Source organism: Burkholderia sp. BCC1977, assembly GCF_905339595.1.
Taxonomy (GTDB): Bacteria; Pseudomonadota; Gammaproteobacteria; order Burkholderiales; family Burkholderiaceae; genus Burkholderia.
In genome coordinates, this window is record NZ_CAJPGQ010000018.1 from 1 (window position 1) to 115343 (window position 115343).

Here is a 115343-nt window from a genome sequence, read left to right on the forward strand (position 1 = left end):
GACCTGCCGAAAGACGCCGCCTCGCGCGGCGTTTTTTTCGCCGGTTCCGCATTCGACACCGCCCCGCCCTCCATCGGGCGCGCGATTCATGCACCGCGCCCCGCATCGGCTGCACTAGCGCGCCGCGATCCGCCGACGGAAATGCTCGGTACCGGACACGATCTTGTCGAGCACCGCGTCGAGCGCCCAGAACCGTTCGCGCACGTCGTAGTCGATCGCACGGCAACGAATCGATCCGAACGTGCCGATCCGTTGATGATAGAGCTTCGCGAGCGCCGGGTAGCCCAGCGCTTCCGACACCGCCGACAGCACCAGGAACGTCGACAACTCGTCGGCAAGCGCCGGATCCGAGTCGCCCTGCGTGCGCAACCATCGATACAGGTCGGGATGGAAGTTGGTGAACACGCCGTTGAAGCCGGCGGAGCCCGCCTTCATCGCATCCCATGCGATCGCGGCATTCGCATTCAGGATCTTCAGCGGCGACCCCGCGGCGAGTGCGACGCGTCGCTTCACCGTCTCCAGGTCGCAGCTCACGTCCTTCAACATCACGAAGCGGCCCGTGTCGATGCACGCACGCAGTTCATCATCGGACAGCAGTCGCCGATAAGGCGCCGGACATTCGTACAAACCGAGCGGCAGATCCGACGGCAACCGGGCGAGCAGCTTGTGAAGATGGTCGAGCAGCGCGGCGCTGCCCTTGCGCTGCGGATCGAGGCGGTTGGTCACGAGCACGACGCCTTGCGCACCCGATTCCGCCGCGGCACGCAGCTCGGCGGCCTGCGCATCCAGATCGTCGCTGATATGGCCGGACGCGACGACGGGCACGCGCCCGGCCACCCGCTCGACCACGAAACGCGCGAGTTGCGCACGTTCGGCAAGGCTCAGGAATTGCATCTCGCTCGATTGCGCGACCGCGAACAGCGCATCCGAGCCGTGCGCCAGATACCATTCGATGAGTCGCTCGAGGCCCGCGTAGTCGATCTCGCCCGCGTCGTCGAACGGCGTCAGCATCACCGGTACGATCCCCTCGATGGTCGCGGTCGATTGCTGATGTGGTTGCATCTGTTTCTCCTTCCTTCAGTGAATACAGGGGTGTAGCCGACGGACTCAGGCCGGCAGCGGCCCGGGCGCGGCGCTTGCGGACTGCTCGGGAATCGGTTTGCGCACCAGCAGCAGGTAAGCCATCGCGCCGGCGAATGCGATTGCCGCGGCCGTCAGCAGCGCCGGCACGAACGACCACTTCTGCGCGATGACACCCGTCACGATCGGCGCAAGCGCACCGCCGATGAAACCGCCGAAATTCTGGATCGCGCCGAGCGATGCGACGCGGCTCGGCGGGGCGGCCGCCGTCGCGAGCGCCCACGAGCACGCCGATGCCGCATTGGCGAGAAAGATCACGACCGAAATGCAGGCGAGCGCGACCGTGTTGCTCTGCACGAGTGCGGCCGGAATCGTGAACGCGACCATCCCGAGCATCGCGACGACCACCGCATTGCGCCGGCTCACGACCGGCGAGCGGCTGCGGCGCGTCACCAGATCCGACAGCCAGCCGGCAACGAGCGAACCGACGAATCCGCACAGGAACGGCACGGACGCCGCAAACCCGGTGCGAATGAGGCTCATGTGACGCTCCATCGTCAGGTACCCCGGCAGCCAGGTCAGGTAGACCCAGTTCAGATACACGGAACCGAAGAAGCCGATCAGCATGCCCCAGGTCGTGCCGTGCGAGAACAGGCTGCGCCAGTCGGCGAAGGTCAGTTTCGGCATCGCGACGGATGTTTGCGCATCGGCATCGAGATACCCGCGTTCCGCCGCCGTCAATTGCGCGCGCGCCGGATCGCGGTACAGCGCAAACCAGACGACGGCGACGACGAGGCCGAGCGCCCCCGTCACGACGAATGCCCAGCGCCAGTTGAACGATGCGACGAGCACCGCCAGCAGCAATGGCGCGAGCGCGGTGCCGAGCGGCGACGCCGCGTTGAAGATCCCGGTCGGCGTACCGCGTGCACGCAACGGAAACCAGTTGCTCACCACCCGCGCCGCCGACGGGAACTGCGGCGCCTCACCGATGCCGAGCACGATGCGCGCGACGATGAACCAGCCGAAGGTGGACACGATGCCGCCCGCTGCCTGCGCGAACGACCAGACGATCAGCCCGATGCCGAGCAGCCGGCGCGGTCCGATGCGATCGACGAGTCCGCCGACCGGGAACTGGCACAGCGCATAGCTCCACGAGAATGCCGACAGCAGCAACCCCATCTGCGAAAGCGACAGCCCGAGATCGCCCCGGATTGCCGAGCTCGCGACGGCCAGCGTGCCGCGGTCGAGATAATTGACGATCCCGCTCGCCATCAGCAGCGCGAGCGCGATACGTTGTCCGCGCCGGATACGTGGCGGCGCAGGCGGAACAGCGTGGTCTTCGTACATTGCGTTTGTCTCCATGTCTTGGTTGAGTGCCGGCCTGGCCTTTCCGTCGTCGCGGAATCTAGACGGCCATGCGTTCCACTTCTTCGCGTGTCGGAATCGACGTCTGTGCGCCGTAGCGCGTGACGCTGATCGCGGCCGCACGCTGGCCGAACGCGATCGCGTCGTCCATCGACGCACCGCTCGCCCGGGCGGCCGCGAAGCCGCCGACGAAGGTGTCGCCGGCCGCCGTCGTATCGACGGCGACCACCGCCATTGCCCGATGGCGGCCGTTCCCTGCGCTGCCGCGCCAGCAGACGCCGCGCGCGCCCAGCGTGACCAGCACGTTGCCGACACCCTTCGCGCACAGCGCATCGGCGGCCCGCACCGCTGCGGCATCGTCGCCGACGGCGATGCCGGTCAGCGACTCCGCTTCCGTTTCGTTGACGACGAGGTAGTCGATCCGGGCCAGCAAGGCGTCGAACAGCGGCCGTGCGGGCGCCGGATTGAGCAGCACCGGCGTCCGCTGTGCGATCGCACTGCCGATGGCGCGTGCAACGGTCTCGATCGGCACCTCGAGCTGGCACACCATCAGCGCCGCCCCGGCGATCGCGTCGCGCGCCCGATCGATCAATTCGGCATCGAGACGCGCGTTTGCACCGGGCACGACAACGATGCTGTTCGCCCCGTGCGCATCGACCGTGATCGTCGCGACCCCGGTTGCCTCGCCGTCGATCCGGTGCAGGTGCGTCACGTCGATGCGTTCCGCCGCCAGTGCATCGTGCAGACGTGCGCCGAATGCGTCGTTGCCGACGCAGCCGATCATCGCGACCGATGCACCGAGACGGGCCGCCGCCACCGCCTGGTTCGCGCCCTTGCCGCCGTGAACGGTCTGGAACGTGGTGCCGAGCAGCGTTTCGCCCGGCACGGGCAGCCGCGGCGCATGCGTGACGAGGTCGACGTTGATGCTGCCGACGACCGCGATTCGAGGTGGTTTTGCGTGGGTCATCATCAAATGTAATCGCTTACATTTTCGACGGACAAAATGGCCCGAAAGGCCGTCGTCGACGAAAACTTCACAACACGGTAGAAACTTGTGTCTGACATAATACGGAGTAGCATCAAGATAGCGCTTACATTCGCACAGGCGAGACCGGGAATGCAAGCGGGACCACGACGAATCGAGGGTAAACGATGGCGTTTTTGACTACGCGCGAAGCCTGCGGGACAGCCGCGCCCGGAGATGATCGATGAACACGCCTCCATCCGGCGGCGGCGCGGCTCGCGCACGCCGCGGCAGCGGCCGGTCGGTGCTCGGGGACGTCGCGAAACTCGCCGGCGTGTCGACCGCGACCGTTTCGCGCGTCTACAACGATCCCGGCAAGGTCTCGGCCGACGTCCAGCAACGCGTGCGCGACGCGGCACGCGCACTGAACTGGATTCCCAACGCAGCCGGCCGCGCACTCGCCTCCACGCGCACCCACATCACGGGGGCGATCATCCCGACGCTCGACGACCAGGTGTTCGCGTCGCAGGTAGCGGGCATGCAGGCGGTCATGGCCGAGCACGGCATCACCCTGTTCCTGGGCTGCTCGAATTACGATCCGGCGCAGGCGCTCGCGCAGGTGCGCGCGATGCTGTCGCGCGGCGTCGAAGCCGTGTCGCTGGTCGGTGAAGCCTATCCGCCGGAAGTATTCGAACTGCTCGACCTGCATCGGGTGCCGTATGTCGTCACCTACGCTTACCGCGACGACAGCCCGCACTGCTGCATCGGCTTCGACAACCGCGCGGCATTCGCGCGGCTGACCACGCACCTGCTCGACCTCGGGCATCGCGATTTCGCGATCATCATGCAGCCTTCGGCGGACAACGACCGTGTGCAGGCCCGCCTGCGCGGCATTCACGACACGCTCGCCGCGCGCGGGCTCGCGGTCCGGCCGGTCCACCAGCATGAGGGCACTGCCACGATCGCGTTCGGGCGGGCTAGCCTGCGCGCGATCGCCGACAGCGGGGCGACGCGCCCGACGGCCGTGATCTGCGGCAACGACGCGCTCGCGCTCGGCGCCCTGCTCGAGGCGCAGACACTGGGCATCGATGTGCCTTCGCAGCTGTCGATCACCGGCTTCGACGATGTCGCGCTGGCGCGCGAAATCCGGCCGGCGCTGACGACGATGTGGGTCGACACCGATGCGATCGGCCGCAAGGCCGCCCGCGCGTTGCTCGACGCACTCGAGAACGGCGCAGCCGGGCCCGGTTGGGCGGTATTGCCGGAGTTGCGGGTGCGCGAATCGGCCGCGCCGCCGGATTCCGCGGCCCAATGAAAACGGGGCGCCCCAGGCGCCCCGTTTCGCATCGAACCGGCGCATGCCGGCCCCATTGCTTCAGGTCGCGCTGCCCGCGATCTTCGGCGTCGGCGTCTCGACGTCGCCGCACTGCGCGCGATGGCGCAGCGCGTGGTCGATCAGCACCAGCGCGAGCATCGACTCGGCGATCGGCGTCGCGCGAATGCCGACGCACGGGTCGTGGCGGCCGAAGGTTTCGACCGTCGCTTCTTCGCCAGCCTTCGTGATCGATCGGCGCGGCGTGCGGATGCTCGACGTCGGCTTGATCGCGATCGACACGGTGAGGTCCTGCCCGGTCGAAATCCCGCCAAGCACCCCGCCCGCATGGTTGCCGACGAAGCCCGCCGGCGTCAGTTCGTCGCCGTGCACCGAGCCGCGCTGCGCGACGCTGTCGAAGCCCGCGCCGATCTCGACACCCTTCACCGCGTTGATGCTCATCATCGCCTTCGCGATGTCCGCATCGAGACGGTCGAATACCGGCTCGCCCCAGCCGACCGGCACGCCCGACGCGACGACGTCGATGCGCGCGCCGATCGAATCGCCGTCCTTGCGCAGCGCGTCCATGTAGGCTTCCAGCTCCGGAACGATCGTCGCGTTCGGCGAGAAGAACGGGTTCTCGCGGACGTGCGACCAGTCGACGAACGGCACGTCGATCTCGCCGAGACCGCTCATGTAGCCGCGCACCTCGACGCCGAAGCGCTCGCGCAGCCACTTCTTCGCGACCGCGCCCGCGCCGACGATCGGCGCGGTCAGGCGCGCGGACGAGCGGCCGCCGCCGCGGTAGTCGCGGATGCCGTACTTCTGCCAGTAGGTGTAGTCGGCATGGCCGGGACGGAACGTCTCGACGATGTTGCCGTAGTCCTTGCTGCGCTGGTCGGTGTTGCGGATCAGCAGCGCGATCGGCGTGCCGGTCGTCACGCCTTCGAACACGCCGGACAGGATCTCGACCTCGTCGGCCTCCTGGCGCTGCGTCACGTGCCGCGACGTACCGGGCTTGCGGCGATCGAGCTCGACCTGGATGTCCGCTTCGGTCAGCCCCATTCCCGGCGGGCAGCCGTCGATCACGCAGCCGATCGCGGGACCGTGCGATTCGCCGAAGGTCGTGACAGTGAAAAGTGTGCCGAGGGTATTGCCGGACATGATGGAACCGCCCAAAGAGAAATGGACACGCAAACACAAGCCTGCCGGAATATAGACAGGTCCATAACTTGCGGGTCGTGGAATATAGACAAGCCTATATTATGCCAGCCGTCCCGCCGACGCGGGACCTGTGCGGCACGGCACGCGCAGCGCACCGTGGAGCGGGCAAGCCGGCGCCGTCATGCCGATGAAGCCGGCTCACCCGATCGCACCGAGCCGCCGGCGGAGCCGGACATCGCAGCACGGCGCAGCCTGCCGTCGGCCGACCCTGCTCTATTTGCGCGCGCCGCGCAACTCGGTCACCGCGGCCTGCAGTGCCTCGGGCGTCGCGACCGAGGCCGGGATCGGCTCGCCGACCGCGAGCGTCAGCCGGCTCATCACGCCGCGCTTGATGGGCCGCGGCATGCGCGCATCGGCATGACGGGAGAAATAGCTGCCCCACAGCCCGCGCAGCGCCATCGGAATCACGGGCGCCGGCGTACGGCCCAGGATCTCGGTGATGCCGTGGTGGAACGTGTTGATGTCGCCCGTCTTGGTCAGCTTGCCCTCGGGGAAGATGCACACGAGTTCGCCTTCCTTCAGCGCGGCCTCGCATGCGTCGTACGCACGCGCAAGCATGTCGGGATCCTCGTGGCGCGGCGCGATCGGAATCGCCTTCGCATGCCGGAACACCCAGCTCGCGAAGCGCGTCCTGAAGATCCGGTGATCCATCACGAACCGGATCGGCCGCGGGCTCGCGGCGGCCAGCACCAGCGCATCGACGTAGCTCACGTGGTTGCACACAAGCACGGCCGCGCCCTCTTCCGGGATCCGCTCCGCATGCACGAGGCGAATCCGGTAGAACGTGTGCACCAGCACCCACGCGACGAAGCGCAGCAGGAACTCGGGGACGAGCAGGTAGATATACGTCGCGACCACGACGTTCAGCAGCGCGGTGACGAGGAACAGGCCCGGGATGTCGACGCCGGCCTTGGTCAGCCCCATCGCCAACAGCGCCGACAGGATCATGAACAGCGCGTTCAGGATGTTGTTCGCGGCGATGATCCGCGCACGGTGGGTCGGCGCGCTGCGGCTCTGGATCAGCGCATACAGCGGCACGCTGTAGAAGCCGCCGAACATCGCGAGCAGGAACAGGTCGGCCAGGATGCGCCAGTGGCGCGCACCGGCCAGGAATTCCCCGACCGACAGCAGATGGCCGGGCGACGGCAGCGAGCGGCTCGCGAAGTACAGCTCGATCGCGAACACGCTGATGCCGATCGAGCCGAGCGGCACGAGGCCGATCTCGACGCGCCGCTGCGACAGCCGCTCGCACAGCAGCGAGCCGAGGCCGATTCCGACCGAGAACGTCGCGAGCAGGATCGTGACGACGTCGGGGCTCGCGGACAGCACGTCCTTCGCGAAATTGAAGAACGACGTGAGGAACGTCGCGCCGACGAACCACAGCCACGAGATGCCGAGCAGGCTCAGGAACACGGTGCGGTTCTGCCGCGCGAGCCCGAGGTTGCGCCACGTTTCGCTGAACGGGTTCCAGTTGATCACGAGATCCGGCTGCGGCGCGGGCGTCGGCGGCACGCGCTGCGCGACGAGCCGCCCCGCGAACGCGATGACGACGACGCTGACGGCCAGCACGCGCTCGCCGCTGCCTTCGATGCCCGCGGCCGCGCCGCCGATGATCGTCCCGATCAGGATCGCGATGAACGTGCCCATCTCGACGAGGCCGTTGCCGCCGACCAGCTCATGGTCGCCGAGATGCTGCGGCAGGTACGAATACTTGACGGGGCCGAACAGCGTCGAGTGCATCCCCATCATGAACGTGCACAGATACAGCAGCGTCGCGCTGTGCGTGACGAAGCCGGCCGCGCCGACCAGCATCAGCACGATCTCGAAGGTCTTCACGAAGCGCGTGAGCGTCGCCTTGTCGTATTTGTCGGCGATCTGGCCGGAGGTGGCCGAGAACAGCACGAACGGCAAGATGAAGATCGCGGAAATCAGGAACGCGGCCGTCTTGGCGTCGACGCCGGAGAAACGCGCGGTGTGATAGGTGACGAGCGACGTGAACCCGATCTTGAACACGTTGTCGTTCAGCGCGCCCAGGAACTGGGTCGTGAAGAACGGCGCGAAACGACGCTGGCGCAACAGGTCGAACTGCGACGCGTGGGCGCGCCGTTCGCCGCGCGACGCGGAAGAGACTTGCGTGTGATCGCTCATGCGGAATACGCGCGCATCGTCTGGGCGAAGCTGCGCGGGCCTTGTGTTGTTGTCGAAAAAACGGCGGCGCAGGCTGAACCTGCGCCGCCGTGCGCCGAATGGCAGCGCCCGCGCGTCATGGCACCGGGCGCGACGAGTTTCACGGCTTCTGTGCTTCGGCTTCCGATTCCGGCCAGTCGCGGATGTACGCCTTCAGCATCCGGTTCTCGAAGCTTTGCGCCTCGACGACCGTCTTCGCGACGTCGTAGAACGAGATGACGCCCATCAGCACCTTCTTGTCGAGCACCGGCATGTAGCGCGCATGGCGCTCGAGCATCATCCGGCGCACTTCGTTGACGTCGGTTTCCGGCGTGCACGTGAGCGGCTCGTCCATCACCTTGCGCACCTGCACGTCGCCGATCGCGCCGCCGTTCACGTGCAGGCGCAGGATGATTTCGCGGAACGTCAGCATCCCGACGAGATCGCCGTACTCCATCACGACGAGCGAACCGATATCGTGTTCGGCCATCGTATCGACCGCTTCGCGCAGCGGCTTATCGGGCGTCACCGTAAACAACGTGTTGCCCTTCACTTTCAGAATATCGCTGACGCGCATCGTAGTCCCCTCATGCTTGAATGCAAAACCGCTTTCGATGCTATCGGAAAGCCTGTCAAAAGGAAAGCGCAAGCCCGCGCGGCGCGGCCGCCCCCCGCTTGCGGACACGGGCCGCCGGCCGCACAATGACCGCATGGACGGCGGCCCGAGGAGACGGCCATGGCGCATACGCATACGGAGCAATTCGCCAGCTTCGCTGATTTCTACCCGTACTACCTGAACGAACACCAGAACCTGACGTCGCGGCGGCTGCACTTCATCGGCTCGCTCGGCGTGATCGGCTGCGTCGCGATGGCGATCGCGACGGGCCACTGGCCGTGGCTGCCGGCAGCCGTCGTGTGCGGCTACGGATTCGCGTGGGTCGGACACTTCTTCTTCGAGAAGAATCGCCCCGCCACGTTCCGGCACCCGATCTACAGCCTGATGGGCGACTGGGTGATGTTCAAGGACATCTGCACCGGCAAGATTCCGCTGTAACGCCCGCCCGGCACCGCGTCACGCCGTTTTCGGCGGCCGCGCGTGCGGGTCGGGCGCCTCGCCGGGCACCGGCCCCGGCACGGTCGTCGCCGGCTGCACGCCCGTCAGCCGGTGCGCGGCGATCAGCGACGCGAGCGATACGTCGAACCGGTCGTTCGACAGCACCTCGAGCAGTGCCGCGCCTTCGACGTGGCTGCGACGCCGCTGCAGCTGGTAGGTCAGCTCGGTGCGGTCGATCACCAGCACGTCGAACAGCTGCGCCAGCGTCAGCTGCTCCGGGTTCGCCAGCAGGATGTAGCGCGGCGCCAGTTCGCCGCTGTCCAGCCGCGCGATCCATTCCCGCTCCTCCATCGTCAGCAGCAGCCGCTGCGCGGTTTCCATGTCGCAGCGCAACATGGTCGCGAGCCGCATCGCCGTATAGCCCGCCTTGCCGACCGCGCGCGCCTCGGCCAGCCGCGCGAGCAATTCGAGCGCGTCGAGCAGGTCGCTGCCCGGATAGTGGATGCGATGGAACTGGCCGACGCGGATCGCCGGCAGCGCGGACGCCACCATCGCGCCGAGCAGCGCGATGAACCAGCTCAGGTACACCCACAACAGGAACACCGGCAGCGCCGCGAACGCGCCGTATACGGCCGTATAGGTCGGAATGCGCCGGACGTAATAGCCGAAGCCACGCTTCGCGAGCTCGAACGCGATGGCGGCGAACAGCCCGCCGATCACCGCGTCGCGCCACGCGACCGTGCAGTTCGGCAGATACACGTACAGCAGCGTGAACGCGAGCACGGTCAGCGGCAGCGACACGAGCGCGAGCAGCCATTCGACGATCGACGTCGACGGCGCGGCGCCGGTGAACGCCAGCGACTGCGTGAACAGGTACGACGAGATCGACAGGCTCACGCCGAACAGCAAGGGCCCAAGCGTGATCAGCGCCCAGTACGCGAGCACGCGCTGCGCGAACGGCCGCGGCTTGCGCACCCGCCAGATCAGGTTGAACGCGGATTCGATCGTCATCATCGTCATCACCGACGTGACGACGAGCACGATCAGGCCGGCCGTCGTCAGCCCCTTGGCCTTCGACGCGAACTGGTTCAGGTACTTGAAGATCTGGACGTTGAACTGCGCGGGCATCAGGTGATCCGCGAGGAACCCCTGCAGCGAGATCTGGAACGATGCGAACATCGGGAACGCGGTGAACAGCGCGAACGCGACCGTCACGAGCGGCACGAGTGCCAGCATCGTCGTGAACGTGAGGCTGCCCGCCACTTGCGGGATGCGATCCTCGGCGCTGCGCCGGGCCGCGAACTGCGCGAGGCGCTTGAGGGTGTCGAGATCGACGCTCAACTTCGGCAAACGGTTTCTCCTTCTTGATGCCGCGCGCCCGACGGCGCGCCGCCGCCGCGCTGCGCGACGACTTCAGCCCCTATAATAGCCGCTCGATCCAGCAGGGGCCGACTGCACCGGGCATGCGCGCGGCCGCACGCGGCTCCGTCGCCCATGAAAGACATCCTCGTCCTCTATTACAGCCGTCACGGCGCCACGCGCGATCTCGCGCTCGCGATTGCAAACGGCATCGACAGCGTGCCCGGCATGCAGGCCCGCATCCGCACCGTGCCGTCCGTCTCGACGGTCTGCGAAGCCACCGCCCCCGACATCCCCGCCGACGGCCCGCCCTACGCGGAACTGCGCGATCTCGAGGAATGCGCGGGCCTCGCGCTCGGCTCGCCGACCCGCTTCGGCAACATGGCCGCCTCGCTCAAGTATTTCCTCGACGGCACGACGCCGCAATGGCTGTCGGGCGCGCTGACCGGCAAGCCGGCCTGCGTGTTCACGTCGACCGGCAGCCTGCACGGCGGCCAGGAATCGACGCTGCTGTCGATGATGCTGCCGCTGCTGCATCACGGGATGATGATCGTCGGAATCCCGTACACGGAATCCGCGCTCAGCACGACGCGCACCGGCGGCACGCCTTACGGCGCCTCGCATGTGTCGCAGCACGATCGCAGCGCGCCCGAAGGGCTGTCGGCCGACGAAAAGGCACTCGCGGCCGCGCTCGGCGTGCGGCTCGCCCGCGCGGCGGCGGCCCTCGCCGACGCCCAGGCCGCCGAGGCTGCATGAACGCGCCCGCCCGCCCCGCCGTCGGCACCGTTGCCCCCCGGCCGCACTACGCGCTGGCCGCGGCCGCGTGCCTCGTCGCGCTGATCGCGCTGTCGCTCGCGTGGGAACTGTGGCTCGCGCCGCTGCGCCCGGGCGGCTCGGCGCTGATGCTCAAGGCCGTGCCGCTCGCGCTCGCGCTACCCGGCGTCTGGCGGCGTAACATCTATACGATGCAGTGGGCGAGCATGCTGATCCTCGTCTATTTCGCCGAAGGCATCGTGCGCGGCATGTCCGACCGCGGATTGTCCGCGACGCTCGGCTGGTGCGAGACCGCGCTCGCCGTCGGCTTCTTCGTGGCCGCGCTGGCCTACGTCGCGCCGTTCAAGCGCGCGGCGAAGCGGCAGCGCGCCGCGTCCTGACCCTTACGCGACCGAACGTGATGATTTCTTCCGAAGCCTTCGTATCCGCCTGCCGCGACGCGATCGGCGCCGCACACGTGCTGACCGATCCCCACGACACCGAACCGTTCCTGACCGACTGGCGCCGCCGTTACAAGGGCAGCGCGTGCGCGGTGCTGAAGCCGGCCGATACGGCCGAAGTCGCCGCGCTCGTGCGGCTCGCGAACACGCACGGCGTCGCGCTCGTGCCGCAGGGCGGCAACACGGGCCTCGCCGGCGGCGCGACGCCCGACGCGAGTGGCGGCCAGGCAGTGCTGAGCCTCGCGCGCCTGAACCGCGTGCGGGCCCTCGATCCGCACAACAACACGATCACGGTCGACGCCGGCGTGATCCTCGCCGACGTGCAGGCGCGTGCCCGCGAAGGCGGCCGGCTGTTCGCGCTGAGCCTCGCCGCCGAAGGCAGCTGCACGATCGGCGGCAACCTGTCGACCAACGCGGGCGGCACCGCGGTGCTGCGCTACGGCAACGCACGCGAGCTGTGCCTCGGGCTCGAGGTCGTGACGCCACAGGGCGAAATCTGGGACGGGCTGCGCGGGCTGCGCAAGGACAACACCGGCTACGACCTGCGCGACCTGTTCATCGGTGCGGAAGGCACGCTCGGGATCATCACGGCGGCCGTGATGAAGCTGCATCCGCTGCCGGCCGCGCAGGTCACGGCGCTGGCCGCGCTCGAGTCGCCGCACGCGGCGCTCGACTTCCTCGCGCTCGCGCAGCGTGCGGCCGGCCCGCTGCTGACCGGCTTCGAGCTGATGTCGGACTTCTGCATGCAACTCGTCGGCAAGCACTATCCGCAACTGCGCTACCCGTTCGACCGTACGCATGCGCAGACGGTGCTGCTCGAACTGTCGGACAACGAGAGCGAAACGCATGCGCGCGCGCTGTTCGAGACACTGATGGAAAAAGCGTTCGAGGCCGGGCTCGTGGTCGACGCGGTGGTCGCGGAAAATCTCGCGCAGTCGCGCGCGTTCTGGGACCTGCGCGAACACATCCCGCTCGCGCAGGCCGACGAAGGCCTCAACATCAAGCACGACATCGCGGTGCCGATCTCGTCGGTCGCGCGCTTCATCGACGAAACCGACGCGGCGATCCAGCAGGCCGCGCCGGGTGCGCGGATGGTCACGTTCGGCCACCTCGGCGACGGCAACCTGCACTACAACGTGCAGACGCCCGAAGGCGGCGACCCGAAGGCGTTCCTCGCGGAATTCCAGAAGCCGATCAACCGCATCGTCTACGACAACGTGCACCGTCACCACGGCACGATCAGCGCGGAACACGGAATCGGCCAGTTGAAGATCGACGACGCGCAGCGCTACAAGTCGCCGGTCGAAACGGCGCTGATGCGCACGCTGAAGACCGCGCTCGATCCGCGCGGACTGATGAATCCCGGCAAGGTCCTGCGCTGAAGCCCCCCAACCCCGGAGCGATGTCCATGAGAGTCCGCGTCCTGTCCGACCTGCATCTCGAAAGCAACCAGCCCGACACGATCGCGCATGCCGACGCGGATCTCGTCGTGCTGGCCGGCGACATCCACAATCACGCGGAAGGCCTGCGCTGGGCCGCCGAGACGTTCGCCCCCGACGTGCCGGTGGTCTACGTGCCGGGCAACCACGAGTACTACGACGGCGAATTCGGCGCGCTCGAAACCGCGATGCGCGACGCCGCGCAGGCGCTCGACCACGTGCATTACCTGAACAACGGCGTGTACGTCGATCCGGCGCAGCGCTTTCGCGTGCTGGGTACGACGCTGTGGACCGATTTCTCGCTGTTCGGCGCCGACGAAGCGACCATCGCACGCTCGATCGAGGCCGGCGTGCGCGTGATGCTCGATTTCAAGGGATTGATCCAGGTGACGTGGCCGCACGACGCGGCACTGCATGCGGCGGAAGCGCCGGAGCGGGATTTCACGCCGGCCGACGCGATCGCGCTGCACCGGCAAGGCCGCGCGTGGCTGGAAGCACGGCTCGCAACGCCGTTCGAGGGCCGCACGATCGTCGTCACCCATCATGCGCCGCACCTGCGCTCGCTGGCGGAGCGTTATGCGGAAGACCTGGCGTCGGCGGGATTCGTGACGGACATGGCGGAACTCGTGCGGCCGCCCGTGGACCTGTGGATCCACGGCCACACGCATACTTCATTCGATTACGTGACCGACAGCGGCACGCACGTGGTGTGCAACCCGCGCGGCTATATCCACCGGCGCACCGGTGAGCTGGAAAATCCCGCGTTTGCGTGGGACAAAGTGGTCGAACTCGGCTGAGCGCCGGGCCATCGGGCCGCGCGATGCGGCCCTCCCCGATCTGACAGGCCGCCCGATCAGCGATCGGCGCGGCGCGATCCGTTCGACGACGGGCGCACCCGCACCGGCACGGGCACCGGCTTCATCCGTGCCTTCATCCCGCGCAGCAGATCGCGCGTCGCCGCGGCGGCAGCAGCCGCACCAAGCAGAACTCCAAGGCCGATCATCAGTTGCGTATCCATTGCGACTCCGGGTGTGGGCAGATCCAAATCTCCATGATTGAAACAGTATCAAACTGTCCGCTGTCCGTTGGTAAAAAAATGTTGCGTGAAGGACAAATCTCGTCAGATTGCGCTCGACTGCGCCGTCATGTCGCAGCCGTGAACTTCGCGAGCGCGGCTTCGTCGGCGTCCAGCGTGGCCGGCAGCTCGTCGCGCAGGAAATCGACCCAGGTGCGGATTTTCGCATCGAGGTACTGGCGCGACGGATACAAGGCGTAGATGTTCATCACGTGCGACCGGTATTCGGGCATCACGCGCACGATGTGCCCGCTGCGCAGCCCGCCGATCGCCGAATAGAGCGGCAACCCGCCGATCCCCATCCCTTCCCGCACGGCCACCGCGAGCGCCTCGGCGACGTTCACGCGAAACGGCGGCGCCGTGATCGGGATCACCTCGTCGCCGCGCGGCCCCGACAGCGACCACTCGTCGAAGTGAAAGCCGGGCGCGACCATCCCGAGACAGACGTGCTGCTCGAGATCGGCCGGCGTCTGCGGCACGCCGTGCTGCTCGACATAGCCCGGCGACGCGCACACGACGCTGTAGCTCTCGCCGAGCCGCTGCGACACGAGCCCCGAATCCGGCAGGTCGCGGCCGACGACGATCGCGACGTCGTACCCCTCGTCGAGCAGGTCGGGCATCCGCTGCGCAAGCGTCAGCTCGACGTGCACGTCCGGATAGCGCTGCCGATAGCGCGCGATGGCCGGCACCAGGTAGTGCTGCCCGAGGCTCGTGAAGCAATGCACCTTCAGCTTGCCCGACGGGCGCGCGTGCGCATCGCCCGCTTCGGCTTCGGCCTGGTCGACGTACGCGAGGATCTGCTCGCAGCGCTGCAGGTAGCGCTCGCCCGCTTCGGTCAGCGCGATCCGGCGTGTCGTCCGGTTCAGAAGGCGCGTGCGCAGGTGCGCCTCGAGATCCGACACGGCGCGCGACGCATAGGCGGTAGTCGAATTCATCTGCTGGGCGGCCGCGGTAAAGCTCCCCGCGTCGACCACGCGGACGAATACCCGCATGTTTTGTAACGTATCCATCCCATTACCCGTTTGAATCCGGGTGGATTGTTGCACAGGGGCCAACAAATATTATCTCAGGATTCGTAAAAATGACTTGCACCGTTGTCCATTTATTCAGGAATCACTGAAAAATATAATCGCATCCGAATCATCTATATCCGAAAGGGAGAAAATCGTGCGGTCTCCGGCAACAAAAGGGACGCTGGCACTGGCGGTTCTTGCAGTCTCATTAATAATGGCCGGATGCGCGAGCATGGGCGACAACAAGCCGCAGTCCGCCCGCATCGAAGCGAACGCGCTCGATGCCGGTGCCGCGATCCGCGCGGCAGACCGCGATGCGGGCTGGCCCGCGGCCGACTGGTGGCGCGCGTACCACGATCCGCAGCTCGACGCGTGGATCGCCGCCGCGCAAGCCGGCAACCCGACCCTCGCGGCCGCCGAGGCCCGCGTGCGCGAAGCGCAGGCGATGGCGCGCGTGGCCCGTTCGGCGGAGCTGCCGCAGATCAACGGCAATCTGTCGCTGATGCGCCAGCACTGGCCCGACAACGTGTACTACGGCCCGGGGCCGCTCGCCGACACCGACACGTGGAACAACACCGGCACGCTCGGCCTGTCGTACCACCTCGACCTGTGGGGCAAGGACAAGAACGCGACCGAGCGCGCGCTCGATACCGCGCATGCGACCGCGGCCGACGCACGGGCGGCGAAGCTCGAGCTCGAGGTCAACGTCGTGCGCGCGTATGTCGGCATGTCGATGAACTACGCGCTGCTCGACCTCGCGCACGAAACCTTCGAACGCCAGCGCTCGCTGGCCGATCTCGCGCGCAAGCGCCTCCAGGCCGGCCTCGGCACGCAGCTCGAAGTCAGCCAGGCCGAATCGACGCTGCCCGACTACGAGCGCCAGATCGACAGCTATGAAGAAGCGATCCAGCTCGCGCACCACCAGCTCGCCGCGCTGGCGGGCAAGGGCCCGGGCGCCGGCGACGCGATCAAGCGGCCGAGCCTGTCGCTCGACGCGCCGGCCGGCCTGCCGTCCGCGATGCCGGCCGACCTGCTCGGCCGCCGCCCGGACGTCGTCGCGGCCCGCTGGACGGTCGATGCGCAAGCCCGCGGCATCGATGTCGCGAAAGCCGCGTTCTACCCGAACATCGACCTGCTCGCGACGGTCGGCGGCTTCGGCGTGACCGCGCCGTTCACCGACTTCCTGCGGGCGATGAACGGCGGCTGGACGGCCGGCCCCGCGCTGTCGCTGCCGATCTTCGAAGGCGGCCGCCTGCGTGCGCAACTCGGAGCGGCCGACGCCGGCTACGACCAGGCGGTCGAGCGCTACAACCAGACGGTCGTCGGCGCGCTCAAGGACATCGCGGACCAGGTCGTGCGGATCCGCTCGCTCGATACGCAGAAGAAGGACGCCGCGCGTTCGGTGGCCGCCAACGACCGCAGCTACCAGCTGTCGCGCGAAGGCTTCCGCCGCGGGCTGACCGATTACGTGAACGTGCTGATCGCGCAACAGCAGTTGCTGCGCGCACAGGAGACGGCCGCCCGCATCGACGCGGAACGCCTCGCCGCGCACGCTCAGCTGATGGCCGCGCTCGGCGGCGGCGTCGAGACGGGGACGGACGTTCCCCACGACGAATCCGCCGCGGGTGCCGCCGCGCCGGCCACCGCCGCGGGTGCGAAGCCCGTCGCGGCCGTCGCCCGGCCCGCACAGGTCGCGACGGCCGGTTCAGCTGGTTCAGCCGGTTCAGCCGCCACGCCGGCCGCACGGTAACGCGGAGCGACCGTCATGTCAGCCTCCTCCCCCGCTTCCACGCACGCCGCCGGACCGCTCGCGGCCTGGTACGCCGCCTTCGGCGACTGGGCCCGCAGCGACGGCGCCGCGTGGCTCTACCTGTTCAAGGCCTTGCTCGCCGCGTTCATCGCGACCGGCGTGTCGATGCGGCTCGACCTGCCGGCGCCGAAGACGGCGATGACCACGGTGTTCATCGTGATGCAGCCGCAAAGCGGCGCGGTGCTCGCGAAGAGCTTCTACCGGGTCGCCGGCACGATCTTCGGGCTGATCGCGACGCTCACCTTCGTCGGGCTGTTCCCGCAGCAGCCGCAGCTGTTCCTGCTGGCCGTCGCGCTGTGGGTCGCGCTGTGCACGGCCGGCGCCGCGCGCAACCGCAATTTCCGCAGCTACGGCTTCCTGCTCGCCGGTTACACGACCGCGCTGATCGGTCTGCCGGCGTCGCAACACCCGGACGGCGCGTTCATGAGCGCAATGACGCGGGTCGCCGAGATCATGGTCGGGATCGTGTCGGCAGGCGTCGTCAGCGCGCTGGTGTTTCCGCAGTACACCGGCGAGCAGATGCGCACGACGGTGCGCAAGCGCTTCAGCACCTTCGTCGACTACGTCGCGGCGGCACTGTCGGGCCAGCTCGACCGCGCGCACATCGAAACCATCCATACGCGCTTCGTCGCGGACGTGGTCGGCTTCGAGGCGGCGCGCAGCATGGCCGTGTTCGAGGATCCGGACACGCGGATGCGCAGCGGCCGTCTCGCGCGCCTGAACAGCGAGTTCATGAGCGTATCGAGCCGCTTCCACGCGCTGCACCAGCTGATGAACCGGCTGCGCGCGGCCGGCGCGCAGGCCGCGATCGACGCGATCGAACCGTACTTCCGCGAGATCGCGCCGCTTCTCACGCGCAACGGCGAGCCGGTGCGCTCGTCGGTCGATGCCACGCTCGCGGCCGAACAGCTGCTCGCGTGGCGCGACGCGCTGCCGCGCCGCATCCGCGCAACGCGCGCCGCGCTCGAAACGCAGCCGGGGTTTCCGTTGCTCGACTTCGATACGGCCACCGAACTGCTGTACCGCTTCATCACGGACCTGCAGGAATACGCGGCGACCTACGCGTCGCTGTCGACCGCGACGCACGAGCGCGAACGCTGGATCGAGCGCTACGAGCCGCGCACCAACGCGACGGCGATGGTGATCGCCGCGATTCGCACCGCGACCGTGATCCTCGTGCTCGGCTGGTTCTGGATCGAGACCGCGTGGCCGAGCGGCGTGACGCTGACGCTGACGGCGGCGGCCACCTGCGCGCTCGCGTCGTCGACGCCGCGCCCGACCGCGATGTCCGCGCAGATGGGCATGGGTACCGCGCTGGCCGTCTGCACCGGCTTCCTGCTGACGTTCGGCATCTACCCGCACATCGACGGCTTCCCGCTGCTGTGCGTGGCCCTCGCGCCGCTGCTCGCGATCGGCATCTTCATGACGCTGAAGCCGAAGCTCGCCGGCTACGGAATGGGCTACCTGATCTTCTTCAGCTTTCTCGCCGGCCCGGACAACATCACGCACTACGACCCGACGAGCTTCATGAACGATGCGCTCGCGCTGGTGCTGTCGATGCTGGTCTCGGCGATCGCGTTCGCGGTGCTGTTCCCGCCGACCGCGCCGTGGCTCAAGAAGCGGCTGTTCGCCGACCTGCGCCATCAGGTGGTCGCGGCGTGCCACGCACGACTGGCCGGACTGCGCACGCGCTTCGAGAGCGGCGCGCGCGACCTGATGTACCAGGCGCACACGCTGTCGGCCGACCAGCCCGACGTGCAGCGCGACGCGCTGCGCTGGATGTTCGCGGTGCTGGAGACGGGCAACGCGGCGCTCGACCTGCGCGCCGAGCTGGCGACGCTGCCGTCGGACCCGCGCTATGCGCCGACGACCCCGTGGCGACGCGCGATCGAGACGATGCGCACCGCGCTGTCCGCACTGTTCGCCAAGCCGGACGCGGCGCGCTTCGACGCAACGCTCGCCGCGGTCAACGCCGCGATCGACGCGACCCGGCACACGCTCGATGCGTTCACGCCGTCGCGCGAGGAGCGCCACCGGCTGCAGCGCATCCTGAGTCATCTGCATTTCGTACGCACGGCGCTGCTCGATCCGGAATCGCCGCTCGAGCCGCTCAACCGCAATCGCCCCGTGCGTCCCCAACAAGGAGCCTCGTCATGATGCCGCGTGAAATCGCCATTCTCGATGCCTACATGCCCACGGTGGTCCTGATGTTCGTCCTGGGCGCGCTGGCGACCTGGGCCGTCGACCGCCTGCTCGCCTACACGGGCCTCTACCGTCTCGTCTGGCACCCGTCGCTGTTCCGCGCGTGCCTTCTCGTCTGCATTTGTGGCGGACTGAGTCTTGCCGTTTACCGTTGATTCCGAACCATCATGATTCTCAGAAAACTCTTCGGCTTCGTCGCGACCGCCGTCATCCTTCTCGTCGCGATCCTGATCGGGCGCTCGCTGTGGGTGCACTACATGGACGATCCGTGGACGCGCGACGGGCGCGTCCGTGCCGAGATCGTCAACGTCGCGCCGGACGTGTCGGGCGCGATCGTCGAGCTGCCCGTGCATGACAACCAGCTCGTGAAAAAAGGCGACCTGATCATGCAGATCGACCCGTCGCACTACCAGATCGCCGTCGAGCAGGCGCAGGCGGCCGTCGCCGCCCGCCGCGCGGAACTGCAGATGCGCCGCGACGACGCGGCCCGTCGTGCCGACCTCGACGCGCTCGTCGTGTCGAAGGAAAACCGCGAGAACGCGGCGCACAGCGCGTCGAGCGCCGATGCGCAGTACCAGCAGGCGATCGCCGCGCTCGACGCCGCGAAGCTCAATCTCGAACGCACGCGCGTGGTCGCACCGGTCGACGGCTACATCACGAACCTGCAGACGTTCAAGGGCAACTACGCGGTGGCCGGCCAGGCGAAGCTCGCGATCGTCGACAGCCACTCGTTCTGGGTCTACGGCTACTTCGAGGAAACCAAGCTGCCGCGCGTGAAGGTCGGCGCGCCGGCCGAGATGCGGCTGATGAGCGGCGGCGTGATGAAGGGCCATGTCGAGAGCATCTCGCGCGGCATCTACGATCGCGACAACCCGCAAAGCCGCGACCTCGTCGCGGATGTGAACCCGACCTTCAACTGGGTGCGCCTCGCGCAGCGCGTGCCGGTGCGCATCCGTATCGACGAAGTGCCGGCCGACGTGGTGCTGTCGGCAGGCACGACCTGCACGGTCATCATCGATCCGGACAAGCAGAAGAAGTCGTGAAGAGGCTCCGGCCCGGCGGCGCCCCGCCCGGCCGCGTCATTCCCAGAAGAACCGGTAAGGCAGGAACGGCGACGGGCCGAGCCCGTATTCGCCGAGCATGTTGCGCAGTCGCATCGCAAAACCGACGGCGCCGATCACGACCAGTGCGACGATCACATGCCGGCGCCGGATGCCCGGCACGTGTTGCAGCGGCACGAACTGGCAGCCCATCGCAAACAGCACGAGCCACTGGAAACGCAGCCCGGCGTAGCTGACCCGCGCGAGCGCGAAGCTCGCGATCTCGCAGACGAACAGGAACACGAGCGTGCGCGGCATGCGCGCCAGCAGTACCCACCCGGCGGCGAGCGTCAGCAACGCAAGCACGAGCGGCGCGCTGCCCGACATCTGCGCGGGCGGCGTGAACGCCGCGTAGAGGCCGACCTTCGCGAGCAGCGCGTCGTGATGCATCGCGAACAGCACGCCGCCGATCGCGACCGCCAGCCCCGCATAACGCAGCAGGCGCAACCGTCGGACCTGCAGCAGCACGACGAGCAGCACCGCCGACGCATGCATGCCGGTCGCCGCGGCCGCGAATGCGATCGACGCGACGCGCCGCCTGCGCGCCCATTCATCCGACGCGAGCTTCGCGACGCAGAACGCGACACCGTAGCGCAAGCCGCTCATCGCCATGTCGTAGAAGAACAGCGGAAAGATCAGCGTGGCGAACACGCACGCGTCCTCGGCGCTCCGGCCGAACGCGGCGACGCACGCGACGACGACCAGCAGCGACAGGATCGCCGTCGCGACACGCGGATCGTGTCCGAGCCAGTCGAGCGCGCGCACGAGCCAGACGAAGCCCGGTTCGAGCGTGCGCGGCACGACCTTCAGGTTGCCGCTCCAGATGCCGGCGATGATGTCGTGGTAGATCGCCGTGTCGGTGCCCGTCCGGCCCCGCAGCACGGCGAACGAGGCGGCCGGCGCGATCCCCGCCGCGAGCCATCGCCACGCGGCCGCGCGCGTACGCAGCCCGATCGCGGCGGACGCGAGCATGCACAGGTACCCCGTCAGGTAAATCGTCATTGTCATTGTTATGACCCGCTCGGCGTGCGGTCGCACCGCGGTCGGCGTGCACGCGCCGCGGGTTCTGGCCCCCAGCTGTTTGGAAGCGCATTGTAAGGGATTGCGCACGGGCCGGCTGCCGGGTTCGTCACCGATCGACAGCAGCGCGCCGGCCTGCGCGGGTCGCGGACGGCCAGCCCGCGACGGGGTGGGAGGCAGCGAAACTCAGGCCGCGATGTGAAAGCGTCCGACCAGCGACTTGAGCGCCTGCGCCTGCTCGTCGAGCGCGTTCGCCGCGGCGGCCGCCTGTTCGACGAGCGCGGCGTTCTGCTGCGTGCCGGCATCCATCTGCGTGACCGCGCGGCCGATCTCGTCGATCCCCGCACTCTGCTCGTCCGACGCCGCCGAGATCTCGCCGATGATGTCGGTCACGCGCTTGACCGCCCGCACCACGTCGTCCATCGTGCGGCCCGCATCGTGCGCGAGCGCCGCGCCGTTCGCGACGCGCTCGACCGACGCGCCGATCAGCGCGCGAATCTCCTTCGCCGCGGTCGCCGCGCGCTGCGCGAGCAGCCGCACCTCGCCCGCGACCACCGAAAAACCGCGCCCCTGCTCACCCGCGCGCGCCGCCTCGACCGCGGCATTCAACGCGAGAATGTTGGTCTGGAACGCGATCCCCTCGATCGTGCCGATGATGTCGCGAATGTTCTTCGCGCTGTCGTCGATCTCGCTCATCGTCGCGACCACGCGCCCGACGACTTCGCCGCCCGCCTCCGCGACGGCCGACGCATTGGCCGCAAGCGCGCTCGCCTGCCGCGCGTTTTCGGCGTTCTGCCGCACGGTCGACGTGAGCTCCTCCATGCTGGCCGCGGTCCGCTCGAGCGCGACGGCCTGCTGCTCGGTGCGCCGCGACAGGTCGAGGTTGCCGGTCGAGATTTCGCCGGACGCAGCCGCGATCGCCTCGGCACTGACGGCGATCTCGCCGACGGTCGCCGCGAGCCCGGTCTGCATGTCGGACAGCGCGCGCACCATGCTGTCGCGGTCGTGCCGGCCGAGCGGAATCGGCCGCGTCAGGTCGCCGCGCGCGATGTCGGCCGCGATCGCCTTCGCGTCCGCGGGCTCGCCGCCGAGCTGCGACGCGAGGCGGCGCACGACCCGTTCGGCGATCGCGATCGCCAGCACGATCAGCGCGGCCGTCATCGCCGCGATCATCGCGAACGACGACGAGAAGATCGTTGCGGACGCATCGAGCGTCGCCTTCGACTTCGCGCCGCGCGTCTTCACGAGCATCGCGACGAGCTTCTCGAGCTTGCCGGTCTCGACCAGCAGCGACACGTCCTGCGTGCCGACCTGCCAGTTCATCTGCGACAGGTCGAGCGGCTGCGCCTGCACCAGCGCGACGAAATCGCGCAGATGGCCGCTCCACGTGCCGACCGCCATCGAGAACGCGCGCAGTCGCCCGGAATCGTCCGCATCGGCCGGATCCGCATAACGCTGCAGCGTCGCGAGCGCCTGGCCGATCGACGCGAGCCCCGCGCTGACCTCGGCGCCCAGATCGTCGCGCTCCTTCGCGGTCGTCGCGGTCAGCAGCATCTTCTGCGCGCGGCTCGCGCGCAGCACTTCGGCGCGCACTTCCTCCGCCGCCCGGCTCGCGACGTGCCCCTGCTCGTAGACCGACGCGATCGACGCGTTCAACCGGCTGATCTGCCACAGCGAAAACACGCCGATCGCGAGCGTGCCGGCCAGCAGGATCGCGAACGCCGCGCGCAACGTCGCCTTGACGGTCCACGACCGGCGTTCGGGCCGGGCGGTGCGCGCGCGCCGTGCGGTGGGCCTGGCGGCTGCGCCGGATGCGGCGGCGGCCGCATCCGGCCGCGGATGCAATGATGCTGCTGCTTTCATCGATATATCCCCGTATTGATCACGCCGCCGGAAAGGTCGGTTCCGGCGGCCGGCATTCCCGCGACGGCTGGCCCATGCCGCGCGTCCGGTGCCCGCCCGGCTCTCGTGGCCGGTTCCGGGCGCGGCGCACCTGCAGGCACGCCTGTGTTGTCGTTGCGTCGTTCTACGGCCGCCATCGGCGCACCTTGAGTCCGGACAAACACCGATCCGGCCCGCGCGGCCCCGTCGGCAGGCGGACGCGCCGCAGCGTTATACCCGGCCAAAAAAGGAGGGATGGCCGAATCGTCACACCGATGTCCGAATCGCGATAAAACTTGGCCGGACATTCTCGATACGCCACATTACACTTCTTTGACGCAACAACGATTCGAACGCGCCGATCCCCATCAGAGCGCGTCCCGCCACCTCAACTCGCTCACCTCACATGGAAACCAGCCTCGATACGGGCGCCGGCACCGCCGCCGCCCAGCCGTCTGCCCCACCCGCTGCGCGCACCGTCTACCCGGTGCTCGGCGCGATCAGCTTCTCGCACATGCTCAACGACATGATCCAGTCGTTGATCCTTGCGATCTATCCGATGCTCAAGAGCCAGTTCGCGCTGTCGTTCGCGCAGATCGGCCTGATCACGCTGACCTACCAGATCACCGCGTCGCTGCTGCAGCCGCTCGTCGGCCTGTACACCGACAAGCGGCCGAAGCCGTATTCGCTGCCGGTCGGGATGGGCTTCACGCTGGCGGGGCTGCTGCTGATGTCGGCCGCGCAGAACTTCCCGACGCTGCTGGCGGCGGCGGCGCTGGTCGGCTGCGGCTCGTCGGTGTTCCATCCGGAGTCGTCACGCGTCGCGCGGATGGCGTCGGGCGGCCGGCACGGGCTCGCGCAGTCGCTGTTCCAGGTCGGCGGTAACGCCGGTTCGGCACTCGGGCCGCTGCTCGCCGCGCTGGTGATCATCCCGCACGGCCAGCACAGCATCGCGTGGTTCTCGGCGGCCGCGCTCGTCGCGATGGTCGTGCTCACGCAGATCGGCCACTGGTACAAGCAGCATCCGTCGATGAAGAAGAAGGCGGCGTCGGCCGGCCATCCGACGCTGTCGCAGGGGCGCGTGCTCGCGGCAATCGGCGTGCTGGTGCTGCTGGTGTTCTCGAAATACTTCTATCTCGCGAGCATCAACAGCTATTTCACGTTCTACCTGATCGACAAGTTCCACCTGTCGGTGCAGGCCGCGCAGATCCACCTGTTCGTGTTCCTCGCGGCGGTCGCGGCCGGCACGCTGATCGGCGGGCCGGTCGGCGACCGGATCGGCCGCAAGTACGTGATCTGGGTGTCGATCCTCGGCGTCGCGCCGTTCACGCTGCTGCTGCCCTACGCGAACCTGTTCTGGACGAGCGTGCTGAGCGTGATCATCGGCGTCGTGCTGGCGTCGGCGTTCGCCGCGATCCTCGTCTATGCGACGGAGCTGATGCCCGGCAAGGTCGGGATGGTCGCCGGCCTGTTCTTCGGCTTCGCGTTCGGCCTGGGCGGCGTGGGCGCCGCCGTGCTCGGCCAGCTCGCGGACGCGACGAGCATCCCGTTCGTCTACAAGGTGTGCTCGTTCCTGCCGCTGATCGGCGTGCTGACGGTGTTCCTGCCGAATCTCGAGAGCAGCCGGCGCAAGCAGGCGTGACGAACCGGCCGCGGCCTGCGTGCCGCGGCCGGTCGACCGGCTCGGAGGGAGCGTACGACGGCGGCTTCAGGCCGCCGTCGTCGCATGCAGCGTCAGGAAACGCTTGAGGATCCCGGACGAATAGCTGCTCGCGATCGCCGACAGGAAGTGCGAGAACGACTGCGTCGCGTGGTCGTCGGCCGTATCGGAAATGGTGCGCACGATGGCGAACGGCACCTCGTGTTCGGCACACACCTGCGCGATCGCCGCGCCTTCCATCTCGACCGCGAGCGCGTCCGGCAGCGCGTCGCGCAGCGCGACGACTTCCCGCTCGCTCGACACGAAGCGGTCGCCGCTGATGATCAGCCCGCCGTGCAGCGTCGCGCCCGCCAGCCCGAAGCGCGCGGCGAACTGCGCGCCCTCCTCGGCGACGAACAGCGTGCACGCGGCCTTCAGGCGGGCCGTCAGCGCCGCGTCGGTCGCGAACCGCGTGATGCCGAGCAGCGGCACCTCGTAGCGCGGAAACAGCGGCGACGCATCGAGATCGTGCTGCAACAGCGTATCGGCGACGACGACGTCGCCGATACGCACCGTGCGCGACACGCCGCCGGCGACGCCGGTGAACACGACGCCGGACACGCCGAACACATGGATCAGCGCGCTGACGGTGGCGGAGGCCGCGACCTTGCCGACCCGCGCGAGCGTGACGACGCAGGCCGCGCCGTGCACGGTGCCGACGTGGTAATCGCGGCGGCCGAGCGTGATCGTCTTCATCACGCCGTCGGCGCGCATCGCGGCGATCAGGTCGCCGAGTTCCTCGGGCAGCGCGGCCAGAATGCCGAGCGGACGCGTCGATACCGTTTCAACCATGTCGATGCTCATCATTCCACCGCCTGCAGTTTCGCGACCGCCAGCGCGAGCCACTTCTCGCCGTGCCGCTTGAACTTCACCTGCGCCTTCGCATCGGCGCCATTGCCTTCGAGCGCGGTGACCGTGCCCTCGCCGAACTTGGTGTGGAACACCTGCTGGCCGACACGGAAACCGGTGTCGGCTGCGCGCTGCTTGTTCGCGAACGCCGGCAGCGGCGCGGATACCGCCGCGTCCACCACCTGCTCGCGACTGCCGCCGCCCGGCCGCGCGAACCAGTCGCGCCCCCAGCCGGCATTGTCCGAGCGGCCGCCCCAGCGCGAGCCCGCCTCGACCTTCGGCGTGAGCCACTTCAGCACGTGCTCCGGCAATTCGTCGAAGAAGCGCGAACGCACGTTGTAGCGCGTCTGGCCGTGCAGCATCCGGCTCTGCGCGAACGACAGGTAGAGCCGCTCCTTCGCGCGCGTGATCGCGACGTACATCAACCGGCGCTCTTCCTCGAGGCCGTCCGATTCGAGCACGCTGTTCTCGTGCGGGAACAGCCCTTCCTCGAGGCCGGTGATGAACACGGCCGAGAATTCGAGGCCCTTCGCCGCGTGCACCGTCATCAGCTGCACCGCGTCCTGGCCGGCCTGCGCCTGGTTGTCGCCGGCTTCCAGCGACGCGTGCGACAGGAAGCCCGCGAGCGGCGTCATCGTGTCGGGGTTCTGTGCGGGGTCGCCGAGCGGTGCCGGATCGAGCACGTCGACCGTCGGATCGTCCGCGTCCGCGCCGAGCTCCGGTGCCGCGATCGCGCCCGCGCGCAGCGGAATCGAGCGGGCCGGCGCATCGAGCCCGTAGCCTTCCTCGCTGACGAACGCGGTGGCCGCGTTCACGAGTTCCTGCAAGTTCTCGAGGCGGTCCTGACCTTCGCGCTCGCCCTGGTAGAAATCGGCAAGGCCGCTTGCGCGCACGACGTACTCGACCGTCTCCGGCAGGCTCATCTGCTGCGTCTCGGCACGCATCTTCGCGATCAGCGTCGCGAACGCGCCGAGGCTCGAGCCGGCCTTGCCGGTCACGTACGGGATCGCGGCGGCCATCGAGCAGTCGTACAGGCGCGCGGCGTCCGCGAGCTGCTCGATCGAACGCGCGCCGATCCCGCGCGTCGGGAAGTTCACGACGCGCGCAAACGCGGTGTCGTCGTTCGGGTTGTCGATCAGGCGCAGGTACGCGAGCGCGTGCTTCACTTCCTGGCGTTCGAAGAAGCGCAGGCCGCCGTACACGCGATACGGGATGCCCGACGTCATCAGCGTGTGCTCGATCGCGCGCGACTGCGCGTTGCTGCGGTACAGGACCGCGACCTCGCTGCGCGACATCCCGGTGTTGATCAGCGAGCGGATCTCCTCGACGATCCAGCCGGCTTCCTGCGCATCGGTGCTCGCCTCGTACACGCGCACGGGCTCGCCGTGGCCGGCGTCGGTGCGCAGGTTCTTGCCGAGGCGGTGCGCGTTGTTCGAGATCAGCTGGTTCGCCGCGTCGAGGATGTTGCCGTGCGACCGGTAGTTCTGTTCGAGCTTGATCAGGTTGCGCACGCGGAATTCGTCTTCGAAGTCGCGCATGTTGCCGACGTTCGCGCCGCGGAACGCGTAGATCGACTGGTCGTCGTCGCCGACCGCGAAGATCGCGTTCTGGCCGCCCGCGAGCATCTTGAGCCACGCGTACTGCAGCTTGTTGGTGTCCTGGAACTCGTCGACGAGGATGTGCCTGAAGCGCGCCTGGTAGTGCGCGCGCAGCGGCGCGTTGTACGCGAGCAGTTCGTAGCAGCGCAGCAGCAGCTCGGGGAAGTCGACGACGCCCTCGCGCTGGCACTGCTGGTCGTACGCCTGGTACAGCTCGACGAACTTGCGGTTGAAGTTGTCGGACGCGTCGACCTTGTCGGGGCGCAGCCCCTGCTCCTTCGCGTTGTTGATGAAGTACTGGACGTTCTTCGGCGGGTATTTCTCGTCGTCGACGTTCGCCGCCTTCATCAGCCGCTTGATCGCCGACAGCTGGTCGGCCGTGTCGAGGATCTGGAAGGTTTGCGGCAGGCCGGCGTCGCGCCAGTGTGCGCGCAGCATCCGGTTGCACAGCCCGTGGAACGTGCCGATCCACATCCCGCGCGTGTCGATCGGCATCATCGCCGACAGCCGCGCCATCATCTCGCGCGCGGCCTTGTTCGTGAAGGTGACGGCGAGCACGGTGGGCGGCGACGCGTAGCCCTGCTGGATCAGCCACGCGATGCGCGTGATCAGTACGCGGGTCTTGCCGCTGCCCGCCCCCGCGAGGATCAGCGCCGGTTCGTTCGGCAACGTGACGGCGGCGTATTGTTCAGGGTTCAGATTGGCGAGCAGATCGGGCATGGAGCGGCAGCGGACGGGCGAGAAAAATGCGGACCCGCCATTATAAGTCGGCCGCGCGATGCCGTTTCCGATCCGTTCGGCCGCATGCTGCCACGGCGCGGCGCGCACCTCCCGACGGGCCCGCGTGGGCAAGGCGATGGCTGGCCGATGTGCATCCATTTATAATTGTCAGATTCGGCATCCAATTCACGCATTTTTCGGCAGATTTCCAACCATGAGCGACAGCACGCTTGCGAAGAGTTTCGAGCCCCACACCATCGAGTCCCAATGGGGGCCGGAGTGGGAAAAACGCGGCTATGCCGCCCCGGCATTCGACCCGGCACGCCCCGATTTCGCGATCCAGCTGCCGCCGCCGAACGTCACCGGCACGCTGCACATGGGCCACGCGTTCAACCAGACGATCATGGACGGCCTCGCCCGCTACCACCGGATGCTCGGCGAGAACACGCTGTGGGTGCCCGGCACCGACCACGCGGGGATCGCGACCCAGATCGTCGTCGAGCGCCAGCTCGATACGCAGGGCGTGTCGCGCCATGACCTCGGCCGCGAGAAGTTCGTCGAGCGCGTGTGGGAGTGGAAGCAGCAGTCCGGCTCGACGATCACGGGCCAGGTGCGCCGCCTCGGCGCGTCGACCGACTGGTCGCGCGAATATTTCACGATGGACGACAAGATGTCGGCCGCCGTGCGCGACGTGTTCGTCACGCTCTACGAACAGGGCCTGATCTACCGCGGCAAGCGCCTCGTCAACTGGGATCCGGTGCTGCTCACCGCGGTGTCGGATCTCGAGGTCGCGAGCGAAGAGGAAAACGGCCACCTGTGGCACATCCGCTACCCGCTCGTCGACGGTTCGGGCTCGCTGACCGTCGCGACGACGCGTCCCGAGACGATGCTCGGCGACGTCGCGCTGATGGTCCACCCGGAAGACGAGCGCTACGCGCACCTGATCGGCAAGCTCGTCACGCTGCCGCTGACGGGCCGCGAGATCCCGGTGATCGCCGACGACTACGTCGACCGCGAGTTCGGCACGGGCGTCGTGAAGGTCACGCCCGCGCACGACTTCAACGACTATCAGGTCGGCCTGCGCCACAACCTCGCGCCGATCGAGATCCTGACGCTCGACGCGAAGATCAACGACAACGGCCCGGAGCAGTATCGCGGCCTCGACCGCTTCGACGCGCGCAAGGCGATCGTCGCCGACCTCGACGCGGAAGGCTTCCTCGACTCCGTGAAGCCGCACAAGCTGATGGTGCCGCGCGGCGACCGCACCGGCGTCGTGATCGAGCCGATGCTGACCGACCAGTGGTTCGTCGCGATGACGAAGCCGGCGCCGGAAGGCACGTTCAACCCGGGCAAGTCGATCACCGAAACCTCGCTCGACGTCGTGCGCAACGGCCAGATCAAGTTCGTGCCGGAAAACTGGACGACCACCTACTACCAGTGGCTCGAGAACATCCAGGACTGGTGCATCTCGCGCCAGCTGTGGTGGGGTCACCAGATTCCCGCGTGGTACGGCGAGAACGGCGAGGTGTTCGTCGCGCGCAACGAGGAAGAGGCGCGCGCGCAGGCCGCCGCCAAGGGCTACGCCGGCGCGCTGAAGCGTGACGAGGACGTGCTCGACACGTGGTTCTCGTCGGCGCTCGTGCCGTTCTCGTCGCTCGGCTGGCCGAACGAAACGCCTGAACTGCAGCATTTCCTGCCGTCGTCGGTGCTCGTCACCGGCTTCGACATCATCTTCTTCTGGGTCGCCCGGATGGTGATGATGACGACGCACTTCACCGGCAAGGTGCCGTTCCACACCGTGTACGTGCACGGCCTCGTGCGCGATGCGGAAGGCCAGAAGATGTCGAAGAGCAAGGGCAACACGCTCGACCCGATCGACATCGTCGACGGCATCGACCTCGAAACGCTGGTCGCGAAACGCACGACGGGCCTGATGAATCCGAAGCAGGCCGCCACCATCGAGAAGAAGACGCGCAAGGAATTCCCGGACGGCATCGCCGCGTTCGGCACCGACGCGCTGCGCTTCACGATGGCGTCGATGGCGACGCTCGGCCGCAACGTGAACTTCGACCTCGCGCGCTGCGAAGGCTATCGCAACTTCTGCAACAAGCTGTGGAACGCCACGCGATTCGTGCTGATGAACTGCGAAGGCCACGACTGCGGCGCCGACAAGCCGGAAGTGTGCGGCGCGGGCGACTGCGGCCCCGGCGGCTACCTCGACTTCTCGGCGGCCGACCGCTGGATCGTGTCGCTCCTGCAGCGCACCGAGGCCGACATCGCGAAGGGTTTCGCCGATTACCGCTTCGACAACATCGCGACGAGCATCTACAAGTTCGTGTGGGACGAGTACTGCGACTGGTACCTCGAACTCGCGAAGGTGCAGATCCAGACCGGCACGCCGGAACAGCAGCGCGCCACGCGCCGCACGCTGCTGCGCGTGCTGGAAACGGTGCTGCGCCTCGCGCACCCGATCATCCCGTTCATCACCGAAGCGCTCTGGCAGAAGGTCGCGCCGCTCGCCGGCCGTTATCCGCAAGGCAAGGCCGAGGGCGAAGCGTCGCTGATGACGCAGGCGTATCCGGTCGCGAACCTGCAGAAGATCGACGAGGCATCGGAGCAATGGGCGGCCGACCTGAAGGCGATCGTCGACGCCTGCCGCAACCTGCGCGGCGAGATGAACCTGTCGCCGGCGACCAAGGTGCCGCTGCTCGCCGCCGGCGACGCCGAGCGCCTGCGCTCGTTCGCGCCGTACGTCCAGGCCCTCGCCCGCCTGTCGGACGTGCAGATCCTGGCCGACGAAGCGACACTCGACAAGGAAGCGCATGGCGCGCCGATCGCGATCGTGGGCCCGAACAAGCTGGTGCTGAAGGTGGAAATCGACGTCGCGGCCGAACGCGAGCGGCTGTCGAAGGAAATCGCGCGCCTGACGGGCGAGATCACGAAGTGCAACGCGAAGCTCGGCAACGAGGCGTTCGTCGCGAAAGCCCCGCCGGCCGTGGTCGAGCAGGAGCAGAAGCGCGTCGCCGAATTCCAGAGCACGCTGGAAAAACTGCGCGCCCAGCTCGATCGGTTGCCTGCGTAACAAACGGTAAGGTCGTTTGCGTTCACTATAATCAGAACGTGAACATAGACTGTCTGACAAGTCGATTACAGGAATAAAGGTTCGATCATGTTGAAAGTCACCAAGGCGGTATTCCCCGTTGCCGGTCTCGGCACGCGGTTCCTCCCGGCAACGAAGGCGAGCCCGAAGGAAATGCTGCCCGTCGTCGACAAGCCGCTGATCCAGTACGCAGTCGAGGAAGCGATCGCCGCGGGCATCACCGAGATGATCTTCGTGACCGGGCGCAGCAAGCGCGCGATCGAGGATCACTTCGACAAGTCGTACGAGGTCGAGGCCGAACTCGAGGCACGCGGCAAGGAGAAGCTGCTCGAGCTCGTGCGCAGCATCAAGCCGAGCCATGTCGACTGCTTCTACGTGCGCCAGCCGGAAGCGCTCGGCCTCGGCCATGCGGTGCTGTGCGCGGAGAAGCTCGTCGCCGACAACCCGTTCGCGGTGATCCTCGCCGACGACCTGCTCGACGGCAACCCGCCGGTGATGAAGCAGATGGTCGACGTGTTCGACCACTATCACAGCTCGGTGATCGGCGTGGAAGAGATCCCGCCGTCGGACACGAAGTCGTACGGCATCGTCGACGGCAAGGAGTGGGAAGAGTCGATCGTCAAGATGTCGGCGATCGTCGAGAAGCCTGCGCCGGAAGTCGCACCGTCGAACCTCGGCGTGGTCGGTCGCTACATCCTGAAGCCGCGGATCTTCGAACACCTGCGCGCGCTGAAGCCGGGCGCGGGCGGTGAACTGCAGCTCACCGACGCGATCCAGGCGCTGCTCGCCGACGAACAGGTGCTGGCCTACAAGTACCAGGGCACGCGCTACGATTGCGGCAGCAAGCTCGGCTACCTGAAGGCGACGGTCGAGTTCGCGCTGCGCCACCCGGAAGTCGGCGCCGAGTTCGACGCGTACCTGCGCGCGCGCGGCAACGGGCAACCGGCCGCCTGAACGCGGCGCGGGCCGGCCTCGCCGCCTCGGCGGGCCCGCCCTCACCTCACGGCCGGCGCGTCAGCGCGTGACGGCCGGCTTCACCGAGACGACGCCCGGCATTGCGCCCGCGTCGTCTTTTTTTGTCTTCACGAGCCAGCCGTCGCCCGGTTCGAACGGCAGCTTCGCGAGCGCGCTCTTCACGAGCGTCGGCGCGGCCAGCTGCGTGCCCGCATCGCGATCGCGCAGCGACGCCGACACGCGATAGACGTCGGCGCCCGACTTCGCATCGACGAAACGCAGCGTCAGCACGTGGCGGTACACCTTGCCCGCGAACGGCAGCGCGAACGGCGCCGGGCCGTCGACGGTCACGCACGCGCTGCTTGCCGCGCCGCACTGGTCGGCCGTCGCCGCGACCGGCGCCGGCTGCGTCGCATACGCGATCGACAGCCGGTAGCCCGCGGCCTGGCCGGGCTGCGCGTCGAAGCCGCGATGCGCGAGCTCGTCGCGCACGAGCGTCTCGATCTGCCGGTATTCGGCATCGTCGGCCTGAGCGGCCGTGCGAACGAAATCGTAGCCGTGCGCACCGGATGCGAACGCATTCGGCTGCCCGAGCGCGCTCACGCCGGTCGTGACGCCGGCGCACCCCGTCAACAGCGACACCGCCAACGCGGTCGCTGCCCATTCCTTTCTCATGACTTCCCCCAAATGCCTGCCGTCGTGCCCGGCCCTGTCAGGCGGACGGCTCGTCGATCGCGGGCAGCGACACCGTCACCGCGGTGCCGACACCCACTTCGCTGTCGACCGTCACGCTGCCGCCGTGGCGCGTGACGACCGTCTTCACGAATGCCATGCCGAGCCCGGAGCCCGAGATTTCGGGCCGCTCGCCGGCATGGAACCGCTTGAAACGCTCGAACAGATGCCGCTGATCTTCCGGCGCGATGCCGTACCCCTGATCGCGAATCGTACAGAACATCCGCCTCGATGCGTGCTCGACCGTCAGCGTACACGCGATCACCGTGTCGGACGGACTGTATTTGACCGCGTTGTTCAGCAGGTTGACGAATGCGCGCGTGATCAGCGAGCGGTCAGCGCGCGTCCAGCACATGTCGGTGCCGACGTCGGTCGCGATGCGGATACGCTTCGCCTGCGCCTGCGGCCAGACTTCGTCGCTCGCGTCGATCAGCACGTCGACCAGGCTCGTCGGCTCGAGCTGGTACGCCTGCGACTCCGCGCGCGCCAGCTGCACGAACTCGTCGGCGAGCGACAGCGCACGGTGTGCATAGCGCTCGATCCGCGCGAGCAGCCCGCGCATCGCGTCGGTTTCGACCCGATCGCGCTCGATCTCGACGAGCGCGAGGATCGACGACTGCGGCGAGCGCATGTCGTGCGACAGCAGGTGCAGCGCCTCCTCGCGCTGCCGCTCGGCCGCGTGCAGCTCGGTCACGTCGACGAGACCGGCGATCCAGCCCGTCACGTGGCCCTGCGCGTTCGTACACGGGGCATAGCGTAACAGATGGTCAAGCCCGTCGCGATCGCGCACCTCGATGCCGCGCGCCATCGCGTCGTCCTCGGCCCCGAGCGTCGGGTCGAGCGCGGCCGGCCAGTGTTCGCGGATCGTGACGTCGTGTTCGGCGTTGCCGTCGACGGTCTTCATGAAGGTCAGCTCGCCGAGCGCGGCGCGCAGCGGCCGCCCTTCCGGCAGCGGCAGCGCGAGCCGCGACCCGTAGTGCTTCGCCGCGTGGTTCGCGATCAGCACGGTCCCGGCCAGGTCGGTGACGAAGATCGGCTCCGGCATGCTGTCGAGGCTGTCCCACACGAAGCGCTTCATGTCCTGCACGCGCTGCGCCGCCTGCGCCATCAGCGCCATCTGCCGTTCGAGCACGTCGCCGCCGACGCTGCGCGTGCGCGGCGCCTCGGGCAGCAGGTGCGGCTCGTCGGCCAGCCGCTGCAGCTCGCGGCGCAGGTACGACATCGTCATTTCCAGGCGCCGCCAGTTCCAGATCGGGTACACGGCGACCAGCCCGAAGATCGCCGGCGCGGGCGACAGCCACACGCGCGCCTCGAACAGCAGCGCCAGGCTCGCGACGACGGCCAGCGCGGCCAGGCTCAGCGTCAGCAGCAGCGCGCGCCACGGCGACAGCATCAGGAAACCGCCCAGCAGCACCGTGAGCGGCAGCAGCGACGCGACGAACAGCCCGGCGCGCGACACAGGCAGGATCGCGCTGCCGGTCGTCAGCATGTCGAGCACGTTCGCATGGATGTACACGCCGGCAAGCGGGCCGAAGTCGCCCGACACCGGCGTCGCGAAGCGGTCATAGAGGCCCGATGCGGTCACGCCGACCACGACGATCTTGCCGCGCAGCGCGTCGGGTTTCACGCGCCCTTCGAGCACGTCGTCGAACGACAGCGTCGGATACGCGGGCGTGCTGCGGCTGAACGGGATCAGGTAGCGGCCGTCGCCGGTCGCGTCGCGCGACAGGTCGTGCGCATGTGCGCCGGGCGCACCGCCGACCGGATGCAGCCGGCCGGCCTGGATCGCGCGGTAGACGGGCACCATCAGCTGCGGCCAGCGCACGCGTCCGTCGCTTTCGAACAGCGCGACGCTGCGCACGATGCCGTCGGGATCGACTTCGAGATTGATGTGGCCGAGCCCCATCGCGCGGGCCGACAGCTCGGCCACCGGCGGATCGACGGTGCGCGTGCCGTCCGCCTGCTCGGGGCTCAGCAAGGCGGGCAGGAAGGTCGGCACGCGGGCCATCGCGTCCGCGAACGCGCGATCCTCGGGCGACTGCTCGGTAAACAGCACGTCGTAGACGACCGCGGCCGGCTGCGCCCGCGCCAGCGTGTCGAGCAGCCGCGCGTGCACGCTGCGCGGCCACGGCCAGCGGCCGAGTGCGGACACGCTCTGGTTGTCGATGTCGACGACGACGACGTCGGGCGACAGCGGCAGGCTGCGCAGCATCAGCAGCCGGTCGTAGATCAGCCCGTCGACGCTCGACGACAACCGGCCGAGCGCGCACGCGAGAATCACCGCGATCCCGAGGCAGCCGATCGCGATCCACTCGATCAGGAAGCGGCGGCCGAGGCGCCGCCGCGGGGAAACGGAGTCGGATTTCATGCGTCGCGGGTCAGCGCGACAACGTGAACGCGCTGACCGGACTCGTCTTCTGATAGAACTTGCCGCCCTCGAACTCCTCGACCGTCACCGCCCAGTAGTAGTCGCCGGGCGGCAGGTGGGCGACCGTGATCCTGTGCGCCTGCAGGCCCATCTGGTCGACGACCGGCGCGCTCAGGTCCTTCGAGCGCGACAGCACGAACCGATAATGCGCGTCCTTGGCCGCGCCGTTCGGCGACCAGCGGAACTCATAGCCGTTCGGGCCGGCCGACGCGGTCGCATCGATCCCCATCAGGCGCCGCTCGAACGCGTAAATGTGCGGCATGCCTTCGAGGCCGTTGTCGTCGATCGCGGCAATCCGGACGAAGTACGTGCCGTTCGGCACCTCGCGGAACACCGCGCGCGACGAGACCGTGCGCGCTTCGCTGAACAGTTCGAGCATGCCCGCGTCGCGCGCGAGTTGCAGGTGATAGGCGTGCGCATGCTCGAGCGGCGCGATGTCGAACGTGAGATCGGGCTCGTCCTGCACCTTGTCGGGATGCGTGAGCGCGGGCGCCGGCAGCAGTTGCACGGGCGCGCCGACCGCGCCGGACGACGTCGCGACGCTGCCGTAGTTCGCATGCACGAGCGTCGGGTCGGCCGGCTGCTGCTTGCCCGCGACGCCGACGGTGCCGTCGAGCACTTCGACGCGCGTCGCGGCGTTGCCGGCGGCGTCGTAATTCACGCGGAACCGCGTGCCGCGCACGCCGGCCACGACCGACGGCGAGCGGATCTGGAAGCGGTCGTCGCGTTTCTTCAGATGTGTGACTTCGCTGTCGACCGAGCCGCGCGTGAGCTCGAACTCGCGGTCGAGCGTGCCGGTCAGCACGGTGCGGCGCAAAGTCTTCAGGTCGAGCTGGCTGTCGGGCGGCAGGCTCATGTGCGTGCCGTCGGCCAGTTCGAGCGTCAAGAAGCCGTTCGCGCCGGTGCGCACGCGGTCGCCCTCGGTGAGCGTCGCATCGTTCACGAGCGGTGCGTAGGCATCGCCGGACGCGCGCTCGGCCGTGCCCTGCACCGCGACGACGCGCGCGGTCAGCTTTTCCTTGCGCAACCGCGCGACCGGCAGCTTCAGCGCGACGCCGGGCTGCAGGTGCTTCGGCGCGGGCACGCCGTTGATCTGTTGCAGCAGCTGCCAGTCGTCCGGACCTTGCAGGTAGCGCGCGGCGACGTCGTACAGCGTGTCGCCGGCATGCGTGCGGTAGACGACCGTCTTGCCCACGGCAGCGGGCGGCTGCGCGCCGGCCTGCTGCGCCGCGAACGCAAACGCGACCGCGCACGCCGCGTGCAATGCCGCCGTGCGCAAGCTCGCCGTTCGCTGCGTGATTCGCTGGGTCACTCCGGTTCTCCCTGGCCGACCCGCTCGAGCCGATAGCCGTAGCCGTAGATCGGTGCGAGGCGATAGCCGTTTTCCGGCCGCAGGCCGAGCTTCGTGCGCAGCATCGAGATGTGCGTGTCCATCGTGCGCGACGGAATGTCGGTCGCCTGCTTCCACACGAGATCGAGAATGTGCGCGCGCGACAGCGGCCGGTCGAGATGCTGGAACAGCAGCAGCGCGAGCTCGAATTCCTTCTGCGTGAGACTCACGGCCTTGTCGCCGACGTACGCCTGCTTCAGGTTCACGTCGAAGCGGAACTGGTCGAACTCGCGAACGGTCGCCTCCGCGTTGACCGGGTACGCACGGCGCAGCAGCGAGCCGATGCGCGCGCGCAGGATCGGGCCCGACACGGGCTTGACCACGTAGTCGTCGGCGCCGGCGTTGAGAATCTGCGTGATCCCCGCCTCGTCGTCGCGGCTCGTCATGAAGATGATCGGCAGGCTGTGCTCGGTCTGGTTCGCACGCACCCACTTGAGCACTTCCTCGCCGGACATGTCAGGCACGTTCCAGTCGAGCACGAGCAGATCGAACGTCTCGCGCTGCAGACGCTTCTTCAGGGCCTTGCCTTCCTTGAACGCATAGCACGTGTGGCCGGCGGCCGTCAGCGTTTGACTGACGAAATCCGTCTGGGCCGGATCGTCATCCAGTACAGCAATTCTCATAGCACCCCGCAAATCGAAATCGATTCGTCCAGTTCAGCTCCCCGCGCTCACCCCGCAGCGCAACGCACGCTGCGCCCGACACCGGCCGGCGAGCCGTCGTTTGCCGCGTGCGCAACCTGCGCGACACGGCACCCCGGCAAAATATCTCAAAAACGGGGCACGGACGAACCGGCGATTTCATCATAGTAGTATGAAATTCGCCAAGAAATTGCGAAGACTACGGTCCTTTATTCGAATAATCCTTCCCGTCGCAGGATCTCGCGCCTAGCCGGCACTCGCCATGCCGGCCACCGGCTCGGCCAGCTCGTCGGTCGGCACGTGGCGCAGCATGGGCTGCCCCGGCATCGGCTGCTGCAGCATGCGCTCCAGCTGGCCGCGCACACGCTCCCACGCCGGCGCCGCGTAGTCGGGTTGGTTCGCCGCCCACGCATGGGCGAGATCGAACACGCGCTCGATCGTCGCACCGCAATACGTGAAGCCCGCGCCGTCGTCCTGCGCGGCGCCGCGCAGCCGTTCGTCGAGCGATTCGGCCAGCCACGGCATCTCGGCCGCCGCCGAATCGGCATACGCCTCCAGTGCGGCACGCGCGTGGCGATCCTGTTGCGGGTCGAGCTCGATCCGGCTCAACCCCGCCGCGCGTGCGGGCGCAATGCATTCCGCTGCGGACGGACTTCGAATGGTCCCTGGTCTGAAGGACATGTCCTCTCCCCGTTTGTACGACGGTAGCGTCAGGCATGGCCCCCGTGCCCGCCTCGTATGACGTACCGTGGCCGGTGCATCCATCCGAGACGGACGACCGGCCGGGTCAGTATACGCAGCCGGCCGTGCGACGAGGTTTAAGAATTGTCAGGAACGCCAGAGGCGCTCGGGGCCGCAAGCGGCGCGCGATGCGGGCCGTCAGCGGCGGCGCATCAGGAACACGAAGGTCTTGTCCTGGGTCGTCACTTCGACGATCTCGTTGCCCGTCTGCTTCGCGAACGCGGCGAAATCGCGCTGCGAACCCGGATCGGTCGCGAGCACCTTGAGGATCTGCCCGCTCTCCATATCGGCGAGCGCTTTCTTGGCGCGCAGGATCGGCAACGGGCAATTGAGCCCGCGCGCGTCCACTTCCTTGTGAATCTGCATCGGCTGTCGACCTTCGAATGACGCGCCACACGGGCGCGGGAGGAAGCGGCGATTTTACCGCAGCGCGGCCACCCCTGCCCGCGCGGCCAGGACCCGGCCGTGCGGCGCGGCGCACCCGCGCTCGCCCGTCAGGCGCCCGAGAAACCGCCCGCCAGCCGCTCGCGCAGGTGCCGCACGAGCGCGCGCACCGCGCTCGGCACGACCGGGCTGTACGGCCGGATCGCGAAGATGTGGTCGCCGAACGCGCCCGACGGCCGCCAGCCGTCGAGCAGCGCGACGAGCCGGCCGGCGTCGAGATCGCGCTGCGCGCTGAAATCCGGCAGCAGCGCGATGCCGAGCCCGCCGAGCGCGGCCTCGCGCATCGCCTCGCTGTTGTTGGCCGCGAAGCTGCCGCGCACCGGCACGCTGACACGCTGGCGCCGCCGGCCGTCCGGCTCGAAACTCCAGGCGGCCGGTTCGTTGTCGCGCAGGTAGCACAGGCAGCTGTGGTCGACGAGTTCGCTCGGGTGGCGCGGCGCGCCGCGCGCGTCGAGGTAGTCGCGGCTCGCGACCAGCAGCGAGCGCGTGTCGCACAGCTTCCACGCGACGTGGGTTTGCGGCGCGGTCGTCGTATGGCGAATCGCGAGGTCGAAGCCCTCCTGCGTCAGCGAATGCAGCCGGTCGGACAGGTCGAGTTCGATATGCACGCCCGGATGCTGCCGCAGGAAATCGGGCAGGTGCGGCACGACCTGCTGGCGCCCGAGCGCGACGGGCACCGTCACGCGCAGCAGCCCGCGCGGCTCGCCGGCCAGGTCCTTCACGCGCGCGAAGTGCTGGCCGATCGACTCGAACGCGTCGCGCGTGCTGTCGACCAGCGTCTGCCCCGCGTCCGTGAGCCGCACGCTGCGCGTCGTGCGCCGCACGAGCGGCACGCCGGCCGCCTTCTCGAGATCGGCGATGCGCTGGCTCATCGCGGCCTTGCTGATGCCGAGCCGCTGCGCGGCGGCCGTGAAACTGCCTGCCGCGGCCAGTACCGTCAGCGAGTGGATATGCGGCCAAAGCGCCTGGACATTTTGCTGATTCATCCACTGATTATTCAGAATTCTGAACAGTGAATCAAGCTGCGCGGCCTTCTCCCGCCCCGCCGCTTTGCCTAGACTAGGTTCCGTCCACCCACCGATCCTCAGGAGACACGATGAACCCGGTTCCCGCCTACGCGTCCGATGCCGACGTCGGCCACTATGTCGACGGCGCGCCCGTCGCCGGCCGCAGCGGCCGCTTCCAGGACGTCCTCAACCCGGCGCTCGGCCGCGCGGTGCGCCGCGTCGCGCTCGCCGGCGACGACGAAGTGCAGCAGGCCGTCGCATCCGCCCACGCCGCCTTCCCGGCCTGGGCCGCGACGCCGCCGATCCGCCGCGCACGCGTGCTGCACCGCTTCCTGCAGCTGATGAACGAGCACCGCGACACGCTCGCGGCGATCATCACGGCCGAGCACGGCAAGGTGTTCTCCGACGCGCAGGGCGAAGTCGCACGCGGCATCGACATCGTCGAATTCGCATGCGGCGTGCCGCAACTGCTGAAGGGCGACTTCACCGACCAGGTCAGCACCGGCATCGACAACTGGACGATGCGCCAGCCGCTCGGCGTCGTCGCCGGGATCACGCCGTTCAACTTCCCGTGCATGGTGCCGTGCTGGATGTTCCCGGTCGCGCTCGCGACGGGCAACACGTTCGTGCTGAAGCCGAGCGAACGCGACCCGTCGGCGGCGCTGTTCATGGCCGACCTGCTCACGCAGGCCGGCCTGCCCGCCGGCGTGTTCAACGTCGTGCAGGGCGACAAGGGTGCGGTCGACGCGCTGCTCGACCATCCGGACGTGCAGGCCGTCAGCTTCGTCGGCTCGACGCCGATCGCGGCCTACGTGCAGCAGCGCGCGGTGCAGTCGGGCAAGCGCGTGCAGGCGCTCGGCGGCGCGAAGAACCACCTCGTCGTGATGCCCGACGCGAACATCGAGCAGGCGGTCGACGCGCTGATCGGCGCCGCGTACGGCTCGGCCGGCGAACGCTGCATGGCGATCAGCATCGCGGTGCTGGTCGGCGACGTGGCCGACCGGATCGTGCCGGCGGTCGCCGAGCGCGCGCGCAAGCTGGTGATCGGCGACGGGATGTCGCCGGAAGTGGAGATGGGTCCGATCGTCACCGGCGACGCGCTGAAGCGCATCGAAGGCTATATCGAGCAAGGCGTCGGCGAAGGCGCCCAACTGGTGGTCGACGGCCGCGGGCTGCGCGTGCCGGGCCGCGAGGAAGGCTTCTTCACCGGCGGCACGCTGTTCGATCACGTGACGCCCGACATGCGCATCTACAAGGAAGAAATCTTCGGGCCCGTGCTCGGCTGCGTGCGCGTGAAGGACTTCGGCGCAGCGGTCGACCTGATCAACGCGCACGAGTTCGGCAACGGCGTCGCGTGCTTCACGAGCGACGGCGGCATCGCGCGCGAATTCGCGCGGCGCATCCAGGTCGGCATGGTCGGCATCAACGTGCCGATCCCGGTGCCGATGGCATGGCACGGCTTCGGCGGCTGGAAGAAGAGCCTGTTCGGCGACATGCATGCGTACGGCGAGGAAGGCGTGCGCTTCTATACGCGCCAGAAGTCGGTGATGCAGCGCTGGTCGTCGAGCATCGGCAAGGGTGCCGAGTTCGCGATGCCGACCGCGAAGTAAGCGTTGCCGGTACGCCGCCCGCCGGTCGATCCCGCGGGCGGCAGGCACACGGAAGGCCGGCGTCAGCCGGCCTTCGTGTCGTGCGCGCCGTCGGCGGTCGGCAGGTACGACAGTTCGAGCCGGTAGGCGAGCGCCACGAACAGGCTCTGCGCGAGGCCCATCGTCGCGGTCAGCGCGCGGAACCCGAACGTCGCGCTGTCCTGCACCATCAGCGTCACCTCGGCCTCCCGCGCGAGCGGGCTCATCCGGCTGTCGGTGATCGCGATCAGGCGCGCGCCGCGCTGCACGGCCTGCTGCGCGACCTGCACCGTCTCTTCCGCATACGGCATGAACGAGATCACGATCATCACGTCGCCCTCGCGCACCGACCGGATCTGCCCGAGATGCATGCTGCCGAGCGCGCTGAACAGGCCGATGCGCTTGTCGGTGTGCTGCAGCGCATAGTCGAGATACACGGCGATCGGAAACGCGCGGCGCGAGCCGGCGATCCAGATCGCCTGCGTGTCGGCGAGCAGGTCGACGGCCTGCGCGAGCGCCTGCGGGTCGAGCGTCTGCCGCAGCTGCTGCATCCCGGCAATGCTGCCCTTGATGAATTCGTCGGCGATCTGTTCGGGCTGCAGGCTCGACGAGCCCGCGTCGATCACGTCGCGCAATCGCAGGTTGTACGCACGGCCCGGCGCGATCTGCTGGGCCAGGCCCTCGCGGAACAATCGCTGCATCTCGGAGAAGCCGGAAAAGCCGAAATGCTTCGCGAACCGCACGACGGCCGACGGCTGGACCCCGCACGCCTCCGCGAGCGACTGGATGCCTTCGAGGCCAAGCTGGTCCCGATGCGTTTCCACATGACGCGCAATCACCTTCAGGCGGTTGCTGAGGCCGTCGTACTCCTGCGTCAGATGCTGCAGGAACTGTTCGACGGTGGCGGGAGGATTCTCGGATGAACTCATCGGATGGCGCGAAGTTGACGGCCCCGATGCGCGCGCGGCTGACGGGCGCGGCCCGGGACTCCCCTGGATACATGCATGAAGGGCGAATTTAATCACGTTTGCGGCACGGCCCGTGCCGCACGCTCGCTCCCACGCGCTCGATCATCACCTGCACACGCTCCACGGCGATTCTGGAAACGATTTTCCATCGCTCTCGCCGTGCCGTAAAGATTAGGGTGTCTACCGACGTGAACGCCGACGCCCGAGGCCGCCGGCCGACACCGCGCATCGGCCGGCCCTGGCTCAACGATAGTCGACCCACACGCCGCCGGCATCGGCGGACCGCACGCAGTTCTCGACCCACCGCACGCCTTCGACGCCCGCGTGGACGTCCGGAAAGCGGATCTGCTGCAACGCTTGCGCGTCGCCGCGATCGGCCGCGTCCATCGCGAGCGCGAAGCGCGCATAGAGGTTCGACCACGCTTCGAACAACCCTTCCGGATGCCCGGCGCCGATGCGGTCTTCGCGCAATGCGTGCGGATGCAGATAGCCCATTCCGCGATCGAGCACCTGCGCGGGCTGCCCCTGGATCTCGTAGCGCAACTGGTTCGGATGCTCGTCCCACCATTCGACGCTCGCCTTCGAGCCGATCACGCGCACCTTCTGCCCGTGCATCGAACCCGCGTTCACCGCGCTCGACCACACGTAGCCGATCGCGCCGGTGTCGTATTCCATGATCGTGAACGCGTTGTCCTCGAGTGGCGCGCGGCTCTTCACGAAGCTTTGCCGCGAGCACATCAGCCGGCGGATCTTCAGCTCGGGCGCCATCACTTCCGAGATGTACAGCGGGTGCGTGCCGATGTCGCCGAGCACGTAGCTCGGGCCCGCGAACTTCGGGTCGACGCGCCAGCGTGCGGCCGCGCTCGCGGCCTCGACGCCCTCGCTGTGAAACCCGTGCGCGAACTGCATCTGCACGATGCGGATCTCGCCCAGATCGCCGCGCGCGATCATCTCGCGCGCCTGCTCGATCATCTGGTGACCTGAATAGCCGTACGCGACGCCGACGATGCGGTTCTTCTCGACCGACAGCCGCTGCAGCGCCTCGGCCTCCTCGGTCGTGAAGCACAGCGGCTTCTCGCAGACCACGTGCAGCCCCGCGTTCAGCGCCGCGCGGCAGATCTCGAAGTGCGTGTTGTTCGGCGTCGCGATCGACACCGCGCGAATGCCGTCGGCGCGCTTCGCCTCGGCCTCGAACATCGTCCGGTAGTCGGGATAGCAGCGCCCGGCGTCGACGCCGAGCTTCACGCCGAATTGCCGGCCGCGCTCGGCATCGATATCGAATGCGCCGGCGACCAGCTGGAAGCTGCCGTCGCGCAACGCGGCCGACCGGTGGCTGTAGCCGATCTGGCTGCCGAGCCCGCCGCCGACCATGCCCCAGGGAATCGAATGTCCTAGCAGAATCTGTCCGTCGATCATGATTGTCGTGTTCCTGTCCGTATTCAGGTTTTCATCGTGTGTTCAGAGGCGCGAGCCGTCGGTCGCTCACGCGAATCCGGCCGATGCGAGAAACGCGCGGCTCGCCGCGACGTCGCGCAGGCTCGTGCCGGCGTTGCGCGGATCGCGCTCCTGTTCGATCGTGATGGTGCCGGCATAGCCGATGTCGTCGAGCGCGCGGCGAATCGCGCGGTAGTCGAGCACGCCATTGCCGATCGGGCACATCACGCCGCGCGCGCAGGCCGCGAAGAACGCGATGTGCTCGCCCATCACCGCGTCGTACACGGCCGCGTCGATATCCTTGAAATGCACGTAGTCGAGCCGCGCCGCATGCCGGCGCAGCCACGTCTCGGGATCCATCCCCGAGTAGTACAGGTGGCCGGTGTCGAGACACAGGCCCGCCGTGTCGGCCGCGATGTCGGCGACGATCCGGTCGATCTCGTCCGCGAACTCGATGTAGCCGCCCGCATGCGGATGGATCACCGCACGCACGCCGAATTCGTCGCGCGCGACGGTCGCGACCTGGCGGATATGATCGACCATGCCCGCCCAGCGCTCGTCGGACAGCCGCGGCGCGCGATCGGCGTGGCCGGCCGCGTAGTCTCGTTCCTCGTGCCCCCAGTCCATCACGACCAGGTACGGCCCCGCGTAACGCTGGCCGTGCTGCGTCGGCAGCTTCGGCAGCCGCGTGATCAGCGCGCAGATCTCGCGCGTCTGGCGCAGCAGGTTCGGCAAGTTCTCCGGCGACACCAGGTCGTCGAAGATCGTGCCGGCGGTCATGCTCAGGCGCTGCCGCTCGAGCTCGGCGCTCACCACGTCCAGGTCGAGCGGAATATAGCCGTAGGGCCCGAGCTCGATGCCCGAGTAGCCGGCCTGCGCGGCCTCGGCGAGCACGTGCCGCCAGGGCGGCAGGTGCGGGTTGTTCACGTCGTCGACGCCCCAGCAGCAGGGCGCGCAGCCAATCTTCATGGTCATGTCGGTCAGTCCGGCAGGAAAGCGGCGCGCGGCCGCGGGTCAACCGCGATAGAACGCCGGGCGTTCGGCCATCGCGATCGGTTCGACCGCCCCGCTCTTTTGCGCGCGCACGCAGGCGTCGGCCGCGACCGCCGCCGCATAGCCGTCCCACGCGGACGGGCCGGTCAGCGCGCCCTGCCGCACGCCGTCGATGAATGCCTGCAGCTCGACGTCGTACGACGCGATGAAGCGCTCCTTCCAGTCGGTCATGATCTCGACCGACTGCCGCGCCGCGTGCTTGAGCCCGACGGCCGGCGGATCGGGCAGCTTCGCGATGCCGTTCTCGCCGACCACCTCGCACTGGATGTCGTAGCCGTACTGGCAGTTGACGAAGATCTCGACGTCGATGCGCACGCCGCTCGCGGTTTCGAGCAGCACGATCTGCGGATCGGCGAGATGCGCGCTCGCGTGGCGCGTCTTCTTCGGATAGACGACCTGCGCGCTCGCATAGTCCTCGCCGAGCAGCCAGCGCAGCACGTCGAGCTCGTGGATCAGCGTGTCGGTGATCGCCATGTCGGTCGTGTAGCGCTCGCCGACCGACTGGTTGCGGTGCGCGCAATGCAGCATCAGCGGCGCACCGATCTCGCCGCTGTCGATCACGCGCTTGAGTGCGCGATAGCCTTCGTCGTATGGCCGCATGAAGCCGACCTGCACGAGCCGGCGGCCGTGCGCGACCTCGGCCTCGACGATCCGCATGCAGCCTTCCGCCGTCACCGCGAGCGGCTTCTCGCAGAACACCGGCTTGCCGTGCGCGATCGCGTCGAGCACGAACGCTTCGTGCGTCGGCCCCCACGACGTGACGAGCACGGCCTGCACGGCGGCGGCCGCGACCACTTCGTGGCCGTCGCCGTAGATTTCCGCGTCGAGCCCGTACTTCGTCACCGCATCGCGCGCCTGCTGCGGATCGATGTCGTTGACGGCCACCACGCGCGCGCCGGACAGCGTGCGCGTGAGCCTGCGGATATGGTCCTGGCCGATCGCGCCGCAGCCGATCACGCCGATTTGCAAGGTCATCCGGATATCTCCAGTCTGTCGTTCATCAACGGCGCGGCCCGTGCCGCGCCGGTCAGTCATGAGTCAGCGCGCCGCCGCGCGCGCGAAATGGCGCTCGACGTAGCGCCGGATCGTCTCGCGCATGTAGCGCGACGACGCTTCCGCGCGGTCCTCCCACGCGAACACGCACGACGACATCACGCCGTCGAAGCCGGCCTCGCCGAGCGCGCCGAAGAACATGTCCCAGTCGATCTCGCCCTGCCCGATATCGAGATGCTGGTGCACGCGGATCTGGTTCGAGCCGGGCGGGTTCACGATGTAGCGCAGCTGGCTGCTCTTGCGGTGGTCGAAGGTGTCGGCCACCCGCACATGCGCGAGGATCGGCGCGGCCTGCGCGATCATCGCGGCCATGTCGTCGCCGTAGTAGAACGTGTGCGGCGCGATGTACGACAGCTTCAGCGACGGCGAGCCGATGTTCGTGACGATGTCGATCGCCGGCTGCAGCTGCTCGATCCAGTCCTCCGGATGCGGTTCGACCGACAGCACGATGCGTTCGCGCTCGAGGATCGGCAGCAGCGCGTCCATCGAACGGAACCATGCGGCCTCGCACAGCTCCTTCGGGTTCGCGCCCGGCCGCTCGCCGACCGAGCGCTCCGGCGACGCGCCGCGCCCGAACTCCGACACCATCAGCGTGCACTCCATCTCGAGCGCAACCTCGATCGCCTTCTTCCAGCAGCGCACCGCCCATTGCCGCTCGTCCTCGAACGGGCTGGCCCAGCGGTACATCGGCTGCAACGACGCGAGGCCCACGCCGCTCGCGCGCAGCGCCTGCCGGAACGCGGCCATGCGCTCGCGCGTCGCACGCGGCATCACCCACCAGTCGAGAAAGTCGCTGCGCGGCGACAGCTCGATCTGGTCGTAGCCGAGTTCGGCGACCGCATACGGCAGGCGGTCGAGCGGCAGGTGGCGAATCATGTAGGGATCCAGAGCGATCTTCATCTTCTTCCCGGGCGGTTTCGTGTTCGGTCGCGGCAGGTCAGCGGCGGGACTTCTTGTTGCGGTACTGGTCGGCGATCACGGCCGCGACGATGATCGCGCCCTTGACCATCTCCTGGTAGTACGCGTCGATCCGGATGAACGTGAAGCCCGACGTCATCACGCCGAGGATCAGCACGCCGATCACGGTGCCCGTCACGCGCCCGAGGCCGCCCGACAGCGACGTGCCGCCGATCACGACCGCCGCGATCGCGTCGAGCTCGTACATCACGCCCATGCCCGACTGGCCGGAGATCGCACGCGCGGCCGTCACGGTGCCGGCGATCCCGCTCAGGAGGCCCGCGATCGCATAGACGAACACCAGGTGACGCGTGACGTTGATGCCCGACACGACGGCCGCGTGGCGGTTCGCGCCGATCGCATAGGTGTACTTGCCGAAGCGCGTGTAGCGCAGCACGACGTGGAAGATCGCGGCCACCACCAGGAAGATGATCACCGGGTTCGCACCCGAGCCGATCGCCGCGAACGGGTCGGTCAGCATCGACACCGGCATCCCGTTGGTGAACCACTTCGCGAAACCGCGCGCGGCGACCATCGTGCCGAGCGTCGCGATGAACGGCGGGATCCCCGTCAGCGCGATCAGCGAGCCGTTCAGGAGGCCGACCAGCAGCCCGACGCACACGCCCGCCAGCACCGGCCAGATGACCGGCAGGTCGGTCAGGTGCGGGAACACCGCGCGCGGAAAATCGGACACCTGCGCGAGGCTGGCCGACACGACGGCCGCCGCGGCGACGACCGACCCCGACGACAGGTCGATCCCGCTGGTGATGATCACGAGGTTCACGCCGACCGCGATGATGCCGATCACGGCCATCTGCAGCACGATGATCTCGAGCCGCTCCGCGTTGAACAGGAAGCTCTGGCCGACGACGACCCAGCCGATCACCTCGAAGAACAGGCTGATGCCCACCAGCACCAGGAAGATGCTCAGTTCGGGCGGCCACTTCGCGTGCCGCGTCTTGATCGTCATGGACTGCGCGTCCGCGACCGGATTCAGGTTGCCCATTTCAGTTGTCTCCATGCTTGTTGCGGCTCAGCGCGAGGCCAGGTCCATGATGCGGACCTGGTCGGCGTCCTTGCGTTCGACGATGCCGGTCATCCGGCCTTCGTGCATCACCATCACGCGGTCGCTCATGCCGAGCACTTCCGGCATTTCCGACGAGATCATCAGCACCGCGACACCCTTGCCGGCGAGCGCGCTGACGAGCCGGTGGATCTCGGCCTTCGCGCCGACGTCGATCCCGCGCGTCGGCTCGTCGAGGATCAGGATGCGCGGCTGCGTCAGCAGCCAGCGGCCGATCAGCACCTTCTGCTGGTTGCCGCCCGACAGGTTCTGGATTTCCTCGTGCAGCCCGGGCGTCTTCACGCGCAGCATCCGGCTCATTTCCTCGCAGTCGCGTTTCAGTTGCGCCTGCCGCACGAAATTGAACTTCACGTAGCGGTTGCTGAGCACCGCCGCTTCCATGTTCGCGAGCAGGTCGAGATTCAGGAAGCAGCCGGTGTCCTTGCGGTCCTCGGTGAGGAACGCCATCCCGTGCTTCATCGCCTGCGCGGGCGTGGCGATGCGCACCGGCTTGCCGTCGATCAGGATCTCGCCCGAGGTGGCCGGCACGACGCCGAACAGCGCCTCCGCGACGTTCGAGCGCCCCGAACCGACGAGGCCCGCGACGCCGAGGATCTCGCCCGCGCGCAGCTCGAAGCTGACGTCGCGGAACACGCCGTCGACGCCGAGGTTCTTCACGGCCAGCACGACGTCGCCGATCGGCACCTCTTCCTTCGGGAACATCTGCGTGATCTCGCGGCCGACCATCATCCGGATGATGTCGTCGCGCGTGACGTCGGTCGACGCGTGCGTGCCGATGTACTTGCCGTCGCGGAACACCGAGAACTCGTCGGCGATCTCGAACAGCTCGTTCATCTTGTGCGTGATGTAGACGATGCCCTTGCCCTGCTCGCGCAGCTGGCGAATGATGCGGAACAGGTGGGTGACCTCCTTGTCGGTCAGCGCGGAGGTCGGCTCGTCCATGATCAGCACGTCGGAGTCGAACGACACGGCCTTCGCGATCTCGACCATCTGGCGGCTCGCGACCGTCAGCGTGCGCACGTCGGCTTCCGGATCGATGTCGATCGACAGCCGTTCGAACAACGCGGCGGTGCGGCGGCGCAGCTCGGCGTGATCGATCAGGCCGAAACGGTTCTTCGGTTCGCGGCGGATCCAGATGTTCTCCGCGACCGTCATGTACGGCATCAGGTTGAGTTCCTGGTGGATCATCGCGATCCCGCGATCGAGCGCGTCGAGCGGGCCGTTCAGCACGACTGGCTCGCCGTTGATCAGGATCTCGCCCTGGTCGGGCGTGTAGACGCCGGCGATGATCTTCATCAGCGTCGACTTGCCGGCGCCGTTCTCGCCCATCAGCGCATGCACGGTGCCGCGGCGCACGCGGAACTGCACGCCGTCGAGCGCGACGACGCCGGGAAACGACTTGCCGACGCCGCGCACCTCGAGCAGGCAATCGGAACCGGGCGCACCGGGCGAACCCGGTGCGGCGAACGAGGCGGCCGGCGCGCTTTCGCTGGCCATCGAGCGCGCCATCCTGGCTGTAAACATGGACGTTCCTCGAAAGTCACACGCGAACCCGGACGCGCCGGGCCCGCGCAGTTCTGCGGAAAAACCGGTCAGTGCTTCGCGTACTGGTTCATGTTCTCCGGCGTGACGAGCTCGAACGGCACGTTCACGAAGCGGTCGACGGGCTGTTTCTTCGCGAGCTTGAGCGCGGCCGCGACGGCCTGCGTGCCCTGCCCGGCCGCGTTCTGGTACACGGACACCTTCAGGTCGCCGCTCTTCATCGACGCGAGCCCGTCCGGCGTCGCGTCGATGCCCGCGACGACCGTCTTCGGCGTCCACTTGCGCGCGGCCTTCAGCGCATTGATCGCGCCGATCGCCATTTCGTCGTTGTTCGACACGATCGCGTCGAACTTCGTCCCGGAGCTCAGCCAGTTCATCGTGATGTCCTGGCCCTGCGTGCGGCTCCACTTGCCTTCGCGCTTGTCGACGATCTTCATGCCGGAACAGTCCTTGGTCGCGATCACGTCCTCGATGTCCTTGGTGCGCGCGCGGGCCGACTCGTTGGACAGCTCGCCCATCAGCACGAGGATGTCGCCCTTGCCGCCGAGCAGCTTGCACACCTGGCGCGCCTGCAGCGTGCCCGACTGTTTCTCGTCGGACGCGACCACCGCGACGCCTGTCGGCAGCTTGTCGAAATCGACCGGCTTGCGGTTCACGTAGACGAGCGGAATCTTCGCGGCGGTCGCCATCTTCGTGATCTTCGGCGTCGCGTCGGTGTCGACCGCGTTCACGATGATCGCGTCAACCTTCTGCGCGATCATGTTCTGGACCTGGCTCAACTGCTTGCCGACGTCGTTGCCGCCGTCCTCGATCTGCACGGTCGCGCCGTCCTTCTTCGCCGCATCGCTGATGCTGTTGCGCAGGATCGTCAGGAACGTGTCGTCGAACGATGCCATCGTCACGCCGATCTTCTCGGCATGCGCGACCGGCATGGCCAGGATTGCGGCGGCCGCGGCGGCCATCAGCTTGGTCTTCATGATCACTCTGTCTCCTCATCTCCGGGGGGCGGAAAGCGGCGCGTTGCGCGCCGCCGGGCCGAGTCCGATCGAATCCGATTCGGACTGAAGCATCCGGATGAAACTGTAGATCACTTCCTCGAAAATTTGGAAATTTATTTCTACGTGATTTCACCTAGGGAACTGGATTTCCAAAAAGTCTAGACTCCGTTCCGTAGCCCGATTCCTTGCGGCAGGCGCACTCGTGTCATGCCGCGCACGTGACGGACAGCCGTCGCGGGATCGGTCCCTCAATCTGCCGGCAGGGTCGAACGCCGGCCGCGAGCGTGATACGTGATATGAGCCCGTTGAACTTTCCGACTGACCGCCCCATCGATCTCGCCTGCCTCGGCCGCGTCGCCGTGGACCTTTACGCGCAACAGTACGGCAGCCGCCTCGAAGACGCGCGCAGCTTCCAGATGTACCTCGGCGGCTCGTCCGGCAACGTCGCGTTCGGCGTCGCCCGGCTCGGGCTGAAGACCGCGATGATCTCGCGCGTCGGCGACGAGCAGATGGGCCGCTTCGTGCGCGAGACGCTCGAGCGCGAAGGCTGCGACACGAGCGAGCTGCAGACCGATCCGGAACGCCTGACCGCGCTGGTGCTGCTCGGGCTGAAGGATCGCGACACGTTCCCGCTGCTGTTCGTGCGCGAGAACTGCGCGGACATGGCCGTGCGCGCCGACGAGATCCGCGAGGACTTCATCGCCGGCTGCCGCGCGCTCGCGATCACCGGCACCCATCTGTCGACGCCGGGCACCCGCGAGGCGTCGCTGACCGCGCTCGGCTACGCGCGCCGCCACGGCGTCGTGCGGATCCTCGACATCGACTACCGGCCGGTGCTGTGGGGGCTGACCGCGCGCGGCGCGGGCGAGAACCGCTACGTGCCGGACGCGCAGGTCACGCGGCAACTGCAGCAGGTGCTCGGCGAGTTCGACCTGCTGGTCGGCACCGAGGAGGAATTCCTGATCGCGGGCGGCGTGCCGCACGACCTGATCGCGTCGCTGCAGGCCGTGCGCCGCGCGAGCGGCGCGGCGCTGGTGGTCAAGCGCGGCGCGCTCGGCTGCTGCGTGATCGAGGGCGACATCCCCGCGCGCATCGAGGATGCGCCGACCTTCCACGGCGAACGCGTCGACGTACTGAACGTGCTCGGCGCGGGCGACGCGTTCCTGTCGGGCCTGCTGTCCGGGCTGCTGCGCGGGCGCGACTGGGCCGAATCGACGCGCATCGCGAATGCGTGCGGCGCGATCGTCGTGTCGCGCCACGCGTGCTCGGCCGCGATGCCGACACCGGCCGAACTCGAACACTGGTTCGGCGGCAGCCGCAATCCGCAGGTGGACGCCGATCGCACGCTCGCGCACCTGCATCGCGTGACGGTGCCGCGCCGCGCATGGGACGACCTGTGCGTGATGGCGTTCGACCATCGCAGCCAGTTCTACGAACTCGCGGTGCAGGCCGGCGCGGACGAAGCGCGGATCAAGACGCTGAAGCGCCTGCTCGTGCGCGCGGCCGAACAGGTCGAGCGCGATCGCCATATCGAAGGCCATGTCGGCGTGCTGATCGACGGCGGCGCATACGGCAGCGACGCGCTCGCGTCGGCCACCGGCCGCGGCTGGTGGGTCGGCCGCCCGGTCGAGCTGCCCGGCTCGCGGCCGCTGTGCTTCGACGACACGCGCTCGGTCGGCTCGTCGCTCACGCACTGGCCGACCGAACAGGTCGTGAAGTGCCTCGTCCACTACCACCCCGACGACGACGTCGACCTGCGCGTCGCTCAGGAGCAGCGCGTGCTGGAGCTGTGGGAAGCCACGCGTGCGAGCGGCAACGAGCTGCTGCTGGAAATCATTCCGCCGCGCGCGGTCACGCCGGCCGGCACCGAGGACGACGCGGTGCTGCGCACGGTCGCGCGCTTCTACAACCTCGGCGTGCTGCCCGAGTGGTGGAAGCTCGCGCCGATGAGCGCCGACGGCTGGGCGCGGCTCGAGACACTGGTGGCCGAGCGCGACCCGCACTGCCGTGGCGCCGTGATCCTCGGGCTGAACCAGCCGCTGCAATACCTCGTCGACAGCTTCCGCTCGGCGACCAACCCGATCGTCAAGGGCTTCATGGTCGGCCGCACGCTGTGGGCCGATGCGTCGCTGCAGTGGCTCGCCGGCCGGATCGACGACCAGGCGCTGATCGATGAAGTGGCCGGCAATTTCGCGCAGTTGGTCGACGCGTGGCTCGGCCGCCGTGCCGCCGCCGCTGCCGCGCGCGCCGCCGCCGCGGCCTGATGCCGATGCCCGTGATGACCACCCGACTCCTCTTGATCGACAGACGATGACCACCACCGTGAGACTGACCGTCAGCCAGGCGCTCGTGCGCTACCTGGCCGCCCTGCGCGCCGAAGTCGTCCAGCCGGACGGCCGCACCGAGATCCTGCCGTACTGCGGCGGCGTGTTCGCGATCTTCGGCCACGGCAACGTGGCCGGGCTCGGCGAAGCGCTGCATGCCGAGAAGGACCGGCTGCCGACGTTCCGCGCGCACAACGAGCAAGGGATGGCGAATGCGGCCGTCGCGTTCGCGAAAGCGAATTTCCGCCAGCGGATGATGGCCGCGACGTCGAGCATCGGCCCCGGCGCCACCAACATGTTGACCTCCGCCGCGCTCGCGCACGTCGGCCGGCTGCCGCTGTTGCTGCTGCCCGGCGACGTGTTCGTGTCGCGGCTGCCCGACCCGGTGCTGCAGCAAGTCGAGGATTTCGAACAGGGCGACGTCAGCGCGAACGACTGCTTCCGGCCGGTGACGCGCTACTTCGACCGGATCACGTCGCCCGAGCAACTGCTCGTCGCGCTGCCGCGCGCGATCCAGGTGATGACCGACCCGGCGCAGTGCGGGCCCGTGTGCCTCGCGCTGCCGCAGGACGTGCAGACTTTCGCGTACGACTGGCCGGAGGACTTCTTCGCGCCGCCGGTGATCCGGATGCGCCGGCCGCCGGCCGACGCGCTCGAACTCGCCGATGCGCTCGACGTGCTGAAGGCCGCGAAGAAACCGCTGATCGTCGCCGGCGGCGGCGTGCTGTACAGCCAGGCATGGGACGCGCTGCGCACGTTCGCCGACACGCACGGCGTGCCGGTCGCCGAATCGCAGGCCGGCAAGGGCAGCCTCGCGTGGGACCACCCGCTGAACCTCGGGTCGATCGGCGTGACGGGCTCGCCCGCGGCGAACCGCGCGGCCGCGCAGGCCGACGTGGTGTTCGCGGTCGGCACGCGCCTGCAGGACTTCACGACCGGCTCGCATGCGCTGTTCGGCCATGCGACGCTGCTGAGCCTGAACGTGCAACCGTTCGACGCGGGCAAGAAGCGCGGCCGTCAATTGATCGCCGATGCGCGCACGGGCCTCGGCCAGCTGTCGGCCGCGCTCGCGGGCTGGCGCGCGGAACCGGCGTGGACGGCCTCGAACCGGGATCAGGCCGCCGCGTGGAACGCGCGCGTGACCGAGCTGACCACGCGCGTGCCGAAGGACACGCTGCCGTACGACGCGGAAGTGATCGGCGCGGTGCGCGACTCCGCGGCCGACGCGGGGCGCGACAGCGCGCGCGACGATCTCGTCGTCTGCGCGGCCGGTACGCTGCCGGCCGAACTGCACAAGCTGTGGCGCAGCGGCGTGCCGGGCAACTACCACATGGACTACGCGTACTCGTGCATGGGCTACGAGATCGCGGGCGGCCTCGGCGCGAAGCTCGCGCGGCCCGAGCGCGAAGTGATCGTGATCGTCGGCGACGGCTCGTACATGATGCTCAACGCGGAACTCGCGACGTCCGTGATGCTCGGCCGCAAGCTCGTCGTCGTGATCCTCGACAACCGCGGCTACGGCTGCATCGAGCGGCTGCAGTTGAACTGCGGCGGCGCGAGCTTCAACAACATGCTCGACGACTGCGTGCCGGAAGGCGGCGAACGCTCGACGATCGACTTCGCGATGCATGCGCGCGCGATGGGCGCCGAAGCCGTGCACGTGCGCGACGTCGGCGAGCTGCGCAGCGAAATGAAGCGTGCGCGCGCGGCGAAGACGAGCCAGGTGCTCGTGATCGACACGACGCACGAGCGCACGACCGCGGACGGCGGCGCGTGGTGGGAAGTCGCGGTGCCGCAGGTGTCCGCGCGCGCCGGGGTCGAACGCGCGCACCAGACGTACCTCGACGAGAAAACCCGGCAGCGGCGCTGACCCGCTTTCCCCATCAACCTGCCGCCCCGCGACAACAACATTCGAACCAAGGAAGCAGTCATGAGCTGGAACGTTCGCATCGGTATCAATCCCCTGTCGTGGATGAACGACGACCTGCCGTCGCTCGGCGGCGAGACGCCGCTCGAGACGGCGCTCAAGGAAGGCGCCGAGATCGGCTACGCCGGCTTCGAGCTCGGCAACAAGTTCCCGAAGACGGGCCCCGAGCTGAAGGCGAAGCTCGCCGAATTCGGGCTCGTGTGCGTGTCGGGCTGGTATTCGGGCTTCCTGGCGGAAGTCGAGCCGGGCATGAGCGATGCCGATGCGGTCGCTGCCGAAATCGAGCGCTGCCGCGCGCACCTGACGAAGCTGCAGTTCAACGACGTGAAGGTCGTGGTGTACGGCGAATGCGCGGGCACGATCCAGGGCAGCATCGACACGCCGGTCGCGAAGCGGCCGCGCTTCGTCGACGATGACACCTGGCGGCGCTACGCGGCGCGCCTCGATGCGTTCGGCGCGCACCTGCTCGAGACCTACGGGATCAAGCTCGCCTACCATCATCACATGGGCGCATACGTCGAATCGCCGGACGACGTCGACCGGCTGATGGCGCTGACCGATCCCGCGAAGGTGTTCCTGCTGTTCGACACGGGCCACGCCTATTTCGGCGGCGCGGCCGATCCGGTCGCACTGCTGAAGAAGCACGTGGCGCGCGTCGTGCACGTGCACTGCAAGGACGTGCGGCCGCAGGTCGTCACGCAGGCGCGCAACGGCGGCTGGAGCTTCCTGAACGGCGTGATCAACGGCACCTTCACCGTGCCCGGCGACGGCGCGCTCGATTACGAAGCGACGCTGCGCACGCTGAAGGACGCCGGCTACGAAGGCTGGCTCGTCGTCGAGGCCGAGCAGGACCCGGCCGTCGCGCCGAGCTATCAGTATGCGAAGAAGGGCTACGAGTCGCTGCGCGCGATCGTCGACCGGTTGAGCGCGTAAGCCCTGTCACTTCATCGAGGAACCTCACGCCATGACGATTTCCCCCCTGCTGGTCAAGGCATCCGCCGACCGCGAAATCTGCAACGTGACGCCCGAGTCGGCCGGCTGGAAACACGTCGGCTTTCGCGCGCTGCGCCTGAAGGCCGGCGACACCGAAACGCTCGACACGGGCACGCGCGAACTGTGCGTCGTCGTGCTCACGGGCACGCTGCGCGCCGAAGTCGACGGCGAGACCTACGACGCACTCGGCAAGCGCGACAGCGTGTTCGAGGAAGTGTCGCCGGACGCGCTGTACGTGCCGGGCGGCAAGACCGTCACGCTGGTCGCGACGCGCGATGCGGAGGTCGCGCTGTGCACCGCGCCGTACGCGAGCGGCGACAAGCGCGTGCAGCGCCTCGACGGCGAACGGATGCGCCGCGCGGTGCGCGGGCAAGGTACCAACACGCGCTACGTGTGCGACATCCTGATGGGCGACAACCCGGCCGCGGACCGGCTGCTCGTCGTCGAAGTGATCACGCCCGCGAGCCACTCGAGCAGCTATCCGCCGCACAAGCACGATCGCGACGCGGCGCCCGACGAAACGTCGCTCGAGGAAACCTATTACCACCGGATCGATCCGCCGCAGGGCTTCGCGTTCCAGCGCGTGTACACGGACGATCGCAGCCTCGACGAAGCGTGCGCGGTCGAGAACCACGACGTGGTGATGGTGCCGCGCGGCTATCACCCGGTGGTCGCGCCGCACGGCTACAACCTGTACTACCTGAACGTGATGGCCGGACCGAGCCGCGCGTGGGCGTTCAAGAACGATCCCGCGCACGAGTGGATGCTCGACGCGGCACCCAGGCGTTAAAGCGCTGACGCGCTGAACGATCGACGGCTGGCGCGCGGCACTCGCCGAGGACGCGCGCACGAGCCGGATTTGCGACGACACGGAGCTGCCATGGCGACCCACTTCCCGCGCTTCGCACCCACGCCCTTGAGCGACACTGCGTCGGCGCCGATGCTGTCGCACTTCGATGCCGACGTCGCGCGCCGGCTCGGCGACATCGCGGTCAATCTCGCGTCGCGCCGCGGGCTGCCGATCGCGGTCGGCATCGTCGGCGAAGCCGCACCGCTGTTCTATTGCGCGCTGGACGGCAGCCGCGCGGACGACAGCGACGCGATCCGCCGCCGGCAGAACACGGTGCTTCGCTTCGGCGTCAGTTCGCTCGAGGTCGGCGCGCGCTTTCGCCGTGCCGGCTGGTCATTGCAGTCGCAGGGATTGTCGGACGCCGACTATGCGCTCGACGGCGGCGGCGTGCCGTTGCGGCTTGCCGGCGGCGGGATCGTCGGCGCGATGACGATCGCGGGGCTCGACGACGAACGCGATCACGCACTCGTCGTCGAAAGCCTGCGCTGGCATGTCGGCGCGAACGCGCTCGCGATGATCGCGTAGGAGCGCGCCGACTCGCGCGATCAGTGCAGCCCGCCGCTCGCGACGAGGCGCTCGCCGGTCAGCCAGCGGGCATCGTCCGATGCGAGGAACACGGCAACCGACGCGATGTCGTCCGGCTCGCCGAGGCGGCCGAGCGGCGTCTCGCTGCGCACCTGCTTGTCGAGATCCGAACCGATGATGCCCGCGCTGTGCGTGCCTTCGGTCACGATCATGCCCGGATTGATCGCATTCACGCGGATCTTGCGCGGCCCGAGCTCGAGCGCGAGCACGCCGGTGATCGCGTCGACGGCGCCCTTGGTGCCGCTGTACACGGCGCTCGCGGGCGGCGTGATGCTCGTCACCACCGAACTGATGTTGATGATGCTCGCGCCTTCGCCGAGATGCTTGACGGCGGCCTGCGTCGTCAGCAGCACGCCGAACACGTTCGTATCGAACTGCCGGCGGTAGTGCTCTTCGGTGATCGCCTCGATCGGCGCGAATTCGTAGACGCCTGAATTGTTGACCAGCACGTCGAGACGGCCATAGGTGTCGATCGCGGTATCGACGATGCGCTGCGCATCGGCTGCCTTCGACACGTCGCCGCCAACCGCGACCGCGCGGCCGCCCGCCTCGACGATCGCGCTCACGACCGCGTCGGCACCCGCCTTGCTGCTCGCGTAGTTGACGACGACCGACGCGCCTTCGGCGGCCAGCGCCCTGGCGATCGCGGCGCCGATTCCCTTGGAACCGCCCGTGACGATCGCGACCTTGCCTGTCAGCTTGCTCATGATTTCATTCCTCAGTCGGAAGACTTTCGATGGATGGGTGCCGGTCGCTGCTTTCGCCGCGCACCGGCCTTGCTGGCAATCTTCGCGGTTCGCGCGGCGGCGATAAAGCGGCTCGACACGAATTGACTGGCGGGGTTAGCCGAACAATCGGCGGGCGCGCGGTCAGCCGGCGCTCAGCCATGCACTGACGACGTCGCCGCCGAGCCCGTCGAGCGCGCCGTCGTAGACGATCCGCCCGCGCCCCATCACCGCGACGCGCCGCGCGAGCCGCGGCGCAAGCTGCAGCCGCTGCTCGATCAGCAGGATCGCGACGCCGTCGGCCTGCAGCGCCGCGAGGCAGGCGCCGACCTCGTCGACCGCGCGCGGCGCGAGCCCTTCGGCCGGTTCGTCGACGATCAGCACGCGCGGGCGTCCCGCGAGCGCGCGCACCAGCGCCAGCACCTGCTGTTCGCCGCCCGACAGCCGCCCCGCCTTCACGTCCGCCCGTGCCGCCAGCAGCGGAAAGCGCTCGAGCAGCCGGCCGAGCGCCGCGCGTTCGGCCGCGCCATGCGCGCCGCGCAACCCGAGCCGCAAGTTGTCGCGCACGCTCAGCAGCGGAAACACGTCGCGGCTTTCGGCGACGTAAGCCACGCCGCGCCGCGCGATCTCGAACGTGCGCGCGCCCGCGCATTCGGCGCCGGCGATGCGCACCGACCCCGCGGTGCGCACGAGCCCCATCACGGCCTTCGCGAGCGTCGAGCGGCCCGAGCCGTTGCGGCCGAGCAGCGCGAGCGTCTCGCCCGGCGCGAGCGCGAGATCGACGGCGTCGAGCACAGGCTGCATCCCGTACCACGCGCGCAGGCCGCGCATGTCGAGCAGCGCGCTCATGCGCCCTCGCCCAGATAGGCGGCACGCACGGCCGGGTCCGCGCGGATCGCGTCGGGCGCACCGGTCGCGACCACCGTGCCGCGCACGAGCACCGTGATCCGCTCGGCGAAGCCGAACACCGCATCCATGTCGTGCTCGATCATCAGCACCGTGCGGCCCTGCGTCGTCGCGCGGATCAGCGCGATCATCCGCGCCGCCTGGTCGCGGTTCATGCCGGCCGTCGGTTCGTCGAGCAACAGCGTGCGCGCGCCGCTCGCGAGCGCGATGCCGAGATCGAGCGCGCGCTGTTCCGCATAGCCGAGTTCGCCGGCCGGCGTGTCGTGCCGCGCGTCGAGGCCGATGTCGTGCAGCACGTTCGCGGCCGCGCGATCGACCGACGCCGATTCGCGCAGCCGGTTCCACCAGCGCCGCCGCTCGGCCGGCGCATGCAGCACCGCGCAGCGCAGGTTGTCGAAGACGCTCAGCCGCGCGAACGCGCTCGTCTGCTGGAAACTGCGGCCGATGCCGAGCCGGCTCGCGACCACCGGCCCGCGCCCGCGCAGCTCGACGCCGTGCAGGACGACGCGTCCGCGCGTCGGCCGCAGCGCGCCGGCAATCACGCCGAACAGCGTCGACTTGCCCGCGCCGTTCGGCCCGATCAGCGCATGACGCTCGCCGGCCGGGACGCTCAGTTCGATACCGTCGAGCACGGTCTGTGCGCCGAAACGCTGCACGATGCCGTGGAGCGCGATCGCGTCGCCGGTCATCGCCGCTCCTCCCGCTTGCCGCGCCCGTGGTTCGTCAGCCGCGCATGCCAGCCCCACAGCAGCGTGCCGATGCCGGCCGCCGAGCACGCGACCGCCCAGCCGGCCGGCGCATCCGCATCGATACCCCACGCGCCGAACGCGATGCCGGTGCCGTCGTCCTGCGCGAAACGCCACGCATAGCCGAGCTCGGCCGCGCAGACGATCGCGACACCCCAGAACACGCATGCGCCGACGCCGCACAGCACGCGCCAGCGCTCGGCGGCCGGCACGCCGCGGCGCAACGCCTGCACGAGCGTCTGCACGATCCCCGCGATCCCGCGCGGCGCGGCGACGACGACCACGACGAACAGCACGCCGAGATACAGCGCCCAGGCGCGCGACACGCTCGCGACGACGACGCTCAGCGCGGTCAGCACCACTGCGCCGGCCGCCGGTCCGAAGAACGTGCCGGTGCCGCCGATCACCGCGGCGATCAGCACGGTCGCCGAACGCGCCATCGACACGCTGTCGGGCGTCGCGATCTCGACGTCGATCAGCGTCAGCGTGCCGGCGATGCCCGCGAAGAACGACGCGCAGGTGACCATCGCGAGCCGCACGCGGCGCGGCTCGGTGCCGAGCGCCGCGACGCGCGCGGGGTTGTCGCGCACCGCGTTCGCGAGCCGCGCGAGCGGCGTGCGCGTCAGCGCGTACATCGCCAGCGCCGACACGACGCACCATGCGGCGATCACCGCGTAGGCCTGTGTTTCCGCGCCGAAATGCCAGCCGCCCCATGGCGTGCCGCTCGCACGGTCGATCGGCACGCCGCCGAGACCGCCGAACCACGCGGGCACGCTCCACGCGGCGGCCGCGACGCATTCACCGAGGCCGAGCGTGATCATCGCGAACCCGGTGCCCGCGCGGCGTGTCGCGAGCAGGCCGGCCAGGAACCCGAAACCCGCGCCGGCCACGCCGCCGACGAGCGGCAACAGCGGCAGCGGAGCGCCGACGTGATTGAACCAGTGCGCGGCGGCGAATGCGCCGAGGCCCGCGAAGGCCGCATGGCCGAACGACAGCAGCCCGGTCGCGCCGAGCTGCAGGTTGTACGACAGCGCGAGCACCACGAGCGCGGCCGTCTGCGCGAGATAGCCGAGCACCGCGCCATGCGGCCACAGCCACGCGGGCAAGGCCAGGCACGCGGCGAACAGCACCCAGCGCAGCGCGCCGGCCCGCACGCGGCTAGCCATCGACACGCTCGCCGAACAGCCCGCGCGGACGGGCGACCAGCACCGCGACGAGCAGCAGGTACGGGACCAGCGGTGCAAGCTGCGCGATCGACACGGTGGCGACGCTGTCGGGCAGCGCGACGCCCGCCGATTGCGCGAGGTCGCGCAGCGACGTGTCGCTGGATGCCGCGAAGGTCTGCGCGAATCCGACCGCGAGCGACGCGACGAACGCGCCGCTGAGCGAACCGAGCCCGCCGATCACGACGACCGCGAACACCACCGAGCCGACGGTCTCGGCCAGCGCCGGTTCGATCACCGCGAGCGGCGCGCCGATCACGCCGGCCAGCGCCGCCAGCGCGGTGCCCGCGCCGAACAACCCCGTCATCACGCGCGGCACGTCGTAGCCGAGCGCCTCGACGGCCGCGCGGTGCGTGAGCGCGGCGCGCACGACGAGCCCGATGCGCGACGCGCGCAGCAGCGCACCGAGCGCGATCAGCATCGCCGCGGACATCGCCATCATGAAGAGCCGGTAGCGCGGCAGCGCGAGGCCGAACACGGTCACGGGCGCACCGTCGAACAGCGGCGGCACCGGGGCCGGCAGCGGCGCGAGGCCCCACAGGAGTTTCGCGCCCTCGCCGATCAGGTACGCGAGGCCGAAGGTCAGCAGCAGTTCGCTCGTGTGGCCGCCGCGCGCCTGCACGCGGCGCAGCAGCCCGCGCTCGCAGCCGGCGCCGAGCAGCCCGACCGCGAGCGGCGCGAGCACGAGCGCGGGCCAGAAACCCGCGCGCGCCGCGATGCTGTAGCCCACGTACGCGCCGAACATGTAGAAGCTCGCATGCGCGAAGTTGAGCACGCCCTGCACGCTGAAGATCAGCGTGAGACCGGCCGACAGCATGAACAGCAGCAACCCGTAGCTGAGGCCGTTGAACGCCTGGAGCGCGAACGCATGCACCGCCGCGCGCCCGTCAGCCGGCGAGCGGTTCGAGCGCCGCGCGCAGCGCATCCGGCAGCGGCACCGGGCGGCGCGTGTCGCGATCGACGTACACGTGCACGAAATGCCCCTGCGCGGCCGGCGCGGATTCCCCCGCCGCGAACAGCCCGATCTCGTAGCGCACGCTCGACGTGCCGAGCTTCGCGACGCGCAGCCCCGCATCGACCGACTGCGGAAACACGAGCGGCGCGAAGTAGTTGCACTGCGTCTCGACCACGAGCCCGATCGTCTGCCCATGCTCGACGTCGAGCACGCCCGCGCGGATCAGGTATTCGTTCACGACGGTGTCGAAGTAGCTGTAGTAGACGACGTTGTTCACGTGCCCGTAGACGTCGTTGTCCATCCAGCGGGTCGTGATCGGCAGGAAGTGGCGATAGGCATCGCGCGGACGCGGCTGCGGCTTGTCGGACATGGCGGTGGCGGTCAGGACGAGGAGGACGTCGCGCGGCGGCCGTACGGGACGGCACGCGGGCGAACGGCGGGATGCCGCGTCGCGACCGTGCGCGGCGCGGCGGATGACATGCGGGGTGCAGCGCGGCCCGTCATTGCCCCGCTCGATCGACGAATTCGAAATCGAGGCCGCGCGCGCGCATCCAGTCGGCCAGCGCGTAGCCGGTGCCGGCACGCCACGGGCGCAGCAACGGCGGATCGACGAGGCGGTACTCGAGCAGTTCCGGCGACAGCGCGACGCTGCCCGACGCGCGCACGTGGTACGCGATGATCAGTTCGTTCTTGCGGATGAATTCATAGACGCCGACCAGCGTGACCTGCTCGGCCTTCAGCGCGGTTTCCTCGAACACCTCGCGCGCGATGCCGTCCTCGGGTGTCTCGCCGTTCTCGAGGAAACCGGTGATCAGCGCGAACATCCCTTCCGGCCAGGCCGCGTTGCGTGCGAGCAGGATCTTGCCGTCGAGCTCGACGATCGCGGCCACCACCGGCAGCGGGTTGTTCCAGTGCACGTAGCCGCATGCGTCGTCCGGGCAGGCCTGGCGGACGCGGCCGCCCTCGTGTTCGGGATCGGCGCGCTCGGTCAGCGGACGCGCGCAGCGCGGGCAAAAACGGTAATCGGCGGTGGTCATCGATGGGGATCTGGCGAGCGCCCAGCGGCGGCAGGCAGGCCGCCTCGCGCGCCCGCTCGGCGCGGGAAAGGCTTCATTCTAGCGAGTTTGCCCGCGCCGCAGACGATCCGGCCCCGATGCGGTCAGGGTTGCATGCGGGGTTGCGCACGCCCGCGTGCGGCGGTCGCCGCGAAGCCCGCGGCACCGACGAGCAACGCGCCCGCCGCGACCCACAGCGCCGGCGAGAACGACCCGAAGCGCGCGGTCAGCGGCGCCGCGACGAGCGGGCCGAGAATCTGCCCGACCCCGTACGACGCGGTCGCATAGCCCATCAGCCCGGCCGCACGTTCGCCGTGCAGCCGCCGCGCCTCGCGCATCGCGAACAGCGTGATCGCGGTGAACGGCAGGCCGAGCAGCGCACTGCCGACCGAGAAGCCGGCCGCGTTCGGCCACACGATGCCCGCCGCGATCCCGAGCGCCTGCGTCGCGCAGCCGGTGGCGAGCAGCAGCCGGTTGTCCCAGTGGCCGGGTAGCCGGGAAGCGGCGATCGCGCCGACGATCAGCGCCGCGCCGAACATCGGCCAGAACAGGTCCGGCCACGGCGAGCCGGCCGGCAGCGCGGCGCGCGCGATCACCGGCAGAAACGTCGCGGTGATGATGTAGCCGAAGCCCGGCAACCCGTACAGCGCGACGAGCCACGCGGCGTCGGCCCGATGGCGCCGCGCGTCGTGCGGTGCCGCGGCCGTCGCCGCAAGCCGGGCGGGCGCGGCCGGCGACCCGGCCGCCGGCGCCGGCGCGGTGCCGAACGTGCGCCAGATCGCGGCCGACAGCACCGCCGACAACGCCGCGAAGCCGAGCCAGCCTGGCGCCGCGCGATGGCCGGCCAGCGCGCTGCCGATCAGCCCCGTCAGCACGATGCCGACGCCCGGCCCCGCGTAGATCACCCCGCTCCACTCGGGCGCGTGCAGCTCGGCGAGCCGCCGCAGCCCCCATTGCGACACGAACACGAAGGTCCAGGCACTGACGACGCCCGCGACGAAGCGCACCGCGAGCCACACGGGGAGCAGATGGCCGACACCCATCGCGGCGGTCAACAGCACGGTGGCGGCCAGCCCGAAGCGCACCATCCGCGCGGGCGCGACCCGCACCGCCGCGCAGCTGACCGCGCCGACGAAATAGCCCGCGTAGTTCGCCGACGCGAGCCAGCTGCCGGCCTGCAGGCCGATCGAGCCGTCGGCGAGCATCAGCGGCAGCAGCGGCGTGAACGCGAAGCGGCCGACGCCGAGCGCGACCGCGAGCCCGATCAGGCAGGCGAGCGCGGCCGCGCGGGCGCGGCGGTCGGCATCCTCGGACGGGCGCGGGGCAGTGACGGCGGCGGCGGCGGTCGAAGCATCGGAACGGGACATGGCGGCAAGGGCCGCGCGCTGCGCGCGCCGGCCGGAACGGTAATCGGAATGCTTGTATCGTAGCTTGACCAAACGTTCTCGATAAATGAATAATCAAGAATCCACATATCTCCTGGAGAGAATCATGGATCTGGCGGCGCTGGCGATTTTCCGGGCCGTCGTGCGCGAGAACGGTGTGACGCGCGCGGCGGCGAAGCTCAATCGCGTGCAGTCGAACGTGACGACGCGCATCAAGCAGCTCGAGGAGGAACTCGGCGCGGCGCTGTTCGTGCGCGACGGCCGCCGGCTCGTGCTGACGCCGGCCGGGCACACGCTGCTGCCGTACGCGGAGCGGCTACTCGAGCTTGCCGACGAGGCGCGCGACGCGGTGCGCGAGGACACGCCGCGCGGGCGGCTGCGGCTCGGCACGATGGAAAGCACGGCCGCGAGCCGGCTGCCGACCGTGCTCGCGCGCTATCACCATGCGTGGCCCGACGTGTCGCTGGAGCTCGTGACCGGCACGACCGGCTGGCTGATCGACAAGGTGCGCGACTTCGAGATCGACGCGGCGCTGTTCGCGCGGCCGCCCGAGCCGGACACGCTGCCCGACACGTTCGAGACGGTGCCGGTCTTCCGCGAGGATCTCGTGCTGCTGACGCCGCGCGGCCATCCGCCGGTGCGCACGCCGCGCGACGTGATCCTGCCGACGCTGATCGCGTTCGAGCGCGGCTGCACGTACCGGAAATACGTCGAGCAGTGGTATGCGGCGCAAGGGATGAAACCCGCGCGCGTGCTCGAACTCGGCTCGTATCACGCGATCGTCGCGTGCGTCGCGGCCGGCGCGGGCATCGCGGTCGCGCCGCGCTCGGTGCTCGAGTTGCAGCCCGAGACCGGCAACGTCGCCGCCCACACGATCCCCGAACTCGAAGGGATCGACACGCTGCTCGCGTGGCGGCACGGTTACGCGTCGGCCGCGCTCGCCGCGCTGCGCGATGCGCTCGGTGACGCTGCGCGGCAGGCGGGGGATGCGGCCAAGGCGCCGGCGGCAACGGTACCGGCATGATTCGGCAGCGCTCGCGACCGGCACGCGTTCATCCCGCGCATAAACAAGACGACCCGACCGGCCACCGCCGATCGGGTCGTTTTTCCATGGGATGCGATGGGGTCAGCGAGACCGCATCGCCTCAGCCGTGACGATCAAAGACGCGCTTCGACCCAGCCCTTGACGCCTGCCAGCGCGCCCGGCAGGTTCGCCGGTTCCGTGCCGCCTGCCTGCGCCATGTCCGGACGGCCGCCGCCCTTGCCGCCGACCTGCTGAGCGACGAAGTTCACGAGCTCGCCGGCCTTGACCTTCTTGCTCGCATCCGGCGTGACACCCGCGATCAGGCTGACCTTGCCGCCTTCGATGGCCGCCAGCACGATCGCCGCGCTCTTCAGCTTGTCCTTCAGCTTGTCGACCGTTTCGCGCAGCGTCTTCGCGTCCGCGCCGTCGAGCGTCGCGGCCAGCACGTACACGCCGCCGATCTCGACGGCCTGCTGCGCGAGCTCGTCGCCCTGGCTCGATGCCAGCTTCGACTTCAGCGCGCCCAGCTCCTTCTCGAGCGACTTCACCTGGTCCTGCACCTGCGCGATGCGCTGCGTGAGTTCCGACGGCTGCGCCTTCAGCGCGGCCGCCGCTTCGTTCACACGGGCGTCGAGGTCCTGCACGAAACGCACCGCGTTGTCGCCGGTGATCGCCTCGACCCGACGGATGCCGGCCGCGACGCCGCCTTCGACGACGATCTTGAAGAAGCCGATGTCGCCGGTGCGGTGCACGTGCGTGCCGCCGCACAGTTCGCGCGAGAAGCCGAGGTCGAGCACGCGCACTTCGTCGCCGTACTTCTCGCCGAACAGCGCCATCGCGCCGCCCTTCACCGCTTCGTCGTACGGCATCACGCGCACGATGCCCGGCGCGTTCGCGAGGATTTCGTTGTTGACGATCTGCTCGACGCGACGGATTTCGTCGTCGGTCATCGGTGCATTGTGCGCGAAGTCGAAGCGGGTTTTCTCCGCATCGACGAGCGAACCCTTCTGCTGCACGTGCGCGCCGAGCACTTCGCGCAGCGCCTTGTGCATCAGGTGGGTGGCCGAGTGGTTGCGCTGCGTGCGCGCACGGCGGTGCGCGTCGATTTCCGCGCGCAGCACGTCGCCGATCTTCAGCGTGCCCTGATCGAGCGTGCCGTGGTGACCGATCACGTCGGCCTGCACCTTCAGCGTGTCGGCCACCGCGAAGCGCGTCGACGCATTCGCGAGCACGCCCTGGTCGCCGACCTGGCCGCCCGATTCCGCGTAGAACGGCGTGTGGTCGAGCACGACGACCGCATCCTGGCCGCTCTTCACTTCATTGACCGACGAACCGTCGACGTACAGCGCGACGACCTTCGCGTCGTCGAACGCGATTTCCTCGTAGCCGTGGAACGTGGTCTTCGCGCCCGAGTATTCGAGGCCCTGCGCGGCCTTGAACTTGCCGGCCGCGCGCGCCTGCTCGCGCTGACGCGCCATCGCGTCGTCGAACGCCGGCTCGTCGACCGTCATCCCGCGCTCGCGGCACACGTCGGCCGTGAGGTCGAGCGGGAAGCCGTAGGTGTCGTGCAGCTTGAACGCGAGTTCGCCGTCGAGCACCTTGCCGCCCTTCGCCTCGACGTCGGCCAGCGCGGCCTCAAGGATCGACATCCCGTGCTCGATCGTCTCGAAGAAGCGCTCCTCTTCCTGGCGCAGCACGTCGGTCACGCGCTGCTCGGCTTCCTTCAGCTCCGGATACGCGGCGCCCATCTCGGCGACGAGGTCGGCCACCAGCTTGTGGAAGAACGAGCCCTTGCGGCCGAGCTTGTAGCCGTGGCGGATCGCGCGGCGCACGATCCGGCGCAGCACGTAGCCGCGGCCTTCGTTGCCGGGAATCACGCCGTCGACGATCAGGAACGAGCACGCGCGGATGTGATCGGCGATCACCTTCAGCGAGTTGTTGGTGAGGTCGCTGATCTCGGTCACGCGCGCGGCGGCCTTGATCAGGTTCTGGAACAGGTCGATCTCGTAGTTGCTGTGCACGTGCTGCAACACCGCGGCGAGGCGCTCGAGGCCCATGCCGGTGTCGACCGACTGCTTCGGCAGGCGCGTCATGTTGCCCTGCGCGTCGCGGTTGAACTGCATGAACACGAGGTTCCAGATCTCGATGTAGCGGTCGCCGTCTTCTTCGGGCGACCCCGGCGGGCCGCCCCACACGTCCGGGCCGTGGTCGTAGAAGATTTCGGTACACGGGCCGCACGGGCCGGTGTCGCCCATCGTCCAGAAGTTGTCCGACGCGTAGCGCGCGCCCTTGTTGTCGCCGATGCGGATGATCCGCTCGGTCGGCACGCCGACTTCCTTCGCCCAGATGTCGTACGCTTCGTCGTCTTCCTGGTAGACGGTGACCCACAGCTTGTCCTTCGGCAACTGGTAGACCGTGGTCAGCAGCTCCCACGCGAAGCGGATCGCGTCGTGCTTGAAGTAGTCGCCGAACGAGAAGTTGCCGAGCATCTCGAAGAACGTGTGGTGGCGCGCCGTGTAGCCGACGTTCTCGAGGTCGTTGTGCTTGCCGCCCGCGCGCACGCTGCGCTGCGCCGTGGTGGCGCGCGAGTACGGACGCGGGTCCGTGCCGAGGAACACGTCCTTGAACTGGACCATGCCCGAGTTCGTGAACATCAGCGTGGGGTCGTTACCGGGCACGAGGCTCGACGAGCGGACGATCGTGTGGCCCTTCGATTCGAAGAATTTGAGGAATTTCTCGCGGATTTCGGCAGCTTTCATGGCGTGCGGGGAATGTCTGGCTAAGACGGCTTCAAACGCCGGCCGTCCTCGCGGACGCACGGCGGGCAAATATCGTAAACGCTCGATTATACGATACAGACCGGCGGCCCAGCCGGCAGCGGCCCGGCGCGCCGGACGACCGGCCTGGGCCACCCGCGCGGCCGATTCGCCTTAAGATGCTCGGCATGCCAATTCGCCCTGCCCCGGCCGGGCGAGCCATGAAAGGAGACGATTCGACGATGGGTGCCCTGAGCCATATCCGCGTGCTGGACCTCACCCGCGTGCTCGCGGGCCCGTGGTGCGCGCAGACGCTTGCCGACTTCGGTGCGGACGTGATCAAGGTCGAGCGCCCCGGCGCCGGCGACGACACGCGCCACTGGGGGCCGCCGTACCTGAAGGATGCGACCGGCGCCGATACGGCCGAGGCCGCGTACTACCTCGCGGCGAACCGCAACAAGCGCTCGGTGACGGTCGACATCGCGACGCCGGAAGGCCAGCAGATCGTGCGCGAGCTCGCCGCGCAGAGCGACGTCGTGCTCGAGAACTACAAGGTCGGGCAGCTGAAGAAATACGGGCTCGATTACGATTCGCTGCGCGCGGTGAAGCCCGATCTCGTCTATTGCTCGGTCACGGGGTTCGGCCAGACGGGCCCGTACGCGCATCGCGCGGGCTACGACTTCATCGTCCAGGGGATCGGCGGCTTCATGAGCATCACCGGCGAACGCGACAGCGAACCGGGCGGCGGCCCGCAGAAGGCCGGCGTGGCGATCGCCGATCTCGCGACCGGCCTCTATTCGACGATCGCCGTGCTCGCCGCGCTCGCGCACCGCGACCGCACGGGCGAAGGCCAGTACATCGACATGGCGCTGCTCGACGTGCAGGTCGCGCTGCTCGCGAACATGAACACCAACTTCCTCGCGAGCGGCAAGCCGCCGGTGCGCTGGGGCAACGCGCACCCGAACATCGTGCCGTACCAGACGTTCCAGACGAGCGACGGCTGGATCATCGTCGCGGTCGGCAACGACGGGCAGTTCCGCAAGTTCGTCGAGACCGGCGGCCGGCCCGAGCTGGCCGACGACGAACGGTTCGCGACCAACCCGTCGCGCGTGCGCCATCGCGACACGCTGGTGCCGATCCTCGCGGAGATGGTGAAGACGCGCGGCAAGGCCGACTGGATCGGCGTGCTGGAAGCGGCCGGCGTGCCGTGCGGGCCGATCAACGAACTCGACGAGGTGTTCGCCAACGAACAGGTGGTCGCGCGCGGGATGCAGGTGTCGCTGCCGCACCCGTGCGGCGCGGACGTGAAGCTCGTGCGCAATCCGATCCGGATGAGCGCGACGCCGCCCGAGGCGCACACCGCCCCGCCGCTGCTCGGCGCGCAGACGGAAGACGTACTGCGCGACATGCTCGGCTACGACGACGCACGCATCGCGGCGCTGAAGGCGAAGCAGGCGATCTGAGCCGGCCCGGACGAGCGCGCCCGGCAAGGCACTTTCGGGTGCGCGCGGCCGTATGCCCGGGCGCCGGCTGACCGCTGCCGGACCCATGAAACGATAGCTAGCGGCTAGCGCGCAAGCGCATCGAGCCAGCCGCGTGCGTCGGGCCAGTCGCCGAGCCCGCTGTCCGCGTTGATGTGGCCGCGCGCGCCGAGGTCATGGAAGGCGCTCCCCCACGCGTGCGCGCAGCGGCGCGCGAACGCGATCGAGCCGTACGGATCGTCGCTGCTCGCGACCACGCAGGTCGGAAACGGCAGCCGTTCGTGCGGCACCGGCGCGAAACCGTGCGCGTCGGCCGGAAACGCCGGCCCGGCCGGGTCGGGCAACGCGACGAGCAGCGCGCCGCGCACCTTCGCGAGCGCGGCCGGCCGCGCGTAGCGGGTCGCCCACCACGCGGTGGTCAGCGTGCCGAGGCTGTGCGCGGCGATCGTCACGGGGCCCGGTGCGGCTTCGACGGCACGGTCGAGCGCGAGACACCAGCCGTTGCGGAACGCACGGTCCCAGTCGGGCATCGCGATGCGCATGAAACGCGCGTCGGCGCGCTCCCAGCGGCTTTGCCAGTGGAACGGACCGGAGTTGCCGTAGCCCGGCAGCACGAAAACGGGAGAGTCGCTCATGGAAGGTTCGTCGACGCATGATGTCGTTATGTGACGTCGACGCAGTGTCGCACACCCGCTCCTCCCTGATGCTGCCTGTCGAATCGCGGAATGGATGTGCGGCGGATGGATCGGTCGCGACGCGCTGCGCACGCGATCACGACCGGCCGGCGCTCACGCGCGCCGGCGTCGATCAGCGCACGCCGGCGCCGACCAGGCCGCCTGCCGCGGCGCCGGCGACCGTGCCGACCGGGCCGCCCGTGATCAGGTAGCCGAGCGCGCCGCCCGCGGCCGCGCCGATCCCGGCGTTACGCTGCGTGTGCGTCATCGCACATGCGCCGAGTTGCGACAGGGCCGCGACGATGACTGCGGTACGAACGAGAAAAGTGGTCTTCTTCATGATGATTGTTGGTGTCCTCCCGCCAGGCAAAAAATACGAATGGCGGCATTGAATCGGTAAAGCCATCATAGGAAAACCCGAACGCGCGCGGCAATCCGATTTACGTCGTGTTACAGCCGACACATTATCGAGATATTGCGATCCGCGGCGCGAGCCGCCCGCCCGACGCCGCAACCCGCGCGGGACGGACCCCGGTCAGGTAGAATTACAGGATTAAACCGGCGCGACGCGCCGACACAACCTGACGCCAACCGCATGAGCACCGAACGTAACGACGCCCCCGCGGCTTCCAATTTCATCCGCAACATCATCGACGACGACAACCGCACCGGCAAATGGAGCGGCCGCGTCGAGACGCGCTTTCCGCCCGAGCCGAACGGCTATCTGCACATCGGCCATGCGAAGAGCATCTGCCTGAACTTCAGCGTCGCGCGCGACTACGGCGGCGTGTGCCACCTGCGCTTCGACGACACGAACCCGGAAAAGGAAAGCGTCGAATACGTCGACTCGATCGTCGACGCGGTGCGCTGGCTCGGCTTCGACTGGCGCAAGGATGCGGTCGATCACCAGTACTTCGCGAGCGACTACTACGACAAGCTGTACGAATTCGCCGAGCTGCTGATCCAGCGCGGCAAGGCGTACGTCGACAGCCAGAGCGCCGATGAAATGCGCGCGAACCGCGGCTCGCTGACCGAAGGCGGCAAGCCGTCGCCGTTCCGCGACCGTTCGCCCGAGGAAAACCTCGACCTGTTCCGCCGGATGAAGGCCGGCGAGTTCAAGGAAGGCGAGCACGTGCTGCGCGCGAAGATCGACATGGCTTCGCCGAACATGAACATGCGCGACCCGGTGATCTACCGGATCCGCTACGCGCACCACTACCGCACCGGCGACGCGTGGTGCGTGTATCCGATGTACGACTACACGCACTGCATCTCGGATGCGCTCGAAGGCATCACGCACTCGCTGTGCACGCTCGAGTTCGAGGATCATCGCCCGCTGTACGACTGGGTGCTGAACGAACTCGCGGAAGCCGGCATGTTCACGCGCCCGCTGCCGCAACAGATCGAATTCTCGCGCCTGAACCTCACGTACGCGATCACCAGCAAGCGCAAGCTGCTGCAGCTCGTCACCGAAGGTCACGTCGAAGGCTGGGACGACCCGCGCATGCCGACGATCGTCGGGATCCGCCGCCGCGGCTTCACGCCGGAGAGCATCCACCTGTTCTGCGAGCGGATCGGCGTGACGAAGGTCGATTCGTGGATCGACATGAGCGTGTTCGAAGGCGCGCTGCGCGACGATCTCGACGACAAGGCGCCGCGCTCGGTCGCCGTGCTCGATCCGCTGAAGCTCGTGATCGACAACTATCCGGAAGACCTCGAGGAAGCGTGCACGGCCCCCGTGCATCCGCATCACCCGGAGCGCGGCGTGCGCACGTTCCCGATCTCGCGCGAGCTGTGGATCGAGCGCGAGGACTTCGTCGAGAACCCGCCGAAGGGCTATTTCCGGCTGTTCCCGGGCAACAAGGTGCGCCTGCGCTACGGCTACGTGATCGAATGCACGGGCTTCGACAAGGACGCCAACGGCAACGTGACGGCCGTGCACTGCAACTACTTCCCGGACAGCAAGTCGGGCACCGAAGGCGCGAACACCTACAAGGTCAAGGGCAACATCCACTGGGTCAGCGCGAAGCATGCGCAGGCGGCCGAAGTGCGGATCTACGACCGGCTGTTCAAGGAGCCGCACCCGGACGCGGGCGGCGCGAACTTCCTCGAGGCGCTGAACCCGGACTCGAAGAAGATCACGCAGGCCTACGTCGAACCGGGCGCCGGCGACGTCGCGCCGGAAACGCGCCTCCAGTTCGAGCGTCACGGTTATTTCGTCGCCGACCGTGTCGATTCGAAGCCGGGCAAGCCGGTGTTCAACCGGATCGTCGGGCTGCGCGACAGCTGGGGCAAGCCGGCCTGACGGCCTGCTCCGCGCGCGGCGCGGCGGCCTGGCGCCGCCCGTCGCGTGATGAAAAAAAACGGCCTTCGGGCCGTTTTTTATTGCGTGCGCGGAAATACGCGGAGATCGCGCGGCCGCGCCGGCCGCCGCGCTCACGCGCCCGCCAGCCGCCGGTGCAGATCCGCGAGCGACAGCGTCGTGCGAAACAGCCGCGCGAGGCTGCGGCTCGCATACGCGTCGACGTCGCCGGGTGCGGTCCAGCGATACGCGTCCATCTCCGGAATCAGCGAGCCGTCGCGACGGCTCGGGAACAGCGACGTGCACGTGCAGTGCGCGGGATCGATCTCGTCGTCCGCGACCTGCACCGCGAACAGGTGCAGGTCCTTGTCGTGACGGTATGCGAAGCGGCCGAGATCGAGCAGCCGCGCCGGCGCGAACTCGATGCCGGTTTCCTCGCGCAGCTCCCGCAGCGCCGCGTCGGCCGGCGACTCGCCGGGCTCGCCCTGCCCCTTCGGGATGTCCCAGTGCGTGGTATCCGTCGCGTGCGCGAGGAAGACGCGTCCGGACCCGTCGAGAATCACGACGCCGCACGATACCGTGCGCGGCGCACCGCTGCGCTTCATTGCACGCGTGCTCAGCGCTTCTGCAGTTGCCACTTGCCCGCGGCGGTCTTGCAATAGACGGGCTTGAGCGTCAGCGTCTGGCCCTTCGCGGAAATGTCGGTGGCGATCTCGCGGCAGGTCTTGCCGTCGCTCTCGGACGTCGACGGCGTGAGCTTCGCATCGATCTGCGTGCCGCGGCCGCTGCTCTGCCAGGTCGTGGTCTCGCCGTCCTTGCCTTCGTCGCGCACCTGCGCCACGGCCTTGGCCAGCGACGCGCGGTCGGTCTTGCTGAAGTAGGCGAGCGGCGTGTCGTTCAGGAAGCCCAGGTTGCTCTGTGCGTGGGCGGGCAGCATCGCGGCTGCGCACGCGGCGCCGGCCAGCACGCGCGTGACGACGGAAAGGGATGCACGCATCGACATGTGTTGTTCTCCTTGGATGTTCGATCAACGGCATGGCGCGCGGCCGGCGAACCGGCGGCCGGCGATCCGGCACGCGCCACGCCCGTCAGCCCGCGAGCATAGCATGCGTGCCGCAACGCACGTCGTCTAGCGCGCCGCCGACGTGGCCGCCGGTTGATATCCGTCGGTCAGCGTGTTCAGGAACGCGATCACGTCCTTGATCTCGGCCGCGTTCAGTGCGGGCGCGTCGCCGCGCTTGCGGTCGAACGGCGGCTCGCGGTTGATGTTCGGCCAGTAGCGCTTCGGCAGGTCGTCGTAGACCTGCACCTTGCCGTGCACGACCGGATAGAACTTCTCCGGATGGATGTCGCGCTCGACGTAGAAACGCATCACGTCCTCGAGCGAGTGGTACACGCCGTTGTGGAAGAACGTCTTGCGCAGCGCGACGTTGCGCAGCGACGGCGTGCGGAACAAGCCGCAGAATTCGTCGCGGCCCTTCAGGTCGGTGCGCTCGGGGCCGCACGCGCCGAGATCGAAGAAGCGCGGATCGCGATTGACCGGCAGCGCGCGGTTGCGCGGCACCGCGATCGCGATCAGGCCGAAATCGCTGAACTGCGGCGGGCCGCCTTCGAGCGTGCGCTGGCTCACGTGACAGCTCGCGCAGTTGCCCTTCTTCTCGTCGTTGAACAGCTGCAGCCCGCGCAGCTCCGCGGGCGTGAGTTGCGCGTGTCCGGCAAGATAGGCGTCGTACTTGCTGGTGTACGGATCGAACAGCGCCGGCTGCTGCTGGAATGCGTCGAGGGCGCGCAGCACCGCACCGAACGTCGCCTGGTCGTCGCCGAGGACCCGATCGCCGAACGCCTTGCGGAACGCGTCGGCATACGGCGCGGCGCGAACCGCCTTCGCGACTCGCGCCGGCGAGCTGCTCATCTCGAATGGCGACGTGAGGGGGATGCGCGCCTGCGCATCGCGCGTGTCGACGCGACCGTCCCAGGTCAGCCCGCCGGTCGGGCCCGCGTCGATGCTTTCGTCGCCTTCGTCCGGTGAATCGTGGAAGTGCTCGCTGAACGGAGGAATGCCGCGCAGGTACTTCAGCGACGGCACCGCACGAAAGCCCGTGCTGTGCATGTCGTCGCCGCCGAGCTGTGCCGACAGCGCGTTCGGCGGCCCGAACGCATGCTCGGCGCTATGGCACGACGCGCATGCGAGCTTGCCGGACCCCGACAGCGACGGATCGAAGAACAACTGCTTGCCGAGCGCCGTCATCTGCTTCACGCCCTCGAATACCTGCGCGCGCGTCTGCGGCTGGCTGGCCGGCGCGACCGCCGGAGCGGCCGGAGCGGCCGGAGCGGCCTGTGCCGCCGGCACGACGGAGGCGGCCGATGCATCGGCACCGGGGCGCGCATCGCAACCGGCGAGCGCCGCGAGCCCGCCGACCAGCGCCAGCGTCGCCGCGGCGGGGATCAACGATCGCGCGGACGCGAAGGATTTCAGAAGGCTGTGCATCGTCGTTCTTCTTGTAGCGGTGGGCAATCGGCCGGAGCTTATGTCAGTTGCGTGACCGTTGCATGACGTTCGACCGACAGTCAATTGAAAGCGCCCCTACACCCGCCTGTCAAATCGGTTCCAGATAATTCGCGCAGCCGGTCGGTGCCCGAAGGTCCCCGCGCTGGCCCTACACCACCGCGATTCCCACACGCGACATACGACGAAAGAGAGAACATCGCATGAAGAAGCACGCCTGGATTCGTTACACGCCGATCGCCCTCGCGGCCGCGCTCAGCCTGACCGCCTGCGGCGGCGACGATGTCACGCAGCAAGGCCTGTCGGCCGTCAAGAACGTCGTCGTGATCTACGCGGAAAACCGCAGCTTCGACAACCTGTACGGCAACTTCCCGGGCGCGAACGGCTTGCAGAACGCGACGGCGGCGAACTCGGTGCAGAAGGATCGCGACGGCTCGACGATGGCGACGCTGCCGAAGATCTGGGGCGGCCTGACCGCGACCGGCATCACGCCGGCGGTGACCGAGGCGATGACGGCGAACCTGCCGAACGCGCCGTTCGCGATCGACGATCCGAACGGCTTCAACCAGTCGATGAGCATCGCGACGCGCGACATCGTGCACCGCTTCTATCAGGACCAGATGCAGATCGACGGCGGCAAGAACGACATGTATGCCGCATGGACCGATGCGGGCGGCCTGACGATGGGCCACTACACGGCGGATCCGTCGAAGCTGCCGCTGTGGAAGATCGCGCAGCAGTACGTGCTGGCGGACAACTTCTTCATGGGCGCGTTCGGCGGCTCGTTCCTGAACCACCAGTACCTGATCTGCGCGTGCGCGCCGTTCTACGCGAACGCCGACAAGAGCCCGGCGGCCGGCAAGATCGCCGTCCTGAACGCCGACGGCAAGTCGCTGAAGGTCGCCACGAACTCGCCGGCCTCCGCGCTGAGCGGCGCACCGAAGTTCGTCAACGACGGCGCGCTGACGCCTGACTTCTACGGCGTCAACACGATGCAGCCGGCATACCAGCCGAGCGGCAACAAGGCAGCCGCGGGCGGCGACCCGCTGCTGGCCGATCCGGCCAATGCGTCGACGATGCCGCCGCAGACGGCAACCAACATCGGCGACCTGTTGACCAACGCGGGCGTGTCGTGGGCATGGTACGGCGGCGCATGGGGCCAGGCGCTGCAGGCGAGCCAGAGCGGCACGTCGAACGTGATCTACGGCGCCGACCTCTCGACGCCGAACTTCCAGCCGCACCACCAGCCGTTCAACTACTTCGCGAACCAGGCACCGGGCACCGCGAGCCGCGCGCAGCACCTGCTCGACGGCGGCGCGAACGGCGCCGAGTTCATCAAGGCGATCGACGCGGGCACGCTGCCGCAGGTCGCGTTCTACAAGCCGCAGGGCAACCTGAACGAGCACCCGGGCTACACGGACGTCACCTCCGGCGACCAGCACATCGCCGACGTGATCGCGCACCTGCAGGCAAGCCCGCAGTGGAAGAACATGGTCGTGGTCGTCACGTACGACGAAAACGGCGGCTTCTGGGATCATGCCGCGCCGCCGACCGCCGATCGCTGGGGCCCGGGCACGCGCATTCCGGCGCTGATCGTGTCGCCGTACGCGAAGAAGGGCTTCGTGGATCACACGCAGTACGACACGGGTTCGATCCTGCGCCTCATCACCCGCCGCTTCTCGCTGCCGCGCCTCGCGGGCCTGCAGCAGCGCGACGACGCGCTGAAGGCGAACGGCGCGCAGCCGATGGGCGACCTGACGAACGCGCTCACGCTGTCGCCGAACCTGTAACGGCATCACCGCGAACGGGCCGGCCGCGCGGCCGGCCCGGACGAACGAACGAACGAAGGGCGGCCCCGCGGGGCCGCCCTTTTTCATGCGCGCGCATTGCCGCGCGGCCGCGTCACCAGCCGTACTTCAGCTCGACGCCGACGTAGTCCGCGTTGTGTCCGCCCGCCTGCCGGATCGCGTCGCCGACCTGGAAGTGCACGGCCTCGACCGAGCCGATCAGGTTCGCGGCCATCGTCCAGTCCGCGCGCAGCTGCACGTACATCCCCGTCCACAGGCCGCCCTTGCCGGCCGTGCCGGGCACCGGGATGTTCGGCTGCTGATAGACGGCGTCGCCGGTCGTCTCGCGCCACTGGAAACCCAGCGCGCCGAGCAGCGACAGGTTCGCCGACGGCTTCAGCGTCACGGACGGCTTCACGTGAATCAGGTTCGCATAGCTCGTGTAACCGGCCAGCGTGAAGTAATAGCCGTTCGGAAACAGCGGATTGAAGGTGCCGACGCGGCCGTCGTGCGGATGCCGGTCGCCCGACGCCGCGTCGACCTGCAACGCGACGCGCGGCGACCACGGCGCATCGAGCCGGTAGCCGGCGATCGAGCCGACGGCCCACGCACCGATCGTGTTGCCGCCGACCGTGCCGGTCTGCAACATCGTCTCGAGATCCCAGTCGAAACGGCCCTGCGTGCCCGTGTAGCGCAGGTCCCACACGTCGCGACGCTCGCGGCCGCTCGCATCGAGGAAGCGCGCGTTGCTGCGGTTGTAGCGCGACCAGTAGCCGGACAGGTCGCCCGGCCCGACCGACTGCCGCTCGAAGCGCACGCCGCTGAACGTGAGATCGCGATTGGACACGTCGTCGAAATCGGACGCGTTGCGGTTCTGCACCGGCTGCGTCGCATAGCCGATGAAGCGCCACTTCCCGTATTCGTAATCGGCCCAGACCGCATCGAACGCCTGCCGCACGTTCGGGCCGTCACGCGTGGCGATGAAGCGCTGCAGGTCGAACGCCATCTCCTGCCGGCCGACGCGGAACTTGAACGTGCCGCCGCCGAGCGCACCCGTGTAGGTCGCGAACGCCTGTTCGAGATCGAGCGGGTTCTTGTCGACCGGCGACACCGTGTTCTTGCCGAACGCACGCGCGTCCTGCAATTGCACGAAGAACTGCCAGTGCTGGCCGAGATGCGCATCGGCGTGCACTTCGACGCGCTGGATCAGGTACGTATCCGATTGCGCGGAGCCGATCCCGAACAGCGGCGCGTCGTTGGTCTCCAGCCGCTCGCGCAGATTCACGCCGAGCGATAGATAGGAGGCCGGATCGTTGCCGAGCGGAATGTATTTCAGACCGTCGAGCGGCGCGCGCGGCACGCACGGATTCGCGAGCACCGACCAGTCCTCCTGCCAGCGATTGAACAGCACCGTCGGCCGCTTGGCCGTGCAGGTCGATGCGGTCGCATCGCCGGGTGTCGATGCCGCTGCCGTTTCCGCGAACGCCGCGTCGGCGCCCGCGAACAACAGTCCCGCGACGATCGACACGCGCGCAGCCTGCTCGAAGCCGCGACTGCAGTGTCTGCCTCGTCTCCCCTGGCCCCGGTCGATCATGCGCGCTCCTGCGTGGCGGCTCCGGCCGCTTGCGCCGCACACAGTGCGAGCGTCGCGAGCGCGCCGACGGGCACGAGCAGCGCCAGGAACCCGACGTAGCGGAACCCGAGCGCACCGCACGCCGCGCCGAGCGCGAACGCGACGATCGCCGGCAGCATCTTGCCGAACCGGGCCCGCGCCGCCGCGCGTGCGGCATCTGCCGTGCCGGCCGACAGCAGGTCGACGACGTCGAGAATCGCTTGCGTCACGTTGCCCGTCATCACCGTGTTCGGCACGCCGCCGGCGCGCGGAATCACGCGCGGATGCGCGTTCTGCACGCCCATCGCGAACGTGCCGACGATGCCGGCCACCAGCGCCGGCAGGCTGTCGGGCTGCGTGACGGGCGTCGCCCACACGCCGGCCGCGCAGAAGCCGAGCAGCAGCACGGCCTGCACCGCGTGCAGCGTGCGCATGCCCTGCCAGGCGGGCCGCCCGGACATCGACCGCGCGATCAGGCTCGCCGCGATCACGCCGCACACGAACGCGGGAAACACACTGAGCTTCAGCACGACACCCTGGCCGAAGCCCGCGATGCCCGCGCCGATCAGCACGAAGTTGCCCGTCACGTGCGCGGTGAACAGCCCGAACAGCGCGACGAAGCTCAGCGTGTCGACGAAGCCGGCCACCGCGGCAAGAATCGTGTCCTCGTGCTTCATCGCGCCGCGCTCGCGTGGATCTCGGCGACGTAGCCGCCCGGGAACTGCACGAGCGCCGCGTCGCGGCCGTCCGATGCGAACGGCGGCACGAGCACGGTCACGCCCGCGGCTTCGGCGTTCTTCAGCGTCGCGGCGAGATCGGGCACGTCGTAGCCCGTCATCTCGCGCCCGAACGGGTAAGGCAGGTGGCCGTCCGTCACGAGCACGGTCATCTTGCCGAAGCCCGATTCGATGCGGATCCGGCGATACGTGTCGCTCGGCCGGCCGATCTCGACGCCCGGCGCCTTCAGGTTGTCGGACACCACCTTGCCCTTCGAGAACTTGACGAAATCGTGCACGAACTTGCGTACGCTTTGCGGCGACACGTAGACGCGATTCTCGGGGATGGTCTGCAACGCGTCGTAGTTCGGCGCCTGGGTATGCCAGTAGAGCTGCATCTTCACGCCGCCCGTCCACGCAATGATCGCATCGCGGCCGATCGGATCGGGGAACGTGTCGACGATCACGTCGGCGCCGTGCTCGCGCGCCGACTTCACCGCGACGTCCATGTCCGTGACGAGATAGCCGTTGCGCTCCGCGCAGAACGGATACGGGATCGGCGTCTTGAAGCCGAACACGGAGATCGTGCCGACCGGCGTCAGCACGAGCTGCGACATCGTCTGGCTCGGCGTCGGCGTGACCTGGAACACGCCCTGCTTCGACTTCTTGCCGCCGAACGTCGCTACGAAGCTGTCGGTGAAGCGGTCGAAGTCGTCGGGCGCGACGCACACGTGCGTGGTGTCGTACTGCGGACCGACGGCCACCGTCGGCGCGACCGCGGGCGGCACCGGCGGTTTCGCGAACGCGGCCGGCGCGGCGGCGAGACCGCCGGCAATCGCAAGCGCCAGCCACGCGGAACGAAGGGTTTTCATCACGGATATCCTTGTTGTTTCATCAAATGGTGCAGCGGCTCGGGCGATCCCGGTCACCCGCGGCCGTCGCCGGCCGGTTGCCGCGCATCGTCGAGCACGGTCGCGAGCACGAGTGCCGCGATCAGCCCAAGATGCTCGAAAAAGCTGTTGAGCGCCATGAAATGTTCGGCGCCCGAGCGGTTCCAGAAATCGTTCGCCACGACCATCGCGACGAGCGTCAGCATGCCGAGGCTGCCGGCGCCGAGCCACGTGAAGCGGCGAAACACCACGCAGAGCGAGCCGGCGATCTCGACCGCGATCGCCAGTGCCGCCCACAGCTCGGCCGGATGCAGGCCGAAATGCGCCTGCTCCGCGACCGCGCCGTCGAAGTCAAGCGCCTTCGCGACGCCGCCGAGCAAATAGGCGGACACCAGCGCGAGGCGCGCGAGCGGCAGGACCCACGGCTGCGCCAGCAGCGCGCGGATCCATGCCGGGTTGCCTTGGACGGTGCGCGCCGTCATGTCAGACCGCCCAGCACGAACAGCCGAACGCGCCCCAGAAGCCCTTCGCGTCCGACGTCGGCAACGCACGGCCCCACGCGCCCGCATGCGCATGGCCGTGCACGCCGCACGCGCTCGCGCAGCCGCACATCGCGGCGGCGGCGGCCCGTTGCAACGGCGCGCCCTCTCGCTGCGTCGCGCCCCAGCCACCGTAACCGCCGTACGCGCGCACGGGCGACCAGTCCGGCATCGCGGGCGGAATCGGCGCGTCGTGCGGCGCGAACGGCCCCGCGCCCCAGACGATCCGGCCGCCGACCACCGTCAGCAATGCAGTCGTGTCGGCGATATCGTCCTCCGCGCAGGTGAAGAAATCGCGATCGGGGACCATCAGGTCGGCGAGTTGCCCGACCGCGATGCGCCCCTTCTTGCCTTCCTCGTTCGAGAACCACGTCACGTACTCCGTCCACATCCGCAACGCCGTCTCGCGATCGAGCAGGTTGCGCTGCGGATACATGCGCATCCCGCCGACCGTCCGGCCCGTCACGAGCCACGCGAGCGACACCCACGGGTTGTACGACGCGACGCGTGTCGCATCGGTGCCGGCCGACACCTTGAGCCCCTTGCCGAGCATCTTCGCGACCGGCGGCGTCGCCTCGGCCGCCTGCGCGCCGTAGCGCTCGACGAAGTATTCGCCCTGGTACGCCATCCGATGCTGCACCGCGACACCGCCGCCGAGCGCGGCGATCCGGTCCATCGACTTTTCGGAGATCGTTTCGGCGTGGTCGAAGAACCAGTTCAGCCCTTCGAGCGGGATATCCTTGTTGACCTTCTCGAACACGTCGAGCGCGCGGCTGATAGTTTCGTCATAGGTCGCGTGCATGCGCCACGGCCAGCGGTTCTGCGCGAGCACGCGCACGACACCCTCGAGATCGTCCTCCATCTGCGCGGGCAGGTCCGGGCGCGCGACGCGGAAGTCCTCGAAATCGGCCGCCGAGAACACCAGCATCTCGCCCGCGCCGTTGTTGCGGAAATAGTCGGTGCCGTCGTGGTACTTCGTGCTCTTCGTCCAGTTCACGAAGTCTTCCTTTTCCGCATTCGGCTTCTGCGTGAACAGGTTGTATGCGATCCGGATCGTCATCTCGCCCGCGTCGTGCAGCTTGCGGATCACCTCGTAATCGTCGGGGTAATTCTGCGAGCCGCCGCCCGCGTCGATCACGCCGGTCACGCCGAGCCGGTTCAGTTCGCGCATGAAATGGCGCGTCGAGTTGTACTGGTACTCGAACGGCAGCTTCGGCCCTTTCGCGAGCGTCGCGTAGAGGATCGTCGCATTCGGGTTCGCGAGCAGCAGGCCGGTCGGATTGCCGGCCGCATCGCGCAGAATCGTGCCGCCCGGCGGCTCGGGCGTGTCCTTCGTGTAGCCGACCACGCGCAGCGCGGCCGCGTTCAGCAACGCGCGGTCGTACAGGTGCAGGATGAACACGGGCGTATCGGGTGCGGCCGCGTTGAGCTCGTCGATCGTCGGCAGCCGCTTCTCCACGAACTGGTGTTCGGTGAAGCCGCCGACCACGCGCACCCACTGCGGCGCGGGCGTAATCGCGACCTGCTGCCTGAGCATCTCCATCGCGACGGCGAGCGAGCGCACGCCGTCCCAGCGCAGCTCCATGTTGTAGTTCAGGCCGCCGCGAATCACGTGCGTGTGGTTGTCGGTCAGGCCCGGCAGCACCGTGCGGCCGTCGAGGTCGACCACCTTCGTCGCGCGGCCCGCGAGCGGCATGACGTCCGCGTTGCTGCCGACCGCGACGAAGCGGCCGTCCTTGATCGCCACCGCGGTGGCGACGGGGTTCGCACGATCGAGCGTCGTGACGCGCCCGTTGTGCAAAATCAGATCCGGTTGAGTATCGGTTGCGCTCATTGACATTTCCTCGATGCAGTCAGAAGCCGAGCCAGTGACGCACGGGCCCGATGGCCTGCGCGCCGATCAGCATGCCGGCGAGGCCGATCAGCGCGATCAGCGGCGGCGCCGGCGAGCGCACCTTGATCACGCTGTACACGACGCCGATCAGCACGCCGGCCGCCAACGACAATAGATAAGATTCCATAACGATTTTTCTCCCGGCCGGATTAGAATGGCCCGCATCGCGTCGGCCGCCTGTTGCGCCGCCTTCGCGTCCACTTCGCTTTCCTGCCACCCTGTCCCGACCATGCAACATCTTCCTGATCTCGAAGCCTGGGCCATCTTTGCGCGCGTCGCGGAGACCGGTTCGTTCGCGAAAGCCGCGGACCTGCTCGGCGTCTCGCAACCGACCGTGTCGAAGGCCATCGCGCGCCTCGAAAAGCGCCTCGGCACGATGCTGCTGTACCGCACGTCGCGCAAGCTGTCGCTCACGCCGACCGGCGAACTGCTGCGCGATCGCGCGATCCGCCTGCTCGCCGATGCGGAGCTGATCGAGAACGAGGCCACCGCGCAAGCGCTCGAACCGCACGGCCTCGTGCGCGTGAACGCACCGATGTCGTTCGGGCTGCGCCATCTGTCGCCGCTGCTGCCCGCGTTTCTCGAACGCTATCCGCATGTCGACATCGACCTCGTGCTGACCGATCACATCGTCGACATCGTGTCCGGCGGTTTCGACGTCGCGATCCGCATCGCCGAGCTCAGCGATTCGTCGCTGCGCTCGCGCCGCCTGTGCGCGGTGCGTCGTCCGCTCGTCGCATCGCCCGCGTATCTCGACCGGCATGGCCGGCCCGCGCATCCGCGCGACATCGAACAGCACGTGTGCCTCACCTACACGAACCTGCCGACTCCCGAGTACTGGCGCTTTCGACAACCGGCATCGGGCGAGGATTTCGGCGTCAACGTGCACGGACGCATCCGCACCAACAATGCCGACGTCATCGTCCCCGCGCTCGTCGCCGGACACGGCCTCGCACTACAACCCGAGTTCCTGGTATGGGACGAGCTGCAGCGCGGCGAGCTCGAGGAAGTGATGCACGACTGGAAGATCGCCGACATCAACGTCAACCTCGTCACGCCGCCCGGCATGCTGCGCGCCGCGCGCGTGACGGTGCTGCTCGAATTCCTCGCCGAGCATTTCTCGCACGCGCCATGGGCGCTGCCCGAGGCCTGAAGGCACGGCGGCCGGCACACGGATGCCGCACGCCGGCCGCGATGCCCGCGGCCGGCGGCCCGTTGGTCCGTGGGCCCGTTGGTCCGTTGATCCGTTACTTCGCCGGGACGGCCGCGATCGACTCGTGCGGCGTGGCGGTACGCTGCGCCGCCTTGTGGACCATCGTGTACGCGTAGTCGACGCCCATCCCGTACGCGCCCGAGTGCTCCTTCGCGATCGCCATCACGGCGTCGTACGTCTCGCGGTGCGCCCAGTCACGCTGCCATTCGAGCAGCACCTGCTGCCACGTGACCGGCACCACGCCGGCCTGCACCATCCGCTGCATCGCGAAATCGTGCGCGGCCTGCGACGTGCCGCCCGATGCGTCGGCGACCATGTAGATCTCGTAGTCGCCTTCGAGCATTGCGCAGAGCGCGAACGTCGTGTTGCACACTTCGGTCCACAGGCCCGACACGACCACCTTCTTGCGGCCGTTCGCGGCGAGCGCGTCGCGCACCTTCTGGTCGTCCCACGAGTTCATCGACGTACGTTCGAGCGTCTTCTGGTTCGGGAACACGTCGAGCAGTTCGGGATAGGTGTGCCCGGAAAAACTCTCGCTTTCGACGGTGGTGATCGTGGTCGGGATGTTGAACACCTTCGCCGCCTTCGCGAGCCCGACGACGTTGTTCTTCAGCGTCTGGCGATCGATCGACTGCACGCCGAACGCCATCTGCGGCTGCTGGTCGATGAAGATCAGCTGGCTGTTGTGCGGAGTGAGTACTTCAAGCTTCGGGTTGCTCATGGCGTGAATCATCCTGTGTACGGAAAAAGGAGCCCTGCCTCGCCGCGGATCGCGGGAGGGTTCGAGCGGACGGCACGCCGGATCCGTGTCGTCCGGCCCGGATTATTTAAACCGCAATCCTTCAGTACGAACACCCAAGAAACGGAATCACTCGGATTCCAGAATAGGAGGCAAAACAAGGGCAATCCGCCCTTTTTTTCCTCACGTAAACCCGATACGCTTCCAGGACCTCGACGATGCACTCGTCGCGACCCGCCGTTCGATCACGAGACGCCCATCATGAAATCCTATGTCCTGTCGCTGCTCGCCGGCATCCTCGCCGGCGTCATCTACGGCGCGCTCGGCGTGAACTCGCCCGCGCCGCCGATCATCGCACTCGTCGGCCTGCTCGGCATGCTGGCCGGCGAACAGATCCTGCCCGTCGCGCGGCGCATGCTCGCGGGCCACCGGCTGAACGCCGCATGGCGCGACGCGAAGTGCAGCCAGCACATGTTCGGCGCGCTGCCGGGCGGCAGCACGAACGAACGCAAGCCGTCGTGACGCGTACGCGCCGCAACAGCCGCACGCGTCGCGCATGAGCAACGTCGAGCTGTTCCATTACCTGCTGCTGTTGATCTGCGGCGCGGGCGCGCTCACCTGGCTCGCGGAGCGGATCTCGATTCCGCCGGCCGTCGTGCTGCTGCTCGGCGGCTGCGTGGTGGCCGTCGCGGGCAAGCGCACGCCCGACATGGACCCGGCGCTGCTGCTCGCGGCCGTGCTGCCGCCGCTGCTGATGTCGAGCGGCTTCTATACGGCGTGGAAGGAGTTCCGGCACGAGCTCGCGTCGATCGCGTCGCTCGCGCTCGGCGCGGTGGTGTTCACGACGGTGGCGGTCGCGCTCGCCGTGCATGCGATGAACCCGGCGCTGCCGTGGGCCGCGTGCTTCACGCTCGGCGCGATCGTGTCGCCGCCCGACGCGGTCGCCGCGAAGGCGATCCTGCAGCGCCATCCGCTGCCCGCGCGGCTCGTCGCGGTGCTCGAGGGCGAAAGCCTCGTCAACGACGCATCCGGTCTGCTGCTGTATCAGATGGCCGTCTCGGCCGCGCTGGCCGTGACGATCACGACCGCGAGCGCCACCGGCCTGTTCTTCTCGCTCACGCTGATCGGCATCGCGGTCGGCCTCGCGTGCGGCCATGCGATGTGCTGGGTGCTGCAGCGCCTGCGCGAGCCGATGCTCGGCATCGTCGTGACCTTCGCGATGGCGTGGGGCAGCTACGGGATCGCGGAAGCCGTCCACGGCTCGGGCGTGCTGTCGGTCGTGACCTGCGGCCTCGTGCTCGGCGTGCGCCAGCATCACGTGTTCGGCGCGGACATGCGGATCAAGGCGAAGGCGACCTGGGAAGCGATCGTGTTCGTGCTCGACGCGCTCGTGTTCATCCTGATCGGCCTCGCGCTGCACGCGATCCTCGCCGGCGTGAACCACGAAGGCGCAGTGCTGATGGCCGGCCTGCGCGTCGCGCTGCCGGCGACGGCCGCCGCGATCGCCGCGCGCGTCGTCTGGGTGTTCGTCGCGATGTGGCTGCCCGGCCGCCTGCGCGCGCCGCGCGCGGGCCATGCGCCGTGGTCGTGGCGCGAGGCCGTCGTGCTCGGCTGGTCCGGCATGCGCGGCGTCGTGAGCCTCGCCGCCGCGATCGCGTTGCCGGCCAATTTCCCGGGGCGCGACCTGATCCTGTTCAGCACGTTCCTGCTCATCATCGCGACCCTGGTCGTGCAGGGCGGCACGCTCGCGCCGCTGATCCGCGTGCTGAAGCTGCGTCCGGCCGCACGGCACACGATGGCCGAGCACGCGGTGCGCGCATACACGTTCGGCGCGGCGCTCGCCGAGCTCGATGCGCGCGAGCAGCGCGGCACCGGCCTCGAACGCGCATCGCTCGACCGGCTGCTGACCGAATACCGGAGCCGCGTCGCGTTCAACGAACACGCGCACCGCGACGGCGCCGAACCCGCGGACATCCGCGCGCGGATGCTGCGCGTCGAGCTCGAGCTGGTCGGCGTGTCGCGCGACGCGCTGCTCGGCCTGCATCGCGACGGCCGGGTCGACGACGCGGTGCTGCACCGCATAGAATCCGAGCTGGATTTCGAGGAACTGCGGCTGCAGCGTCTGCTCGAACCGTGACGCCCGGCCGGCGGCCGGCCCGTCTCCCCTTTCTCCACCTGGAATTGCAATGAGCGAACTGTCCGTCGAAGCGAGCATCGGCTCGGTCGATTACCTGGTCCATTTCACCGACGGCGTCCATCAGTGGCGCGCCGACGAACCCGCGTCGCTCGGCGGCGGCGATTCCGCACCGACGCCCGTCGCGCTGCTGCTGTCGAGCCTCGGCGCCTGCACCGCGATCACGCTGAAGATGTACGCGCAACGCAAGGGCTGGCCGCTCGCCGAAGTGCATGTGAAGCTCGCGCACGAATCGGGCAGCGCGGGCAGCACGATCATGCGGCGCATCACGCTCGACGGCGACCTGTCGGACGAGCAGCGCGAGCGCCTGCTGCAGATTGCGAACGCGTGCCCGGTGCACAGGATCCTCACGCACCCGATCACGATCGACACGGCCGTCGCCTGACGCATCGCCCACCGAATACGAGAGTCTCACCATGTCCGCATCGATCAAGACCCTGCTCACGCCGCGCGAGAGCGACATCGGCAACCTCGTCGTGCGCCGCGTGCTGCCCGCGCGCGCCGCGCGCCTCGTCGGCCCGTTCATCTTCTTCGACGAGATGGGGCCGGCCGTGCTGCCGGCCGGCAGCGGCATCGACGTGCTGCCGCATCCGCACATCGGCCTCGCGACCGTCACCTACCTGTTCGACGGCACGCTGATGCATCACGACAGCCTCGGCTTCCGGCAGAAGATCGTGCCCGGCGACGTGAACTGGATGACGGCCGGGCGCGGCATCGTCCACTCGGAGCGTTCGCCCGACGAGGACCGCCCGCGTGAACAACCGGTGCACGGGATCCAGACCTGGGTCGCGCTGCCGGTCGAGCACGAGGACACCGCGCCCGCGTTCGTGCATCACGCCGCCGACACGCTGCCGTCGTTCACGCGCGACGGCGCGAGCGTGCGCGTGATCGCGGGCACCGCGTTCGGGCTCACGTCGCCGGTCGCCGTATTCTCGCCGACGCTCTATGCGTATGCAGAATTCGCGGCGGGCGGGCAACTCGCGCTCGATGCGGAACACGACGAGCGCGGCGTGTATCTCGTCGACGGCGACCTCTCGATCGACGGCACGCCGCTCGCGCCCGCGACGATGGCCGTGCTCGAACCCGGCGCGAACGTCGCGCTCGCCAGCGCGAACGGCGCACGCGTGATGCTGCTCGGCGGCGCGCACCTGCCGGGCGAACGGTTCATCGAGTGGAATTTCGTGTCGAGCGCGCGCGCGAAGATCGAGGCGGCCCGCGACGCGTGGGCCGCGCAGACCTTCGGCAAGGTGCCGGGCGAAGAAAGCGAGTGGACGCGCCAGCCGGCGCGCAAGGCGCAGTAAGCCCCGACAGCAGTCGGTTCATCGATGCACGACGGCCGGCATTCATGCCGGCCGTCGTGCGTTTACCGCTTCAGTCCCATCAGCTTCGCGAGCACCGGCCAGCGCTCGAGCGATTCGACGAACGTGCGCCGCGCCTGCTCGTCGACGTAGCGGGCCGGGTCCAGCGCGGGCAGATGCCGCGCGAGGCCGAGCACGTCGTTCGGTTGCGACAGGCGATCGTCGTCGCCCTCGCCGATGTTTATTGTTCGTCGATCCATACGCCATCCGGGGTCTTGACCGCATAGCCGGCGCTCGTCTGCATCGTCACCGTGCCTTCATTCTCGCCGACCATCCGCGTGCGCGGCAGATCGGCTGCATATTGTCCAAGCGTCACGCCCGGCTTGAACGGGCTGTTCGACACGAGGTTCGACAGCAGCTGCGCGAGCGCGAGGAAGCTCGTCGGCTGCTCGATCACGGTCGTCGTGCCGTGATCGCCGGTGAAGCCGACGAGCCGCACGCCGACCGGCCCGTGGACGACGCGCGGCGTCGGAATCTCGCGCAGGCCCGCGATCTGGTTCTTGTCGCCGCGCAACGCGGCGCCGTGCTCGGGCACGAACACGATCACCGCGCGCCGGCCCGACTGCGCGATCAGGTCGGCGAGCCGGTCGAAATCGTTCATCAGTTTGGTCGTGCGCTGCGGATACGAATCGATGCTGGTCAGCGAACTGCCCACCACGCGGTTGCCGTCGTGCAGGCTGATCGTGTTGTAGTACAGCGCGACCGGGCCCGGCACCGACGCGCGCTGCGCGTACCAGTTCGCGAGCGTGCCGTAGTCGTCCTTGATCGCCGAGCCGTCGAACGCATGCATCGCGACCGGTGCGGCCGCGTTCGAGATCATCGGTGCGTCGGGCACGCCGATGTTGTCGTGAATGACCTGCAGGAAGTTGTCGAAGTGGCCGTCGTGGTTCAGCAGCGACTGCACCGTGTAGCCGGCGGACGCGAGCTGCGAGAACAGATGGCACTGCTGCGGCGCGGGCTTGTACAGGTCCGCGTGCGCTTCCTGCCCGCAGCTCGCGCGCAGCACGCGGATCGCGGCCGGGCCGCTGTAGCTCGCCGCCGTGCTGAAGTTGTTGAACAGGTAGTCGAAGTGGCTCAGCATCGGGTGGTTGCGCACCTTCGCGGCATCGAGATCGTCCCACGACAGCGAGCAGACGTGCAGCACGATCACGTCGAACTGCGCGGCCGGATCGTTGCCGAGATGGCCGAACGCGACCTGGCGCTGCGACTCCTGCGCGCGGAACGTCGCGAGCGCGGCGTTGTGGTCCTCGGGCTGGCCGGCGCGCCCGCCCGTCGCGTCGGCCGGTTGCGGGAGCGGCGCGACGACGCGCGCCATCAGCCCGTTGCCGGCCTGCCACAGCGGCATCACGATCAGCGCGGCGAGCACGAAGGTCGCGACGCGCACCCAGCGGTTGACGATGAAATAGGCGATCAGCACGCCCGCCACCGTCAGCACCAGCACCGGCGGCAACAGGCGCGGCAGCAGCTCCATCCAGTAGTCGAGGCGGAACGTGCCGACTTCGCGCGCGGCTTCGGCGAGGCGCGCGAGCGGCGGCGCGTGCAGTTCGTGCGCCAGCAGCGGCACGGCGATCGCGATCGCGACGAGCTGCCGCACGATGCGCCACACGCGCCGCCGGATCGGCGCGCTCGCCGCGAGCGCCAGCGCGAACGCGAGGTTCGCGAGCCACAGCGGCTGCAGATGGCCGGTCGCGAACAGCGCGAACTTCAGGATGAAATACAGATTCCAGAACGTCATCTAAACCACTCCGTGATGGGCGCCGCGTCAGTCGCGCGCCCGATCGAGCTTCGGCGCCAGCATCGACTGCACGCCGCGCGCCGCACCCTTCCACATCCGTACGTAACCGTCCAGGCCCACGCGCAGCACTTCCTTCAGCCCGCGCAGCGGCGTGTCCGCCCGCGCGCTCGCGTGCCAGTCGAGCCACGCGTCCGCGCGGCCGAACGTGCACTGCACGAGCTGGCGCTCCTGCTCGAGCGTCAGCGTCTCGAAGCTCACGCCGACGTGGGTCGGCGTCACGCGGCTCACGCGCACCGGGAACGGGAACGGCCGGTCGCCGCGCGTCACGCACACCGTCAGCGTGTCGCCGACCGCGAGCGGCAGCCCCGGCACCGCTTCGAGGCCGAGACCGCCGATCGAGTAGTCGCTCGTGAAGCACGCGGCCGTCGAGCCGTCGGCGAGCAGCAGCGTCGCCGGCACGCGCATCGCGATCCGGTGCGTGACGCGCACCTGCTTGGTCTCGCGCGCGACGGCCAGCGCCGCGCCGAGCATCGCGAGGTTGTAGACGGTCCAGCCGAGCGTGATCAGGATCGTCGACGCCTCGTCGCCCTGGTCGGCCACGAGCCGCCACAGTCCGGCCGCGATCGCGAGCACGTTCAGCGCGAACAGCACGAGGTACGGCTTCGACGTCGACCAGTCGACGTAGCCTTCGTCGATCTTGCCGCCCTTGTCGGTCACGTTGAACTTGCCGTGCTTCGGGCTGAAGAACGCGACGGTGGTCGGCAGCGCGATGTACCACGCGAGCACCGATTCGTAGACCTCGGCCCAGAACGAATGGCGATAGCGCCCCTGCATCCGCGAGTTCGCGACGTTCGCGAGCACCAGGTACGGGATCACGTAGCTCGCGAGCGCGATCGACGCCGCATTGATGAAGTACAGGTGGAAGAACAGGTACGCGAGCGGAATCGTCAGGAACACGAGCCGCGGGATACCGTAGAAGAAATGCAGCATCGCGTTGCCGTAGCAGATCCGCTGGATGAAGCCGAGCCCGCGCCCGAGGAACGGATTGTCGATGCGGAAGATCTGCGCCATCCCGCGCGCCCAGCGCGTGCGCTGCTTCACGTGGCCCGCGAGGCTTTCGGTCGCGAGACCGGCCGCCTGCACGGTCGGCAGGTAGGCCGACGTGTAGCCGCGCCGATGCAGCTTGAGCGCGGTGTGCGCGTCCTCGGTCACGGTCTCGACCGCGACGCCGCCCACCTCCTCCAGCGCGGTGCGCTTGAGCACCGCGCACGACCCGCAGAAGAACGTGGCGTTCCACAGGTCGTTGCCCGACTGCACGAGCCCGTAGAACAGGTTGCCCTCGTTCGGGATCTCGCGGAACGTGCCGAGGTTGCGCTCGAACGGGTCGGGCGAGAAGAAATGGTGCGGCGTCTGCACCAGCGCGCATTTCGGGTCGCGCAGGAACACGCCCATCGTGGTCTGCAGGAACGAGCGCGTCGGCACGTGATCGCAGTCGAAGATCGCGATGTATTCGCCGTGCGTCTTCGGCAGCGCGCGGTTGATGTTGCCGGCCTTCGCATGGCGGTTGTCGTCGCGCGTCAGGTAGCCGATGCCCGCTTCCCGCGCGAACGCCTCGAACTCGGGGCGCCGGCCGTCGTCGAGCAGGTACACGCACAGTTTTTCGGTCGGCCAGTCGATGCTCTGCGCGGCGAACACGGTCGGCTTCACGACCGACAGCGGTTCGTTGTAGGTCGGAATGTAGACGTCGACGCTCGGCCAGCTGTCGGGATCGTCGGGCAGCGGCACGATCGGCCGGTCGAGCGGCCACGCGGTCTGGATGAAGCCGAGCAGCAGGATCATCCACGTATAGGCTTCGGCACCGTACAGCAGGTAGCCGGCGACCGCCTCGACGGGGCTGCGGAAGTCGAGCGTCTGGGTCGTGCGCCACCACACGTAGCGGACAGTGGCGAGCAGCGCGAGCGACGCGAGCGCGAGGGTCGGCAGATGGCCCGGCAGGCGGCGCAGCGCGAGCGCCAGCACCGCGACGATCGCGAAGAACGCGAACTGCGCGCCGGGCATCAGCGGCGACATCCCGGCCGCGGCCCACAGCAGCGCGCCGGCGACCAGCAGCAGCGGCGCGAGCCAGCGGTGCCGGCCGACGCCGTGCGCGCGCGCGTCGAGCCAGCCGCCCCAGCGCGCCCACGGCAGACGCTCGAGCAGCGCGTCGATGCGCGCGCCAAGCGCACGCGCCGCGACGTAGACCGGCACGACGAACGCGTCGAACCACGCGAGCGGATCGCGCGCGGGCTGCTGCTCGGCCGCGCGCGGCGCGCGCACGATCGCGCGCCACAGCCATTCGCGCGGGCTCAGCGGCTGCAGCACGCCCCACTCTTGCGCGAGCCACAGGAAGGCGACGCGCGCCCGGCGGCGCACGGGATCGGGCCGGCCGGGCGGCGGCGCATGGAAGAACAGCCGCACGAGCCAGTCGAGCAGCGTGCGCTGGGCCGGCAGCCCGATCCCGCGCGCGCACCAGTCGGTCGCCCGACGGGCCGCGGCGCGCCAGCGCGACGCGAACGCGGCCTTCATCGCCGCGCTCCCGTGCGGCCGGCCGCGGCTGCCGCGAGCCACGTATCGACCCAGTTCGCGACGCCGTTCAGATCGTGCGACGCCTGCGAATATGGCGCGTCGTCGAAGATCCAGCTGCCGCGCGCGAGCGTTTCGGGCACGGCCGCATCGACGTGAATCCGCTGCTCGAGCATCGACGCCGGCCCCGCGACGGCGCGCAGCATCGCGAGCGCATCGCGCTGCATGTCGCGCGCCGGGTTCAGCCGGTTCACGACGATCTGCAGGTCGCCGCCGCCGGCCCGCAACGCGTCGAGGCGTGCGGCAACGGTCGCGCACGCGGCCGGTTCCGGCGGCACGACGACGAGCGTCAGGTCGGCGCGGCGAATCGCCTGCTCGGCCTGCGGCGACGGGTAGCGCGCGGTGTCGACCAGCACGACGCCGTCGGCCGGCAGCGCGATTTCATCGAGCGCGCGCGACAGCCACGCGGGATCGGCCGCGAGCCGCGCATCGCAGGCGGCGGCGCCGGCCGCGTCGACCTGCCCGTACGGCACGAACAGCACGCCGTCGGCATTGCGCCACGTATGCGCGTGCCACGGCGCGGCGCGACCAGGGTCACCGAGCAGGCTGTGCGCGAGCCCGTGCTCGGCCAGCGTGTCGAGACCGAGCGTCGCGCCCATCAGGTTCTGCGCGTCGAACTCGACCGCGACGACCGGCCGGCCGCGGCGCGCGAGCAGCACCGCGAGCGCGCCGGCGAGCGTGGTGCGGCCCGCGCCGCCGGTCGTCGACGTGACGGCGATCGTCTTCATGACGCGGCCCTGTCGGCGCGGTCGGCATCGGGCAGCAGGCGCCCGCGCAGCGCGACCGGCACGAGTTCGCACGGCACCGCGTCGCGCCGGTGCAGCCCGCGCGGCGCATGAAAGCCGCGGCCGATGCCCAGGTGCTGCGCGACGATCCACACCGGCACCGCGATCGCGATGCCGACGATGAGTCCGATGACGAGTTCGGCGATCATGCGCCCTCCGGCTTGCGCAGCGGCATCGCGCTGCGGATGGCGCCGCGCGTGCGCGCGGCGGGAAATTCGGCGGACGGTGTCGGCGCATCGGCGGCCGGCACGGTGTCCTGGCCGCGCACGGGGCGCGGCGACAGGTCGACGTGCGGACCGGCCTCGCCGCCCGCTTCGGGACTCGCCGCGCGTTCGGCCGGCCCGCGCGGCGCGCCGGATTGCTGCGCCGTCGCGAACAGGTCGCTGTAGTCGGCGATCGGCGCGCGCCGGTTCTCGGTCTTCAGCGCATCGAGCTCGGTGTCGATGCTGCCCTCGCCGAGACATACGACGCGATCGGACAGCGTATCGACCGGCACGTCGAAGATCCGCGCGAGCGCGTCCCCGGCATCGGCCGGCTCGCACGCGAACAGGAACACGTACAGGTGTCCGGCATCGGCCGTCACGACGTCGCCCGCGCGGCGCGGCCGGCAGTGCCGCAGCGCATCGACGTGCGATACGCCCGGCAGCAGCGCGATCTTCGCGAGCGTGTGCGGCAGCGCGAGCACCGCACCACGATCGAGCACCGCGCGAATCCGCAGGCAGAACGCGCCGACCGGCAGGTAGCCAAGCACCGAATCGCCGAGCGCGGCCGCGAGCGCCGCGCGATAGTCGGGCGCGACGGGTCGCGCATAGAGCTGCCCGCGCAGCGCGTTCACGGCGGCGTGCATCCGCGACACCGGCAGGTCGCGCGCGACGACGCGGTTCGCGCCGACGCTCAGCACCAGCATCTCGAACTGCTGGCGCAGCACCTCGCCGCGCTCGACGACAGCGATCTTCAAGGCGCCGCCGCATTGCCGGCGCAGCGCGTGAACGGCCGCGCACAGCGCCTCGAGCTGTGCATGCGAGCGAAACGCGAGCACCGCGGTCGCGGCCTGCGCGTGCGCACAGGCGGCGACGACCGCCGCGTTGTCGTCGACGATTTCCCAGCCGGCGGGTACGCGGCTGCCTTCATCGAGCACCGCGCGGCTGACGACGACGCGATCCTCGTCGGTCGCGAGCTTCATCCGGCGCGACGGCTCGGCGGCGGCGCCGTCGACGATCGCTGCGAGCCGGCCGCCCGGCGCGAAGCGCAGCGGCCGCACTTCGCCGGCCGCGAGCGTGTCGCCCGCGCGCCAGAAATCGACGACCCACAGCAGCTCGCCGTGCGTGCGCTGCAGCTGCGCGACGCCCGAGCACACGCCGTGAAAGCCGCTGCGCGGCGCGCGATTCGCGTCGCGCACGAGCGGCGGATCGTCGGTATCCGGATCGGCGCCGGTGCGCACGATCTCGGGATCGACCAGCAGCACCAGCGCGATCCGGTGCGTGCGGCACCAGTCGACGAGCGCGTGCGCTTCTTCCGCGAGTGCGGCCGGATCGTCCCAGCTGAACCAGCGTTGTGCGCCTTCGATGAAATACAGCGAGCGCGCGCGAAAGCCGTAGCGCTTCATCGCGCGCAAGCCGCCCGTGAGCCGCGCGAACGGACCGGGCGCCGCACGGCGCGGCGCACCCGGTTCGAGTGCGGCATCGCCGTCGGCCGCCGCGGGCGCGGGCGGCATCGCCAGCACGTTGAGGTTGCGCGGCCACCCGGCCGGCTGTGCGCCGCCCGCGAAACCGCGCGCCTGCAACTGCGCGGCAACGCGCGCCGCGGCGCGTGACAGCACGACCGTCACGTCGCGCGTGCGCGACTGCCGCGCGCTTTCCCACACCAGCGCGTCGCAGGCCGGCGTGCCGGCAGCGGCATAGATCGCGTACAGGCCGCCGGCTTCCAGCTGCGTCCAGGTATCGGGCAGCCCGTCGATCGCGAGCCGGCTCAGCGGACCGACGCGGCCGCCGGCCGGCCCCGCGCGCAGCAGCGCGCGCAGGCGGCCCAGCAGGCCGGCGGCGCCGAGCGCGGGACGAGTGGCATCGAGTTCCGTATTCACGCGTTCCCCTAGTAATCCGAATAAAGCCGCACCGGCGTCGGCGTGACGAGCCAGCTGCGCTCCGCGCGCGCGTCGAACGCATAGCGCAGATAGACGAGCGCCGAACTCGGCGCATAGTCGTGCGACCGGTCGACGTGCAGTTGCGCGCCGACGCTCAGGTGCGGATTCACGCGGTATTCGACGATCCCGTTCACGCCATACGAGAACGACACGCCGCGCGTCGAACTGCCCGCGTAGACGAGCCCCGCCGCCGCCTGCGCGGCGCGCTGGTCCGCGAAGGTCGGGTAGAACAGCGAATCCTTTTCGTAGCTGTTCGAAATCCCGGCCGTGACGGTCAGGTCCCACGACAGCGCGTCGCGCCGCCCCGCCCACTCGATCGGCACGCCGAGCGACAGGTAGCGTTGCGGGCTGTAGTAACCGCCCTGCCCGTACGTGTAGTAACGCAGGTTCTGCGCGTAGTGCCACGCGTTGCCGACGAGCCCCGTGCTCACTTTCATCGTCGCGCGTTCGTACACGGGCACCGTGAAGCCCGAGCGCAGCGTGACTTCCGCGTTGCGCTCGACGTTGCGGCCGGACAGCACGCCCGCGCCCAGTTCCGCGAACAGGTTCACGCGGCCGACGTCGACCGCCGCGCGCAGGTTCACGCCGTCGCGGCGCACGCCGCCCCATACCGCCCCGGTCCACGGATCGCGCATCCCCGCATACGACAGCACGCTGCTCGTCTCCGGCCGGCGCGACGCGTTCACGGTGAAGCTCGCCGGGCCCGCGTCGAAGCGGTAGCGCACGCCGCCGACCAGGTAATGCACCGGAAAGCCGAGCGGCGACGTGCCGAGATCGACGCGCCACGCATCCGTGCGATAGCCGGCACCGAGCGCGACGCCCGTCATCGGCTGGTGCAGGTCGCCCCGCGGATGCGCGATCAATGCGGCGGCCTGCTGATTCAACGGCAACTGGACCGGCGACGCGGCCAGCGCGTTGAGCGCGCCGTAGGTGCCGAAGGTCTTCAGCGAATACGCGTTCGGGTCGCTCGTATCGAGCGTGCCGGCGTCGAGATGCACGGTGTCGAGCTGCAGGAACGCATGCCCGTCGTAGCGCACCGGCACCTGCACGTAGATCGGCACCTGCTGCGCACGGTAGGCGGAAATCCCTTCGTCGCCCGACTTGTACGCGGGCAGCCAGCCGATCTCGATCTCCGGGTCGCGCCGCTGTTCGAGATCCGCGAACGCGGCCTGCGCGGGCGTGCGGCCGTCGCGGCCCGGGCTCACGCCGCTCGTGCGTTCCTGCGACAGCGACAGCCGGTACAGCGACGCGGCATCGTCGTAGCGGCCCTGCGCCTCGGCCACGCGCCCGGCGGCGACCGTCACGTCGGCGCGCGCCGGATACGCGGCCTGCAGCGGGTCGAGCACCTGCGCGGCTTCGTCCGGGCGGCGCAGCGCGTTCAGCCGGCGCACGACCGACAGCCGCGTCTCGACGTCGTCGTCCGGCGTGCGCGCGAGCACGGCCTGCACACGTGCGAGCGCGGCCGCGCGATGGCCGCCGTCCTCGTCGATGCGCGCAAGCGCAAGCTGGGTATCGGCATCGTCCGGCGTGCGCGCGAGGACCGGCGCGAGCGCGTCGCGTGCGGCGTCGTCATGCCCCTGTGCGCGTTCGAGGTCGGCCAGCTCGAGCGCGTAGCGCTTGTCCGCGCGGCCGGCCGGGCTCGCACGATCGAGCAGCGTGCGGGCGCGCGCATAGTCCTGCCGCGCGATCGCGTCGTCGGTCTGCCGCAGCACGAGCCGCAGCGACTGATCCTCGATCCGCGCGTTCTGTGCCGGCGTCAGCGCCGGTTCACGGCGCAGCGCGTCGAGCCACGCGGCGAGCGCGTCGTCGCGCCCCGCGCTGCCGAGCAGGTCGCCGTAGCGCAGCCGCACGTCGGGATCGGCCTCGCGCGGATGCGCGGCGATCCAGTCGCGCAACGGCGCGAGGCCGCGCTCGGATTCGCCCGCGTCGATCCACTGCGCGCCGACCGCGGCCAGCATGTCGGGATCGTCCGGCGCGCTTGCCTGCGCATGCGCGAGCGACGCGGCGAACGCCGCGCGATCGCCGCGGCCGAACGCGCCGCGCGCGCCGGCCAGCGCGCTTTCCGCATCGAGCTTGCGCGCGAGCGCACGCATGCCGTCCGAGCGGTGCGCGTCGTCGACGCCCGCGAGCGCGGCCTGCGCGCCGGCGATGTCGTCGAGCGAGTTGCGATACAACGCGGTCGCATAGCGCATCTCGGGCGTATCGCCTTGCGCGAGCCCGTCGTCCATCACCGTGCGGCCGAGCTGCGGCAGCCCCATGTCGCGATACAGCCGCGCCAGCGCGAAACGCGTCCACGGCGCATCGGGCGCCGCGCGCACGGCCGCTTCGTAGCGTTGCGCGGCCGGCCCGCGTTCGCCCTTGTCCGCCAGCGCGCGCGCCTCGCTCGCGAGCACGTCGGCGCGCAGCCCGTCGAGCGCGCGGCGATCGTCGCGGCCGGTCACGCGGCCCTGCAGCGCGTCGAGCAGCGGGCCGACGCGGTCCGCGCGGCCGGTGTTTTCGTACAGCGTCGCCGTGCCGCGCACCGCCGACAGGTTCGGCGAACGCGCGGCCAGCAGTTCGCGCAGCAACGGCTCCGCGCGCGCCCAGTCGCGCTGCGCGAGCAGCGCATCGGCGAGCTGCAGCTTCGCGTCCGGGCTGTCGGGCTGCAGCGCGAGCGCGGCGCGCGCCGCGCGCTCGGCATCCTGCGGCCGGCCGGCCGACGCGGCCGCGCGACCCTGCGCGAGCATCCCCCAGAATTGCGCGGTACGCGCGAGGCTCTGCCACTTGCCGCGCTGGTCGGTCGACAGCGCCGCGGCGCGCGTGAACAGCGCGCGCGCTTCGTCGTGCCGGCCTTCGCGCAGGCGCAGCAGGCCGAGCCCGCCGAGCGCATCGGCATCGCCGGCGCGCGCCTGCGCGGCGCGCGCGAGCAGCGGATCGGCGCCCGTCAGGTCACCGCGCGCGAGCGCCTGCAAGCCGCGCTGCTGCGCAAGGTAGTCGGGATCGCGTTCGAGCCGGCGCTGCGCGTCGCGCTGCCGGTCGAGTGCGGCGACGCGGTCGCGGAATTCGGTGTCGTCCGGCACGAGCGCGAGATACGCATGCAACGCGTCGAGATACGCGGGATCGGTGCCGGCGGACTGCAGCACGCGCCGCCACACGGCCATCGCTTCCGTATGGTCGGCGTCGGCCCGCTTCGCGAGCGACCACGCGATCCGGTTCGCTTCCGCGCGCGTGTTCTCGCGCTGGTTCAGGAGCCGCGCGAGCGCCAGCGCCGCGCTCGCGTCCTGCGGGTCGGCCGCGACCGCACGGCGCAGCGCGGCGATCGCCGGCTCGCGGCCGCCCGGCGCATTCGCGACGATCTGGTAGTACTCGGCGCCCAGCGCGCCGGACGGCGCGCCGTTCGGAAACAGCGCGACGATCCGCCGGGCCGCCTCGTCGGTGCGGCCGCTGCGCGCGAGCAGGCGGATCTGCGCCATCTCGCCGCGGCCGCTCGTCGCGACGCGGTATTCGTCGGCCGCGCGCCGTGTGTCGGGCGCCACGGGCGCGCGTGCCTGCAGGCGCGCCAGCGCGGCCTGCGCGCCTTGCGCGTCGCCGAGCCGCAACAGCACGCGGATCTGCTCCGCGAGCAGTTCGGGATCGTCAGGCGCGATCAGGAGCCCCTTGCGCAGCGCGTCACGCGCGAGGTCGTCACGATGCTTGGCGCCCCACATGCGGGCGGTCGCAAGCTGACGCCGCGCGTCGGACAGATCGGCCGTGGCCGGCGTCGATGCCGCCACGGCCTTCGGCGCGACGGGCTTCGGCGGCGTTGCGACGGCCACGGCTGCCGCGGCCGGCGCCACCGCGCTGACTGCCGACGCAAGCCACGCGAACCTCGCGACGCGCGGTGCGGTGCGCTTCATCGGGCCGCGCATGGACGGCCCTCCCAGCGCGCGTCGAGCGTCCCGTCCGCGCCGAACCGGTAACGGCCGTCGCGCCAGCCGAGGCCGAACAGCGTCAGCACGCTCGTGTAGTAGCCGGGCGCCGACTGGCGCGCGAGTGTATCGACGCGGGCCGCCTGCGCATCGGCGAGCGCAGCCTGGCCGCGCGCGTCGAGGAACGGCACGGCCGCCGCCGAGAAGCCGCCGTTGCCGTCGTTCGGCCCCGCGACGCCGGTCGTCGTGTCGACCTTCTCCGGCGGCGCGCCATGCGCGGCAATATGGTCGGCGAACGGCGCGAAACGCGCGAGCAGCGGCGCGGCGAGCGGATCGGCGCGATCCAGCATGCCGGCCCACAGGTACACGCGGATCGCGTTGTACGCACTTTCCGCGCGGGTCTGCGGATCGGGCCCGAAACCTGCACCGGCGCGATACAGCGCCCAGTCCGGCGAGAAACCCTTCGGCGCGGTGTCGAGCAGCACGCGGCCGGTGCTGGCCGCGAGCGCGGCCCAGCGGCGATCGTCGGGCAGGCGCGCGGCCAGCCCGCGAATCACCTGCGGCGGCGAGTAGCTCGGGTTCACGCGCCATTGACCGTCGGCCAGCTTGAACCCGGTCGGCCCGGGCAGCAGCGTGAGGCCGAGGCCCGGCACGCTGGCCGTCTCGTCGTCGAGCACGCGCTTGGCGAGCAGCGCGCCGCGCGCGGTGTAGCTGCGCTCGCGCCACAGCCGTCCGGCTTCGACGAGCGTGTACGCGATCCACAGGTCGGCATCCGACGCCGCGTTCGCGTCGAGCACGCGCCACGCGCCGTCCGGCGCACGGCCCCACAGCCACGCCGGCAGGCGGGCGCTCAGGTCGCCCTGCGCGAGGTTGTTCTCGGTCCATGCGAGGATCGTGTCGAACGTGCGCCGGTCGTTCGCGACGAGCGCGAAGAACAGTCCATACGCCTGCCCCTCCGATACCGTGCGCGAATCCGCCGAGCCGACGTCGATCACCCGGCCGTCGGCCGACACGAAATCGCGCTTGAACGCGTCCCAGCGCGGCCACGCCGCGCCGCACCGCCCGTCGGTCGCGCCGCCTTGCGCCGCCTGCGCGTGGCCGGCGGCCCCGGCCGCCGCGCACGCCGCCGCGACGGCCAGCACGAGCGTCGTGCCGACCCGTCGCGCCGGCTGCGTCGCCCGTCGCCTTGCGAATGCCCACGCCATCCGTTACATCCCCCGGCGGCGCGCGGCGATTCTCTGCAGCACGCTGAACACGCCGAGCGCGAGCAGCAGCCCCGCGACGACGCCGACCGCGCCGAGCACCACCGGGTGCCGCGCCGCGTGCGTCCAGACGCGCGCATACCACGGCACGAAGCCGACCACGTACGGGTCGCCGACGCGCAGGCTGTCGACCTGCCCCGGCCGCACCAGCGCGAGGTCGCCCTGCAGTTGCGACACGAGGCCCGGCTTCTCGAAGACGTCGAGCAGGTCGGCCAGACGCGCCTGGTCGGTCGCGGTCAGCGCCACGACGCTGCGGCCGTGGCTGCCCGGCAGCTCGAACCCGGCGAGCGCGGCGAGCGCGCCCGTCTGTTCGATATGCGCGCCGCCGTCGGCCAGGCCGACGCCGTTGCGCCAGCGCTCCTTCACCGAGAACGCGACACGCGTCGCGCCCGTGCCGGCCTGCTGGTCGATCGACAGCGGCAGCGCCGCGCGCCAGTGCGACAGCAGCGGCGATGCGGGCGAGCCGTCGATCACGAGCAGGTCCTTGCGGCCCGCCAGCGCGGCGACGTCGCCGGGCCGCGCGACCTGCACGCGCAGCGCCGGGAAGCCGGTCCACTGCCCCATGTGGCCGAGCATCGTCAGATAGGCTTCCAGCTCCTGCGGCGACGGCCGGTCCGGGATCACGACCGCCGTCTGCGACAGGTCGGCGAAGCGCGTGAACGGGAAGCCGCTGTTCGCGAAGAACGCGAGGTTCGGCAACTGTGCGTAGTGGACGAAGTGCGAGAAGTCGATCGTCGAATCGGGATCGATCGCCGCACGCTGCGGCTCGGTCGCGGTGCTCGAGCAGAGCCCCGTCTTCTGCGAATCGAGCGTGAAGCGGAACTGCAGCTGGTTGCCGCTGCCGACGCGGAACGCCGGAATGTCGACATCGCTCGTCACGCGCCCTTCCGGCACCGACAGCAGCGGCAGCTGCATGCGCCCGCGCGCGTCTTCCGCATGGGCCGGCCCGAGCCGGTACGACTTCACGAGCTGTTCGTTGATCTCGACGGCGAGCGTCGAGTTGTCCTGCACGGTCGGCGCCGTGTAGCGGTAGCGCAGCGTGATCGGCACGCCCGAGCCGTTCCACGAATGGAGATCGGCCGGCACCCGCAGGTTCAGCCGGATCGCGTCCGGCGACGTGCCGCGCACTTCGAGTTCGCGCGGATCCGACACCAGTTCGCGGAATGCGATCGGCCGGTTCACCGGCAGCCAGCGCGGGGCGTCGTACGGCTTGCGCGGCGCGCCGAGATCGACGTGCGCGACCGTCGCCGCCGGGCCCGACAACGCGGCGCGGCCGAGCACGAGCGCCGCGACCGCATCGTCGACCTCGGCCGCCGTGCGGCCCGTCACGACCAGCAGCTTGCGGCCCGGCGCGGCCGGGTTGTCGGCGACGGCGAGCAGCGGGCCGTTGACCGACGGTAGCGCGAGGCCGGCCGGCAAGGTCGCGGCCGTGCCGACCACCACCGCCTGATCGCCGGCCGGCAGCGTCGCCGCGACCGGGAAGCGCGCCTGCCGGTAGTCGGCCTGTGCGCCGAACCACGACGCGAGCACGCCGGCGCTGCGCAGCGTCGCCGAGTCGGGCGACGCCGGCAGCACGAACGGCAGCCGCAGCAGCCCGTTGTCGCGCCGGTCGAAGAACGGCGCGGGCAGCAGCGCGAGATCGTTCGGCAGGCGCACCGGCGACTCGTCGAGGATCAGTTCGCTGGTCGGGCTCACGTCGGCCCACAGCGCCGAGCTCGACGGATCCTCGCAGTGATCGAGCGAGTAGTGCGCGATCAGGCGCAGGCCGATCTGGTTGAAATCGGAGAAGTAGCGCGGATCGATCGGGATCTCCTGCGTGACCATGCGGCCCGCGCGCGTCGCGTCGAACGGGACGGTCGCGACCACCTCGTCGTTCACCGATACCTTCAGGTGCGACATCGCGAACACGAGCGACGGCGAATACGCATAGGTCAGGCGCAGCCGCGCGCCGGTGACCACGCGGTCGAGCCGCACGCCCGCATGGATCGTGCGCGCATCGTCGGCGCCGCGCAGGTGCACCGGATCGAACGCGCCGAGCGACGCGAACGGCAGGTGCACGGTCGTCGCCGGCAGGCCGGCGGACGCCGCGCTGGCGGCGCTCGGCGCAGCCGCGAGCGACGGCACGGCCGCACCGCCGGCGAGCGCCGGCGTGGCCGGACCGGCCGGACTGGCGGCGGACGCCGCGGCCGCCACCGGCGCCGCCGGCATCGGCGCGGCCGACAGCGCGGCCGCATGGAACGCGCCGAACGTGGCGAGCGACAGGACGAACAGCGACGCGGCCGGCTTCATGCGCGGCTCCGCATCGTCGTGGTCGTCCGGTGATCAAGCGCGCCGCGATCGACGCGCGCAAAGCAGCTATGCCCGTGAGTGCACATCCCCACTGCTTCCCCTCAATGTCTGGCCTGAATGCATTTATCGAAACGACGTGGCGCATTTCTGCTGCCGGTCCGTCAGACGGTGCGCGCCTGGCACTGGCGCTCGCACATTCGTCACACTATCTCAAAATCAGGACAAAACTCACCCCGATTCGTGCTGACGGAGCGAAAAACAACTCAATACAGTCGAAAATGCTGCGCGCGGCGATTGAATGGCAAGAATTACGCCGTTGCTGCCGGCCGGACCGACCGGCATACTGCCGACGCTGCCGGACCGGCGAAGCGTCGCACTGACGAACCGTCCGGATACCGGATGCGACCCCTTGCGGGCCGCCCGGAACGCGCTGCCGCGTGAGCGGCGCGTATGCTACCGCAAGCCGGCGCCGCGTGCCGGGCTTTCTTCACGGAAAACTGACTTGGATCAAATCGTCGACACCGCCACTCCGTCCCCCGCCACGCTGCTGCGCATCATCGCCGCGCAGACCGAGATCGCGAAACTCGGCCTCGACCTCGGCAGCGTGATGACTTACGTGACCGAGCAGGTGCCGCAACTCACGGGCGCGAGCGGTGCGGCGGTCGAATTCGCCGAAGGCGACGACATGGTGTACCGCGCCGCGTCGGGCTCCGCCGCCGGGATGCTCGGGCTGCGGCTGCGCCGCTCGGGCAGCCTGTCGGGCCTGTGCGTGACGCGCGGCGAATTGCTGCGCTGCATGGATTCGGAAACCGACCCGCGCGTCGATCGCGATGCCTGCCGCCGCGTCGGGCTGCGCTCGATGCTGGTGATGCCGCTCACCCACGCGGACACGACGGTCGGCGTGCTGAAGGTGATGTCGCCGGACGTCGACGGCTTCTCGGCCGCCGATGCCGGCACGCTGCGGCTCACGGCCGACCTGATCGCCGCCGCGATGTTCCACGCGGCGCGCAACGAGGCGAACGAGCTGTACCTGCGCGCGACGCACGACGCGCTCACCGGCCTGCCGAACCGCGCGCTGTTCTACGACCGCCTGCGCCAGTCGATGCACACGGCGCTGCGCGCGAACGGCCGGCTCGGCATCCTCAACATCGACATGGACGGGCTCAAGCCGATCAACGACGGCCACGGCCACCGCGCGGGCGACGCCGCGCTGCGCGAGGCCGCCACGCGGATGCTGGGCGCCGTGCGGCGCTCGGATACGGTCGCGCGGGTGGGCGGCGACGAGTTCGCGGTGATCCTGCCGAACGTCGGCAGCCGCGACGACGTCGACGCGCAACGTGCACGGCTCGCCCGGCAGGTCGGCGAACCGTTCGAGTTCGAGGGGCATCCGCTGCGGCTCGGCGTCAGTGTCGGCGTCGCGATGCTGCCCGACGACGGCACCGACATGAACGCGCTGATCGAGCATGCGGACCAGGCGATGTACGAGGTGAAGCGCGCGCGGACGCAGCGGGCCGGCCACGCGTGACGGGCGACGCCGGCCCCGTTCGGCCAGCCGGGCCGGTCACGCCCGGCTAACCGATCCGCGGCGCCGCGATCGCCACCCCGACCGCGATCCACTGCACGAGCGCGACCAGCACACCGGCACGGCACAACCCGACCGCGCCGCGCACGCGCGCGTCGAGCGCGCGGCCAGCCTTCCCTGCATCGATCCAGCCGAGCTCGGCAAGCGCGCGATCGAGCGCGGCCAGCCCGTCGTCGACCGACGCGCCGCCCGACGCCGAGTGCGCCAGCGCGGCGAACAGCCGCCGGTCGATCTCGATGCGCACCGCGTACCACAGCGCGGCAACGCCCGACCCGGTGCTGATCGCGGCCAGCAGCACGCGCGCGATCGTCGCGGGCGCCCAGCCCGCCGCGATCCACCAGCCCGCGCCTGCCGCGACCAGCGCGGCCGCGATCGCCCAGGCGCCCGCATCGAGCGCGCCGCGCGCGACGGCGATCCGGAACGGTGCGGACGCGTCGCGCATCACGCCCCGCCCGTCACGCGGCGGTGGTCGATCCAGTCCTGCAGCACGGCCACGCCGTCGTCCGTCCACACCGCGCGCGGCCGCACCGCCCGTACCGCCGCGAGCGCGTCGCGCGCGTCGCCGAGCCCCCGCCGCGCGGCGAGCCACGCGGCCGCGCACAACACGCTGCGCCCGTAGCCGAGCGCGCAGCAGACCAGCACATCGCGCCCGTCGGCATGCAGGCGTTCGAGCGCCGCGACGGCCGCCGCGAGCTGCGCGGCGGTGGGCGCGACGAGATCGAGCTGCGGCACCGCCGCATACGCGAACGACGCGTCGGCCGCGGCCCAGCGCGGCATCTCGGCCGTCAGGTCGACGAGCGCCGTGAAGCCGTGGCGCCGCACGTCGCGCGTGGTCGGCGTACGGCCGATCGACACGCGCGCGTCGATCCGCACCGGCGCCGGCTGGCGGAACGTCCACACCCTTGAATTGACGAACGCGCCGGCGATCGTCGGCGCGAGCAGCCAGCGGATGAACACCGGGAAGCGGCCCGCGTCGTCCTTCTGGAACGCGCCGGGCGCCCCGCGCCGGTAGATCCACGCGACGCATGCGAGCGCCAGCGCACCCCACCCGGCCGCCAGCGCCCAGCCCGGCGCCCGCGCCACGCAGGAAAGCGCCACGAGCGCGACCAATACCGCGCCGAGCGCATAGCGGCGCGCGAGCGCGCGGCCGGCGGCGGACGGCGAGCCGGTCGCACCCGGCCGCCGCCTCGCGGCGTCACGCAACGGAAACAGGAACAGCGCGAGACAGCCGACGGCCGCACCGGTCGGCACGTCGATCGCGTGATGCTGGTAGGTCGTCAGCACCGACACGCCGATCGCCGCGAACCACGCATGCAGCACGATGCGCGCCGCCGTGCCGCGCAGATGCCTCGCATAGACGGCCCATAGCACGACGAGCAGGCCGATGTGCAGCGACGGCGCCTGGTTGAACGGCTTGTCGAACCCCATCAGCAGCGTGAACAGCGCGCCGGCCACGCCGCCCGCATCGGGCCGCGCGAAGCCGAAGCGCAGCGGCCACGCGATGAAGCACGCGACCGACACCAATTGCACGGTCAACAGCCGCTTCACGTGATCGAGCAGATCGTCGCGGCGGATCCAGAAGAAGAACGACAGCGCGTACAGCAGGTCGATCGACCAGTACGGCACGATGGTCCACGGCACGAACGGAATCGCGTGTTCCCAGCCGAACGCGAAGGTCGGCACCGCGACGCGGCGGGCGGCGAGCCAGTTCGCGAAGCCGTAGGTGGAGAAGAACACCGCGCCCATCGCCGCGAGCCAGCCGACGCGCAACGCGAACGACGCATCGCGCGCGCCGGCCGCCGGCTCGGCCAGACTGCCGCCCGCGCCGCCGCCGAGCGCGCTCATGACGCGTCGACCCGCTGCGCGAGGCTGACCGTGAAGATGCCCATCGCGTCGATCCGCTGGTCGAGCTTGCGAAAGCCCGCGCGTGCGACGAGCTCGTCCATCTCGGCCTGCGAGCGGCGGCGCATCACCCAGGTCGCGTCGCCGCGATGATTGTTCAGCGCGCGCGCGATGAATTCGAGCTGCGGATGCCACGGCTGCCCGGTATAGACGAGATAGCCGCCGGGCGGCACCGCCTGTGCGAGCCCGCGCAGCGAGCGCTCGATCAGCGCGTTCTCGCCGAACAGCTCATACAGCCCCGACACGATCGCCAGCGTCGGGCGCGGCTCGAGCGTCGCGAGCGACGCCTCGTCGAACGCATCGCCGCGCTCGAAGCGCGCGATCGGCTCGAGGCCGCGCTGCGCGATCAGCACGCGCCCGGCCTCGACGTTCGGCGGGCTGTAATCGCGCAGCGTGATGTCGTCGGGCGCCGCGCCGTCGCGTTCGGCGGCCGTCGCGATCGCGTCGAGCACGTAGCGGCCGTGCCCGGCCGCGATGTCGACGATCCGCACCGGTTCGCCGCGGCCGCGCAGCCGGCCGATCGCCGCGCCGATCAGCTCCTGCAGATGCACCTTGCGCTGACGGATGCCGACCCAGCCCGGCGAATCGAGATAGGTCCGGTCGATCAGCGCGCCGACGCCGAGCCGGCCCTGCGCGCGGTTGCGGTACACGTAGTCGAGCGTCGAGCCCGAATCGAAGCCGAGCCGCAGCCCGAGCGCGATGCCGTCCGACAGCGCGCCGCCGGCCTTCAACCCCGCCCGCGTGACCGCCCAGTAAGCACGCGCGAACGGGTTCGCGGGCGGCCGGCCGAGCGCCGCGTATTCGTCGTGGAACGCGCCGCGCCGGTCGGCGTCGGCGAGCGACACGCGCGGGCTCGGCGTATCGAACTCGCGCAGCACGAACGTGCGCAGCGGCGCGAGCGCCTGCGCGCGGTCACGCTCGCCGAGCGTGTCGTGATAAAAGCCCGGCAGCACGATGCGTTCCTTGCGCGCGGCCCCGAGCCGCTCGAAGAAGCGGTCCTGCGGGCCGCGCTGCACGACCCAGTCGGCGCCCGAGATCAGCAACTGCGTCGGCACGGTGATCGCGGCCGCATCGGCAACGATCCGCTTCGCCGTGTCGTGCAGGTCGAGCAGCATGTTGACGGCGATCGGCCGCGTGATCAGCGGATCGGCCGCATAGCTCGCGATCCGTTCGGGATCGTGCGTGAGGAATTTCGGCTTCACGTAACTGTTCACGTAGAACAGCCCGCGCAGCGTGTGCATCAGCCGCAGCCCGGGCCGTGCGAACGGCACGTAGAGCTTGATGTGGAACGCCGGCGACGCGACCACGAGGCAGCGGATCGGCGGCGCGTAATCGTGTACCCAGGTGGCCGCGAGCACCGCGCCGACGCTCTGCCCGATCACGGCCGTCTCCTCGATCGCGATGCCGTGCGTGTCGCGGACATGCTCGACGAAGGTCTGCAGGTCGCGCACCGACGCGGCCACGCTCGGGCTGTAGCCGCGCGCGCCGGGCGAGCGGCCGTGGCCGCGCGCATCCCACGCGAAGAACGCGAAGTCCGGCAGGTCGAGCTCGTCGACGAGGTGCGCGACGCGCGCCGAATGTTCGTGGCCGCGATGCAGCAGCACGATCGCGCCGCGGCAGCGCGGGCCCGTCGCGGGCCAGTGACGATAGAACAGCGTTTCGCCGTCGTGCGTGATGAAGTCGGCCTCGCGGGCCGTGCGTGCGCTCATGCGATCTCTCTCGTTTCGTTATTCGAATCATGCGGCGCCGCCCTCCGGCGCCGGTCCTGCCACGGCCGTCAGCCGCCCGCTTCGGCGATGCCCGCCTGCACGCGCCGCACCACCGTCACGATCGACAGCACGATCAGCACGCGCCACAGCCATGCGGCGACGCTGCCGACCGGCAGGCCGAAGCCGATCCACAGCGCGAACGCGCCGAGCGCGAGCGCGCGGTCGCTCTTGCCGAACGGGCCGTCGTAGCGGCGCGTCGCGCCGGCGAGCGGGCCGATCAGCCCCGCGCATTCGACGATGACCGCCGTCAGCGCGAACAGCCAGACGTCTGCCGGCGCGAACGCGGAAATCGCGAGGAACGGCAGCACGAGCGCGACATCGGACACGATGTCGCCGAGCTCGTTCAGGTACGCGCCGAGCGTGCTCTTCTGCCCGTGTTCGCGGGCGAGCATGCCGTCGATCGCGTTGAGCGCCATCCGCACGAACAGCCAGATCGGGATCAACAGGAACAGCACGCGGGCGAACACGCCGAGCCCCGCGAGCGCGCCGACGACGATCGAGCCGCCGGCCGCGAACAGCGTGACCTGGTTGGCCGTGACGCCGCGTTCGGCAAGCGAATCCGCGAACGGACGCAGACGGTTCTGGAATTTCGGTTTGAGTGCGTAGAGGCTCATCGTCTTATGGGTTCGGCACGTTCGGACACGTTTCCAGCCGCCATGCCCCGGGCGGCGCAACCGCCGGCGGACGGCTTTCGACAGGTGGTCGTCATCGTCGCCGAGCGGCTCCGATGCGTCAAGCCGCGACGCGCGTCGGCCGCGCCGGGCAATCTGGCGTTTTTGACGGAAACTCGCGATAATCCGCTGGCCCGTGAACGCAGCAATCCATTCGAACTGTGACCGGGCGCTCGTGCAACAGCCGATTATCACGCCGTCGACCGGCGACTTCGCCGCGACGCAACCTCCGCCGGCGCGTCGTCCGATCGTCGCGGCCCTGCGACAGGCAGCCACGAATTTGAAAAAACTTGAACAATGGCCGTCCGGCGCGCATCCTGCCGCGCCGGCATTCCGGGATTCCGCCCGCCGCGCATGCGCGGCCGCGCGGGCATGCATGCAGGAGGCGCGGCGCCGATGAACATCCTGAACGTCTGGCAGCGCGATTTCCTGCTGTCGATCGTGCGGCTCGTCGCCGGCGCGTATCCGGTCTGGCATCAGGCGCCGCCGTCCCCGACGCAGAAGATCTATTTCTCGAACCATACGAGCCACATCGACACGCTCGCGATCCTCGCCGCGCTGCCGCGCGACGTGCGCGCGGTCGTGCGGCCCGTCGCCGCCCGCGACTACTGGGACAGCAGCGACCTGAAGCGCCACATCGCGCAGAAGCTGCTGAACGTCGTGCTGATCGACCGTCACCGCGAAAGCGGGGGTGACCCGCTGGACCCGGTGCGCGATGCACTGCGGCAAGGCCACTCGATCATCATCTTCCCGGAAGGCACGCGCGGCGCCGACGTGCTGCCGCAGCCGTTCAAGAGCGGGCTGTTCCACCTCGCGACCGAGTTTCCGAACGTCGCGCTCGCGCCGGTCTATCTGGAGAACCTGCAGCGCATCATGCCGAAGGGCGCGATCTGGCCCGTGCCGCTGATCTGCAAGGTGCACTTCGGCGCGAACGACGCGCTCGGCGCCGGCGAGGACAAGCCGATCTTCCTCGCCCGCATGCGCGACGCGATCGTCGCGCTCGCGCCGCCGCAGCGGCCGGCCGGCTGAACGCCGCGCCCTCCTCTCCCTTTTCCGGACCTCTTCATGCGAACTCTCTTCTGGGAACTGGTCGCGGGCGTCACCGGCGTGCTGGTGCTCGCGACCGTGATCGGCGCGATCCTCGGCGCGCGCGGCGGCGGCGCGAGCGCGACCATCGTCAACCTGAACCAGCGCATCCGTGCGTGGTGGGCGATGATCGCGATCATGGTCATCGCGATCAGCCTCGGCAACAACGTCACGTATCTGGTGTTCGCGCTGCTGTCGTACCTGACGCTGCGCGAGTTCATCACGCTCACGCCGACGACCGCGAGCGACCACACGACGCTCTTCATTGCGTTCTTCGTCGCGATTCCGGTGCAGTACCTGCTGCTCGGGATCAACTGGTACGGGATGTATTCGATCTTCGTCCCGGTGCACCTGTTCTTCGCGATGTCGCTGGTGTCGGCGCTCACGCAGGACACGCGTGAATTCCTGAGCCGCAACGCGAAGATCAACTGGGCGCTGATGGTATGCGTGTACGGGCTGAGCCATGCGCCGGCCGTGCTGATCCTCGACATTCCGCGCTACGCGGGGCAGAACGCGCTGCTGCTGTTCTTCTTCCTGTTCGTCGTGCAGATCAGCGACGTGCTGCAGTACGTGGTCGGCAAGCTGTGCGGGCGCCGCAAGATCGCGCCGCGCCTGTCGCCGTCGAAGACGGTCGAGGGCTTCGTCGGCGGCGGCCTGCTCGCGACGCTGTGCGGCGCGTCGCTGTATCGCGTGACGCCGTTCAGCTTCGGCGCGGCGTTCGGGATCTCGCTCGCGATCGTGATCGCGGGCTTCGTCGGCGGCCTCGTGCTGTCGGCCGTGAAGCGCTCGCTCGGCACCAAGGACTGGGGCTCGATGATCGCGGGCCACGGCGGGATGCTCGATCGCGTCGACTCGATCTGCTTCGCGGCGCCGGTGTTCTTCCACCTCGTGCGCTATCTGTACGTGTAAGGCGCGGGCGGCGCGGCGCCGCCCGTGCCGGTGCACCGGTTCAATACCCTTCGCGCAATGCCTTCGGCACGATGTAGCGGCCGCGCGCCGCGTCGAATTTCACCGTGTAGCGTGCGTGAATCGCGTGGTCGCCGCGCGTGCCGGTCTCGGTCACGATCAGCGGATAGACGGTGCCGGTGTCGGTCATGTCCGGCGCGATCTCGAAGCGGCGTGCCTCGCAGCGCGCGGGCGCGTTCGCGCAGTCGGTCGACGCCGCATTGTCGAGCGCCTCGTTGATGCGCGCCGCCGCCAGCACCAGCGCGTCGCCGTGCGGCAGCCAGATCGCGCGCAGGCTCTGCGCATAGCCTTGCCGTGCATCTGCTTCGCCGATCTCGAAGCCGAACAGATGCGCGCCCAGCCGCTGGATGCGCACCGTGCCCGGCTCACCGCGCTTGCCGGACGCGATGCCCGTCTTCTTCAACACCGGTTCGAGCCCGTTGCCGTCCGCCGAAGGCTTCAGCACGTACAGGTCGATCGTGCCCGGCGTCGCGTCGGAATCCATTCCCGGCATTCCGTTCTGCACGGCGTCCTCGGTCTCGCCGCACATCGCGAGCAGCGTGCGCGGGCCGTCGGGCGTCGCGACGCGCAGCGCTCCGCACGACGCGTAGATGAAATCGCCCGCGTCCGGCTGCCAGCCCTTGCGGTCGGCACGCCACGTGCCGTAGCCATCCCGGATGAACCGTTGCAGCTGACGCTCGGGATGCGCCGGCTCGGCGGCGTGGACAGGCGAGACCGCGGCAAGCGCGGTGAACACCGCGACGGCGGACAGTCCGGCAAGCGTGGCCGTGAACCGGCTGCGGCGCGCGGCCTCGCCATTCGCGCTGGCCGGCGTGACGATCTCGTTCTTCATTCCTGGATCCGGTCGATGCGCGCGGCCCCTGCCGCACGCGCGGGCCGATGCCCGCGAGCCCGTAGCGTACACGTCCGGCGCGGCATCGCAAGCGCGCCTCGCACCAGTCCGGCCCAACATGGACGCAACGTCGTGAACCGGCGCAACTTCCACGCGAAGCTCGACATCCATTCGCAGTCGGCGCTGTTCTCGCTGTTCCTGACGGCGCAGACCACCACGTGACGATCGGCGCGGCGGCCGCGACGGCCCGTCCTGTCGTTCGCGGCTGAATCGATACGCGCTATACGCCCTATCGGACGCACCGTCTCCGGCGGCCTGCGCGGAACTCAATACCCCCGACGGAGTAACGCGTCAGCAGGATGGGAAGCCGGCGCGTTCGGCGCATACTAGCGCTCATCCTCACTCTTCCGCCGCATCGCGCGACGGGACATGAACCCGCCCATGAAACTGAAGCTCGACATCGTCCAGCTCGCCGGTCGCGACGGCGACACACCGTACAACCTGCAGCGCACGCTCGACGCCATCGCGACCTGCTCGCCCGGCACCGACATCGTGATGTTTCCGGAAGCGCAGCTCACCGGTTTTCTCGATCCGTCCGATCTCGCGCGCGTGGCCGAGCCGCTCGACGGCCCGAGCGTCGGCGCGGTGATCGCGGCCGCGCGGGCGCGCAACGTCGCGGTGGTGGTCGGGCTGATCGAGAACGACGGCGGGCGCTTCTACAACACGACCGTGTTCGTCACGCCGGACGGCATCGCGCTGCGCTATCGGAAGACCCACCTGTGGGTGTCCGAGCGCGGCGTCGTGCTGCCCGGCGACCGCTACGCGACCGTCGAATGGCGCGGCGTGCGGATCGGCCTCCTGATCTGCTACGACAGCGAATTCCCGGAAAGCGGCCGCGCGCTCGCGGCGCTCGGCGCGCAACTGATCCTCGTCACCGACGGCAACATGGAGCCGTACCGTCACGTGCACCGCACGTCGGTCTCGGCCCGCGCGATGGAAAACCAGGTGTTCGCGGTCGTCGCGAACCGCGTTGGCGCCGGCACGCACGCCGTCGTGTTCGCGGGCGGCAGCCTCGCGGCCGATCCGTTCGGCAACCTGATCTTCGAAGCCGGCAACGGCGAGTCGCGCCACACGGTCGAACTCGATCTCGACCAGGTTGCCGCGTCGCGCGCGGTCTACGACTATCGGGCAGATCAGCGCCTGCACATCGCGGGCGAACGCATCGAGCACGCGGACGGACGCCGCGAACTGCTGATCCCGTGAGCGTGAACGTGACGGCGTGCGCGGCCCGCTGGCGGCGCACTCCATCACCCCGTCACGTCGTCACGCCGGGTCGGGCACGTCGATCGCCAGCAACGCCGAGCTGACCGACTTGCCGTGCGCATCGAGCGCGAGCGAACGCGTGACGCCGCCGCCGAGCGCATCGCGCAGCACGAAGATGAACGCGGCAAGCGCCGGCAGCTCGTAGCGCACGACGTCGCCGTGCACGATGCCCGCGAGCCACGCCTTCACCGCCGGTGCATCGAGATGCGCGCGCAGGTGTTCGTAGTGACGCGGATCGCGGCAGATGACCGACACGTTCAGCGTATTGCCCTTGTCGCCGGTGCGCGCATGCGCCAGTTCACGCAGTTGCATCAGGCCTCCACGAAAGAAAACGACGGCGTCACGGCCGTGCGCGGCAGCAGCACCGACTGCACGGCGATCACCTCGCGCGTCGACTTGAACGCGCCGCCGCCGCCGGCCGGTCCGTTCGTATAAAGCGTCTCGACTTCGTTGCCGATCCGCGCGGCCTCGGCGGCGCTCGCCGCACGGCCGGCCACCCGCACGCGGACTTCGGCCGGCTCGCCGCGCACGGCCGGCGTCGCGTCGCCGTACAACGCATCCACGCCGATCAGGTCGAAGCGCAATTCGGTCGCGGCCACGCCCGTCAGCGCGAGCCGCTCGCGGACGATGTCGAGCGCGAGCCGCGCGCGTTCCAGCGCGCCCGGCCCGCCGTACGAGATCTGCCCTTCGCCGATATGGCCGTCGACGTACGCGACGGACACCTTCAGCGTCCCGGTGCGCGCGGTGCCGCGCCCGCCCGTCACGCGCACGCGGTCCGGCGCCTCCTCCGCAACGGCCACCCGCGTGAAATCCGCGACGACGTCGGGCTGCAGGTAGCGCGCCGGATCGTGAATCTCGTACAGCAGCTGTTCCTTGCAGGTCGCCGCGCTCACGCGTCCGCCCGCGTGCGGCACCTTGGTGATCACGACCGAGCCGTCGGCCGCGACCTCGCCGATCGGGAATCCGAGCCGCGCGAGATTCGGCACGTCCTGGTAGCCGGGATCGGCGAAATAGCCGCCCGTCACCTGCCCCGCGCATTCGAGCAGATGGCCGACGACCGTCGCGGCCCCAAGCGTGTCCCAGTCGTCCATCCGCCAGCCGAACGCGTGGATCAGCGGCGCGGCGAACAGCGACGGATCGGCGACGCGCCCGGTCAGCACGACGTCCGCGCCGGCCGCCAGCGCGTCGACGATCGGCGCGGCGCCGAGATACGCGTTCGCGGACACGATGCGGTCGCGATACGCGGCGACTTCGTCGCCCGACTCCTCGAAGCGGAACGCGCCGCGCAGCACCACGTCGAGCACGTCGTCGCCTTCGACCGCCGCGACCTTCAGCCCCGCGAGGCCGAGCGACTGCGCGATCCGCGCGGTGCGCCGCGCGGCCGCGCGCGGGTTCGCCGCGCCCATGTTCGACACGATCCGCACGCGCTGGTGCGCCGCCACCGGCAGCACGGCGTGCATGCGCGCATCGAGCAGCGGATCGTAGCCGAGCGCCGGATCCTGGCGCCGGGCCTGCTGCGCGATCGCGATCGTGCGCTCGGCGAGGCATTCGAAGACGAGATAGTCGAGCTGCCCGTGTTCGGCCAGTTCGACCGCGGGCTCGATCCGGTCGCCCGAGTAGCCGGCGCCCGCGCCGATGCGCACGCGCCGTTCGTGTGATGGCTTTGCTGTCATGTCGGTACCGTGATCCGGCGCTCGCGCGCCGGGGAAAAAATCAAAAAACGCCCAGCGCGACGCACGCGATCGTCATCACGATCGACGCGCCGAACAGCAGCGGGAACGTGAATTTCTGGTGCTCGGCCAGCTCGATCCCGCACAGGCCGACGACGAGGAACGTCGCGGGCGTCAGCGGGCTGACCGGAAACCCGGTCGTCATCTGGCCGAGCAGCGCGGCTTGCCCCACGTGCACGGCCGGCACGCCGAGCTGCCCGGCCACTTCCGCGATCACCGGCAGCACGCCGAAGTAGAACGAATCGGGATCGAACAGCATGCTGAGCGGCATCGACGCGAAACCGAGCGCGACCGGGATGTGGCCGGCCATCGACGGCGGCACGAAGCCGACCGCCGCCTGCGCCATCGCCTTCAGCATCCCGCTGCCCTGCATGACACCGGTGAACACGCCGGCCGCGAGCAGGATGCCGGCCATCATCAACGCCGCGCGCGCATGCGCGTCGATGCGCTTGCGCTGCATGTCGACGTCCGGGTAGTTCACCATCAGCGCGATGCACAGCCCGACCATGAACATGATCGCGGGCGGGATCTTCTCGCCCATCACGACCATCGTGCCGAGCACGACGAGCGTGAGCACCAGGTTGAACCAGAACAGGTGCGGCCGGCGCAGCGCCTGCTCGTCGGGCGTCAGCTCGCGTGTCGGCAGCGGAATCGTTGCATCGTCGCGCGAGAGGCCGAGCCGCTTCTCCTCGCGCCGCCCGAGCCAGTAGGCGACGCCGAACACGAACACGAGCCCGATCGCCTGCACCGGAATCAGCGGATTGAACAGCGCCGACACCGGCAGGTGCAGCGACGCCGACGCGCGGATCATCGGCCCCGTCCACGGCAGGAAGTTGATCCCCGCGGCCATCGACACCGCGGCCGCCAGCACGCGCCGGTCCATCTTCAGCCGGTCGTACAGCGGCAGCACCGCGGGAATCGTCACGAGAAAGCACACGGCGCCCGAGCCGTCGAGGTGGATCAGCAGCGCGAGCAGCGTCGTGCCGATCACGATCCGCGTGGGCCGCGTGCCGACCGCGCGCAGGATGCGGTCGATGATCGGGTCGAGCGTGCCGGCGTCGGTGATCGTCCCGAAATAGAGGATCGCGAACACGAACATCCCGAC

General features: G+C 69.4%; 99 protein-coding genes (1 of these 99 running past the window's edge). 33 read left to right on the forward strand and 66 right to left on the reverse strand.

Annotated elements, in window-relative coordinates:
- Nucleotides 1–114: 114 nt before the first annotated feature.
- The 3 genes from U5771_RS16650 to rbsK are packed head-to-tail and all read right to left on the reverse strand — an operon-like array spanning nt 115 to nt 3415.
- Nucleotides 115–1062 carry a dihydrodipicolinate synthase family protein gene (locus U5771_RS16650; protein WP_322024983.1) on the reverse strand — a complete coding sequence of 316 codons (948 nt, stop codon included), beginning with the start codon at nt 1060–1062 and terminating at the stop codon, nt 115–117.
- Between the two features lie 45 nt (nt 1063–1107).
- On the reverse strand, nt 1108–2427 hold the full coding sequence (locus tag U5771_RS16655; protein WP_322024984.1) for an MFS transporter: 1320 nt from the start codon (nt 2425–2427) through the stop codon (nt 1108–1110).
- Nucleotides 2428–2485: 58 nt separating this feature from the next.
- A complete protein-coding gene (gene rbsK, locus U5771_RS16660; RefSeq protein WP_322024985.1) occupies nt 2486–3415 on the reverse strand; it encodes a ribokinase in 930 nt (309 codons plus the stop codon).
- A gap of 238 nt (nt 3416–3653) precedes the next feature.
- Between rbsK and U5771_RS16665 the strand changes: the two genes are divergently transcribed.
- On the forward strand, nt 3654–4724 hold the full coding sequence (locus tag U5771_RS16665) for a LacI family DNA-binding transcriptional regulator (protein ID WP_322024986.1): 1071 nt from the start codon (nt 3654–3656) through the stop codon (nt 4722–4724).
- Nucleotides 4725–4784: 60 nt separating this feature from the next.
- On the opposite strand, the gene aroC is transcribed toward U5771_RS16665, so the two are convergent.
- The 3 genes from aroC to U5771_RS16680 all read right to left on the reverse strand — a co-directional run bounded on the left by aroC (nt 4785) and on the right by U5771_RS16680 (nt 8688).
- Nucleotides 4785–5885: a chorismate synthase gene (gene aroC / locus U5771_RS16670; RefSeq protein WP_322024987.1), complete on the reverse strand. Its 1101-nt coding sequence runs from the start codon at nt 5883–5885 to the stop codon at nt 4785–4787.
- Between the two features lie 273 nt (nt 5886–6158).
- Complete coding sequence (locus tag U5771_RS16675) at nt 6159–8093, reverse strand: MFS transporter (RefSeq protein ID WP_322024988.1); 1935 nt, start codon at nt 8091–8093, stop codon at nt 6159–6161.
- A gap of 139 nt (nt 8094–8232) precedes the next feature.
- Nucleotides 8233–8688 carry a CBS domain-containing protein gene (locus U5771_RS16680; protein ID WP_044846066.1) on the reverse strand — a complete coding sequence of 152 codons (456 nt, stop codon included), beginning with the start codon at nt 8686–8688 and terminating at the stop codon, nt 8233–8235.
- Nucleotides 8689–8847: 159 nt separating this feature from the next.
- On the opposite strand from U5771_RS16680, the gene U5771_RS16685 reads away from it, so the two are divergent.
- Entirely contained in the window at nt 8848–9165 is a 318-nt protein-coding gene (locus tag U5771_RS16685; RefSeq protein WP_044846067.1) for an Mpo1-like protein, read from the forward strand.
- 18 nt (nt 9166–9183) lie between these two features.
- On the opposite strand, the gene U5771_RS16690 is transcribed toward U5771_RS16685, so the two are convergent.
- Nucleotides 9184–10515, reverse strand: a complete 1332-nt coding sequence (locus tag U5771_RS16690) for a YihY family inner membrane protein (protein WP_322024989.1) — start codon at nt 10513–10515, stop codon at nt 9184–9186.
- 144 nt (nt 10516–10659) lie between these two features.
- On the opposite strand from U5771_RS16690, the gene wrbA reads away from it, so the two are divergent.
- From wrbA to U5771_RS16710, 4 genes are read left to right on the forward strand one after another with little or no spacing between them, the layout of a single operon-like run.
- Nucleotides 10660–11280: an NAD(P)H:quinone oxidoreductase gene (gene wrbA / locus U5771_RS16695; RefSeq protein ID WP_322024990.1), complete on the forward strand. Its 621-nt coding sequence runs from the start codon at nt 10660–10662 to the stop codon at nt 11278–11280.
- Complete coding sequence (locus U5771_RS16700; RefSeq protein WP_322024991.1) at nt 11277–11678, forward strand: DUF2069 domain-containing protein; 402 nt, start codon at nt 11277–11279, stop codon at nt 11676–11678. Before wrbA ends, U5771_RS16700 begins: the two co-directional genes overlap by 4 nt.
- Nucleotides 11679–11698: 20 nt before the next feature.
- Nucleotides 11699–13120 carry an FAD-binding oxidoreductase gene (locus tag U5771_RS16705; protein ID WP_322025086.1) on the forward strand — a complete coding sequence of 474 codons (1422 nt, stop codon included), beginning with the start codon at nt 11699–11701 and terminating at the stop codon, nt 13118–13120.
- Between the two features lie 26 nt (nt 13121–13146).
- Nucleotides 13147–13974, forward strand: coding sequence for a metallophosphoesterase (locus tag U5771_RS16710; RefSeq protein ID WP_322024992.1), 828 nt, complete (start codon nt 13147–13149; stop codon nt 13972–13974).
- Between the two features lie 56 nt (nt 13975–14030).
- Here U5771_RS16710 and U5771_RS16715 read toward each other — a convergent pair whose 3' ends face one another.
- Nucleotides 14031–14195 (reverse strand): hypothetical protein, encoded by a 165-nt coding sequence (locus U5771_RS16715; protein ID WP_322024993.1) that lies wholly within the window; start codon nt 14193–14195, stop codon nt 14031–14033.
- Between the two features lie 125 nt (nt 14196–14320).
- Nucleotides 14321–15262, reverse strand: coding sequence for a LysR family transcriptional regulator (locus U5771_RS16720; protein ID WP_322024994.1), 942 nt, complete (start codon nt 15260–15262; stop codon nt 14321–14323).
- 157 nt (nt 15263–15419) lie between these two features.
- Here U5771_RS16720 and U5771_RS16725 point away from each other — a divergent pair, with 157 nt between their 5' ends.
- From U5771_RS16725 to U5771_RS16740, 4 genes are read left to right on the forward strand one after another with little or no spacing between them, the layout of a single operon-like run.
- Entirely contained in the window at nt 15420–17015 is a 1596-nt protein-coding gene (locus U5771_RS16725) for an efflux transporter outer membrane subunit (RefSeq protein ID WP_322024995.1), read from the forward strand.
- A 15-nt stretch (nt 17016–17030) separates the two neighbouring features.
- On the forward strand, nt 17031–19232 hold the full coding sequence (locus U5771_RS16730; RefSeq protein ID WP_322024996.1) for an FUSC family protein: 2202 nt from the start codon (nt 17031–17033) through the stop codon (nt 19230–19232).
- Complete coding sequence (locus U5771_RS16735; protein WP_011351756.1) at nt 19229–19432, forward strand: DUF1656 domain-containing protein; 204 nt, start codon at nt 19229–19231, stop codon at nt 19430–19432. Before U5771_RS16730 ends, U5771_RS16735 begins: the two co-directional genes overlap by 4 nt.
- Nucleotides 19433–19444: 12 nt before the next feature.
- Nucleotides 19445–20320 carry an HlyD family secretion protein gene (locus tag U5771_RS16740; protein ID WP_047900486.1) on the forward strand — a complete coding sequence of 292 codons (876 nt, stop codon included), beginning with the start codon at nt 19445–19447 and terminating at the stop codon, nt 20318–20320.
- A 36-nt stretch (nt 20321–20356) separates the two neighbouring features.
- Here the strand turns inward: U5771_RS16740 and U5771_RS16745 are convergent, their stop codons facing one another.
- A complete protein-coding gene (locus U5771_RS16745) occupies nt 20357–21385 on the reverse strand; it encodes an EpsG family protein (protein WP_322024997.1) in 1029 nt (342 codons plus the stop codon).
- A gap of 198 nt (nt 21386–21583) precedes the next feature.
- Complete coding sequence (locus U5771_RS16750) at nt 21584–23260, reverse strand: methyl-accepting chemotaxis protein (protein ID WP_322024998.1); 1677 nt, start codon at nt 23258–23260, stop codon at nt 21584–21586.
- A gap of 424 nt (nt 23261–23684) precedes the next feature.
- Between U5771_RS16750 and U5771_RS16755 the strand changes: the two genes are divergently transcribed.
- Complete coding sequence (locus U5771_RS16755; RefSeq protein ID WP_322024999.1) at nt 23685–24920, forward strand: MFS transporter; 1236 nt, start codon at nt 23685–23687, stop codon at nt 24918–24920.
- A 66-nt stretch (nt 24921–24986) separates the two neighbouring features.
- Here the strand turns inward: U5771_RS16755 and U5771_RS16760 are convergent, their stop codons facing one another.
- Nucleotides 24987–25784, reverse strand: coding sequence for a 5'-methylthioadenosine/adenosylhomocysteine nucleosidase (locus tag U5771_RS16760; protein ID WP_322025000.1), 798 nt, complete (start codon nt 25782–25784; stop codon nt 24987–24989).
- Nucleotides 25781–28144: a UvrD-helicase domain-containing protein gene (locus U5771_RS16765; protein WP_322025001.1), complete on the reverse strand. Its 2364-nt coding sequence runs from the start codon at nt 28142–28144 to the stop codon at nt 25781–25783. The genes U5771_RS16760 and U5771_RS16765 overlap by 4 nt, the downstream gene beginning before the upstream one ends.
- Nucleotides 28145–28358: 214 nt before the next feature.
- On the opposite strand from U5771_RS16765, the gene U5771_RS16770 reads away from it, so the two are divergent.
- Both U5771_RS16770 and galU read left to right on the forward strand, forming a co-directional pair.
- Nucleotides 28359–31226: a valine--tRNA ligase gene (locus U5771_RS16770; protein WP_322025002.1), complete on the forward strand. Its 2868-nt coding sequence runs from the start codon at nt 28359–28361 to the stop codon at nt 31224–31226.
- A gap of 87 nt (nt 31227–31313) precedes the next feature.
- Nucleotides 31314–32198, forward strand: coding sequence for a UTP--glucose-1-phosphate uridylyltransferase GalU (gene galU, locus U5771_RS16775; RefSeq protein WP_322025003.1), 885 nt, complete (start codon nt 31314–31316; stop codon nt 32196–32198).
- A gap of 60 nt (nt 32199–32258) precedes the next feature.
- Here galU and U5771_RS16780 read toward each other — a convergent pair whose 3' ends face one another.
- The 7 genes from U5771_RS16780 to U5771_RS16810 form a co-directional block, all read right to left on the reverse strand.
- Entirely contained in the window at nt 32259–32873 is a 615-nt protein-coding gene (locus U5771_RS16780; protein ID WP_322025004.1) for a DUF4136 domain-containing protein, read from the reverse strand.
- Nucleotides 32874–32910: 37 nt separating this feature from the next.
- Complete coding sequence (locus U5771_RS16785) at nt 32911–35298, reverse strand: CHASE2 domain-containing protein (protein WP_322025005.1); 2388 nt, start codon at nt 35296–35298, stop codon at nt 32911–32913.
- Nucleotides 35299–35308: 10 nt separating this feature from the next.
- A complete protein-coding gene (locus tag U5771_RS16790) occupies nt 35309–36670 on the reverse strand; it encodes a FecR domain-containing protein (protein ID WP_322025006.1) in 1362 nt (453 codons plus the stop codon).
- Nucleotides 36667–37371 (reverse strand): response regulator transcription factor, encoded by a 705-nt coding sequence (locus U5771_RS16795; RefSeq protein WP_006402120.1) that lies wholly within the window; start codon nt 37369–37371, stop codon nt 36667–36669. The genes U5771_RS16790 and U5771_RS16795 overlap by 4 nt, the downstream gene beginning before the upstream one ends.
- A 264-nt stretch (nt 37372–37635) precedes the next feature.
- On the reverse strand, nt 37636–38070 hold the full coding sequence (locus tag U5771_RS16800; protein ID WP_322025007.1) for a peptidase: 435 nt from the start codon (nt 38068–38070) through the stop codon (nt 37636–37638).
- A 198-nt stretch (nt 38071–38268) separates the two neighbouring features.
- On the reverse strand, nt 38269–38496 hold the full coding sequence (locus U5771_RS16805) for a sulfurtransferase TusA family protein (protein WP_006753156.1): 228 nt from the start codon (nt 38494–38496) through the stop codon (nt 38269–38271).
- Between the two features lie 128 nt (nt 38497–38624).
- Nucleotides 38625–39560 carry a LysR family transcriptional regulator gene (locus U5771_RS16810; RefSeq protein ID WP_124501038.1) on the reverse strand — a complete coding sequence of 312 codons (936 nt, stop codon included), beginning with the start codon at nt 39558–39560 and terminating at the stop codon, nt 38625–38627.
- 110 nt (nt 39561–39670) lie between these two features.
- Here U5771_RS16810 and U5771_RS16815 point away from each other — a divergent pair, with 110 nt between their 5' ends.
- Nucleotides 39671–41191, forward strand: a complete 1521-nt coding sequence (locus U5771_RS16815) for a CoA-acylating methylmalonate-semialdehyde dehydrogenase (protein ID WP_322025008.1) — start codon at nt 39671–39673, stop codon at nt 41189–41191.
- Between the two features lie 62 nt (nt 41192–41253).
- On the opposite strand, the gene U5771_RS16820 is transcribed toward U5771_RS16815, so the two are convergent.
- From U5771_RS16820 to U5771_RS16855, 8 genes are all read right to left on the reverse strand, one after another.
- A complete protein-coding gene (locus U5771_RS16820) occupies nt 41254–42138 on the reverse strand; it encodes a MurR/RpiR family transcriptional regulator (protein ID WP_322025009.1) in 885 nt (294 codons plus the stop codon).
- 282 nt (nt 42139–42420) lie between these two features.
- The gene (locus tag U5771_RS16825; protein ID WP_322025010.1) at nt 42421–43593 is read right to left on the reverse strand and encodes a Gfo/Idh/MocA family oxidoreductase; all 1173 of its coding nucleotides are present in this window, start codon (nt 43591–43593) and stop codon (nt 42421–42423) included.
- A 66-nt stretch (nt 43594–43659) separates the two neighbouring features.
- The gene (locus U5771_RS16830) at nt 43660–44586 is read right to left on the reverse strand and encodes a TIM barrel protein (RefSeq protein ID WP_322025011.1); all 927 of its coding nucleotides are present in this window, start codon (nt 44584–44586) and stop codon (nt 43660–43662) included.
- A gap of 39 nt (nt 44587–44625) precedes the next feature.
- The gene (locus U5771_RS16835) at nt 44626–45639 is read right to left on the reverse strand and encodes a Gfo/Idh/MocA family oxidoreductase (protein ID WP_322025012.1); all 1014 of its coding nucleotides are present in this window, start codon (nt 45637–45639) and stop codon (nt 44626–44628) included.
- A 63-nt stretch (nt 45640–45702) separates the two neighbouring features.
- Nucleotides 45703–46617, reverse strand: coding sequence for a sugar phosphate isomerase/epimerase (locus tag U5771_RS16840; RefSeq protein ID WP_322025013.1), 915 nt, complete (start codon nt 46615–46617; stop codon nt 45703–45705).
- A 37-nt stretch (nt 46618–46654) separates the two neighbouring features.
- Nucleotides 46655–47680 carry an ABC transporter permease gene (locus tag U5771_RS16845; RefSeq protein ID WP_322025087.1) on the reverse strand — a complete coding sequence of 342 codons (1026 nt, stop codon included), beginning with the start codon at nt 47678–47680 and terminating at the stop codon, nt 46655–46657.
- A 27-nt stretch (nt 47681–47707) separates the two neighbouring features.
- The gene (locus U5771_RS16850) at nt 47708–49282 is read right to left on the reverse strand and encodes a sugar ABC transporter ATP-binding protein (protein ID WP_322025014.1); all 1575 of its coding nucleotides are present in this window, start codon (nt 49280–49282) and stop codon (nt 47708–47710) included.
- 68 nt (nt 49283–49350) lie between these two features.
- The gene (locus U5771_RS16855) at nt 49351–50277 is read right to left on the reverse strand and encodes a sugar ABC transporter substrate-binding protein (protein ID WP_322025015.1); all 927 of its coding nucleotides are present in this window, start codon (nt 50275–50277) and stop codon (nt 49351–49353) included.
- Nucleotides 50278–50594: 317 nt separating this feature from the next.
- Between U5771_RS16855 and U5771_RS16860 the strand changes: the two genes are divergently transcribed.
- The 5 genes from U5771_RS16860 (at nt 50595) to U5771_RS16880 (ending at nt 56917) form a co-directional block, all read left to right on the forward strand.
- Nucleotides 50595–52562 (forward strand): bifunctional 5-dehydro-2-deoxygluconokinase/5-dehydro-2-deoxyphosphogluconate aldolase, encoded by a 1968-nt coding sequence (locus tag U5771_RS16860; protein ID WP_322025016.1) that lies wholly within the window; start codon nt 50595–50597, stop codon nt 52560–52562.
- A 46-nt stretch (nt 52563–52608) separates the two neighbouring features.
- On the forward strand, nt 52609–54492 hold the full coding sequence (gene iolD / locus U5771_RS16865; protein WP_322025017.1) for a 3D-(3,5/4)-trihydroxycyclohexane-1,2-dione acylhydrolase (decyclizing): 1884 nt from the start codon (nt 52609–52611) through the stop codon (nt 54490–54492).
- A 60-nt stretch (nt 54493–54552) separates the two neighbouring features.
- A complete protein-coding gene (gene iolE, locus U5771_RS16870) occupies nt 54553–55482 on the forward strand; it encodes a myo-inosose-2 dehydratase (RefSeq protein ID WP_322025018.1) in 930 nt (309 codons plus the stop codon).
- Nucleotides 55483–55513: 31 nt separating this feature from the next.
- Nucleotides 55514–56332, forward strand: a complete 819-nt coding sequence (gene iolB, locus U5771_RS16875) for a 5-deoxy-glucuronate isomerase (RefSeq protein ID WP_322025019.1) — start codon at nt 55514–55516, stop codon at nt 56330–56332.
- A 90-nt stretch (nt 56333–56422) separates the two neighbouring features.
- Nucleotides 56423–56917 carry a heme-degrading domain-containing protein gene (locus tag U5771_RS16880; protein ID WP_322025020.1) on the forward strand — a complete coding sequence of 165 codons (495 nt, stop codon included), beginning with the start codon at nt 56423–56425 and terminating at the stop codon, nt 56915–56917.
- A 20-nt stretch (nt 56918–56937) separates the two neighbouring features.
- Here U5771_RS16880 and U5771_RS16885 read toward each other — a convergent pair whose 3' ends face one another.
- The 8 genes from U5771_RS16885 to U5771_RS16920 all read right to left on the reverse strand — a co-directional run bounded on the left by U5771_RS16885 (nt 56938) and on the right by U5771_RS16920 (nt 63954).
- On the reverse strand, nt 56938–57684 hold the full coding sequence (locus U5771_RS16885) for a glucose 1-dehydrogenase (protein WP_322025021.1): 747 nt from the start codon (nt 57682–57684) through the stop codon (nt 56938–56940).
- A gap of 162 nt (nt 57685–57846) precedes the next feature.
- Nucleotides 57847–58551, reverse strand: a complete 705-nt coding sequence (locus U5771_RS16890) for an ABC transporter ATP-binding protein (protein ID WP_322025022.1) — start codon at nt 58549–58551, stop codon at nt 57847–57849.
- Nucleotides 58548–59297, reverse strand: coding sequence for an ABC transporter ATP-binding protein (locus U5771_RS16895; protein WP_322025023.1), 750 nt, complete (start codon nt 59295–59297; stop codon nt 58548–58550). The genes U5771_RS16890 and U5771_RS16895 overlap by 4 nt, the downstream gene beginning before the upstream one ends.
- Complete coding sequence (locus tag U5771_RS16900; protein WP_322025024.1) at nt 59294–60520, reverse strand: branched-chain amino acid ABC transporter permease; 1227 nt, start codon at nt 60518–60520, stop codon at nt 59294–59296. Before U5771_RS16900 ends, U5771_RS16895 begins: the two co-directional genes overlap by 4 nt.
- Complete coding sequence (locus U5771_RS16905) at nt 60513–61451, reverse strand: branched-chain amino acid ABC transporter permease (protein ID WP_322025088.1); 939 nt, start codon at nt 61449–61451, stop codon at nt 60513–60515. Before U5771_RS16905 ends, U5771_RS16900 begins: the two co-directional genes overlap by 8 nt.
- 13 nt (nt 61452–61464) lie before the next feature.
- On the reverse strand, nt 61465–61902 hold the full coding sequence (locus U5771_RS16910; protein ID WP_322025025.1) for a thioesterase family protein: 438 nt from the start codon (nt 61900–61902) through the stop codon (nt 61465–61467).
- 130 nt (nt 61903–62032) lie between these two features.
- A complete protein-coding gene (locus U5771_RS16915) occupies nt 62033–62569 on the reverse strand; it encodes an NUDIX domain-containing protein (RefSeq protein WP_322025026.1) in 537 nt (178 codons plus the stop codon).
- A gap of 122 nt (nt 62570–62691) precedes the next feature.
- Nucleotides 62692–63954 carry a YbfB/YjiJ family MFS transporter gene (locus U5771_RS16920; protein WP_322025027.1) on the reverse strand — a complete coding sequence of 421 codons (1263 nt, stop codon included), beginning with the start codon at nt 63952–63954 and terminating at the stop codon, nt 62692–62694.
- A gap of 124 nt (nt 63955–64078) precedes the next feature.
- Here U5771_RS16920 and U5771_RS16925 point away from each other — a divergent pair, with 124 nt between their 5' ends.
- The gene (locus U5771_RS16925; protein WP_322025028.1) at nt 64079–64996 is read left to right on the forward strand and encodes a LysR substrate-binding domain-containing protein; all 918 of its coding nucleotides are present in this window, start codon (nt 64079–64081) and stop codon (nt 64994–64996) included.
- Between the two features lie 134 nt (nt 64997–65130).
- Here the strand turns inward: U5771_RS16925 and alaS are convergent, their stop codons facing one another.
- The gene (alaS, locus tag U5771_RS16930) at nt 65131–67755 is read right to left on the reverse strand and encodes an alanine--tRNA ligase (RefSeq protein WP_322025029.1); all 2625 of its coding nucleotides are present in this window, start codon (nt 67753–67755) and stop codon (nt 65131–65133) included.
- Between the two features lie 239 nt (nt 67756–67994).
- Between alaS and U5771_RS16935 the strand changes: the two genes are divergently transcribed.
- A complete protein-coding gene (locus tag U5771_RS16935; protein WP_322025030.1) occupies nt 67995–69215 on the forward strand; it encodes a CaiB/BaiF CoA-transferase family protein in 1221 nt (406 codons plus the stop codon).
- A gap of 104 nt (nt 69216–69319) precedes the next feature.
- Here U5771_RS16935 and U5771_RS16940 read toward each other — a convergent pair whose 3' ends face one another.
- Nucleotides 69320–69868, reverse strand: a complete 549-nt coding sequence (locus U5771_RS16940; RefSeq protein ID WP_322025031.1) for an alpha/beta hydrolase — start codon at nt 69866–69868, stop codon at nt 69320–69322.
- Between the two features lie 172 nt (nt 69869–70040).
- The gene (locus tag U5771_RS16945) at nt 70041–70250 is read right to left on the reverse strand and encodes an ornithine acetyltransferase (RefSeq protein ID WP_006497729.1); all 210 of its coding nucleotides are present in this window, start codon (nt 70248–70250) and stop codon (nt 70041–70043) included.
- A gap of 252 nt (nt 70251–70502) precedes the next feature.
- Here U5771_RS16945 and U5771_RS16950 point away from each other — a divergent pair, with 252 nt between their 5' ends.
- A complete protein-coding gene (locus U5771_RS16950) occupies nt 70503–72212 on the forward strand; it encodes a glutamine--tRNA ligase/YqeY domain fusion protein (RefSeq protein ID WP_322025032.1) in 1710 nt (569 codons plus the stop codon).
- Nucleotides 72213–72343: 131 nt separating this feature from the next.
- On the opposite strand, the gene U5771_RS16955 is transcribed toward U5771_RS16950, so the two are convergent.
- From U5771_RS16955 to U5771_RS16965, 3 genes are all read right to left on the reverse strand, one after another.
- Nucleotides 72344–72814 (reverse strand): NUDIX hydrolase, encoded by a 471-nt coding sequence (locus tag U5771_RS16955; RefSeq protein WP_322025033.1) that lies wholly within the window; start codon nt 72812–72814, stop codon nt 72344–72346.
- Between the two features lie 11 nt (nt 72815–72825).
- A complete protein-coding gene (locus U5771_RS16960) occupies nt 72826–73212 on the reverse strand; it encodes a hypothetical protein (protein WP_322025034.1) in 387 nt (128 codons plus the stop codon).
- A gap of 126 nt (nt 73213–73338) precedes the next feature.
- Nucleotides 73339–74697, reverse strand: coding sequence for a cytochrome-c peroxidase (locus U5771_RS16965; protein WP_322025035.1), 1359 nt, complete (start codon nt 74695–74697; stop codon nt 73339–73341).
- 221 nt (nt 74698–74918) lie between these two features.
- Here U5771_RS16965 and U5771_RS16970 point away from each other — a divergent pair, with 221 nt between their 5' ends.
- A complete protein-coding gene (locus U5771_RS16970) occupies nt 74919–76505 on the forward strand; it encodes an acid phosphatase (protein ID WP_322025036.1) in 1587 nt (528 codons plus the stop codon).
- Between the two features lie 112 nt (nt 76506–76617).
- Here U5771_RS16970 and U5771_RS16975 read toward each other — a convergent pair whose 3' ends face one another.
- From U5771_RS16975 to U5771_RS17000, 6 genes are read right to left on the reverse strand one after another with little or no spacing between them, the layout of a single operon-like run.
- A complete protein-coding gene (locus tag U5771_RS16975; RefSeq protein WP_322025037.1) occupies nt 76618–78096 on the reverse strand; it encodes an alginate export family protein in 1479 nt (492 codons plus the stop codon).
- Nucleotides 78093–78791 (reverse strand): YoaK family protein, encoded by a 699-nt coding sequence (locus U5771_RS16980; protein ID WP_322025038.1) that lies wholly within the window; start codon nt 78789–78791, stop codon nt 78093–78095. The genes U5771_RS16975 and U5771_RS16980 overlap by 4 nt, the downstream gene beginning before the upstream one ends.
- Nucleotides 78788–79702, reverse strand: a complete 915-nt coding sequence (locus U5771_RS16985; protein ID WP_322025039.1) for a glyoxalase — start codon at nt 79700–79702, stop codon at nt 78788–78790. The genes U5771_RS16980 and U5771_RS16985 overlap by 4 nt, the downstream gene beginning before the upstream one ends.
- Nucleotides 79703–79755: 53 nt before the next feature.
- Entirely contained in the window at nt 79756–80202 is a 447-nt protein-coding gene (locus tag U5771_RS16990; protein WP_322025040.1) for a DoxX family protein, read from the reverse strand.
- A 1-nt stretch (nt 80203) separates the two neighbouring features.
- Nucleotides 80204–82093 (reverse strand): amidohydrolase, encoded by a 1890-nt coding sequence (locus U5771_RS16995; RefSeq protein ID WP_322025041.1) that lies wholly within the window; start codon nt 82091–82093, stop codon nt 80204–80206.
- Between the two features lie 19 nt (nt 82094–82112).
- On the reverse strand, nt 82113–82280 hold the full coding sequence (locus tag U5771_RS17000) for a DUF1427 family protein (protein WP_096506909.1): 168 nt from the start codon (nt 82278–82280) through the stop codon (nt 82113–82115).
- 102 nt (nt 82281–82382) lie between these two features.
- Between U5771_RS17000 and U5771_RS17005 the strand changes: the two genes are divergently transcribed.
- Complete coding sequence (locus tag U5771_RS17005; protein WP_322025042.1) at nt 82383–83306, forward strand: LysR family transcriptional regulator; 924 nt, start codon at nt 82383–82385, stop codon at nt 83304–83306.
- A 94-nt stretch (nt 83307–83400) separates the two neighbouring features.
- Here U5771_RS17005 and U5771_RS17010 read toward each other — a convergent pair whose 3' ends face one another.
- A complete protein-coding gene (locus U5771_RS17010) occupies nt 83401–84087 on the reverse strand; it encodes a hydrolase (RefSeq protein ID WP_322025043.1) in 687 nt (228 codons plus the stop codon).
- Between the two features lie 279 nt (nt 84088–84366).
- Between U5771_RS17010 and U5771_RS17015 the strand changes: the two genes are divergently transcribed.
- Genes U5771_RS17015 through U5771_RS17030 form a run of 4 tightly spaced genes read left to right on the forward strand, consistent with a single transcriptional unit; the run spans nt 84367 to nt 87600 of the window.
- Nucleotides 84367–84627, forward strand: coding sequence for a XapX domain-containing protein (locus U5771_RS17015; protein ID WP_322025044.1), 261 nt, complete (start codon nt 84367–84369; stop codon nt 84625–84627).
- Between the two features lie 34 nt (nt 84628–84661).
- Complete coding sequence (locus U5771_RS17020) at nt 84662–86242, forward strand: sodium:proton antiporter (protein ID WP_322025045.1); 1581 nt, start codon at nt 84662–84664, stop codon at nt 86240–86242.
- A 49-nt stretch (nt 86243–86291) separates the two neighbouring features.
- The gene (locus U5771_RS17025) at nt 86292–86684 is read left to right on the forward strand and encodes an OsmC family protein (RefSeq protein ID WP_322025046.1); all 393 of its coding nucleotides are present in this window, start codon (nt 86292–86294) and stop codon (nt 86682–86684) included.
- A 31-nt stretch (nt 86685–86715) separates the two neighbouring features.
- Nucleotides 86716–87600: a pirin family protein gene (locus U5771_RS17030; protein WP_322025047.1), complete on the forward strand. Its 885-nt coding sequence runs from the start codon at nt 86716–86718 to the stop codon at nt 87598–87600.
- A gap of 62 nt (nt 87601–87662) precedes the next feature.
- Here the strand turns inward: U5771_RS17030 and U5771_RS17035 are convergent, their stop codons facing one another.
- From U5771_RS17035 to bcsB, 9 genes are read right to left on the reverse strand one after another with little or no spacing between them, the layout of a single operon-like run.
- Nucleotides 87663–87857, reverse strand: coding sequence for a hypothetical protein (locus tag U5771_RS17035; protein WP_322025048.1), 195 nt, complete (start codon nt 87855–87857; stop codon nt 87663–87665).
- Nucleotides 87839–89392: a cellulose biosynthesis protein BcsG gene (gene bcsG / locus U5771_RS17040; RefSeq protein ID WP_322025049.1), complete on the reverse strand. Its 1554-nt coding sequence runs from the start codon at nt 89390–89392 to the stop codon at nt 87839–87841. The genes U5771_RS17035 and bcsG overlap by 19 nt, the downstream gene beginning before the upstream one ends.
- A 27-nt stretch (nt 89393–89419) precedes the next feature.
- Complete coding sequence (gene bcsA / locus U5771_RS17045; RefSeq protein WP_322025050.1) at nt 89420–91957, reverse strand: UDP-forming cellulose synthase catalytic subunit; 2538 nt, start codon at nt 91955–91957, stop codon at nt 89420–89422.
- Complete coding sequence (gene bcsQ, locus U5771_RS17050) at nt 91954–92742, reverse strand: cellulose biosynthesis protein BcsQ (RefSeq protein ID WP_322025051.1); 789 nt, start codon at nt 92740–92742, stop codon at nt 91954–91956. Before bcsQ ends, bcsA begins: the two co-directional genes overlap by 4 nt.
- Complete coding sequence (locus U5771_RS17055) at nt 92739–92948, reverse strand: hypothetical protein (protein WP_322025052.1); 210 nt, start codon at nt 92946–92948, stop codon at nt 92739–92741. Before U5771_RS17055 ends, bcsQ begins: the two co-directional genes overlap by 4 nt.
- On the reverse strand, nt 92945–94879 hold the full coding sequence (gene bcsE / locus U5771_RS17060; protein ID WP_322025053.1) for a cellulose biosynthesis protein BcsE: 1935 nt from the start codon (nt 94877–94879) through the stop codon (nt 92945–92947). Before bcsE ends, U5771_RS17055 begins: the two co-directional genes overlap by 4 nt.
- 8 nt (nt 94880–94887) lie before the next feature.
- Nucleotides 94888–98826, reverse strand: a complete 3939-nt coding sequence (locus tag U5771_RS17065; protein ID WP_322025054.1) for a cellulose synthase subunit BcsC-related outer membrane protein — start codon at nt 98824–98826, stop codon at nt 94888–94890.
- Nucleotides 98811–100031: a cellulose synthase complex periplasmic endoglucanase BcsZ gene (gene bcsZ / locus U5771_RS17070; RefSeq protein ID WP_322025055.1), complete on the reverse strand. Its 1221-nt coding sequence runs from the start codon at nt 100029–100031 to the stop codon at nt 98811–98813. Before bcsZ ends, U5771_RS17065 begins: the two co-directional genes overlap by 16 nt.
- A 3-nt stretch (nt 100032–100034) precedes the next feature.
- Nucleotides 100035–102377 carry a cellulose biosynthesis cyclic di-GMP-binding regulatory protein BcsB gene (gene bcsB / locus U5771_RS17075; protein ID WP_322025056.1) on the reverse strand — a complete coding sequence of 781 codons (2343 nt, stop codon included), beginning with the start codon at nt 102375–102377 and terminating at the stop codon, nt 100035–100037.
- Nucleotides 102378–102879: 502 nt separating this feature from the next.
- On the opposite strand from bcsB, the gene U5771_RS17080 reads away from it, so the two are divergent.
- Entirely contained in the window at nt 102880–103902 is a 1023-nt protein-coding gene (locus U5771_RS17080; RefSeq protein ID WP_415859408.1) for a diguanylate cyclase domain-containing protein, read from the forward strand.
- Between the two features lie 46 nt (nt 103903–103948).
- Here the strand turns inward: U5771_RS17080 and U5771_RS17085 are convergent, their stop codons facing one another.
- From U5771_RS17085 to U5771_RS17100, 4 genes are all read right to left on the reverse strand, one after another.
- The gene (locus U5771_RS17085) at nt 103949–104401 is read right to left on the reverse strand and encodes a hypothetical protein (protein WP_322025058.1); all 453 of its coding nucleotides are present in this window, start codon (nt 104399–104401) and stop codon (nt 103949–103951) included.
- On the reverse strand, nt 104401–105804 hold the full coding sequence (locus U5771_RS17090) for a phosphatase PAP2/dual specificity phosphatase family protein (protein WP_322025059.1): 1404 nt from the start codon (nt 105802–105804) through the stop codon (nt 104401–104403). Before U5771_RS17090 ends, U5771_RS17085 begins: the two co-directional genes overlap by 1 nt.
- On the reverse strand, nt 105801–107570 hold the full coding sequence (locus U5771_RS17095) for a bifunctional alpha/beta hydrolase/class I SAM-dependent methyltransferase (protein WP_322025060.1): 1770 nt from the start codon (nt 107568–107570) through the stop codon (nt 105801–105803). The genes U5771_RS17090 and U5771_RS17095 overlap by 4 nt, the downstream gene beginning before the upstream one ends.
- 68 nt (nt 107571–107638) lie before the next feature.
- Entirely contained in the window at nt 107639–108244 is a 606-nt protein-coding gene (locus tag U5771_RS17100) for a CDP-alcohol phosphatidyltransferase family protein (RefSeq protein WP_322025061.1), read from the reverse strand.
- Nucleotides 108245–108328: 84 nt separating this feature from the next.
- On the opposite strand from U5771_RS17100, the gene U5771_RS17105 reads away from it, so the two are divergent.
- From U5771_RS17105 to U5771_RS17115, 3 genes are all read left to right on the forward strand, one after another.
- Nucleotides 108329–108466, forward strand: a complete 138-nt coding sequence (locus tag U5771_RS17105) for a hypothetical protein (RefSeq protein WP_322025062.1) — start codon at nt 108329–108331, stop codon at nt 108464–108466.
- Nucleotides 108467–108697: 231 nt separating this feature from the next.
- The gene (locus tag U5771_RS17110) at nt 108698–109330 is read left to right on the forward strand and encodes a lysophospholipid acyltransferase family protein (protein WP_322025063.1); all 633 of its coding nucleotides are present in this window, start codon (nt 108698–108700) and stop codon (nt 109328–109330) included.
- A gap of 36 nt (nt 109331–109366) precedes the next feature.
- Entirely contained in the window at nt 109367–110296 is a 930-nt protein-coding gene (locus U5771_RS17115) for a phosphatidate cytidylyltransferase (RefSeq protein ID WP_322025064.1), read from the forward strand.
- A 40-nt stretch (nt 110297–110336) separates the two neighbouring features.
- Here the strand turns inward: U5771_RS17115 and U5771_RS17120 are convergent, their stop codons facing one another.
- Nucleotides 110337–111185 carry a topoisomerase IV gene (locus tag U5771_RS17120; RefSeq protein ID WP_322025065.1) on the reverse strand — a complete coding sequence of 283 codons (849 nt, stop codon included), beginning with the start codon at nt 111183–111185 and terminating at the stop codon, nt 110337–110339.
- A 441-nt stretch (nt 111186–111626) separates the two neighbouring features.
- Here U5771_RS17120 and U5771_RS17125 point away from each other — a divergent pair, with 441 nt between their 5' ends.
- A complete protein-coding gene (locus U5771_RS17125; RefSeq protein WP_322025066.1) occupies nt 111627–112448 on the forward strand; it encodes a carbon-nitrogen hydrolase family protein in 822 nt (273 codons plus the stop codon).
- A gap of 60 nt (nt 112449–112508) precedes the next feature.
- On the opposite strand, the gene U5771_RS17130 is transcribed toward U5771_RS17125, so the two are convergent.
- The 3 genes in view from U5771_RS17130 to U5771_RS17140 are tightly spaced (at most 40 nt apart) and all read right to left on the reverse strand, a layout consistent with a single transcriptional unit that may run on beyond the window.
- Complete coding sequence (locus tag U5771_RS17130; RefSeq protein WP_322025067.1) at nt 112509–112820, reverse strand: hypothetical protein; 312 nt, start codon at nt 112818–112820, stop codon at nt 112509–112511.
- A complete protein-coding gene (locus U5771_RS17135) occupies nt 112820–114181 on the reverse strand; it encodes an acyclic terpene utilization AtuA family protein (RefSeq protein ID WP_322025068.1) in 1362 nt (453 codons plus the stop codon). Before U5771_RS17135 ends, U5771_RS17130 begins: the two co-directional genes overlap by 1 nt.
- Before the next feature lie 40 nt (nt 114182–114221).
- Nucleotides 114222–115343: the 3' portion of a citrate:proton symporter gene (locus tag U5771_RS17140; RefSeq protein WP_322025069.1), read on the reverse strand. Its footprint extends 177 nt past the window's final position; only the last 1122 of its 1299 coding nucleotides appear in the window; its start codon lies beyond the right edge, outside the window; it ends in the stop codon at nt 114222–114224.

Bases quoted from the DNA above. Each gene is read 5' to 3' on its own strand.
- U5771_RS16800 (WP_322025007.1), bottom strand. From the start codon at position 38,070: ATGTCCTTCAGACCAGGGACCATTCGAAGTCCGTCCGCAGCGGAATGC.
- U5771_RS16750 (WP_322024998.1), bottom strand. From the start codon at position 23,260: ATGAAAGCAGCAGCATCATTGCATCCGCGGCCGGATGCGGCCGCCGCC.
- U5771_RS16925 (WP_322025028.1), top strand. From the start codon at position 64,079: ATGGATCTGGCGGCGCTGGCGATTTTCCGGGCCGTCGTGCGCGAGAAC.
- U5771_RS16780 (WP_322025004.1), bottom strand. From the start codon at position 32,873: ATGAGAAAGGAATGGGCAGCGACCGCGTTGGCGGTGTCGCTGTTGACG.
- U5771_RS16735 (WP_011351756.1), top strand. From the start codon at position 19,229: ATGATGCCGCGTGAAATCGCCATTCTCGATGCCTACATGCCCACGGTG.
- U5771_RS17110 (WP_322025063.1), top strand. From the start codon at position 108,698: ATGAACATCCTGAACGTCTGGCAGCGCGATTTCCTGCTGTCGATCGTG.
- U5771_RS16720 (WP_322024994.1), bottom strand. From the start codon at position 15,262: ATGGATACGTTACAAAACATGCGGGTATTCGTCCGCGTGGTCGACGCG.
- U5771_RS16685 (WP_044846067.1), top strand. From the start codon at position 8,848: ATGGCGCATACGCATACGGAGCAATTCGCCAGCTTCGCTGATTTCTAC.
- U5771_RS16935 (WP_322025030.1), top strand. From the start codon at position 67,995: ATGGGTGCCCTGAGCCATATCCGCGTGCTGGACCTCACCCGCGTGCTC.
- U5771_RS17005 (WP_322025042.1), top strand. From the start codon at position 82,383: ATGCAACATCTTCCTGATCTCGAAGCCTGGGCCATCTTTGCGCGCGTC.
- U5771_RS16755 (WP_322024999.1), top strand. From the start codon at position 23,685: ATGGAAACCAGCCTCGATACGGGCGCCGGCACCGCCGCCGCCCAGCCG.
- U5771_RS16715 (WP_322024993.1), bottom strand. From the start codon at position 14,195: ATGGATACGCAACTGATGATCGGCCTTGGAGTTCTGCTTGGTGCGGCT.
- U5771_RS16995 (WP_322025041.1), bottom strand. From the start codon at position 82,093: ATGAGCGCAACCGATACTCAACCGGATCTGATTTTGCACAACGGGCGC.
- rbsK (WP_322024985.1), bottom strand. From the start codon at position 3,415: ATGATGACCCACGCAAAACCACCTCGAATCGCGGTCGTCGGCAGCATC.
- U5771_RS16760 (WP_322025000.1), bottom strand. From the start codon at position 25,784: ATGATGAGCATCGACATGGTTGAAACGGTATCGACGCGTCCGCTCGGC.
- bcsA (WP_322025050.1), bottom strand. From the start codon at position 91,957: ATGAAGGCCGCGTTCGCGTCGCGCTGGCGCGCCGCGGCCCGTCGGGCG.
- U5771_RS16745 (WP_322024997.1), bottom strand. From the start codon at position 21,385: ATGACAATGACGATTTACCTGACGGGGTACCTGTGCATGCTCGCGTCC.
- U5771_RS17030 (WP_322025047.1), top strand. From the start codon at position 86,716: ATGTCCGCATCGATCAAGACCCTGCTCACGCCGCGCGAGAGCGACATC.
- U5771_RS16665 (WP_322024986.1), top strand. From the start codon at position 3,654: ATGAACACGCCTCCATCCGGCGGCGGCGCGGCTCGCGCACGCCGCGGC.
- U5771_RS16705 (WP_322025086.1), top strand. From the start codon at position 11,699: ATGATTTCTTCCGAAGCCTTCGTATCCGCCTGCCGCGACGCGATCGGC.
- iolE (WP_322025018.1), top strand. From the start codon at position 54,553: ATGAGCTGGAACGTTCGCATCGGTATCAATCCCCTGTCGTGGATGAAC.
- alaS (WP_322025029.1), bottom strand. From the start codon at position 67,755: ATGAAAGCTGCCGAAATCCGCGAGAAATTCCTCAAATTCTTCGAATCG.
- bcsQ (WP_322025051.1), bottom strand. From the start codon at position 92,742: ATGAAGACGATCGCCGTCACGTCGACGACCGGCGGCGCGGGCCGCACC.
- U5771_RS16975 (WP_322025037.1), bottom strand. From the start codon at position 78,096: ATGATCGACCGGGGCCAGGGGAGACGAGGCAGACACTGCAGTCGCGGC.
- U5771_RS16810 (WP_124501038.1), bottom strand. From the start codon at position 39,560: ATGAATCAGCAAAATGTCCAGGCGCTTTGGCCGCATATCCACTCGCTG.
- U5771_RS16815 (WP_322025008.1), top strand. From the start codon at position 39,671: ATGAACCCGGTTCCCGCCTACGCGTCCGATGCCGACGTCGGCCACTAT.
- U5771_RS16955 (WP_322025033.1), bottom strand. From the start codon at position 72,814: ATGAAGCGCAGCGGTGCGCCGCGCACGGTATCGTGCGGCGTCGTGATT.
- U5771_RS16985 (WP_322025039.1), bottom strand. From the start codon at position 79,702: ATGAAAACCCTTCGTTCCGCGTGGCTGGCGCTTGCGATTGCCGGCGGT.
- U5771_RS16770 (WP_322025002.1), top strand. From the start codon at position 28,359: ATGAGCGACAGCACGCTTGCGAAGAGTTTCGAGCCCCACACCATCGAG.
- U5771_RS16965 (WP_322025035.1), bottom strand. From the start codon at position 74,697: ATGCACAGCCTTCTGAAATCCTTCGCGTCCGCGCGATCGTTGATCCCC.
- U5771_RS16950 (WP_322025032.1), top strand. From the start codon at position 70,503: ATGAGCACCGAACGTAACGACGCCCCCGCGGCTTCCAATTTCATCCGC.
- U5771_RS17100 (WP_322025061.1), bottom strand. From the start codon at position 108,244: ATGAGCCTCTACGCACTCAAACCGAAATTCCAGAACCGTCTGCGTCCG.
- U5771_RS16835 (WP_322025012.1), bottom strand. From the start codon at position 45,639: ATGACCTTGCAAATCGGCGTGATCGGCTGCGGCGCGATCGGCCAGGAC.
- bcsB (WP_322025056.1), bottom strand. From the start codon at position 102,377: ATGAAGCCGGCCGCGTCGCTGTTCGTCCTGTCGCTCGCCACGTTCGGC.
- aroC (WP_322024987.1), bottom strand. From the start codon at position 5,885: ATGTCCGGCAATACCCTCGGCACACTTTTCACTGTCACGACCTTCGGC.
- U5771_RS16940 (WP_322025031.1), bottom strand. From the start codon at position 69,868: ATGAGCGACTCTCCCGTTTTCGTGCTGCCGGGCTACGGCAACTCCGGT.
- U5771_RS16895 (WP_322025023.1), bottom strand. From the start codon at position 59,297: ATGACCGGCGACGCGATCGCGCTCCACGGCATCGTGCAGCGTTTCGGC.
- U5771_RS17115 (WP_322025064.1), top strand. From the start codon at position 109,367: ATGCGAACTCTCTTCTGGGAACTGGTCGCGGGCGTCACCGGCGTGCTG.
- U5771_RS16920 (WP_322025027.1), bottom strand. From the start codon at position 63,954: ATGTCCCGTTCCGATGCTTCGACCGCCGCCGCCGCCGTCACTGCCCCG.
- U5771_RS17000 (WP_096506909.1), bottom strand. From the start codon at position 82,280: ATGGAATCTTATCTATTGTCGTTGGCGGCCGGCGTGCTGATCGGCGTC.
- U5771_RS16710 (WP_322024992.1), top strand. From the start codon at position 13,147: ATGAGAGTCCGCGTCCTGTCCGACCTGCATCTCGAAAGCAACCAGCCC.
- U5771_RS16680 (WP_044846066.1), bottom strand. From the start codon at position 8,688: ATGCGCGTCAGCGATATTCTGAAAGTGAAGGGCAACACGTTGTTTACG.
- U5771_RS16900 (WP_322025024.1), bottom strand. From the start codon at position 60,520: ATGGCTAGCCGCGTGCGGGCCGGCGCGCTGCGCTGGGTGCTGTTCGCC.
- U5771_RS17025 (WP_322025046.1), top strand. From the start codon at position 86,292: ATGAGCGAACTGTCCGTCGAAGCGAGCATCGGCTCGGTCGATTACCTG.
- U5771_RS16845 (WP_322025087.1), bottom strand. From the start codon at position 47,680: ATGGGCAACCTGAATCCGGTCGCGGACGCGCAGTCCATGACGATCAAG.
- U5771_RS17035 (WP_322025048.1), bottom strand. From the start codon at position 87,857: ATGGATCGACGAACAATAAACATCGGCGAGGGCGACGACGATCGCCTG.
- U5771_RS16785 (WP_322025005.1), bottom strand. From the start codon at position 35,298: ATGAAATCCGACTCCGTTTCCCCGCGGCGGCGCCTCGGCCGCCGCTTC.
- U5771_RS17055 (WP_322025052.1), bottom strand. From the start codon at position 92,948: ATGATCGCCGAACTCGTCATCGGACTCATCGTCGGCATCGCGATCGCG.
- U5771_RS17010 (WP_322025043.1), bottom strand. From the start codon at position 84,087: ATGAGCAACCCGAAGCTTGAAGTACTCACTCCGCACAACAGCCAGCTG.
- U5771_RS16795 (WP_006402120.1), bottom strand. From the start codon at position 37,371: ATGAGAATTGCTGTACTGGATGACGATCCGGCCCAGACGGATTTCGTC.
- galU (WP_322025003.1), top strand. From the start codon at position 31,314: ATGTTGAAAGTCACCAAGGCGGTATTCCCCGTTGCCGGTCTCGGCACG.
- U5771_RS16990 (WP_322025040.1), bottom strand. From the start codon at position 80,202: ATGACGGCGCGCACCGTCCAAGGCAACCCGGCATGGATCCGCGCGCTG.
- U5771_RS16885 (WP_322025021.1), bottom strand. From the start codon at position 57,684: ATGAGCAAGCTGACAGGCAAGGTCGCGATCGTCACGGGCGGTTCCAAG.
- U5771_RS17085 (WP_322025058.1), bottom strand. From the start codon at position 104,401: ATGCGCGACGCGTCCGCACCGTTCCGGATCGCCGTCGCGCGCGGCGCG.
- U5771_RS16915 (WP_322025026.1), bottom strand. From the start codon at position 62,569: ATGACCACCGCCGATTACCGTTTTTGCCCGCGCTGCGCGCGTCCGCTG.
- bcsG (WP_322025049.1), bottom strand. From the start codon at position 89,392: ATGACGTTCTGGAATCTGTATTTCATCCTGAAGTTCGCGCTGTTCGCG.
- U5771_RS17065 (WP_322025054.1), bottom strand. From the start codon at position 98,826: ATGCGCGGCCCGATGAAGCGCACCGCACCGCGCGTCGCGAGGTTCGCG.
- U5771_RS16650 (WP_322024983.1), bottom strand. From the start codon at position 1,062: ATGCAACCACATCAGCAATCGACCGCGACCATCGAGGGGATCGTACCG.
- U5771_RS16860 (WP_322025016.1), top strand. From the start codon at position 50,595: ATGAGCCCGTTGAACTTTCCGACTGACCGCCCCATCGATCTCGCCTGC.
- U5771_RS16820 (WP_322025009.1), bottom strand. From the start codon at position 42,138: ATGAGTTCATCCGAGAATCCTCCCGCCACCGTCGAACAGTTCCTGCAG.
- U5771_RS17090 (WP_322025059.1), bottom strand. From the start codon at position 105,804: ATGAGCGCGCTCGGCGGCGGCGCGGGCGGCAGTCTGGCCGAGCCGGCG.
- U5771_RS16765 (WP_322025001.1), bottom strand. From the start codon at position 28,144: ATGCCCGATCTGCTCGCCAATCTGAACCCTGAACAATACGCCGCCGTC.
- U5771_RS16805 (WP_006753156.1), bottom strand. From the start codon at position 38,496: ATGCAGATTCACAAGGAAGTGGACGCGCGCGGGCTCAATTGCCCGTTG.
- iolB (WP_322025019.1), top strand. From the start codon at position 55,514: ATGACGATTTCCCCCCTGCTGGTCAAGGCATCCGCCGACCGCGAAATC.
- U5771_RS17120 (WP_322025065.1), bottom strand. From the start codon at position 111,185: ATGAAGAACGAGATCGTCACGCCGGCCAGCGCGAATGGCGAGGCCGCG.
- U5771_RS16840 (WP_322025013.1), bottom strand. From the start codon at position 46,617: ATGAAGATCGCTCTGGATCCCTACATGATTCGCCACCTGCCGCTCGAC.
- U5771_RS16825 (WP_322025010.1), bottom strand. From the start codon at position 43,593: ATGATCGACGGACAGATTCTGCTAGGACATTCGATTCCCTGGGGCATG.
- U5771_RS17125 (WP_322025066.1), top strand. From the start codon at position 111,627: ATGAAACTGAAGCTCGACATCGTCCAGCTCGCCGGTCGCGACGGCGAC.
- U5771_RS16675 (WP_322024988.1), bottom strand. From the start codon at position 8,093: ATGAGCGATCACACGCAAGTCTCTTCCGCGTCGCGCGGCGAACGGCGC.
- iolD (WP_322025017.1), top strand. From the start codon at position 52,609: ATGACCACCACCGTGAGACTGACCGTCAGCCAGGCGCTCGTGCGCTAC.
- U5771_RS17015 (WP_322025044.1), top strand. From the start codon at position 84,367: ATGAAATCCTATGTCCTGTCGCTGCTCGCCGGCATCCTCGCCGGCGTC.
- U5771_RS16655 (WP_322024984.1), bottom strand. From the start codon at position 2,427: ATGTACGAAGACCACGCTGTTCCGCCTGCGCCGCCACGTATCCGGCGC.
- U5771_RS16890 (WP_322025022.1), bottom strand. From the start codon at position 58,551: ATGAGCGCGCTGCTCGACATGCGCGGCCTGCGCGCGTGGTACGGGATG.
- U5771_RS16880 (WP_322025020.1), top strand. From the start codon at position 56,423: ATGGCGACCCACTTCCCGCGCTTCGCACCCACGCCCTTGAGCGACACT.
- U5771_RS17095 (WP_322025060.1), bottom strand. From the start codon at position 107,570: ATGAGCGCACGCACGGCCCGCGAGGCCGACTTCATCACGCACGACGGC.
- U5771_RS16970 (WP_322025036.1), top strand. From the start codon at position 74,919: ATGAAGAAGCACGCCTGGATTCGTTACACGCCGATCGCCCTCGCGGCC.
- U5771_RS16700 (WP_322024991.1), top strand. From the start codon at position 11,277: ATGAACGCGCCCGCCCGCCCCGCCGTCGGCACCGTTGCCCCCCGGCCG.
- U5771_RS16980 (WP_322025038.1), bottom strand. From the start codon at position 78,791: ATGAAGCACGAGGACACGATTCTTGCCGCGGTGGCCGGCTTCGTCGAC.
- U5771_RS16830 (WP_322025011.1), bottom strand. From the start codon at position 44,586: ATGACCATGAAGATTGGCTGCGCGCCCTGCTGCTGGGGCGTCGACGAC.
- U5771_RS17020 (WP_322025045.1), top strand. From the start codon at position 84,662: ATGAGCAACGTCGAGCTGTTCCATTACCTGCTGCTGTTGATCTGCGGC.
- U5771_RS16960 (WP_322025034.1), bottom strand. From the start codon at position 73,212: ATGTCGATGCGTGCATCCCTTTCCGTCGTCACGCGCGTGCTGGCCGGC.
- U5771_RS17135 (WP_322025068.1), bottom strand. From the start codon at position 114,181: ATGACAGCAAAGCCATCACACGAACGGCGCGTGCGCATCGGCGCGGGC.
- wrbA (WP_322024990.1), top strand. From the start codon at position 10,660: ATGAAAGACATCCTCGTCCTCTATTACAGCCGTCACGGCGCCACGCGC.
- U5771_RS16855 (WP_322025015.1), bottom strand. From the start codon at position 50,277: ATGAAGACCAAGCTGATGGCCGCCGCGGCCGCCGCAATCCTGGCCATG.
- U5771_RS17130 (WP_322025067.1), bottom strand. From the start codon at position 112,820: ATGCAACTGCGTGAACTGGCGCATGCGCGCACCGGCGACAAGGGCAAT.
- U5771_RS16910 (WP_322025025.1), bottom strand. From the start codon at position 61,902: ATGTCCGACAAGCCGCAGCCGCGTCCGCGCGATGCCTATCGCCACTTC.
- U5771_RS16740 (WP_047900486.1), top strand. From the start codon at position 19,445: ATGATTCTCAGAAAACTCTTCGGCTTCGTCGCGACCGCCGTCATCCTT.
- U5771_RS16850 (WP_322025014.1), bottom strand. From the start codon at position 49,282: ATGTTTACAGCCAGGATGGCGCGCTCGATGGCCAGCGAAAGCGCGCCG.
- bcsZ (WP_322025055.1), bottom strand. From the start codon at position 100,031: ATGGCGTGGGCATTCGCAAGGCGACGGGCGACGCAGCCGGCGCGACGG.
- U5771_RS16730 (WP_322024996.1), top strand. From the start codon at position 17,031: ATGTCAGCCTCCTCCCCCGCTTCCACGCACGCCGCCGGACCGCTCGCG.